At 63.3% G+C, this 108,552-nt stretch carries 121 protein-coding genes and 1 riboswitch (2 of these 122 running past the window's edge); of the genes, 56 read left to right on the forward strand and 65 right to left on the reverse strand.

Annotated elements, in window-relative coordinates:
* On the forward strand, window positions 1-941 hold the 3' end of the coding sequence (locus tag AC1D1L_RS20000; RefSeq protein ID WP_477343187.1) for a sensor domain-containing diguanylate cyclase. It extends 1,282 nt beyond the left edge of the window; only the last 941 of its 2,223 coding nucleotides appear in the window; the start codon falls outside the window, past its left edge; its stop codon occupies window positions 939-941.
* Window positions 942-990: 49 nt separating this feature from the next.
* Here AC1D1L_RS20000 and AC1D1L_RS20005 read toward each other — a convergent pair whose 3' ends face one another.
* From AC1D1L_RS20005 to AC1D1L_RS20040, 8 genes are all read right to left on the reverse strand, one after another.
* Window positions 991-1,659, reverse strand: coding sequence for an ATP-dependent DNA ligase (locus tag AC1D1L_RS20005; RefSeq protein ID WP_477343188.1), 669 nt, complete (start codon window positions 1,657-1,659; stop codon window positions 991-993).
* Window positions 1,660-1,963: 304 nt separating this feature from the next.
* Window positions 1,964-2,302: a slr1659 superfamily regulator gene (locus AC1D1L_RS20010; RefSeq protein WP_477343190.1), complete on the reverse strand. Its 339-nt coding sequence runs from the start codon at window positions 2,300-2,302 to the stop codon at window positions 1,964-1,966.
* An 18-nt stretch (window positions 2,303-2,320) separates the two neighbouring features.
* Window positions 2,321-2,881, reverse strand: a complete 561-nt coding sequence (locus tag AC1D1L_RS20015; RefSeq protein ID WP_477343191.1) for a slr1658 superfamily regulator — start codon at window positions 2,879-2,881, stop codon at window positions 2,321-2,323.
* 2 nt (window positions 2,882-2,883) lie between these two features.
* A complete protein-coding gene (locus tag AC1D1L_RS20020; protein ID WP_477343192.1) occupies window positions 2,884-5,250 on the reverse strand; it encodes a SpoIIE family protein phosphatase in 2,367 nt (788 codons plus the stop codon).
* Window positions 5,247-6,425, reverse strand: coding sequence for a methyltransferase domain-containing protein (locus tag AC1D1L_RS20025; RefSeq protein WP_436259315.1), 1,179 nt, complete (start codon window positions 6,423-6,425; stop codon window positions 5,247-5,249). The genes AC1D1L_RS20020 and AC1D1L_RS20025 overlap by 4 nt, the downstream gene beginning before the upstream one ends.
* Window positions 6,422-6,943 (reverse strand): ubiquinone biosynthesis methyltransferase UbiE, encoded by a 522-nt coding sequence (locus tag AC1D1L_RS20030; protein WP_477343193.1) that lies wholly within the window; start codon window positions 6,941-6,943, stop codon window positions 6,422-6,424. Before AC1D1L_RS20030 ends, AC1D1L_RS20025 begins: the two co-directional genes overlap by 4 nt.
* 267 nt (window positions 6,944-7,210) lie before the next feature.
* Window positions 7,211-8,953, reverse strand: coding sequence for a putative bifunctional diguanylate cyclase/phosphodiesterase (locus tag AC1D1L_RS20035; protein ID WP_477343194.1), 1,743 nt, complete (start codon window positions 8,951-8,953; stop codon window positions 7,211-7,213).
* A 327-nt stretch (window positions 8,954-9,280) separates the two neighbouring features.
* Window positions 9,281-10,423 carry a helix-turn-helix domain-containing protein gene (locus tag AC1D1L_RS20040; protein ID WP_477343195.1) on the reverse strand — a complete coding sequence of 381 codons (1,143 nt, stop codon included), beginning with the start codon at window positions 10,421-10,423 and terminating at the stop codon, window positions 9,281-9,283.
* 302 nt (window positions 10,424-10,725) lie between these two features.
* Here AC1D1L_RS20040 and AC1D1L_RS20045 point away from each other — a divergent pair, with 302 nt between their 5' ends.
* The 3 genes from AC1D1L_RS20045 to AC1D1L_RS20055 all read left to right on the forward strand — a co-directional run bounded on the left by AC1D1L_RS20045 (window position 10,726) and on the right by AC1D1L_RS20055 (window position 12,237).
* Window positions 10,726-11,028 carry a hypothetical protein gene (locus tag AC1D1L_RS20045; RefSeq protein ID WP_352587641.1) on the forward strand — a complete coding sequence of 101 codons (303 nt, stop codon included), beginning with the start codon at window positions 10,726-10,728 and terminating at the stop codon, window positions 11,026-11,028.
* A gap of 92 nt (window positions 11,029-11,120) precedes the next feature.
* Window positions 11,121-11,351 (forward strand): hypothetical protein, encoded by a 231-nt coding sequence (locus tag AC1D1L_RS20050; protein WP_477307658.1) that lies wholly within the window; start codon window positions 11,121-11,123, stop codon window positions 11,349-11,351.
* 154 nt (window positions 11,352-11,505) lie between these two features.
* The gene (locus AC1D1L_RS20055) at window positions 11,506-12,237 is read left to right on the forward strand and encodes a DUF2270 domain-containing protein (RefSeq protein ID WP_477343196.1); all 732 of its coding nucleotides are present in this window, start codon (window positions 11,506-11,508) and stop codon (window positions 12,235-12,237) included.
* A 42-nt stretch (window positions 12,238-12,279) separates the two neighbouring features.
* Here the strand turns inward: AC1D1L_RS20055 and AC1D1L_RS20060 are convergent, their stop codons facing one another.
* Complete coding sequence (locus AC1D1L_RS20060; protein ID WP_477343197.1) at window positions 12,280-12,624, reverse strand: hypothetical protein; 345 nt, start codon at window positions 12,622-12,624, stop codon at window positions 12,280-12,282.
* A 201-nt stretch (window positions 12,625-12,825) separates the two neighbouring features.
* Complete coding sequence (locus tag AC1D1L_RS20065) at window positions 12,826-13,719, reverse strand: LysR family transcriptional regulator (protein WP_477343198.1); 894 nt, start codon at window positions 13,717-13,719, stop codon at window positions 12,826-12,828.
* Between the two features lie 140 nt (window positions 13,720-13,859).
* Between AC1D1L_RS20065 and AC1D1L_RS20070 the strand changes: the two genes are divergently transcribed.
* The 4 genes from AC1D1L_RS20070 to AC1D1L_RS20085 are packed head-to-tail and all read left to right on the forward strand — an operon-like array spanning window position 13,860 to window position 16,357.
* Window positions 13,860-14,264: a (R)-mandelonitrile lyase gene (locus AC1D1L_RS20070; RefSeq protein ID WP_477343199.1), complete on the forward strand. Its 405-nt coding sequence runs from the start codon at window positions 13,860-13,862 to the stop codon at window positions 14,262-14,264.
* Complete coding sequence (locus AC1D1L_RS20075) at window positions 14,261-14,596, forward strand: carboxymuconolactone decarboxylase family protein (protein ID WP_477343200.1); 336 nt, start codon at window positions 14,261-14,263, stop codon at window positions 14,594-14,596. The genes AC1D1L_RS20070 and AC1D1L_RS20075 overlap by 4 nt, the downstream gene beginning before the upstream one ends.
* Window positions 14,597-14,598: 2 nt before the next feature.
* Window positions 14,599-15,588: an aldo/keto reductase gene (locus AC1D1L_RS20080; RefSeq protein ID WP_477343201.1), complete on the forward strand. Its 990-nt coding sequence runs from the start codon at window positions 14,599-14,601 to the stop codon at window positions 15,586-15,588.
* A 28-nt stretch (window positions 15,589-15,616) separates the two neighbouring features.
* Window positions 15,617-16,357, forward strand: a complete 741-nt coding sequence (locus tag AC1D1L_RS20085) for an SDR family oxidoreductase (RefSeq protein WP_477343202.1) — start codon at window positions 15,617-15,619, stop codon at window positions 16,355-16,357.
* Between the two features lie 44 nt (window positions 16,358-16,401).
* Here the strand turns inward: AC1D1L_RS20085 and AC1D1L_RS20090 are convergent, their stop codons facing one another.
* Window positions 16,402-17,013: a sulfotransferase family protein gene (locus AC1D1L_RS20090; RefSeq protein ID WP_477343203.1), complete on the reverse strand. Its 612-nt coding sequence runs from the start codon at window positions 17,011-17,013 to the stop codon at window positions 16,402-16,404.
* 328 nt (window positions 17,014-17,341) lie between these two features.
* Here AC1D1L_RS20090 and AC1D1L_RS20095 point away from each other — a divergent pair, with 328 nt between their 5' ends.
* Window positions 17,342-17,647, forward strand: coding sequence for a hypothetical protein (locus tag AC1D1L_RS20095; RefSeq protein WP_112566614.1), 306 nt, complete (start codon window positions 17,342-17,344; stop codon window positions 17,645-17,647).
* A gap of 40 nt (window positions 17,648-17,687) precedes the next feature.
* On the opposite strand, the gene AC1D1L_RS20100 is transcribed toward AC1D1L_RS20095, so the two are convergent.
* Entirely contained in the window at window positions 17,688-18,320 is a 633-nt protein-coding gene (locus AC1D1L_RS20100; protein ID WP_477343373.1) for a Vgb family protein, read from the reverse strand.
* A gap of 33 nt (window positions 18,321-18,353) precedes the next feature.
* Window positions 18,354-19,574: a helix-turn-helix domain-containing protein gene (locus tag AC1D1L_RS20105; RefSeq protein WP_477343204.1), complete on the reverse strand. Its 1,221-nt coding sequence runs from the start codon at window positions 19,572-19,574 to the stop codon at window positions 18,354-18,356.
* A 386-nt stretch (window positions 19,575-19,960) separates the two neighbouring features.
* Here AC1D1L_RS20105 and AC1D1L_RS20110 point away from each other — a divergent pair, with 386 nt between their 5' ends.
* The 5 genes from AC1D1L_RS20110 (at window position 19,961) to AC1D1L_RS20130 (ending at window position 25,324) form a co-directional block, all read left to right on the forward strand.
* On the forward strand, window positions 19,961-20,713 hold the full coding sequence (locus tag AC1D1L_RS20110; RefSeq protein WP_477343205.1) for a DUF899 domain-containing protein: 753 nt from the start codon (window positions 19,961-19,963) through the stop codon (window positions 20,711-20,713).
* A gap of 177 nt (window positions 20,714-20,890) precedes the next feature.
* Window positions 20,891-21,163, forward strand: coding sequence for a hypothetical protein (locus AC1D1L_RS20115; protein ID WP_477343206.1), 273 nt, complete (start codon window positions 20,891-20,893; stop codon window positions 21,161-21,163).
* 41 nt (window positions 21,164-21,204) lie between these two features.
* On the forward strand, window positions 21,205-22,209 hold the full coding sequence (locus tag AC1D1L_RS20120) for a zinc-dependent alcohol dehydrogenase family protein (protein ID WP_477343207.1): 1,005 nt from the start codon (window positions 21,205-21,207) through the stop codon (window positions 22,207-22,209).
* Window positions 22,210-22,474: 265 nt separating this feature from the next.
* Window positions 22,475-25,024, forward strand: a complete 2,550-nt coding sequence (locus tag AC1D1L_RS20125) for a caspase family protein (protein WP_477343208.1) — start codon at window positions 22,475-22,477, stop codon at window positions 25,022-25,024.
* 12 nt (window positions 25,025-25,036) lie between these two features.
* Window positions 25,037-25,324 (forward strand): hypothetical protein, encoded by a 288-nt coding sequence (locus tag AC1D1L_RS20130; protein WP_477343209.1) that lies wholly within the window; start codon window positions 25,037-25,039, stop codon window positions 25,322-25,324.
* 36 nt (window positions 25,325-25,360) lie between these two features.
* Here the strand turns inward: AC1D1L_RS20130 and AC1D1L_RS20135 are convergent, their stop codons facing one another.
* Complete coding sequence (locus AC1D1L_RS20135) at window positions 25,361-25,723, reverse strand: hypothetical protein (protein ID WP_477343210.1); 363 nt, start codon at window positions 25,721-25,723, stop codon at window positions 25,361-25,363.
* Window positions 25,724-25,858: 135 nt separating this feature from the next.
* Between AC1D1L_RS20135 and AC1D1L_RS20140 the strand changes: the two genes are divergently transcribed.
* Both AC1D1L_RS20140 and AC1D1L_RS20145 read left to right on the forward strand, forming a co-directional pair.
* Window positions 25,859-27,949 (forward strand): bifunctional AfsR/SARP family transcriptional regulator/alpha/beta hydrolase, encoded by a 2,091-nt coding sequence (locus AC1D1L_RS20140; RefSeq protein WP_477343211.1) that lies wholly within the window; start codon window positions 25,859-25,861, stop codon window positions 27,947-27,949.
* Between the two features lie 236 nt (window positions 27,950-28,185).
* Window positions 28,186-28,458 (forward strand): hypothetical protein, encoded by a 273-nt coding sequence (locus AC1D1L_RS20145; protein ID WP_112566658.1) that lies wholly within the window; start codon window positions 28,186-28,188, stop codon window positions 28,456-28,458.
* A gap of 153 nt (window positions 28,459-28,611) precedes the next feature.
* Here AC1D1L_RS20145 and AC1D1L_RS20150 read toward each other — a convergent pair whose 3' ends face one another.
* Together AC1D1L_RS20150 and AC1D1L_RS20155 are read right to left on the reverse strand one after the other, a co-directional pair.
* The gene (locus tag AC1D1L_RS20150; protein WP_477343212.1) at window positions 28,612-29,610 is read right to left on the reverse strand and encodes a bestrophin family protein; all 999 of its coding nucleotides are present in this window, start codon (window positions 29,608-29,610) and stop codon (window positions 28,612-28,614) included.
* 53 nt (window positions 29,611-29,663) lie between these two features.
* Entirely contained in the window at window positions 29,664-30,311 is a 648-nt protein-coding gene (locus tag AC1D1L_RS20155) for a TetR/AcrR family transcriptional regulator (protein ID WP_352587599.1), read from the reverse strand.
* A 275-nt stretch (window positions 30,312-30,586) separates the two neighbouring features.
* Between AC1D1L_RS20155 and AC1D1L_RS20160 the strand changes: the two genes are divergently transcribed.
* From AC1D1L_RS20160 to AC1D1L_RS20170, 3 genes are read left to right on the forward strand one after another with little or no spacing between them, the layout of a single operon-like run.
* Window positions 30,587-31,081, forward strand: coding sequence for a (2Fe-2S)-binding protein (locus AC1D1L_RS20160; protein ID WP_477343213.1), 495 nt, complete (start codon window positions 30,587-30,589; stop codon window positions 31,079-31,081).
* Window positions 31,078-32,061, forward strand: coding sequence for an FAD binding domain-containing protein (locus AC1D1L_RS20165; protein ID WP_477343214.1), 984 nt, complete (start codon window positions 31,078-31,080; stop codon window positions 32,059-32,061). Before AC1D1L_RS20160 ends, AC1D1L_RS20165 begins: the two co-directional genes overlap by 4 nt.
* Complete coding sequence (locus tag AC1D1L_RS20170) at window positions 32,058-34,373, forward strand: xanthine dehydrogenase family protein molybdopterin-binding subunit (RefSeq protein WP_477343215.1); 2,316 nt, start codon at window positions 32,058-32,060, stop codon at window positions 34,371-34,373. Before AC1D1L_RS20165 ends, AC1D1L_RS20170 begins: the two co-directional genes overlap by 4 nt.
* A 64-nt stretch (window positions 34,374-34,437) precedes the next feature.
* Here AC1D1L_RS20170 and AC1D1L_RS20175 read toward each other — a convergent pair whose 3' ends face one another.
* Window positions 34,438-35,448, reverse strand: a complete 1,011-nt coding sequence (locus tag AC1D1L_RS20175; protein ID WP_477343216.1) for a zinc-dependent alcohol dehydrogenase family protein — start codon at window positions 35,446-35,448, stop codon at window positions 34,438-34,440.
* A 96-nt stretch (window positions 35,449-35,544) separates the two neighbouring features.
* Between AC1D1L_RS20175 and AC1D1L_RS20180 the strand changes: the two genes are divergently transcribed.
* A complete protein-coding gene (locus AC1D1L_RS20180; RefSeq protein ID WP_477343217.1) occupies window positions 35,545-36,474 on the forward strand; it encodes a LysR family transcriptional regulator in 930 nt (309 codons plus the stop codon).
* Window positions 36,475-36,593: 119 nt separating this feature from the next.
* Here the strand turns inward: AC1D1L_RS20180 and AC1D1L_RS20185 are convergent, their stop codons facing one another.
* Entirely contained in the window at window positions 36,594-37,352 is a 759-nt protein-coding gene (locus tag AC1D1L_RS20185; RefSeq protein ID WP_192248875.1) for a slipin family protein, read from the reverse strand.
* Window positions 37,349-38,722: an NfeD family protein gene (locus AC1D1L_RS20190; RefSeq protein ID WP_477343218.1), complete on the reverse strand. Its 1,374-nt coding sequence runs from the start codon at window positions 38,720-38,722 to the stop codon at window positions 37,349-37,351. Before AC1D1L_RS20190 ends, AC1D1L_RS20185 begins: the two co-directional genes overlap by 4 nt.
* A gap of 220 nt (window positions 38,723-38,942) precedes the next feature.
* Between AC1D1L_RS20190 and AC1D1L_RS20195 the strand changes: the two genes are divergently transcribed.
* The 7 genes from AC1D1L_RS20195 to AC1D1L_RS20225 all read left to right on the forward strand — a co-directional run bounded on the left by AC1D1L_RS20195 (window position 38,943) and on the right by AC1D1L_RS20225 (window position 45,423).
* The gene (locus AC1D1L_RS20195) at window positions 38,943-39,425 is read left to right on the forward strand and encodes a hypothetical protein (protein ID WP_477343219.1); all 483 of its coding nucleotides are present in this window, start codon (window positions 38,943-38,945) and stop codon (window positions 39,423-39,425) included.
* Between the two features lie 151 nt (window positions 39,426-39,576).
* On the forward strand, window positions 39,577-40,179 hold the full coding sequence (locus tag AC1D1L_RS20200; RefSeq protein WP_477343220.1) for a CDP-alcohol phosphatidyltransferase family protein: 603 nt from the start codon (window positions 39,577-39,579) through the stop codon (window positions 40,177-40,179).
* Between the two features lie 41 nt (window positions 40,180-40,220).
* Window positions 40,221-42,002, forward strand: a complete 1,782-nt coding sequence (locus AC1D1L_RS20205; protein WP_477343374.1) for a bifunctional alpha/beta hydrolase/class I SAM-dependent methyltransferase — start codon at window positions 40,221-40,223, stop codon at window positions 42,000-42,002.
* Window positions 42,003-42,009: 7 nt separating this feature from the next.
* On the forward strand, window positions 42,010-43,353 hold the full coding sequence (locus AC1D1L_RS20210) for a phosphatase PAP2/dual specificity phosphatase family protein (protein ID WP_477343221.1): 1,344 nt from the start codon (window positions 42,010-42,012) through the stop codon (window positions 43,351-43,353).
* Window positions 43,350-43,784, forward strand: coding sequence for a hypothetical protein (locus AC1D1L_RS20215; RefSeq protein WP_477343222.1), 435 nt, complete (start codon window positions 43,350-43,352; stop codon window positions 43,782-43,784). Before AC1D1L_RS20210 ends, AC1D1L_RS20215 begins: the two co-directional genes overlap by 4 nt.
* A 3-nt stretch (window positions 43,785-43,787) precedes the next feature.
* Entirely contained in the window at window positions 43,788-44,456 is a 669-nt protein-coding gene (locus AC1D1L_RS20220; protein WP_112567450.1) for a lysophospholipid acyltransferase family protein, read from the forward strand.
* A 34-nt stretch (window positions 44,457-44,490) separates the two neighbouring features.
* A complete protein-coding gene (locus AC1D1L_RS20225; protein WP_477343376.1) occupies window positions 44,491-45,423 on the forward strand; it encodes a phosphatidate cytidylyltransferase in 933 nt (310 codons plus the stop codon).
* A 16-nt stretch (window positions 45,424-45,439) separates the two neighbouring features.
* On the opposite strand, the gene AC1D1L_RS20230 is transcribed toward AC1D1L_RS20225, so the two are convergent.
* The 7 genes from AC1D1L_RS20230 to AC1D1L_RS20260 form a co-directional block, all read right to left on the reverse strand.
* Window positions 45,440-47,047, reverse strand: coding sequence for an FGGY-family carbohydrate kinase (locus AC1D1L_RS20230; RefSeq protein WP_477343223.1), 1,608 nt, complete (start codon window positions 47,045-47,047; stop codon window positions 45,440-45,442).
* A gap of 166 nt (window positions 47,048-47,213) precedes the next feature.
* On the reverse strand, window positions 47,214-47,942 hold the full coding sequence (locus AC1D1L_RS20235; protein ID WP_477343224.1) for an SDR family oxidoreductase: 729 nt from the start codon (window positions 47,940-47,942) through the stop codon (window positions 47,214-47,216).
* Window positions 47,943-47,966: 24 nt separating this feature from the next.
* Window positions 47,967-49,226, reverse strand: a complete 1,260-nt coding sequence (locus tag AC1D1L_RS20240; protein ID WP_192248854.1) for a sugar ABC transporter permease — start codon at window positions 49,224-49,226, stop codon at window positions 47,967-47,969.
* Window positions 49,223-50,047 carry an ATP-binding cassette domain-containing protein gene (locus AC1D1L_RS20245; protein WP_477343225.1) on the reverse strand — a complete coding sequence of 275 codons (825 nt, stop codon included), beginning with the start codon at window positions 50,045-50,047 and terminating at the stop codon, window positions 49,223-49,225. Before AC1D1L_RS20245 ends, AC1D1L_RS20240 begins: the two co-directional genes overlap by 4 nt.
* A 92-nt stretch (window positions 50,048-50,139) precedes the next feature.
* Window positions 50,140-51,198, reverse strand: coding sequence for an ABC transporter substrate-binding protein (locus tag AC1D1L_RS20250; RefSeq protein WP_477343226.1), 1,059 nt, complete (start codon window positions 51,196-51,198; stop codon window positions 50,140-50,142).
* Window positions 51,199-51,428: 230 nt separating this feature from the next.
* The gene (locus tag AC1D1L_RS20255) at window positions 51,429-52,313 is read right to left on the reverse strand and encodes an AraC family transcriptional regulator (protein ID WP_477343227.1); all 885 of its coding nucleotides are present in this window, start codon (window positions 52,311-52,313) and stop codon (window positions 51,429-51,431) included.
* Window positions 52,314-52,599: 286 nt separating this feature from the next.
* A complete protein-coding gene (locus AC1D1L_RS20260; RefSeq protein WP_352587556.1) occupies window positions 52,600-54,147 on the reverse strand; it encodes a winged helix-turn-helix domain-containing tetratricopeptide repeat protein in 1,548 nt (515 codons plus the stop codon).
* A gap of 231 nt (window positions 54,148-54,378) precedes the next feature.
* Between AC1D1L_RS20260 and AC1D1L_RS20265 the strand changes: the two genes are divergently transcribed.
* Window positions 54,379-54,672 carry a hypothetical protein gene (locus AC1D1L_RS20265; protein WP_352587553.1) on the forward strand — a complete coding sequence of 98 codons (294 nt, stop codon included), beginning with the start codon at window positions 54,379-54,381 and terminating at the stop codon, window positions 54,670-54,672.
* Window positions 54,673-54,715: 43 nt separating this feature from the next.
* On the opposite strand, the gene AC1D1L_RS20270 is transcribed toward AC1D1L_RS20265, so the two are convergent.
* Window positions 54,716-56,254: a winged helix-turn-helix domain-containing tetratricopeptide repeat protein gene (locus AC1D1L_RS20270; protein WP_477343229.1), complete on the reverse strand. Its 1,539-nt coding sequence runs from the start codon at window positions 56,252-56,254 to the stop codon at window positions 54,716-54,718.
* 100 nt (window positions 56,255-56,354) lie between these two features.
* Window positions 56,355-57,089, reverse strand: coding sequence for a class I SAM-dependent methyltransferase (locus AC1D1L_RS20275; RefSeq protein WP_477343230.1), 735 nt, complete (start codon window positions 57,087-57,089; stop codon window positions 56,355-56,357).
* On the opposite strand from AC1D1L_RS20275, the gene AC1D1L_RS20280 reads away from it, so the two are divergent.
* From AC1D1L_RS20280 to AC1D1L_RS20315, 8 genes are all read left to right on the forward strand, one after another.
* A complete protein-coding gene (locus tag AC1D1L_RS20280; RefSeq protein WP_477343231.1) occupies window positions 57,051-57,464 on the forward strand; it encodes a hypothetical protein in 414 nt (137 codons plus the stop codon). The genes AC1D1L_RS20275 and AC1D1L_RS20280 overlap by 39 nt on opposite strands.
* Before the next feature lie 129 nt (window positions 57,465-57,593).
* A complete protein-coding gene (locus tag AC1D1L_RS20285) occupies window positions 57,594-57,851 on the forward strand; it encodes a dioxygenase family protein (RefSeq protein ID WP_477343232.1) in 258 nt (85 codons plus the stop codon).
* Entirely contained in the window at window positions 57,848-58,909 is a 1,062-nt protein-coding gene (locus AC1D1L_RS20290; RefSeq protein ID WP_477343233.1) for a maleylacetate reductase, read from the forward strand. The genes AC1D1L_RS20285 and AC1D1L_RS20290 overlap by 4 nt, the downstream gene beginning before the upstream one ends.
* Before the next feature lie 299 nt (window positions 58,910-59,208).
* Window positions 59,209-60,090: a metal ABC transporter solute-binding protein, Zn/Mn family gene (locus AC1D1L_RS20295; RefSeq protein ID WP_477343234.1), complete on the forward strand. Its 882-nt coding sequence runs from the start codon at window positions 59,209-59,211 to the stop codon at window positions 60,088-60,090.
* Between the two features lie 26 nt (window positions 60,091-60,116).
* Window positions 60,117-60,911, forward strand: a complete 795-nt coding sequence (locus AC1D1L_RS20300; RefSeq protein WP_477343236.1) for a metal ABC transporter ATP-binding protein — start codon at window positions 60,117-60,119, stop codon at window positions 60,909-60,911.
* Entirely contained in the window at window positions 60,895-61,725 is an 831-nt protein-coding gene (locus AC1D1L_RS20305; RefSeq protein ID WP_352560725.1) for a metal ABC transporter permease, read from the forward strand. Before AC1D1L_RS20300 ends, AC1D1L_RS20305 begins: the two co-directional genes overlap by 17 nt.
* 761 nt (window positions 61,726-62,486) lie before the next feature.
* Entirely contained in the window at window positions 62,487-63,557 is a 1,071-nt protein-coding gene (locus AC1D1L_RS20310; RefSeq protein ID WP_477343237.1) for a sensor histidine kinase, read from the forward strand.
* A gap of 110 nt (window positions 63,558-63,667) precedes the next feature.
* On the forward strand, window positions 63,668-63,946 hold the full coding sequence (locus AC1D1L_RS20315) for a hypothetical protein (protein WP_477343238.1): 279 nt from the start codon (window positions 63,668-63,670) through the stop codon (window positions 63,944-63,946).
* Window positions 63,947-64,446: 500 nt separating this feature from the next.
* Here the strand turns inward: AC1D1L_RS20315 and AC1D1L_RS20320 are convergent, their stop codons facing one another.
* The 3 genes from AC1D1L_RS20320 to AC1D1L_RS20330 form a co-directional block, all read right to left on the reverse strand.
* The gene (locus AC1D1L_RS20320; protein WP_477343239.1) at window positions 64,447-64,695 is read right to left on the reverse strand and encodes a hypothetical protein; all 249 of its coding nucleotides are present in this window, start codon (window positions 64,693-64,695) and stop codon (window positions 64,447-64,449) included.
* 189 nt (window positions 64,696-64,884) lie between these two features.
* Window positions 64,885-65,367 carry a pyridoxamine 5'-phosphate oxidase family protein gene (locus tag AC1D1L_RS20325; protein WP_477343241.1) on the reverse strand — a complete coding sequence of 161 codons (483 nt, stop codon included), beginning with the start codon at window positions 65,365-65,367 and terminating at the stop codon, window positions 64,885-64,887.
* A 43-nt stretch (window positions 65,368-65,410) separates the two neighbouring features.
* Window positions 65,411-65,584: a hypothetical protein gene (locus AC1D1L_RS20330; RefSeq protein WP_162712445.1), complete on the reverse strand. Its 174-nt coding sequence runs from the start codon at window positions 65,582-65,584 to the stop codon at window positions 65,411-65,413.
* A 169-nt stretch (window positions 65,585-65,753) separates the two neighbouring features.
* Here AC1D1L_RS20330 and AC1D1L_RS20335 point away from each other — a divergent pair, with 169 nt between their 5' ends.
* On the forward strand, window positions 65,754-65,993 hold the full coding sequence (locus tag AC1D1L_RS20335; protein WP_477343242.1) for a hypothetical protein: 240 nt from the start codon (window positions 65,754-65,756) through the stop codon (window positions 65,991-65,993).
* 53 nt (window positions 65,994-66,046) lie between these two features.
* On the opposite strand, the gene AC1D1L_RS20340 is transcribed toward AC1D1L_RS20335, so the two are convergent.
* Entirely contained in the window at window positions 66,047-66,400 is a 354-nt protein-coding gene (locus AC1D1L_RS20340; RefSeq protein ID WP_477343243.1) for a cupin domain-containing protein, read from the reverse strand.
* A gap of 496 nt (window positions 66,401-66,896) precedes the next feature.
* Here AC1D1L_RS20340 and AC1D1L_RS20345 point away from each other — a divergent pair, with 496 nt between their 5' ends.
* On the forward strand, window positions 66,897-68,837 hold the full coding sequence (locus AC1D1L_RS20345) for an acyltransferase family protein (RefSeq protein WP_477343244.1): 1,941 nt from the start codon (window positions 66,897-66,899) through the stop codon (window positions 68,835-68,837).
* 299 nt (window positions 68,838-69,136) lie between these two features.
* Here the strand turns inward: AC1D1L_RS20345 and AC1D1L_RS20350 are convergent, their stop codons facing one another.
* The 3 genes from AC1D1L_RS20350 to AC1D1L_RS20360 all read right to left on the reverse strand — a co-directional run bounded on the left by AC1D1L_RS20350 (window position 69,137) and on the right by AC1D1L_RS20360 (window position 72,046).
* Window positions 69,137-70,018 (reverse strand): transglutaminase family protein, encoded by an 882-nt coding sequence (locus AC1D1L_RS20350; RefSeq protein ID WP_477343245.1) that lies wholly within the window; start codon window positions 70,016-70,018, stop codon window positions 69,137-69,139.
* Between the two features lie 169 nt (window positions 70,019-70,187).
* A complete protein-coding gene (locus AC1D1L_RS20355; protein ID WP_477343246.1) occupies window positions 70,188-71,108 on the reverse strand; it encodes an HNH endonuclease in 921 nt (306 codons plus the stop codon).
* 80 nt (window positions 71,109-71,188) lie between these two features.
* Window positions 71,189-72,046 (reverse strand): hypothetical protein, encoded by an 858-nt coding sequence (locus AC1D1L_RS20360; RefSeq protein ID WP_477343247.1) that lies wholly within the window; start codon window positions 72,044-72,046, stop codon window positions 71,189-71,191.
* A 182-nt stretch (window positions 72,047-72,228) separates the two neighbouring features.
* On the opposite strand from AC1D1L_RS20360, the gene AC1D1L_RS20365 reads away from it, so the two are divergent.
* Both AC1D1L_RS20365 and AC1D1L_RS20370 read left to right on the forward strand, forming a co-directional pair.
* On the forward strand, window positions 72,229-73,509 hold the full coding sequence (locus AC1D1L_RS20365) for a DUF763 domain-containing protein (protein ID WP_477343248.1): 1,281 nt from the start codon (window positions 72,229-72,231) through the stop codon (window positions 73,507-73,509).
* A 552-nt stretch (window positions 73,510-74,061) separates the two neighbouring features.
* Window positions 74,062-74,373: a hypothetical protein gene (locus AC1D1L_RS20370; RefSeq protein WP_477343250.1), complete on the forward strand. Its 312-nt coding sequence runs from the start codon at window positions 74,062-74,064 to the stop codon at window positions 74,371-74,373.
* Window positions 74,374-74,434: 61 nt separating this feature from the next.
* Here AC1D1L_RS20370 and AC1D1L_RS20375 read toward each other — a convergent pair whose 3' ends face one another.
* The 3 genes from AC1D1L_RS20375 to AC1D1L_RS20385 form a co-directional block, all read right to left on the reverse strand.
* Window positions 74,435-75,034, reverse strand: coding sequence for a DUF6456 domain-containing protein (locus tag AC1D1L_RS20375; protein WP_477343251.1), 600 nt, complete (start codon window positions 75,032-75,034; stop codon window positions 74,435-74,437).
* 296 nt (window positions 75,035-75,330) lie between these two features.
* Entirely contained in the window at window positions 75,331-76,023 is a 693-nt protein-coding gene (locus AC1D1L_RS20380; protein ID WP_477343252.1) for a GcrA cell cycle regulator, read from the reverse strand.
* Between the two features lie 82 nt (window positions 76,024-76,105).
* The gene (locus tag AC1D1L_RS20385; protein WP_477343253.1) at window positions 76,106-76,474 is read right to left on the reverse strand and encodes a hypothetical protein; all 369 of its coding nucleotides are present in this window, start codon (window positions 76,472-76,474) and stop codon (window positions 76,106-76,108) included.
* An 80-nt stretch (window positions 76,475-76,554) separates the two neighbouring features.
* Here AC1D1L_RS20385 and AC1D1L_RS20390 point away from each other — a divergent pair, with 80 nt between their 5' ends.
* Complete coding sequence (locus tag AC1D1L_RS20390; RefSeq protein ID WP_477343254.1) at window positions 76,555-77,217, forward strand: LexA family transcriptional regulator; 663 nt, start codon at window positions 76,555-76,557, stop codon at window positions 77,215-77,217.
* A 157-nt stretch (window positions 77,218-77,374) separates the two neighbouring features.
* On the opposite strand, the gene AC1D1L_RS20395 is transcribed toward AC1D1L_RS20390, so the two are convergent.
* From AC1D1L_RS20395 to AC1D1L_RS20410, 4 genes are all read right to left on the reverse strand, one after another.
* Window positions 77,375-78,382, reverse strand: a complete 1,008-nt coding sequence (locus tag AC1D1L_RS20395) for an ABC transporter substrate-binding protein (protein ID WP_477343255.1) — start codon at window positions 78,380-78,382, stop codon at window positions 77,375-77,377.
* Window positions 78,379-79,167, reverse strand: a complete 789-nt coding sequence (locus AC1D1L_RS20400) for an ABC transporter ATP-binding protein (RefSeq protein ID WP_477343257.1) — start codon at window positions 79,165-79,167, stop codon at window positions 78,379-78,381. The genes AC1D1L_RS20395 and AC1D1L_RS20400 overlap by 4 nt, the downstream gene beginning before the upstream one ends.
* Window positions 79,164-80,000: an ABC transporter permease gene (locus AC1D1L_RS20405; protein WP_477343377.1), complete on the reverse strand. Its 837-nt coding sequence runs from the start codon at window positions 79,998-80,000 to the stop codon at window positions 79,164-79,166. The genes AC1D1L_RS20400 and AC1D1L_RS20405 overlap by 4 nt, the downstream gene beginning before the upstream one ends.
* A gap of 256 nt (window positions 80,001-80,256) precedes the next feature.
* A complete protein-coding gene (locus AC1D1L_RS20410) occupies window positions 80,257-80,865 on the reverse strand; it encodes a YkoF family thiamine/hydroxymethylpyrimidine-binding protein (RefSeq protein WP_477343258.1) in 609 nt (202 codons plus the stop codon).
* A riboswitch (TPP riboswitch) is annotated at window positions 80,856-80,968 on the reverse strand. (Overlaps the previous gene by 10 nt.)
* Before the next feature lie 194 nt (window positions 80,969-81,162).
* On the opposite strand from AC1D1L_RS20410, the gene AC1D1L_RS20415 reads away from it, so the two are divergent.
* Window positions 81,163-81,528 carry a hypothetical protein gene (locus tag AC1D1L_RS20415; RefSeq protein ID WP_477343259.1) on the forward strand — a complete coding sequence of 122 codons (366 nt, stop codon included), beginning with the start codon at window positions 81,163-81,165 and terminating at the stop codon, window positions 81,526-81,528.
* A 129-nt stretch (window positions 81,529-81,657) separates the two neighbouring features.
* Here AC1D1L_RS20415 and AC1D1L_RS20420 read toward each other — a convergent pair whose 3' ends face one another.
* The 3 genes from AC1D1L_RS20420 to AC1D1L_RS20430 form a co-directional block, all read right to left on the reverse strand.
* Window positions 81,658-81,897, reverse strand: a complete 240-nt coding sequence (locus tag AC1D1L_RS20420) for a DUF2934 domain-containing protein (RefSeq protein ID WP_477343260.1) — start codon at window positions 81,895-81,897, stop codon at window positions 81,658-81,660.
* A 93-nt stretch (window positions 81,898-81,990) separates the two neighbouring features.
* Entirely contained in the window at window positions 81,991-82,194 is a 204-nt protein-coding gene (locus tag AC1D1L_RS20425) for a hypothetical protein (RefSeq protein WP_477343261.1), read from the reverse strand.
* A 90-nt stretch (window positions 82,195-82,284) separates the two neighbouring features.
* The gene (locus tag AC1D1L_RS20430; RefSeq protein WP_477343262.1) at window positions 82,285-82,614 is read right to left on the reverse strand and encodes a DUF1236 domain-containing protein; all 330 of its coding nucleotides are present in this window, start codon (window positions 82,612-82,614) and stop codon (window positions 82,285-82,287) included.
* A 212-nt stretch (window positions 82,615-82,826) separates the two neighbouring features.
* Here AC1D1L_RS20430 and AC1D1L_RS20435 point away from each other — a divergent pair, with 212 nt between their 5' ends.
* Window positions 82,827-83,135 carry a DUF982 domain-containing protein gene (locus AC1D1L_RS20435; RefSeq protein WP_477343263.1) on the forward strand — a complete coding sequence of 103 codons (309 nt, stop codon included), beginning with the start codon at window positions 82,827-82,829 and terminating at the stop codon, window positions 83,133-83,135.
* Between the two features lie 15 nt (window positions 83,136-83,150).
* On the opposite strand, the gene AC1D1L_RS20440 is transcribed toward AC1D1L_RS20435, so the two are convergent.
* Complete coding sequence (locus AC1D1L_RS20440) at window positions 83,151-83,450, reverse strand: hypothetical protein (RefSeq protein ID WP_477343264.1); 300 nt, start codon at window positions 83,448-83,450, stop codon at window positions 83,151-83,153.
* A gap of 157 nt (window positions 83,451-83,607) precedes the next feature.
* On the opposite strand from AC1D1L_RS20440, the gene AC1D1L_RS20445 reads away from it, so the two are divergent.
* From AC1D1L_RS20445 to AC1D1L_RS20455, 3 genes are all read left to right on the forward strand, one after another.
* On the forward strand, window positions 83,608-83,880 hold the full coding sequence (locus tag AC1D1L_RS20445) for a hypothetical protein (RefSeq protein ID WP_477343265.1): 273 nt from the start codon (window positions 83,608-83,610) through the stop codon (window positions 83,878-83,880).
* 96 nt (window positions 83,881-83,976) lie between these two features.
* Window positions 83,977-84,261, forward strand: coding sequence for a PRC-barrel domain containing protein (locus AC1D1L_RS20450; RefSeq protein ID WP_142870101.1), 285 nt, complete (start codon window positions 83,977-83,979; stop codon window positions 84,259-84,261).
* 102 nt (window positions 84,262-84,363) lie between these two features.
* The gene (locus AC1D1L_RS20455) at window positions 84,364-84,513 is read left to right on the forward strand and encodes a hypothetical protein (protein ID WP_142870100.1); all 150 of its coding nucleotides are present in this window, start codon (window positions 84,364-84,366) and stop codon (window positions 84,511-84,513) included.
* A 132-nt stretch (window positions 84,514-84,645) separates the two neighbouring features.
* Here the strand turns inward: AC1D1L_RS20455 and AC1D1L_RS20460 are convergent, their stop codons facing one another.
* The 4 genes from AC1D1L_RS20460 to AC1D1L_RS20475 all read right to left on the reverse strand — a co-directional run bounded on the left by AC1D1L_RS20460 (window position 84,646) and on the right by AC1D1L_RS20475 (window position 87,168).
* Window positions 84,646-84,867: a hypothetical protein gene (locus tag AC1D1L_RS20460; protein ID WP_352587464.1), complete on the reverse strand. Its 222-nt coding sequence runs from the start codon at window positions 84,865-84,867 to the stop codon at window positions 84,646-84,648.
* A 278-nt stretch (window positions 84,868-85,145) separates the two neighbouring features.
* On the reverse strand, window positions 85,146-85,553 hold the full coding sequence (locus tag AC1D1L_RS20465; protein ID WP_477343266.1) for a hypothetical protein: 408 nt from the start codon (window positions 85,551-85,553) through the stop codon (window positions 85,146-85,148).
* A 191-nt stretch (window positions 85,554-85,744) separates the two neighbouring features.
* Window positions 85,745-86,485: a hypothetical protein gene (locus tag AC1D1L_RS20470; RefSeq protein ID WP_477343267.1), complete on the reverse strand. Its 741-nt coding sequence runs from the start codon at window positions 86,483-86,485 to the stop codon at window positions 85,745-85,747.
* Between the two features lie 446 nt (window positions 86,486-86,931).
* Window positions 86,932-87,168 carry a hypothetical protein gene (locus AC1D1L_RS20475; RefSeq protein WP_112566764.1) on the reverse strand — a complete coding sequence of 79 codons (237 nt, stop codon included), beginning with the start codon at window positions 87,166-87,168 and terminating at the stop codon, window positions 86,932-86,934.
* A 228-nt stretch (window positions 87,169-87,396) separates the two neighbouring features.
* On the opposite strand from AC1D1L_RS20475, the gene dinB reads away from it, so the two are divergent.
* Window positions 87,397-88,638 (forward strand): DNA polymerase IV, encoded by a 1,242-nt coding sequence (gene dinB / locus AC1D1L_RS20480; protein WP_477343268.1) that lies wholly within the window; start codon window positions 87,397-87,399, stop codon window positions 88,636-88,638.
* A 3-nt stretch (window positions 88,639-88,641) separates the two neighbouring features.
* Here dinB and AC1D1L_RS20485 read toward each other — a convergent pair whose 3' ends face one another.
* Together AC1D1L_RS20485 and AC1D1L_RS20490 are read right to left on the reverse strand one after the other, a co-directional pair.
* Entirely contained in the window at window positions 88,642-88,764 is a 123-nt protein-coding gene (locus tag AC1D1L_RS20485; RefSeq protein WP_477343269.1) for an excalibur calcium-binding domain-containing protein, read from the reverse strand.
* The gene (locus AC1D1L_RS20490) at window positions 88,713-88,910 is read right to left on the reverse strand and encodes a hypothetical protein (RefSeq protein ID WP_477343385.1); all 198 of its coding nucleotides are present in this window, start codon (window positions 88,908-88,910) and stop codon (window positions 88,713-88,715) included. The genes AC1D1L_RS20485 and AC1D1L_RS20490 overlap by 52 nt, the downstream gene beginning before the upstream one ends.
* Window positions 88,911-89,190: 280 nt before the next feature.
* Here AC1D1L_RS20490 and AC1D1L_RS20495 point away from each other — a divergent pair, with 280 nt between their 5' ends.
* Both AC1D1L_RS20495 and AC1D1L_RS20500 read left to right on the forward strand, forming a co-directional pair.
* On the forward strand, window positions 89,191-90,495 hold the full coding sequence (locus AC1D1L_RS20495) for a sensor histidine kinase (protein WP_477343378.1): 1,305 nt from the start codon (window positions 89,191-89,193) through the stop codon (window positions 90,493-90,495).
* The gene (locus AC1D1L_RS20500; RefSeq protein WP_352587443.1) at window positions 90,492-91,139 is read left to right on the forward strand and encodes a response regulator transcription factor; all 648 of its coding nucleotides are present in this window, start codon (window positions 90,492-90,494) and stop codon (window positions 91,137-91,139) included. Before AC1D1L_RS20495 ends, AC1D1L_RS20500 begins: the two co-directional genes overlap by 4 nt.
* 74 nt (window positions 91,140-91,213) lie before the next feature.
* Here the strand turns inward: AC1D1L_RS20500 and AC1D1L_RS20505 are convergent, their stop codons facing one another.
* Both AC1D1L_RS20505 and AC1D1L_RS20510 read right to left on the reverse strand, forming a co-directional pair.
* Entirely contained in the window at window positions 91,214-91,663 is a 450-nt protein-coding gene (locus AC1D1L_RS20505) for a hypothetical protein (protein WP_477343270.1), read from the reverse strand.
* A 213-nt stretch (window positions 91,664-91,876) separates the two neighbouring features.
* Window positions 91,877-92,821 (reverse strand): LysR family transcriptional regulator, encoded by a 945-nt coding sequence (locus AC1D1L_RS20510; protein WP_477343271.1) that lies wholly within the window; start codon window positions 92,819-92,821, stop codon window positions 91,877-91,879.
* A 112-nt stretch (window positions 92,822-92,933) separates the two neighbouring features.
* Between AC1D1L_RS20510 and AC1D1L_RS20515 the strand changes: the two genes are divergently transcribed.
* The 4 genes from AC1D1L_RS20515 to AC1D1L_RS20530 all read left to right on the forward strand — a co-directional run bounded on the left by AC1D1L_RS20515 (window position 92,934) and on the right by AC1D1L_RS20530 (window position 94,793).
* A complete protein-coding gene (locus AC1D1L_RS20515) occupies window positions 92,934-93,845 on the forward strand; it encodes an SDR family oxidoreductase (protein WP_477343272.1) in 912 nt (303 codons plus the stop codon).
* A 2-nt stretch (window positions 93,846-93,847) separates the two neighbouring features.
* A complete protein-coding gene (locus tag AC1D1L_RS20520; protein ID WP_477343273.1) occupies window positions 93,848-94,438 on the forward strand; it encodes a DUF924 family protein in 591 nt (196 codons plus the stop codon).
* 99 nt (window positions 94,439-94,537) lie between these two features.
* On the forward strand, window positions 94,538-94,636 hold the full coding sequence (locus tag AC1D1L_RS20525) for a putative RiPP precursor (protein ID WP_477343274.1): 99 nt from the start codon (window positions 94,538-94,540) through the stop codon (window positions 94,634-94,636).
* A 64-nt stretch (window positions 94,637-94,700) separates the two neighbouring features.
* Window positions 94,701-94,793 carry a putative RiPP precursor gene (locus AC1D1L_RS20530; protein WP_477343275.1) on the forward strand — a complete coding sequence of 31 codons (93 nt, stop codon included), beginning with the start codon at window positions 94,701-94,703 and terminating at the stop codon, window positions 94,791-94,793.
* 100 nt (window positions 94,794-94,893) lie between these two features.
* Here the strand turns inward: AC1D1L_RS20530 and AC1D1L_RS20535 are convergent, their stop codons facing one another.
* The 11 genes from AC1D1L_RS20535 to AC1D1L_RS20585 form a co-directional block, all read right to left on the reverse strand.
* A complete protein-coding gene (locus AC1D1L_RS20535; RefSeq protein ID WP_477343277.1) occupies window positions 94,894-96,069 on the reverse strand; it encodes a hypothetical protein in 1,176 nt (391 codons plus the stop codon).
* Between the two features lie 122 nt (window positions 96,070-96,191).
* Window positions 96,192-97,247 carry a sugar-transfer associated ATP-grasp domain-containing protein gene (locus AC1D1L_RS20540; RefSeq protein ID WP_477343278.1) on the reverse strand — a complete coding sequence of 352 codons (1,056 nt, stop codon included), beginning with the start codon at window positions 97,245-97,247 and terminating at the stop codon, window positions 96,192-96,194.
* 66 nt (window positions 97,248-97,313) lie between these two features.
* Window positions 97,314-98,195, reverse strand: a complete 882-nt coding sequence (locus tag AC1D1L_RS20545; protein WP_477343279.1) for an EamA family transporter — start codon at window positions 98,193-98,195, stop codon at window positions 97,314-97,316.
* A 371-nt stretch (window positions 98,196-98,566) separates the two neighbouring features.
* Window positions 98,567-99,148: a dihydrofolate reductase family protein gene (locus AC1D1L_RS20550; RefSeq protein ID WP_477343280.1), complete on the reverse strand. Its 582-nt coding sequence runs from the start codon at window positions 99,146-99,148 to the stop codon at window positions 98,567-98,569.
* Between the two features lie 154 nt (window positions 99,149-99,302).
* The gene (locus tag AC1D1L_RS20555) at window positions 99,303-100,064 is read right to left on the reverse strand and encodes a hypothetical protein (protein ID WP_477343281.1); all 762 of its coding nucleotides are present in this window, start codon (window positions 100,062-100,064) and stop codon (window positions 99,303-99,305) included.
* 84 nt (window positions 100,065-100,148) lie between these two features.
* Window positions 100,149-100,685 (reverse strand): SRPBCC family protein, encoded by a 537-nt coding sequence (locus tag AC1D1L_RS20560; RefSeq protein ID WP_477343282.1) that lies wholly within the window; start codon window positions 100,683-100,685, stop codon window positions 100,149-100,151.
* A complete protein-coding gene (locus AC1D1L_RS20565) occupies window positions 100,682-101,137 on the reverse strand; it encodes an ArsR/SmtB family transcription factor (protein WP_477343379.1) in 456 nt (151 codons plus the stop codon). The genes AC1D1L_RS20560 and AC1D1L_RS20565 overlap by 4 nt, the downstream gene beginning before the upstream one ends.
* A 291-nt stretch (window positions 101,138-101,428) precedes the next feature.
* Window positions 101,429-101,701, reverse strand: coding sequence for a cell division topological specificity factor MinE (gene minE / locus AC1D1L_RS20570; RefSeq protein ID WP_112560940.1), 273 nt, complete (start codon window positions 101,699-101,701; stop codon window positions 101,429-101,431).
* Entirely contained in the window at window positions 101,698-102,513 is an 816-nt protein-coding gene (gene minD / locus AC1D1L_RS20575) for a septum site-determining protein MinD (protein WP_029869303.1), read from the reverse strand. The genes minE and minD overlap by 4 nt, the downstream gene beginning before the upstream one ends.
* A gap of 54 nt (window positions 102,514-102,567) precedes the next feature.
* Window positions 102,568-103,383, reverse strand: a complete 816-nt coding sequence (gene minC, locus AC1D1L_RS20580; RefSeq protein ID WP_477343283.1) for a septum site-determining protein MinC — start codon at window positions 103,381-103,383, stop codon at window positions 102,568-102,570.
* A 309-nt stretch (window positions 103,384-103,692) separates the two neighbouring features.
* Window positions 103,693-104,760: a M35 family metallo-endopeptidase gene (locus tag AC1D1L_RS20585; RefSeq protein ID WP_477343285.1), complete on the reverse strand. Its 1,068-nt coding sequence runs from the start codon at window positions 104,758-104,760 to the stop codon at window positions 103,693-103,695.
* A gap of 270 nt (window positions 104,761-105,030) precedes the next feature.
* Here AC1D1L_RS20585 and AC1D1L_RS20590 point away from each other — a divergent pair, with 270 nt between their 5' ends.
* The 3 genes from AC1D1L_RS20590 to AC1D1L_RS20600 form a co-directional block, all read left to right on the forward strand.
* Complete coding sequence (locus AC1D1L_RS20590; protein ID WP_477343286.1) at window positions 105,031-105,654, forward strand: nuclear transport factor 2 family protein; 624 nt, start codon at window positions 105,031-105,033, stop codon at window positions 105,652-105,654.
* 48 nt (window positions 105,655-105,702) lie between these two features.
* A complete protein-coding gene (locus tag AC1D1L_RS20595; protein WP_477343287.1) occupies window positions 105,703-107,661 on the forward strand; it encodes a hypothetical protein in 1,959 nt (652 codons plus the stop codon).
* A 97-nt stretch (window positions 107,662-107,758) separates the two neighbouring features.
* Window positions 107,759-108,552: the 5' end (the start) of an ATP-binding protein gene (locus AC1D1L_RS20600; RefSeq protein ID WP_477343288.1), read on the forward strand. The gene runs 2,290 nt beyond the window's last position; only the first 794 of its 3,084 coding nucleotides appear in the window; its start codon is at window positions 107,759-107,761; its stop codon lies off the right edge, out of view.

Below are 108,552 nucleotides of genomic sequence, written 5' to 3' on the forward strand. Positions count from 1 at the left end.
GAACCGTGCATTTGACCAGCGCCTCGCGCAATCTGGTTGAGGAGATGGCGCATTGGGGCGACGTCCGGTCGAGCGCCACGCAATTTGCGCCGGAAGACTGCTGGGCGCTGCGGCGCGGCCAGGAGCATGTCGCCGGCCCGGGCATGCTGACGCCGCGCTGCGCCCATATCACCGAGAATGGCAAGAAGGGCTACATCTGCATGCCGCTGGCGGCGCAAGGCGAGACGCTCGGCATCCTGCATCTGTGCGAACCGGACGCAGCCGAGAGGCCGCAATGGCTGGCTGAAAGGCAGCAGATCCTGCGCGGCGTCGTCGACACGCTGGCATTGGCGCTGGCCAATCTGCGCCTGCGTGAGACCTTGCGGCAGCAATCGATCCGCGATCCGAACACCGGCCTGTTCAACCGGCGCTATCTCGAGGAAACGAGCAGCCGTGAGCTGCGCAGGATGGAGCGCTCGGCCCAGCCGCTGACGATCCTCATGCTCGACGTCGATCATTTCAAGCAGTTCAACGACACGTTCGGTCACGAAGCCGGCGACCTCGTGCTGAAGCAAGTCGCCGCCACATTGATCGAGCACGCGCGCGAAAGCGACGTGGTGTCGCGCTACGGTGGGGAGGAATTCGCCATCGTCATGCCGGGATGCTCGCTCGAGGAAGGCGCCGAGCGCGCGGAAGCACTGCGCCAGGCAATCAGGCAGCTTCACCTGACGCATCGCGGCCGCACGCTGGGCACCGTGACGGTCTCGTTCGGTGTCGCCGCCTACCCCGAGCATGGGTCGGGTTGGGCAGAAATCACCAATGCCGCCGACCACGCTCTCTACGATGCCAAAGGCGAAGGACGCGACCGCGTCGTCGTCGCCAAGAGCGGAGTTCCCGGCGAGCGGCCCGCGATCCAGCTGGTATCAGCCGCCGCGAAAGCGAGTGTGGACAACAAGGGCTAACTGGCGGTCCGAGCTGCAATCAGCGCTGCCGATATACCGTCTCTCGCCGTCAAGCGTGGCCATCAGGACCATTGGAGCCGTGCCAGGCTGGCGAATGACGCTCGGCAATTCGGAAATCGCCTTCCTCGAAATATCCGGTCTTCAGCCATGTGGTCGACGGTCCGCTTCGGTAGCGGCTGTCGGCGCGCTTCGAGATGATGCCCTCAAGCCCCATCTTGTCGATGGCGCGAAGGATCGCCAGCGCATCGCCGTCGAAATGCTCGCTGTACCGGATCTTGCCGGCGCCAGGCTCAACCAGTTGCCACAGCGCGTGCTTGCGCTGCAGCAGGGGCAAGGGGGCAAGATTGCGACCATCGAGATGGAGGATGTCGAACGCCACGAACACCAGCCGGCTCGGCTCATTCCAGATCGCGGCTTCCAGCGCAGGGTAATCGGGAGCGCCCTGCTCACCGGCTACAATGACCTCGCCGTCGAGAATGGCAGCCCTGCATGGCAGCTCGACTGCCAGCGCGATGGGCCAGTATTTTGCCGTCCAATCATGGCCGTTCTTACTGAAAAGACGCACGCCGCCTTGATCGATGATGAGCTGCGTCCTGTAGCCGTCGAACTTGACCTCGTGAACCCATCCCTCATCTTCGGGCGGTTGCTTGACCAGAGTAGGGATCTGCGGCGGAATGAACTCCAGCCGGCCGCCGCTGACCTTGCTACGCTTACTCAAGACGGACACCTTTGACCGCGTAGAGGGGGGCGTTTGTCGGCACAGGCGGCGACACACCAGCTATCTGGACGCCTGCCGCCTGTGCCGAGCCCCCGCCGGACTATCGCAAACATCTACGGACGAGGCCGGAATGTCGTTAGCTTCGCATCCAGATACTTATCCTGGCGTACATATCTCGCTCTCGGTGCGGCGCTCTCGCACCGACTGGCCGATGCTACCCGGGATTGCCGCTCACGCAGTCCCTTGGCCAATTTAGGCGACCCAGTTAGGCCTGTTGGTCTTCAGGCCTGAAGACCAACAGGCCTTAGTCCATCAAAAGCACCAGGGTGGGATGCAGCTTCTTCAGGTTCGGCAGTGACTTCGATTGCCAGGGTATCTCGGGCGTTCCACGCACGACGAGTCGAACATCGGGATGCTTGCGTACCTCGATGGTAAATTTCGCCAGCAGGTTGATGCCAGAAGAGTTGAGAAAGTGAAGGTCCTTCAGATTGAGTGTAATGGAAGCGGGATTTGAGGCAAGAACACTGGTCGCCAGAGCCGTGATGGGCGCACCGGCCTCGGAACTGGCAAGCCGCATAGCGCCGTCGAAGAAAATATCGCTTCCTTCGTTCCACACTCGGTAGTCGTCTGTCTTGATTTCCATGACCTGGCTTCGTTTCTTCTAGTTGTGCGTTTGCGAGATCGGAATGGAGGCGTAGGTTTCCAGGCAAATCCGATCGCTTTCGTCGGCGGAGCTGAATATCCAGGCCAGGCGTGCGCCATAGTCGCTCATCAACGTCAGCAATCCGAGTCCGGAGCGTGACACGTCGGGGCTCGCGGCATTCGCTTCAATTCGCTGTATCAGCAGGTCTCTGGGATCGCCAACCGTGATGTCCGCCAAGAGGTTCTTGAACTCGGAGGCGTTTTTGCCATCGACGTCATTCGACACCTTGAGCTTGAAGCACTCCGAATCCATCGACGCCTCGATCACGATCTCGCCCGGTGCGCGAAACTTGACGGCGTTCTCGATGAGCTCGTTGACCAGATATCCGATGCTGTGCCGCACTTCGATGTAGTCATTGCGGGATGACTGGAAGCGCAACGCGAAAAGATCGGCGATGAAGTCCGAGGTCGTGGCACAATGACGCCAACTCAAGTCGAGAGGTCCGTCGAACAGCCGAACGCGACTGACGCTCTCCTTCATCCCGATTGCAATGTCAGGGGTCCCGAACAGCGTTGTCATTGCTATGTGTGCCTTATGATCACGAGGGTGATGTCGTCATGGATCTTCTGGACTCCGATATGGGCCATCAGATCCTCGATGATCCCGGTCTTGATGTCCTCGGCGCTCCCGCCGTAACGTTTTTTTGCGCTCTGGCAGAGGCGCTCGAACCCGAATAGCCTTTTGTCCTGATCCTCCGCCTCGGTCACACCGTCGGTGTGCAGCACGATCACGTCGCCACTCTCGAACTGGATGTCACGCGTGTCGATGAACTTCGAGATGTCATTCTCCAGACCAACCGGCATGCCCAGATCAAGCGTATCGATGCGTTCGACCTCCCCGTCCGCACGCACGACGAGAACGTCCTCATGCTGGCCGGATAGCGTTACCCGCTCATCCTCGAAGTCAAGAAAGGCCAGCGAGAGATGCTTGCCGGTGTTCGTCCGCTCGATGTTCTTGTAGATCGCTCTGTTCAGCCGGTCCAGAAACTGGTGCGGATCCGCTTCGTCGGTCTCCTGCAGCGCGCGTGCAACGGATTGGACCATCAGCATCAGCACGCCGCTCTCGAGACCATGACCGGTCACGTCGCCGATGCCGATCTTGATCCGTGATCCGTTCTGCAAGACGTCGTAATAGTCACCGCCGACCTCGTCGGCCGGCCGCATGTAGGCTGCGATCTCCAGCCCCGGAATCGCTTCGAGTTCGAATGGTTTCGGCAGGACCATCAACTGGATCTGCTTGGCAACCGCGAGCTCGGCGCCGAGGCGGACATTCTCGTCCTGCAGCTTTTCGTTGAGAGCGGAAATCTCCTGATTGGCGTCGCCGAGTTCTCTGGTTCGTTCGTCGACGAGTTGCTCCAGGTTTTCCGTGTGGAAGCTGATCTGCTCGGCCATGCGGTTGAAAGCGATGCCAGCGGCACCAACCTCGTCGCGCGTCGGAATGCTGACGCGGACTGAATAGTCCTTGGTCTGGAGCCGCTGGGCGGCACTGGCAAGCGCCCTGAGGCCCGCGGTGATCCGCTTCGAAATTCCGAGCACGGCCGCGAAAACAATCAGAAGCGAAACGATGATCGCACCGATCTGAAAGAGCAGGATACGATTGGTTGCGCGCGAAATACTCTTCTGCGCGGCAAACAGGGACGCATAGATCTCCCGTTCGGGAACGACGATCCCGACTGACATCGTTTCGGACTTGATCGGTCCCGAACTCCACAGATTGGTCGGCTTCAGTCGCTTGAGGACAACAATGTAGGGTACGCGTTCGCCCTTGTTGTCGAGCATGATATGCTGAATGACACCGTCATTGTTCTGGCCGAGAGGCAGCGACGCGATAGCCGGCTGCGTACTTCCCCGCAGGGACCGCTCCAGGCCGGTGACGCCCTGCGTGCCCGCGTCGCTCGATGAAGTCAGACCGATGATCGCCTGGCCCGACGGATTGATCGCCACCACATTGCCAGTCGACATGGTGAGGAAGCCGAACCCGGTTTCAGCGATCTTCACCCTTTCGACGACTTCCGCGAGCTGATCGAGAGTGATGTCGGCCCCGGCCGTACCTGCGATACCGGTGCGATCGCGCGTCCACAGCGGGTGGAAAAAGCTGACGATCAGCTTTCCCGTGATTGCATCGGTGTAAGGCGCTGTCTGGGTGATATCGTCAGAGACCGGACGCGAGGCCGGATCCCTGGCCCATTGCTGCCATGAGCCATAGATTCCCGGAAAGAAGAACTCCCAGAACTCCGCCTTGTTGTGACCCGGATAGAGCTTGTCGAAGGTCTGCGCCTGGTTCGTATACGGCACCGTCCTGAAGATCGGCCGTTCTTTTGGACCAATATAGTACATTTGCAGTTTGGACGATCCGCTGGCCATGAGAGTCGGCGCGACGAGATCGATCACGGTACTGTCTTCTATTTCCTTCTGAACTCCCGGCAGCGGAGCGTGGTCGGCGCCCAGCAGGTAGCCCCAGACACTGACCACGGAAGGCGCGCCCGGCAGGTTCTGCGCCCAATCGCCCTGCGCATCGTAGACGACCTTCACGGAGCCGGGCGCTTCATGCGAAAGCGTCGCTCCGACCTCTTGCTGCCTCGTCGGTTCGTTGATCTGGGCCTGCAGTACGCCAGCCAGCGCCTTGACGTCGCCGTGAACCCGATCGAGCAGCAGATCGACGCTCAACGCTGTCGATTCGGCATAGGAACGAATGTATTCCTGGTTTGCGGTCGTCAGGCCCTCACCGACTTCCGATGTTGCGTCGCGCGACAGCTTCTGAACGTTCCAAAGCGCCAGGCCACCGCTCAGCAGGAGGTCGAACAGGACGGCGCCGCCAACGACCAACACGAATTTCGCTCGAAAGGAGCGCAGGCCGAAGCGCGGCGTGGGCTCATTGTCGGCTTTCATTGCGGCCGTCGCCCCGATGCGACCCAGATCGGCCAACCCGCATAACCTTTGGGGTGGAGCGCAGCGAAAATGTGGTCCTCGAAACCCTGCCGGAACTGTGAGACGAACTCAGGTCCATCGCCGCGCCTGGTCGCCATCTCGCCCGCATAGACATCCGCCCATGCCGCAATGACATCGGCGAAATCCTGCGGATCGCCGTCCAGGTTAGTGACCATGAAGGTCTCCACACGGATGTCTTCGAATCCTGCTTCCATCAGATATCGCCGGCTCTTGGGCCCAAGCTCGACGTCCATCTCGAAATGCCCGAACAGCTTCGCCACCTCGTTATAGGTCCAACGGATGCTTTCGGCGCGCGGCTCGCCCAGGCAATGCGAATTCTTCTCGTTGGTGATGTAGACCCGCCCGCCCGGCTTGCATATGCGGTAGAGCTCCTTGAGGATGAGTTCAGGCCGATTGAATATCTGAAGGGAATGCCGGCAGGTCACCAGGTCGAACTGCGCTTCGTCGAGCAGCATCTCCGACGCATCGCCATAGGTATATTCGATGCCCCGGATATCGAACTCCCGCATCACCTGTCGAGCATAGTTCAGGCTCGATATGGAGTGGTCGAGGGCGACGATCCGCGATGGCTGGAACTCCTTCTGCACGAGCACGGCGAAATCGCCGATCCCGCAACAGATGTCGGCCATGACGATCCCCTGCCTCATGCCGTGTCGCGGCAAGATTGCGCGCTCGTGGCGCCAGGTCATCTTCGTCTGTGAACGCAGGATCGGAACGAACCCGCCTTCCTCGAGGAAGCCCTGTCCCGGATAGAATTCGCTGTCATACTCCTCGACCGTGATGTTCGGCTCGATTCCGCTCAAGCGACCGAATTTTCGCGAGGTCCATCCGACGACGCTTGACGTGATGACGACGAATTTGAGATCGGGCCGAGCGCGGCAGGCGTCGATGAGGATCCTCGAAAAGGCGTGAAACGCGGCGTTGTTCATCTGCGTCAGGCGTCTGACATTGACGTAGAGAACGCCGCGCACACGGCCGATCGCATCGCGGAGCAATGCTATGCTAGGCCCAAGCTCATCGATTGCCTGAGGCCGGACCACCCCGGATATGGAGAACTCCTGGTTGTTGGCGTCATATTGCGCCTTGAAGCGCGGGAGGAGGTCGTAAGGGCTCAATGTTGCAGGCCCTCAAGCGGGAGATCCACGACAAGCTTGATTGCATCACCATCGGCTTCCTCCACCCTGAGTACCGCGTTGTAGTCGACAGCCAGTTCCAGGAGCACGACCTCCCGGCTGGGCGCGACATCCCCAGACACCGAATTGAGGTATCGCTCCCTGGCCTCTGTTCCTGCGACGCGTGACACCGCTTCTTCATAGAATTGGCGCTCCTCTGGCACGCATGGGAACGTCAGTTCGATCCTGTCCGTCGCGCCGTGGCGGGACACCCTGCATGCCAGTTCACCACCGGCATGGCGCGTACGAAAGGCGACTTCCAGCAATTCATTGAGGGCAGAGGAAAAGAGATTTGAATGCCGGACCGAGTCTGACCTGTTTTGACTGATCATCCGGGCCATGTATGTCGAGGCATAATCGCAGTGTCTCCAGGCGGAGACGAAAGCTTTGATTTCCATGTCGATCTGGATCATGGGCGCAAAAGTCGGCTCGCCAGCCAGCTCATGATGAACAGGTCCCATAGGCATCCTCCCTTGTTCCATCAGCATTGAGCCCTGGTAAGGCGATGGTCTCCGCGACGAAAAAATTCACCCCGCGCCGTGATGAGTCACTCTTGCACCGACTCGAAGAATTGAGCGGTATCTGCCTCGATCGTTTCCACAAATCTCCACTTCACCGTTAACAAAGGGTGCAAGGTGCAAAGCAATTCCAGGAAACATGCGTAGCGGTTTTCCGTCCGGATTTGTGTAAAAACAAATACTTAGGGTCAGTGGTTCTATCAAACCGCTCTAAACCGCCCGATTTGATTCCTCCATCGCTCTCACCACCCTCAGCTGGGATCGTCTGATGAAATTGCCAATTGCATCGGCTCCGAGTGGGCGTCCCAGGAAATTGCCCTGCAGGCAATCGCAGTTCTCCTTGATCAGCCACCGCGCCTGTGCCGACGTCTCGACCCCCTCGGCGGTGACGCTTATTCCCAGGCCGTGCGCCAGATTTATGATCGATCGCACGATGGTCTGGCTTTTGAGATCGGTCCCCAAGTCCGCAATAAAGTACTGATCTATCTTCAACGTGTCGAAGGGAAAGTTCTTAAGGTAGCTCAACGATGAGTAGTATGTTCCAAAATCGTCGAGCGATATTCGTATTCCCAAGACGTTCAGAGTGTTTAACGTGTCGATATTGTCGATCGTCTTCTCGAGAAGAACCGTCTCGGTTATCTCGAGTTCAAGTCGGTCGGCCCGGATTCCAACTGCGTCGATGACCTGAGCCACGGTGTCAGTCAGCGATCCGCTAAGGAACTGAGCAGGCGACAGGTTCACTGCGATCGTCAGCGAGGAGGGCCACGTCAATGCCTGGCGACAGGCCTCCTCAAGCACCCATCGTCCAATCTCGTCCATCAGACCGTCCGCCTCGGCGATCGGTATGAACACACCGGGTGGAATGATTCCGATCTCGGGGTGCCGCCACCGTAGTAGCGCTTCGAAACCGATCACCGATGCGGGAGACCGAATGAGCGGCTGATACTCCAAATAAAGCTCGCCCCGCTCCAGCGCGGTTCGAAGGTTGCGCCTCAGATTCTCGCGTTGCTCGAGCAAGAGCAGCATCGAACGGTTGAACGTTCGAGCGCAACCGCGTCCATCCGTCTTGGCTGCGTAAAGAGCAATGTCCGCGGCTTTCATCAACTGCTCGCCATCGGTACCGTGCTCCGGCCCGAAAGCAATTCCGATACTCGAGCCGACGAAAACGGGAATGCCGTTGATGACGAACGGCTCCTTGAACGCGTCGACCAGCGATCCTGCGAGGCGCTCGGCTTCCGCAGGCTGATCCTTTCCCAATTGGATGACGGCGAACTCATCGCCGGCATACCGGTACGCGGATTCGCCGTCCTGCAGCGCGTCGCGGATTCGACCCGCTGCGAGTTGAAGAAGCGTGTCGCCTGCTCCATGACCGAGCGTGTCGTTGACCGCTTTGAAATCGTCGAGGTCGATTTGCAGCAGGGCGGCTTTCGGCTTTGCTCCGCCGATGGCCGCGAGCGCCTGCTGTAGCCGCTCGCCGAACCGCCGCCGATTCTGCAGTCCGGTCAGCACGTCGTGCGTCGCCTGATGGAGCAGAATTACATGCTCCTGCTCCTCCGCCGCGCTCCGCTCGCCGTGCCCCCTTGTCTCGATGATTCCCACGCCATTCGCGGCGGCGAAGACGAAAACGGAACGGGGCGCTTCGTCCGATGATCGCGGCAAGTCGATGCTTGTCGGAGTGCCGCCGTGGAACACACGAAGAAATTCGTCGCGGTACCCCGCATCGAGGAAGCTCGGGTAGATATCCCAAACGGCGGCACCCGGCGCTACCGCGCCTCCGTACACGCCTTTGAGCTTGGTTGCGTAGTGCGTCAGGCAGAAGTCGCGGTCATAGAACGACAAAAGTTCGGTCGTGTTTGCCAAAAGGTCAGCGAGAAGCGCTTCGCCGGCACGTGGAACATCGCTTGAGGAGGGCTCCTCACTCTCCGGGCCGACGCCTGATGCCTCTGGGTGCAAGAGCCACCTCCATAGGCGGTGCAAATTCGCTTCCCCCAGTCCAGAAATAGCATAACTGTCAGGCTTGGCAAACTTTCAACTGGCAGTCTTAACAAGTTCCGCGTGCTGCGTAGTTGCAATGTATGCCCGGCAGTGATTGGCGGCAAATTATCGATAATGATGACCAGTCACAGTTCGTCAATAAATCGGCAAGCGGTGGGAATTAGCCATATGATTGATGGCGCGGTGGACGCGACACGAAAATATTGTGGTCCATGAGGCGATGTGGCCTTCCCCGCCCGGCAACCTTTTTTGAGACCGGTCCGTCCAAAAATCGCCGATCCTGTTTCAGCTTCCCAGCGCTTTGAGCCAACCTTCAAAGGAAGAGGCCTTCTGGTGTTCGGCATGCGAAGCAGAGTGGGCCGGGCGTGACAACACCACCGTGCTGCGGCCTTCGCGGGGGCTGTAACCGAATTCCTTGCTGAATGCCCGGCTGAAATTGGCCGCTGAACTAAACCCGAAGGCCTCGGCAATTTCAACAATTCGCCGGCTGTCCACCGGATCGCTGAGCGCAATATGCGCTGCCAGAAGCCGGCGGCTTTGGATGTAATGGAGAACACCACCGCTTGGTTCGAACAACTGATAGAGACGGGAGCGCGAGACGCCGAGCGCCCGGCACATTGAATCCGGTGTCAGATGAGGCGTATCCAGATTGTTTTGGACGTATCGGCGCGCTCGCTCCATCAGCGCGACGCCCGCCAATTGTTCGGCGGCGGCAGCATGTTCCGCCGGCGGCGCGAGGCAGGCAATGATCATGCTGCGTGTTGCGTGCACGATGCGGGGCAGATCTTCGGCCGTGAGACTGCGTAGTCTTGCTTCGATGCTGTCGACGTAGTCAACCAAGAGGCTGGCAACGTTGCCGAACAGAATTGAATTGTTCTTCGCGTCGAGGGTTGCGGCCACATCAGAGAACAAATCACGCGGCAGATAGAGAAAGAGACTTTCGGAGTCCGTTGTCCTCCCGCGAAACGGATAGCCAAGCGACCTGATCTCCAATTTGCCCGGCTGGCTTTCTGCAACGCGGCGGTCGACCTCCGTCCACGACCGGCCAGTACGTGGCAAGGCGATATACCAGTGATCGATTGAACTGGACCGAAGCTTGGCGGCAGAACGGATGTAACTGTGTGCCGGAGCGTGCTGCTGAACGATCAGCATGCCACCGAGGTTCCAGGCCGTGTGGTCGGCGGGAAAGCCATCGTCCGGCGATTTGTCATCCGGCAACTTAACCTCGACAAGCGGAGCCATATGCGCTTGCCAGGCGGCTAATTGATCCTTTGGCGACAGTTCGAGCGTTGAAAAGGACAAAGGCTCGAGCGCCGGCGCGAGTGGCGAAGCTTGCTCGTTGTGAGGTTGAGCTTCGCGCGGCCAACGACGTCGATCACGCTCCGGCGGCCGCCTCGCAGGTGCCTCGTCTGGCTTTTTAGCGTCCATCGCGTGGTGCCATATCCGATTCGGGTATGCCCATGCCCCTCTCGATCATGTGGTGTACTTCGGGCATCTGGCAAGACTTTGCGGCCGATATCGACAGATCAGCCAGATCAAGCCGTTCGATGACCACAGCCGCAACCCTGCCAACTACAGCGGAACTCACGTCGACAGAGCCGGCGATAACGCTGAGTAACAGCAAGAAATGCATTCCGAGATAAGTTTCTGGATGCGACGCTAACGACACTCTTCAGCCCGCTGCATATAGAATTGAGCATTGTGGAAGCGTAGTTGGGGAGACCCCGTAAATGAACGCAAAACTCAACAGCGAAGCTCGTCGCAAGATAATTCTTGACGGATACGTTAACAACGAGCCGTTGAAGGATATTGCGGCCAGGATCGGATGCTCACTGGCAAGTTTGAAAGTCACAGCCAGTAAAATCGGCTGCACTCGAACTCCGAAGGAGGCGGCCGATTTTAGGCGCGGCTTTCATATCCCGGAAAACAAGCGGCATGATTACTACCAGTTGATGAACATTGGTCAGTATAAAGCTCGTGAGTGCGCAGAAATTTTGGGATTGCTGACCGTTCAATCGTCAGGAAACGAGTAAACTCACCGCAATACACTGTCGACGATATTATCGCTGGAGCAATCCATCGCCTCAGCGACTCGTCGGCAGCGGGCCCTGAAAGGTTCGCACAAATGCCGCGTGGGCGCTTCAACCGTACCTGCCTCAGCCCTCACGATCTGGCTATTTGCGAACACGTGTTCGATCAGGTCTGCGCGGATGAACATCTCAACCCCTTGGACCCGGACGCCGAAATCCTGGCGGTGATGGTTGTGGCCATTTTTCGAAATGCTCACACCGGCGAGCGCGAACTGCTGGAAGCGGTCAGGTCTCGCCGGCAAAAGGTCGCGGGAAGCGGGCATTAGCGCGCCGCATTCCATCGCGTAGCCGGCCGGGCCCGGCTGGGCGCATAAACCGCAAAGAGGCTGGAACGTTTCGGCCCGCCGCGCGTTGTGTTTATTGGGGTGAAGGCCGGCTTGTTTCGGCCGGCCATGGCGTTAGGGAGGCGCATGGCGGGGAATGTCCCAGGTCCAGACTGTGAAGCCAGCCGAAGCGGCAGCAGCGCCGCGGGTGTCGGATGCGTTCGCGCTGAAGCTCACCTCATCCGAACTTGCTACCACCATGTCACATTTCCACCGCGCCGAGATCGCCCGCATGGCCGGCTGGCGCGACCGTCTGGACCGCACCAGCAACTGGGCGATCACCGTCGTCGCCGCCATGCTCTCTGTCTCCCTGTCGACACCCAGCGCCCATCACGGCGTGCTGCTGTTCGCCATGCTGTTGATCACGCTGCTTCTGTGGATCGAGGCGCGGCGCTACCGCTTCTTCGACGTCTACCGGGCCAGGGTGCGCCAGTTCGAGCGCTATTACTTCGCACAGATCTTCTCGCCGCAGCCGGACTACGCCTCCAACTGGCTGGCCATCGTTGGCGAGGGCCTGCGTTCGCCGCGCTTCTTGATTTCGCAGCGCGCGGCTTTGGTGCGCCGGCTGCGCCGCAACTACATTTTCATGTACACGATCCTGACGCTGGCCTGGGTGCTGAAGATCACGACGCCCAGCCTGCAACGCGAAGGATCGCCGATCGGCTTTGGTGCGTCATTCCTCGATGCCGCGCGCGTGGCGCAGCTCGGCGCTATTCCGGGCATCTATGTGGTGTGCCTGGTCGGGTTACTCTATGTCGGCATGCTTGCCGCCGCTTTTCTCATCTCAAGCGACGAGGGCGAGCTGTCGCATGGCACCGTGCACGTCTGAACATGGCTCCGAAAGCGCAATCGGGTTCTGCTGCGCGGATAATCAGCAGATATTGTCGACCATCATTGCGGTCGATTCCGGCCGGGGTTCGGACACCTCAACCCGAGGGCGTGCGCGATGACGCTTGTAGGCAGTGAATTCGATGACCAGGGCGCAGCAGGCGCCGTTCAGCCAGTTGATCGCCGCCAGCGCGGGATCGTCGAGGTTGATGTGGGCATAGAGCCCGGTCGTGGCGTTGGCGGCTGTCCACAACGGCCAGGTTGAGTAGGAAATAGCCGTCGCGCCATGCTTGTCCTGCGCCACCCGCAGGATCTGCGGCAGGTAAGAAACCACGCGCAAGCCATTGAAAATCGTGAGCAGATAGAAAGACAGATCGGCTAGCGTCATCCGAATCCCCTGTACTGGACCGACGTCCCATAACGTTCCTTGCAAGCGCGGCCTGTGAGCCCTTTCACATGCCTACCGCGAATTTCCGGCCTGGTGCGCGCCTCAAACCGCGCCGCGCACGCGGTCGATCAACGCCATCGCTAACGCTGTGATTTGCCCGCTATGTCCGCAGCAGAGGTGATTGTTTCGCGCCAGCAGCTGTCAGCCGCGATAGCGCAACGCCTCGACCAGCAGGGCGAAGGCCGCTGAAGGCTGCCTTCGGCTTGGGTAATAGAGATGGTACCCGGAAAAGGGCGGACACCAGTCGGCAAGCAGCCTGACCAGTTGGCCGTCGTCGAGCTGTGTTCGCACCTGATCCTCCGGCAGATAGGCAAGCCCAAGGCCCGCAAGCACGGCGTTCATGCGCAAGCTGAAATTGTTGAACACCAATTGTCCTTCGACCCGCACCTTCAGCTCGTGGCTGGCCTTCTCGAACTCCCAGGCATAGATGCCGCCATAGGTCGGCAGGCGTAGGTTGATGCAGGCGTGCGCCGTCAGGTCCTGTGGGGTCTGCGGCCGCTTGTGGCGTGCTAGGTAGGATGGCGCGCCGACGACCGCCATGCGCATGTCGGGGCCGATGCGCACCGCAATCATGTCTCTCGCGACCTGCTCGCCGAGACGAATGCCGGCATCGTAGCGCTCGGCAACGATATCGGTCAGGCCGTAGTCGACCATGATCTCGACCGCGATATCGGGGTAATCGGGGAGCAGCCTGGCCAACGCCGGCCACAGGATGCTTTCGGCCGAATGTTCGCCGGCGGTGATGCGGATGGTACCGGCGGGCTTGTCGCGCAACTCGCCCAAGGCTGCAAGCTCGGCCTCGATCTCGTCGAGCCGCGGGCCGGCCGTGCGCAGCAGGCGCTCGCCCGCCTCGGTCGGCGAAACACTGCGCGTGGTGCGGGCGAGAAGCCGCACGCCCAGCCGCTCCTCCAGCGCCCGCATTGTGTGGCTGAGCGCCGATTGCGAGACGCCGAGCTTGGCCGCAGCCTTGGTGAAGCTCTTCTCGCGCGCGACGGCGAGGAAAGCGGTGAGCTCATTCAGATTGTCGCGCGGCATTTATGATCACTCCTCATAGGTTCATGCCAGATATAGCAGCTAATCGCGGATAATCGCAGGCCCTAAATAGGCATCATCAAAATCAGGCAACCAAATCGGCGGCCCGAAGGCCGGTCACACCGCCCACGAGGGACAGATCCATGGACATCAAGCGAAGCGGCTCGCAGCCTTCAGCCAAAGGCCCCGCCGACTGGTTCACCGGATCGGTGCGCATCGATGCACCGTTTACGGGCAGCGAGCCAGCCCGGGTCGGCGGCGCCACCGTGACCTTCGAGCCCGGCGCGCGCACCGCCTGGCACACGCATCCGCTCGGCCAGACGCTGGTCGTGCTGTCGGGCGCCGGACTGGTCCAGCGCGAAGGCGGGCCGATCGAGCCGATCCGCCCCGGCGACATCGTCTGGTTCGCGCCCGGCGAGAAGCACTGGCATGGCGCGGCACCAACCACGGCGATGAGCCACATCGCCATCGCCGAAGCGCTGGACGGCAAGGTCGTCGACTGGCTGGAGAAGGTCAGCGATGAACAATACGAGGTCCAGCCATCATGACCGATGCATCTCCCAGGAACCCGTTCTCCGACATCGCCCCTGCCCTCGGCAGATACACCGACGAGGTGTTGTTCGGCGACGTTTGGAAGCGCCCCGGCCTGTCGCCGCGCGACCGCAGCCTCATCACCGTCGCCAGCCTGATTTCAGGTTACCGGATCAATGAAATGCCGGGGCACATGAAGCGGGCGCTCGACAACCGCGTCACCCGCGACGAGTTGATCGAAACCATCACCCATCTCGCCTTCTACGCCGGATGGCCGACGGCAGCCACGGCGATCGGCATCGCCAGGAAGGTTTTCGAACAGGCCGACACCGAGAAACAAGGACAATGACAATGCAAAAGCGAACACTTGGAACAAGCGGCCTCGAAGTCTCGGCCATTGGGCTCGGCTGCATGGGAATGAGCCAGTCCTACGGGGCGCCGATGGAGACGGCCGATGCGGTCCGCCTGATCCGCGCGGCGTTCGAGCGCGGCATCACCTTCTTCGACACCGCCGAAGTCTATGGGCCGTTCAAGAATGAGGAGGTCGTCGGCGAGGCATTGCAGCCGATCCGCGACCAGGTGGTGATCGCCACCAAATTCGGCATCGACATTGCCGGCACTGCCGGACACAGCGGCATGGACAGCCGGCCGGAGCATATTCGCGAGGTCGTCGAGACCTCGCTCAAGCGACTGCTGACCGATCATATCGACCTCCTCTACCAGCACCGCGTCGACCCGGTCGTGCCGATCGAAGAGGTGGCGGGCACGGTCAAGGACTTGATCCAACAGGGCAAGGTCAAGCATTTCGGCCTCTCGGAGGCCGGCGTGCGCAACATCCGGCGCGCACATGCGGTGCAGCCGGTCGCGGCACTGCAGAGCGAATACTCGCTGTGGTGGCGCGAGCCCGAAGAGGCGATCCTGCCGGTGCTCGAGGAACTGGGGATCGGCTTCGTGCCCTTCAGTCCCCTCGGCAAGGGTTTTCTCACCGGCGCCATCAGCGCCGACACGACGTTCGAGAGCAGCGACTTCCGCAACACCGTGCCACGTTTTTCGGCGGAGGCCAGGCTGGCGAACCAGGCTCTGGTCGACGCGATCGGCGTCATCGCGGCCAAGAAGAAGGTGACCCCGGCGCAGGTCGTGCTCGCCTGGCTGCTGGCGCAAAAGCCTTGGATCGTCCCGATCCCCGGCACGACTAAGCTCAACCGCCTCGAGGAGAACATCGGATCGGCAGCGGTTGCGCTGACGCCGGGTGATCTTGCCAGCATCGAAAACGCGGTCTCGGCGATTGCCGTGCAGGGAGAGCGCTATTCCCCGCAACAGGCGGCAAGGATCGATCGCTGATCGCGACGAGAATCAGAAGGACAAAGTCATGACACAAGGTATCGAGAACAAGGTGGTCGTCATCACCGGCGCCAGCAGCGGGCTCGGCGAAGCCGCCGCGCGGCTGCTGGCGAAGGAAGGCGCGAAACTGGTGCTGGGCGCACGACGCCTCGACCGATTGCAGACGCTGGCAAGTGAGCTTTCGCTCGGGAAGGACGCCATCCTGCAGACCGACGTCACCGATGTCGATCGGGTCCGCCGTCTCGTCGACCACGCGGTCGAGACGCATGGCCGCATCGACGTCATCATCAACAATGCCGGCCTGATGCCACATTCACCGCTGGAGCGTGGCAAGATCGAGGACTGGGACCGGATGATCGACGTCAACATCAAGGGCGTGCTCTATGGCATCGCCGCCGCCCTTCCGCACATGAAGACGCAGAAGAGTGGCCACATCATCAACGTCTCGTCGGTCGCCGGCCATAAGGTCGGGCCGGGCGGCGCGGTCTATGCCGCCACCAAGCATGCGGTGCGCGTCATCTCGGAAGTGCTGCGCCAGGAGGTCAAGCCTCACAACATCCGCACCACCATCATTTCGCCAGGCGCGGTGGCGACGGAATTGCCGGACAGCGTCACCGAGGCCGATGTCGCCCAAGGCGTGCGTGCGCTCTACGACCGGGTGGCCATCACGGCCGATTCTTTCGCCAGGACGGTGGTGTTCGCCATGAGCCAGCCCGACGAGGTCGACATCAACGAGATCCTGTTTCGGCCGACGGCGCAGGAATATTAGACCGGCACATCATCACCGGTCGCGCGCAGCGGAAGCCGCCTTGCTCAGCGCCGCCGGTCCAGCCCAAATTGTGCTTGAAATTCCCTGATGTCGTTGCGGTTGGGATAGGGCTGGTCCGGCACTGAAACGCACAGATGCGCGCACAGGGTCTCCCAGCCGTCGCCCAGTTTATGGACCAGCAGCCGCTCCGGCGGCACGGTTGCCATGACCGCGGCGATGTTGGCTTCGTAGAGGGCGATCGCGGTCGCGCGATCATGCGCCTTGCCGCCGAAGACCTGCTTGGCGATCAGGGAAATGCCCAGCGCCTCCTGATCCTGAAGCTGGCTGATGCCGGCCAGGATGGTCTTCTCGAAGCTCTGCCACCAGCTTTCCGGCGAGCGCCAGGTGAGGATGACCGAGGCATCGGGATAGACCTCGATCAGCTGGCGCCAATAATGCGCCGATGGCCAGTCCATGCAGGAGGCATAGCCGGCAAACAGCTCGCTCCAATCAGGCGCAGCACCCTTCGCCAGTGCACGCCAGAGCCGCTTCTGCTCCTCGTTGGCGATGACTTCGGACATGTGATGACAGGGGCCTAGGCCGAGTATCGTCAGCGCTTCGCGCATCGAATCCGTTCCGGTGCGGCCAAAGCCCGTCCCGATCACCTTGATCGACATGCCTTTTCTTCCCTGGTTCGAACAGAACGAGCTCGATTGACCGGCTTCCATGAAGCTGCTGTTCTGTTCGGACAGTTAGAATGCAGACCGCAGGAGGACATGGCAATCGACGAAGCCGATCGATGGCGGCACGGCGCGCCATCCGTTGCCATGCGCACGTCGGGGCCGATGCGCATCGCGATCAGGTCACCCGCCCATTTGTTGCATGCAAGCGTCAGGCGCCTGTCCGACGTGAATCCGCCTACGATATCTCTTTCTTGCGCAAAGTTCGGGTTGACCGCCGTGGGGCGCGCGGCGACTATCCCTGCAACGTGCAGGAGGACATGAAATGGACGAACCAGATCGCTGGCGGCATATGGCGAGCGCCCCCAAGGACGGCAGCCGCATCCTGGTCACCGTGAGGCCGTCGGAACAGGGGCCGGCCGAGGTCGACCTCGCCTACTGGTCGCGCGCCGACCAGTTCGGTTCAGAAGGCTGGCGCTCTTCCGATTCGTCTCCGGGACGGGTGATCGAATATCCTGAACCCGAATTGAAATGCTGGATGCCGCTGCCGACGGCCAATCTGAGCCGGGCTTCCATGCCGGCGCCCTGGGCCGGCGAGGACGCCCAGCAGCTCGACGGCTCCGGGATATGATCTCGGCCGAACGTTCCGCAGCATAAGACAAGCTGCCTGCCTATCTCGGCCGGCGTACCGCTCGCACCATGCCGCCGGGGCCGCCGCCGCAGAAGAAGCGGTCGCCGCCGTCGGATTCGAGCCCAGACACGCCCTTCCCCGCCGGCATGTCGAGCCGCTCCAGCACCTTTCCGGTTTGCGGGTCGACGCGCCGGACGTCGCTGTGGTCGCCTTCCCAGGTGCCGTGCCATAGTTCGCCATCCACCCAGGTCACCCCGGTGACGAAGCGGTTGGATTCGATGGTGCGCAGGATTTTCCCGGTCTCGGGATCGATCTGGTGGATCTTGCGCTCCCGGTTCTGCCCAACCCACAGTGTGCCCTCGGCCCAGGTCATGCCGGAGTCGCGACCGCCGCCGGGCGCCGGGATGGTGGCCAGCACCTTGCCGGTGTCGGGGTCGATCTTCTGGATGCGATCGCCGGCGAGCTGGAACAGATGCCGGCCGTCATAGGCGGTGCCGGCATGGGCCGCGACATCGATCGAGCGTTTTGTTTCACCGTTTGCCGGATCGAAGGCGGTCAGCTTCTCTCCCGTGGCAAACCAGACATTTTGCCCGTCAAAGCTCACGCCATGCACGATGTCGACATCAGGAAAGGGCCCGTATTCGCGCAGGATTTCGGCGGCTGAATGTTTCATGTCCTGGTCCTCGATCATGGTCACGGAACCTTCCTAGCCGTTTGGCAGCGGTGCCGGGAGTAACAAGGTGGTCGTGAAACCGGCCACAGGCGGCGTCATCCAGCGGCGCGCCCGGCCGTGGCCGAACGACTGCACCTTGCCGGCCTCGGCCAGTTGCTCGAGCGCCCGTTGTACGCTGCGCTGGCCGGCGCCGAGCGCGAGCGCGAGCGCCGAGCTTGCCCAGGCTTCACCATCGGCCAGGAAGGCCAGCATCACCGCGTGCCGCTCCTCGATCGGCCGCGCCAGCACCACGACCGCGACGGCCTGACGCGGCGCCAGCGCAAAGCCTTGGCTGGTCGCCCCGATGCCGGCCAGCGGCCGCAACTCCGCGCGCAGCCGGCCGATCTCGACCCGCAGCCTGGCGCGATGCGATTCATCGGCGTGCCTGCCGCCAAAGGCGCGGGCAATCAGCGTCGCTCTCGACACATCCGCTGGCCAGGCTTCGGCGAGCGCACGCGCCAGCGCAAACAGCACCGGGCGCGTTGCCAGCGAGACCGTGGTTTCCTGCTTGCGCACGACATAGCGGAACGTATCGACGACCAGCGCCGACGATGCCTGCAGCGCCTCGACCTCTTCGAGCAGAACCGGTCGCTCTTCGCCATTGGCGATCAGCCGGGCCGCCGGCGTGTCGAGTGACAGGAAGGCGCTGTCGACCTCGGCCATAAGGCCCGGAATGCCGGCCCGGCGGGCGGCGTGGCGCGCCCATTCAAGGGCTGCGCGCGCGGCTTTCGTCTTGAGACGGCGCATGGCGATGCCGGCAACGGCGAGCTCATGCGCGGCGCGTGAGGCGGGTGGCAGAGGCGCCGGGTCGAGCCCGGCCAGCACCTCTTCAGCCTCGCCGAGACGGCCGATGAGCAGCAGGCGGCGCACTTTGAGATGGCCGGCATGCGCCGCGTTCAGCCGGTCGGCGTGCCTTTCCAATGTCGCCCGCGCCGCATCGAGCGCCTTGGCCGGCCAGCCGAGGTCACGTGAGACCAGCGCGATCTCGGCTTCGGCGACGACGCATCTGGCGCGCGCCACCGCCTCCTTCGGACCGAAGGCGCGGCCGGCTCGACGCAGCAGCAGCTTGGCGCGATCGAGATCGCCGAGCTGCGCCATGGCAATGCCGCGCAACGCCAGCGCCGGCGCATCCTCGCGCAAGGCCACGCGATCGAGCGCGGCAAGCGGATCACCCGCCGCCAGCGCCAGCCCTGCCGCGGTGATCAACGAGTCCATTCAAATCCCGTCACACTTGTAACTCCCACCTCCGCCGGTCATGGCCCTAACTTAAGTCACCGCCGCCAAGCAGCAAGCCGGGGCGGCAACCTGGCCATCTGGGCTGGCAGGAGACACCTCGGGCGCGTTGACGGCAATATCGGCAGTCGCTAGCCTGAGCATCTCAGATGGTATTTTTAAGCTTCTCATTGGAGATAACTGACAATGCCTGCTTCCGAGGATGTTGAGCACACTGCGCGGCCCCGCCACCCCTGCTGCGGTGGGCCTCCGTCAAATCCCGTCACATTTGTAACTCCGCCCTCGCCGCCTCGCGGCCCTACCCTACCTCACGATCAGCAGACAACGACAGGCCGCAACGGCGTAATGACTGGCAAAGGAGACGAGCAATGACCAAGCACGTGGCAATGAAGACCCCGCCAATCGTTTCAAGGCAGGAATGGGAAGCCGAGCGCGAAAAGCTGCTGGTGAAGGAAAAGGCGACGATGCGCGCCAGGGATGCGCTCTCGGCCGAGCGTCGGCGCATGCCGTGGATGGAAGTCGACAAGGCCTATGTATTCGAAGGCCCCAACGGCAAGGTGAGCCTGCTCGACCTGTTCGAGGGCCGCCGCCAGCTGATCGTCTACCGCGCATTCTACGAACCCGGCGTCTATGGCTGGCCCGAACATGCCTGCCGCGGCTGTTCGCTCGGCGCCGACCAGGTCGGCCATCTCGCCCATCTCAACGCCCGCAACACCACGCTGGCCTATGCCTCGCGCGCGCCGCAGGCCGATATTGTCAGCCTGAAGCAGCGGATGGGCTGGGAGATGCCCTGGTACACAATCACCGACAGCTTCGACAAGGATTTCGGCGTCGACGAATGGCACGGCCACAACGTCTTCATCCAGGACGGCAAGAAGGTGTATCGCACCTACTTCATCAACAGCCGCGGCGACGAGGCGATGGGAACCGTCTGGAGTTACCTCGACGCCACGCCGCTCGGCCGCCAGGAGGTCTGGGAGGACTCGCCCGAAGGCTATCCGCAGACCGAGCTCTACAGCTGGTGGAACTGGCACGACAATTACGACGCCGCGCCCGACAAGACATGGGAAGCGGTGGCCGCCGCCGGCGAAGCCGCGTTCCGGGACAAGGACGGCAAGTAGATCCAGCTTGGGTTTCCTCGCCCCACGAAGTGGGGAGAGGTGGCTCGGCGAAGCCGAGACGGAGAGGGGCCTGCGCCCTACGAAAGCCCCCTCTCCGGCCGCTTCGCAGCTACCTCTCCCCCACCTTCGGCAGGGGCGAGAAACCAAGTCCGAGGCCTTCATCAAGGGATTAGAACCATGAGCGATATCGGCATTGGCACCGGCAGCGAAATCCCCCAAACTACCCGCGCGGCGCCGCTCGGCATCGCCGACTGGCTGTGCCTCGCCGCTGCGCCGACTTTCGCTGCGATGGCGTTGCTTACCTGCATTCACACTGGCGACAGCATGATGTCGTGCCTGGGCGCCGATGCCTCCCTGCTCACCGGCATGCCGGTGATGTATCTGTTGATGAGCGCCTTTCACCTGGCGCCATGGTTGCGCGTGATTTCCGGCCGGCCGGTCCGGCAATAGTCCGGCTCGCCATCCAACACCCCGTACGCCGGAGAGACACAATGAGGCTGATCAGGCTGAAAGCGCCGGGCGGGTTGGACAAGCTCGACCTGGTCGAGGAGGATCACGCGCAACCTGGGCCGGGTGAGGTGCTGGTCAGGATTCGCGCCTGCTCGCTCAACATGCGTGACGATTTCGCGGTGCAAGGCAAGGTGCCGCTCGCCGATGGGCGCGTGCCGCTGTCGGACGGCGCCGGCGAGGTGATTGCCGTCGGCGACGGTGTCGGTACTTTCAAATCCGGTGACAGCGTCGTCAGCACCTTCTATCCCGGCTGGCTGGGCGGCGACATGACATCAGACACAGGACGCGGCATTCCAGGAGACAGTTTCGACGGCTTCGCCAGCGAGTATGTGTGCATGCCGGCGCAGGCTTTCACCAAGGCGCCGGAGGGCTATACGCATCTCGAGGCGGCAACGCTCACCTGCACGGGCGTCACCGCCTGGCGCGGCCTGGTGACGTGCGGCAAGGTGAAGCCCGGCGACACGGTGTTGATCCTCGGCACCGGCAGCGTTTCGCTGTTTGCGCTGCAATTTGCCAAGGCCGCCGGCGCCCGGGTCATCGCCACCTCGTCCAGCGAAGAAAAGCTGGAGAAGCTGAGACGCCTCGGCGCCGACAGCGTCATCAACTACAAGGCCGTACCGGACTGGGGCGGCAAGGCCAGGGAGCTGACGAGCGGACGCGGCGTCGACCACGTGATCGAGGTTGGCGGACCCGCGACGCTGGCGCAGTCGATCGCGGCCTGTCGGACGGGCGGGCACATCGCGCTCGTCGGCGTGCTGACCGGCTTTGCGGCCGAGGTTTCGATCCCGGCGCTGTTTTCGAACCAGATCCGCATCAGCGGGATTTCCATCGGCAGCAGGGCCGACCAGGAAGACATGATCCGGGCGATAGAGGTCAACCGTTTGAAACCTGTCATCGACAGCAGCTTTCCACTGCACGACATCGCCGCCGCCTTCAGCCACTACGAGACGCAACAGCATTTCGGCAAGGTTTGCCTCGAAGTTTGAACGCATCCTGGCCGCAGCCCACCAGTCCCTGGTGTCGAACGGCGCATTCAGCACGTCCATGCGAACTGTGAGACTTGTCACATACCCGCTCTTGAAGCGCGTGCTACTGCCACCATGGTCCGTCGGCGCTGAAAGAAATCGCCTGCCATGGTCTGGCGGTGGCGGGCCTTTCACTTTATCCTGTGGCAGGTTGCATACTGTCAACGGGCCTTGATGCCGCAAGCGGTGTTCTCGTCGGCGTCAGGCAGCGGCCAGGGGTTTTGCCATGCTCCGACTTTGCGGATTCATCGCGGCCTTCATCCTCGTTAGCCTCACAACCTTTGAGGCTTGCGCCGATCGAAGGGTCGCTCTCGTCATCGGCAATTCCGAATATCGTGACATCCCGGCACTCAAGAACCCGGCCAAGGATGCCGAGGACGTGTCGGCCACGTTCCGGCTGGCGGGCTTCGAGGTTTTCGTCGCCGAGAATCTCACCAAGCAGCAATTCGAAGGCCAGTTCCGGGACTACCTGGCCGCCGTCGACGGCGCTGATCTCGCCGTCGTCTACTATTCCGGGCACGGCTTTCAGATCGGCGGCGAGAATTTCCTGATACCGGTCGACGCCTCGTTGAAAAAGGCCGCCGACATCGAGGTCCAGGCCATCAAGCTCAACGATGTGCTAGAGCAATTGCGCTCGAAGTCGAAGATCCAGGTGATCATCCTCGATGCCTGCCGCAACAACCCCTTCCCCCGCAACAATTACTGGCTGCGTGACCAGCTTGTCACCGCCGGCAACACCGGACTGGCGCAGGTGCGCAGCTCGCTCAACACGCTGATTGCCTTCGCCACAGAACCGGGCGCCGTGGCCTATGACGGCAGCGGCGACCTCAGCCCGTTTTCATCCGCCTTTTCGCGGCGCGCGCTGGCGCCGAACCAGGAGATCCGCACGGTCATGTCGGCGGTGCGCCGCGATGTCGTGCAGGCCACCAACGGCATGCAAGTGCCGTGGGAAAATTCCTCGCTGATCGACGACGTGGTGCTGGTGCGCCGCAGCAACCGGCCTTCGCTGCCCCCCGTGCTGGAGAAGGTGGTGCTGTCGGGGGTCGGCCCTGTGGCGCTTGGCCTGCCGGAGCCGGTCGATGTCGATGGCGGCGCTATCAGCGTCAGCATCGAAAGGCCACCTGCAATGGGCCGTCTGATGCTGGACGGCAAAGATGTCGCGGTGGGCGAACCGATCGCGGGCAAGGACCTGCCGCGCCTCCAAATGGATGTCCCGAAAGGCGCCGCCACGCAGGACGAGGTGGATATGCTCGCCTATGCCACGCATGACAGTTGGGGCGGCGGGAGCCAGGGCATATTGGTGTTCCGCGTCAAGAGCGGCGAAGGTGCCGCGGGTCAGCAGATCATGGCTTCGCTCGAGGCCGAGCAGAAGCAGCAGGTGCTGGAGCGCGGCATCCACATCACCGGCGCTGCCGAAGCGATCGAGAATCGCAAACTTGATATTCCCGTCGGCGTCGGACCGGTCGCGCTCAATCTGGATTTCCCGACCGACGATCCGGCGGTCAGCCTGAAGGTCTCTGGATATCCGGCAACAGGAACGCTGTCGCTGCCGGATCGGACGCTCTCGCCGCAATCGAGCTTGTTGGCCGGTGAAGTCGACCATCTTCGTTACGAGCCGCAGATCGGCGCCGGCGCGCCGGTCGAGGTCGGTTTCGAAATCCGCGCCGACAGCAGCTCGTCCAAGCCAGCAACGATGAAGCTGTCGCCGACAGTCGATGCCTGCGACACCGCCGCCGGCGAGCCTCTCGACCTGCAAGGGGTGGTGCCCGGCCTGCTGCCGAACGAGATCGGCGCCGGTGCGGTGGCAGCCTGCGAGGCCGCGGTGAAAACCTATCCCGATGTTCCCCGCTTCCGCTACGAGCTCGGCCGCGCGCTGCTAGCTGCCGGAAATGTCGGCGAGGCCAAGACAGCGATCGAGGATGCCGCCAAGAAAGGGCATGTGCGCGCTGTCTTCGAACTCGGCTATCTCAACGCAACAGGGACCGGAACGCCCATCGACCGCACCCAGGCCAACGCTCTCTACAAGGCTGCCGCCGACAAGGGCGATCCTTACGGAATGACGTCGTGGGGCCGCGCACTGTTCAACGGCTATGGCGTCAATCGCGATACGGCCAAGGGCCTGGACCTGCTGCTCAAGGCGGCGGCCATGGGGCACACCTATGCCATGAACGATCTGGCCGCGATCTTCACCGAGGGCCGCAATGGCGTTCCTGCCGATCCGGCCCGCGCGGTCGCCTTCCTGCAGGCCGGCGTGCAGCGCCAGGACATGTATTCAATGAACCTGCTTGGCCGCAATTACCTCGCCGGCCAGGGCATCGACAAAGATCCGAAAACAGCGCAGGCGCTGTTCCAGCAGGCCACCGATCTTGGCCAGCCCTACGCTCCGGGCAGTCTCGCCCGCATGTACAGGGATGGCGTCGGCGTGCGCCAGGACCCGGCGGAAGCGCAAAGACTGTTCGAACTGGCAACCGCGCGCGGCGATCCGTCCAGCGCCTATGATCGCGCCGCACTCGAAATGGCGAAAGGCGACACGGCCGATCAGGCTGTCGCGGTGCGTTTCCTGGCATTCGCCGTTGCACTCGATCTACGCAAGGAGCTTCCGGACGCCAAAAAGGGCCTGGCGCAGTTCGGGACGAAGCCGAAAACGGCAGCCCTGGACGCGCTGCGTCAAGAGCTGAAGTCGAAGACCCTGCCGTCCGGTTCGCTGGACACGCAACTGGTCAAAGCGGCCCGGGGGGTCTGGGAAGAAGCCAATCCGCGTCGGGACTTGTTTTGAACAATGGAGGCCATGGTGGGCAAGGCATTCAAGCAGGCATTCATCGGGACAATTTTCTCCGGCGTTCTGGCCGGGCTCATGGGCTGCACTTCGGTGCCGCCGATGTTTGAGCCGGCGCCGCCGGTGAAACACCGCAAGGTGGTTCGTGTAGCGCCCCAGCCGAAGGTGGTCAGATACAAAAAGGCGGCCACCGGCAAAGTGGTGAAGCCGGTAGAGGAGACCCCACAAAAACCGCCCGTTATTCCTGCTCTCGGCGGCGGCGGCGGTGGTGGCGGTGGCGGCGGCGGCGGCTGGGGTTGAAGGGGATAGGATTGTCGACCAAAGCAGGCGCTGCGCTCAACGGCCCCAAAGGGTCTTGCTGAATTCCGCATGGGCCTTGGACAACGTCAAGCCGACGTCGTCCATCCACGCCACGGCATTGGCCGGGCCGCGGACATTTGGGCGCAGCGCTGCACGAAAAACGCGACCGACGAACGCTGCCAGTGCCGAGGCTACGACCGCCACCGGATTGTGCCTGCGAGTCGTCGATGCCCGATGGGCCTCTTGCGTTTCGAGATAGCGAGCCAGCGCAATGTCGTGACGCGATGGTGCGCCAAGCTCTTGCAGGTCGCGCCCGGGGTTGTCATGCCAGATGGGCCATTCGGTCGAGCCAGGGTGATGCACGGTGTCCTCCTGCGAAAAGAGAGCCAGTGCAGCCAATCTCCTCAAGCGTCGTGAGAAACGAGTGGGAACCTGCGTGATGGAATCGTGAAAAGCGCCTCGGCGGCGGAATAATTGTTGAAATGGAGTGAGCTTGAGCGGATCGTCGTCATGCTGTGACCGTGGCGGGATCCGATGACCGGACCTTATCTTCACCTACTGGGTGGTTTCGACTTTGCCGGGGCCGCGGTTCCGGCCATCAGCCGCAAGGCGCGTGCGATGGTCGCCTATCTCGCACTACAGTCGGGGCATTCGCAGTCGCGCGAGAAACTGGCGACCCTGCTCTGGGGCATCAACAGCGAGGCGCAGGCGCGAATGAGCTTGCGGCAAGCGGTATCGTCCGCCAGGAAGGCCATGCAGGCATGCGGCGGCGGCCGCTTCCTTACCGACGGCGACAGCGTCGCTCTGCATCTCGACGACCTTGATTTCGATGTCGCGCGGTTCGAGGCGCTGGTCGCCAGCCCGGCACACGAAGACCTCGAACTGGCGCTCAATGTCTACCGTGGCGACCTGCTCGACGGCTTCGGCCTGAAGGAGGAGCCATTCGAGGACTGGCTGAGGATCGAACGCGAGCGGCTGCGGGCTTTGGCCGTCGCGGCACTCGACAGGCTGGTCGCGCATTATGCCGCGACGAACGATCCTGCCGCATGTGTGCGCGTGGCGACGCGTCTGCTGGCCATGGAGCCGCTGAGGGAGGACGTCCACCGTGCCCTGATGCGCGCCTATGCGGCGCAAGGCAGGACCAATCTCGCGCTGAAGCAATACGAGCACTGCCGCACTGCGCTTCAACGCGATCTCAAGCTGCAGCCCGAGCCGGAGACGCGGCAATTGTTCGAGACGCTGCGCACACGCCGCACGATAGCGCAGGCACGGCCAGCCATGGCCGATGCGGATGACGCCACCGGATTCAGTCACCAAACCGCGCGGCCGCAGACCCGCTACGTCAAATCGGCGGGGGTCAACATTGCCTATCAGGTCACGGGCGACGGCCCGATCGACTTGATCTATGTCTCGGGATGGGTGTCCAACCTCGACCTTGCCTGGGACTCGCCGCGGCTTGCGCATGTGCTCAGGCGTCTCGGAAGCTTTTCGCGCCTGATCCGCACGGACAAACGCGGCACCGGTTTGTCCGACCGCAATGTCGGCTTGCCGACGCTGGAAGAACGCATGGAAGACATGCGGGCGGTGCTCGATGCGGTCGGTTCCAAGCGCACGGTTCTGTTCGGCAGTTCCGAGGGCGGCCCGATGTGCATGCTGTTCGCGGCGACTTACCCCGAGCGCACCGCCGCACTTGTGCTCAACGGAACCTATGCCAGCGGCAGACGGTTGCCGGACTATCCGTGGGGAAGGACGGGGGAAGAAGTGGAGGAAGACCTCGCCGCCATCGAAAGACAGTGGGGCGAGCCGGCCGACATGAGCAATGCGGCCCCCAGCCTGATGAACGACGCATTCGAACGGGAATGGTTCGCCGCCTATCTCAGGAACTCGGCCTCACCGGCGGAGGCGATCGCGCTCTGGCGCTGGGGTACTGAAATCGATGTCCGCGATATCCTGCCGGCCATTCACGTGCCGACCCTGATCGCCCAGGCAACGGGCGACCGCTGGGTGAACGCGGAAGAAGGGCGCTTCCTGGCAGCGAGTATCGAAGGCGCCAGACATATCGAGTTCGCCGGCCGCGACCACGTGATCTGGGGCGAGAATTCCGATCGGCTTGTCGACGAGATCCAGGCTTTCGTCACCGGCGCCTTGCCGGCGGTTCCAGGCGAACGGCTGCTGGTGTCGGTGCTGTCGGTCGATATGACGGGCTCGCCTTTCGGCATCGAGCCGGCCGAGCGGCACGCCGAGGCGCTCCGTGGTGAACTCCTCGCGGCAGAAGGCAGAGAGATCAGCCGAGCGGACGGCAAGGTGCTCGCGGTGTTCCAGCGGCCAACGCGGTCGATCCAGTGCGCGATCGCCATTCGCGATCGCTTGCGGCGATCCGGTGTCGAGGTCCGCTCGGCGGTGCATATCGGCGAGTGCGAGCAGCGCGGCAATCAATTTTCCGGCGCGGCGATCGAGCTGTCATTGCGGCTGCTGGGTCATGCGCGGCCGGGCGAAATCATCGCGTCACGGACGGTGCGCGATCTCGTGGTCGGGTCCGGCCTGCTGTTCGATGAGCGTGGCGAAATGGCGGCAGCCGAGCTGCCCGGCGCGTTTCCGTTCTATTCGGTGGATGGTTCGGTTTGAGCGCTGAAGTGTGGGAACAGCGACGCTCGCCGGTGCTTGAGGTTCCACCGATCGCAGGAGCCGAAAGTCGTCAGCTACGGGGGAGGCGCTTCTGTCCTCGCCAACCGCCATCGACCGGAGACTGCACATTAGAAGCGACTAATTGACAGCCCAGGAGAAACGGCGCTCACTGGCTCGCGCAGGTAGACCGCAGCAAGCGGGCGATTGCGACCGCAGCGGCACCTTGGGAGGATGCCATGCCGACCGTTATTGGCCATCACAACATCTCGAAAGATACCAAGCACTGGCTCTCGTCACCGAAGCGCAAGGAGCTTTTCGGTTCGCTCGGGATCACTAACGTCCGCACCTTCGTCGATCCGCAGAACCCGAAACGGGTCGCGATCATGATGGATGTTCCGGACATGGATAAGCTCGCGGCCATGATGCAAAGCAAGGCGGCCGCGGATGCGATGGCTCACGATGGCGTGGTGCCGGAGTCGCTGGTGATCCTGGTCGAGACGAAGGGATAACCACTGACCTGCGGAAACCGGCGGGACCGGATTTTGGCTTCAAGCGCCAGAGGCGGCGACGAGAAATTTTCTGGAGCGTTCTCGTTGTGGCCGGCGTGATCGGGCTGAAGCTAGGTTCCCGAAAGTGCTTTGCAGGGACGGACGCTCGCCAAGTCAGGTCGCGATATCGTTGACCGGCAACAATGGCTTGGGAAGATTGGCTTCGCCAAGCCCGGCGCGCAGTTCGATCTCGATGTCGCGGCAGATCTGCGAGATCGGAACGTCGTTGGCGTTGCCCTCGAAAGGGTTGGCGCTGCTCTCGCCAACCTGATCGAGAGACATGTAAGCCCAGCCCAACAGCGTGCTGAACGGGATCGTCAGCCAGATCGCGATCGGGCTGAGCGCGCCGCCCAGTTTGCCCATATCCGCAAACACCGGAACCACGCCGAACGGCAACAGCGTGCAGAAGATCATGACGAACATGGAGCTGACGATGGCATATTGGCGGGGATACGGATTGTTCTTGATGCGGTCGCAGCGCGCTTGCTGGTCATGGAAGTCGCGGATCAGTTTCGTCATCTCGGCATAGATCTGCGCAGGGATCTTTGCGTCCTTGAACAAGCCGTTGACCTGGACCGATTGCATTTCGAGCAGGGCTATCGCCGGCCGCGGCGACTTCAACACGCTCTCGGCTCGTTCGCCTAGCAGCGGGCGCAATTCGTCGGCGACCGAGCCGGTGTCCTCCTGGATGCGGTAGCGCCGCCGGTACTCGATATTGGCCGCCCGCGCCATGGATTCCCACGGCATCGGTCGCCGCAGGGAAAAGCGCAGCGCTGTCATCCAGGCGATATGGCGATAGATGAGCTCATTTGCCGCCGGCGCATCGGTGAAGTCCCTGCAGAAATTGGACCACATCCGGCTGCTCGCCGTGATTTGCGCAAAGGCCTGCAGCGCTTCGCCGCTGCGGGTGAAAACCTGCGAATTCTTGAACCCGGCGACCAGCGAGACGGTGGTTCCAAGCACGAGCACCACCGACCACGGCACCGAGAACCCGGCAAGGGCCGGCAGACGGTAAGCCACCACGGCAAGTGCGCTTACCACCACCATGTAGATGACACTGCGCCGCGACCACAGTGCAAAATCGATCACCTTGTAGGAGCGGCCTACATACATCCTGTATCCCTCAAAATGTGGTTGGGCTTGGTTGTCCGCTGCCGATATGAAATTTACCTCACCGCGCCCTTGGCAGCCCCAAAGCGCAACCCGTCCATCAGCAGCTTGACCAGCCGGCGTGAGCGGTCGCGCCAGTCCTTGGTGTCGGGGGCCGAGTAGATGCCGCCGAGCGCATGCAGCACATCGGAGGCGTCGACGTCGGCGCGGATCGAGCCTTCGGCCGCGGCCGCCTCGACCAGCTGCCGCAAGGCCAGCGATACCCGGCCCGACAAGTCGGAAAACACGGCGGAATTGGTGTTGAACAGGATGCGCAGGCTGGCCGCCAGGCCACGCTTGGTGGCGATGTAATCGACGAAGCGCTGCATCCACTGTTCCAGCGCCATATCGGCCGAATGGTGGCTGGCGAGGTCATCGGCAGCCGCGCAGAGCGCCTCGACTTCGCGCCTGTAGACCACCTCGACAAGATGCTCGCGGGTCGGAAAATGCCGGTAGAGCGTGCCGATGCCGACGCCCGCCTGGCGCGCGATCTCCTCCAGCGAAGCATCGACGCCCTGCTCGGCAAAAGCCGTCGCCGCCACCTCGACCAGCCGGTCGCGGTTGCGCTGCGCGTCGGCGCGCAGCGGCTTCGGCGCTGCGGCTTCGCGCGCACCTTGGGCGGTTGTTGTCTGCTGGTCGTCCAATTTTTTCTCCACTGTCGACATATGGGGGCTTGAACCCCGAGGGGTAAGCCCCCACCTAGATAAACGGAGGCGCCTCCGTTTTAGTGGAGCAGTCTTATCATATAATCAGGGGAGCCGGTATGTCACGTGCTGAGAGTGTGAAGACTGAAGCATCCCCTGCCCGCTGGAGAGTCGGGGCGGCAAAGCTGCCAATCTCCTCCCTCGTGGGGGAGATCACGCTCTCCGCCGCTCTTGCCCTCCCCCACCCAAGCCCCATTTCAATCCCCTAGCGTCAAGCAACTGGAGCCAGACGCCTCATGACCGACCAAATCACCTCCACCACCATCCCGATCCACCTCACCATCAACGGCCATTCCCATGAACTGCAGGTCGAGCCGCGCGTGACGCTGCTCGACGCGCTGCGTGATCGCCTCGACCTGACCGGCACCAAGAAGGGCTGCGACCACGGCCAGTGCGGTGCTTGCACTGTGCATGTCGACGGCGAGCGCGTGCTTGCCTGCCTGACCCTGGCCGCGCAGGTCGAAGGCCGCGAAATCACCACCATCGAGGGGCTCGCCGGAGCCGACGGCACGCTCGACGCCGTGCAGGCGGCCTTTCTCGAGCAGGACGCCTTCCAATGCGGCTACTGCACGCCCGGACAGATCATGTCGGCGGTGGCCTGCATCCGCGAGGGCCATGCCGGCTCGGATGACGAGATCCGCGAATACATGGCCGGCAATCTCTGCCGCTGCGGCGCCTATCCGAACATCGTCGCCGCCGTGCGCCAGGCGGCCCTGGAGGTGGCATCATGAGGGATTTTTCCTACGTTCGCGCCGACAGCATCGAGGCCGCGCGCAAGGCAGCGGCGCTTCCCGGCGCCATGCTGCTTGCCGGCGGCACGACGCTGGTGGACCTCGCCAAATGCGGCGTCGCCCAGCCTGAGACCGTGGTCGACATCACCCATCTCAAGGGGCTGGACACGATCAGCGTCGATGCAAGCCACGCCACGCTCGGCGCGCTGGTGAAAATGAGCCATGTCGCCGACCATGCCGGGATCAAGAGCCATTTTCCCGCCATCTCGGAAGCACTGTGGCAGGCCGCCTCGGCGCAGCTGCGCAACATGGCGACCGTCGGTGGCAATCTGATGCAGCGCACGCGCTGCCCGTATTTCCGCGATCCTTCCAACTTTTCCGCCTGCAACAAGCGTGAGCCCGGCAGCGGCTGCTCGGCGATCGGCGGCGTGACGCGGGGCCACGCCGTGCTCGGCACCAGCCAGGCCTGCATCGCCATGTATCCCGGTGACCTCGCCACCGCGCTCGTCGCCTTCGATGCGACGGTCCATCTCAGCCAGCGCGTGGTCAAGGTCGACGATTTCTTCCTGCTGCCGGGCGAGACGCCTGAGCGCGAGCATGACATTGGTCCGAGCGAGATGATCACCGCGATCGAGATCCCCGGTTCGGCCGCCGCGCGGCGCTCGACCTACCTCAAGGTGCGTGACCGCCAGTCCTACGAGTTCGCCGCGGCAAGTGCCGCGGTCGGGCTGGAGCTGGAAGCCGACGGCCGTACCATCCGCGACCTGCGCGTCGCGCTCGGCGGCGTCGCCACAAAACCGTGGCGGGCGCGCGCCGTGGAAGAGGCGCTGAAAGGCAAGGTCCTGGACGAAGACACCGTGCGCAAGGCGAGCGGGCTCGCCATGGAAGGCGCCGTCGACCATGGCGCCAACCACTACAAGATCGAGCTCGCGCCCCGCGTGGTCGCGCGCGCCATCCTCAAACTGGGAGAGACGGCATGACCGTTCACAACATCAGACATGCCAATACAAGACATGCCGATTCGAGACATGGCGACGCCTCCGACGGCGCGGTCGGCGGACGGCTGTCGCGCGTCGACGGCCCGGCCAAGATCACCGGTGCTGCCAAATACGCCTTCGAGCAGCAGCTCGACGGGCTGGCGCATGCGGTGATGGTCGAGGCCACCATCGCCGCCGGCACGGTGCGCGCGATCGACACACGGGCCGCGGAGACCGCGCCGGGCGTGCTTCTGGTGCTGACGCCCGACACCATCATGGAGATCAAAGGCGCGTCGGACTGGCTGGGCAATCCGCCAACGCAGAAGACATACTCGCCGCTCGCCCGCACGGTCACGTATTCCGGCCAGCATATAGCTGCCGTCGTGGCTGAGACCTTCGAGCAGGCGGTCGCCGCGGCGGCCCTGATCGAGGTCAGCTATGACGAGACGCCGGCCATCGTCGACCTCAGCGATGCCAAGGCCGGCGACGGCATCCCGATCGATGCCATGACCAAGGAATGGGGCGACGCCGAAGCGGCGTTCGCCGCCGCACCGGTGCGCATCTGCGCCGCCTACAATACGCAGCGCGAATACCAGGCGGCGATGGAGCCGCATGGGCTGATCGCGCGCTGGCAGGGCGAAGAGCTCACCATCTGGGAGCCCAGCCAGTGGCTGGACGGCATGGCGCGCACCTATGCCGAATGGTTCGGCGTGCCGTTCGAGAATGTGCGGCTGGTCTCGCCCTATATTGGCGGCGGCTTCGGCTCGAAGGCGCTGGCGCTCGCCCACAGCGCGGTGGCGGCGGCCTCGGCGAAAATGCTCGGACGGCCGGTGAAGCTGGTGCTGACAAGGCCGCAGAACTTCACCTCCTATGGCGGCCGCGCCGCGACCCGCCAGACGGTGACGATCGGCGCCGGCCGTGACGGCAAGATCCAGTCGATCGTGCATCGCGGCGTCAACGAGACCGCGGTCGACGGCATGTGGGTCGAGCCGCTGGCTTCGGTCACCTCGATCATGTACGCCACGCCCAACTTCTCCTCGAAGCAGAATGTTGTGCGGGTGAACACGGTGGTGCCCGGCGCCAAGCGGGCGCCCGGCGAGAACCCCAGCGCCTTCGGCATCGAATGCGCCATTGACGAGCTCGCCTATGAGGTCGGCATCGACCCGCTGGAGATCCGGCTCAGGAACTACGCCGAACAAGATCCGGAAGCGAAAAAAGCCTGGTCGACCCGGCAGTTGCGCGAGGCTTTTGCCGCGGGCGCGGAACGCTTCGGCTGGTCGAAGCGCTCGCCCAAACCACGCTCGATGCGTGACGGCCACCAGCTGATCGGTTGGGGCGTGGCGGCCGGCACCTATCCGGTGCGGCGCGCCTATGGCGAGGCCAAAGTGCGCATCCTGGCCGACGGTTCGGTCGAGGTCGAAAGCTCCTCGATCGACATGGGCCAGGGCACCTACACCATCCTGGCGCAGACAGCGGCCGAGACGGTCGGCGTGCCGGCCGACGATGTCGTGGTCAAGCTCGGCGACTCGCGCTTTCCCCGCGCCGGCGTCGCCGGCGGGTCGCGGCTGGCCGGCGTGATGACCGGCGCGGTATACAAGGCGGCGACATCGGCGCTCGACCAGCTGATCGGCCTGGCGATCAGCGATCCGCGTTCGCCCTTCCATGCGCTGCAAGCCAACACGCTGGTGGTCGCCAATGGCCGCATCGCCTCGCCGCGCGGCGATGGTCCCGATGTCTCCATCGCCGAGCTTCTGGCGAGCGTCGGCCGCGACCGCATCGAAGCCACCGGCGACACCATGCCGGCGAATTCGACCGTCGAGGATCGCTACAAGAACTACACCACCATCGCTACGTCGATCCCGCACACCGAAGGCGACTATTCGCGTCACTCCTGGTGCGCGCATTTCATCGAAGTGCGGGTCGACGAGGATTTCGGCACGGTGCGCGTGTCGCGCGTGGTGTCGGCGCTGGATTCCGGCCGGCTCTACAACCCGAAACTCGCCGAAAGCCAGTGGAAGGGCGGCATCATCATGGGCATCGGCCAGGCGCTGCTCGAAGAAGGCATCGTCGATCGCCGCCATGGCCGCATCGTCAACAACAACCTCGCCGACTATCTGGTGCCGACCAATGCCGACATCCCTGACATCGAGGTGATCTCGGTCGGCATTCCCGACCTGCACTCCTCGGTGCTCGGCGGCAAGGGCGTGGGTGAGCTGGCCATCGTCGGCGTGGCGCCGGCGATCGCCAACGCGGTGTTCCACGCGACCGGCAAGCGGATCAGGGATCTGCCGATTACACTGGAGAAGCTGATTTAGGGAAGCGATGGCGGGGGAGATCGTCGTCACCCTCGCCTCGCCAATCTCCGGCGTCGGCCCCTACCTACCACTCCAACCCGAACACCAGCTTGCCGAAGTGCAGGCCGCCGGCGGCCATGTGTGCGTAGGCTTCGACCGCTTCGTTCTGCGAAAAAACCTTGTCGACGACCGGCTCGATCCTGGCTGCACCGATGGCGCGGGCGGCGTCGCGAAGGTCGGATACCGATCCGGTGTTGTTGCCCACCACCTTCAGCGCCTTGATGATGATCGGCAGCAGATTGACCGTGGCCTCGGCGCCGGTGACGAAACCGATGGTGAACAGCGTGCCGCCGGGAGCGGTGGCGTTGACGGCGCGGGCGAAGGTGGCGGTGCCGGCGGTTTCGACGACGAGGTCGGCGCCGAGGCCGCCGGTCAGTTCCAGCACCTTGCCGTCCCAGTCGGGCGTCGCGCGGTAGTTGATGAGATGATCGGCGCCGAGTGCCTTCGCGCGCTCCAGCTTCTCGTCCGACGACGAAGTGATGATGACGGTGGCGCCGGCGGCTTTCGCAAGCTGCAAGGTGAAGATCGAGACGCCGCCGGTGCCGAGCAGCACGACGACCGAGCCCGGCCCGACATCGGCGGCGCGGATGGCGTTCCAGGCGGTGGTGCCGGCGATGGGCAGCGTCGACGCCGCCTCGAAGGAGAGACGCGCCGGTACCGGCACGAGCGAGTTGGCCGGCAGCGCGACATATTCGGCAAGCGACCCCGGCAGCGAAATGCCGCGCATCTGCGTCATCTCATAAGGCCGCGGCCGGCCACCGATCCAGCGCGGCTTGGCATGGGCAACGACGCGATCGCCGACGGCGAAATTCGTAACGCCCTCGCCAACATCGACGATCTCGCCGGCGCCGTCGGCGACCGGGATGAGCGGAAAGCTCGGCCCGGGATAGTTGCCGCTCGCCACCGCCACATCGACGAAATTGAGGCTCGCCGCGCGCTGGCGGATCAGCACTTCGCCGCGCTGCGGCTCAGGGGTTGGAACGGTGACGGCACGGAAGGCGTCCAGCCTTGCCTGGCTCAGTTCGATGGCTTTCATGGTTTCACTCCGGTGGGACGATTGATGGTTGAGTGAATCTATCTGCTGCGTTATTTCTGTATAATCGTCCCATTTTGCATTTGAGTATTGTGAACTATGCAGCAATCTAACGAACCAGCCGCCCTTGCCGAAATGGCGGCCTTCGCGGCGATCGCCGAAGCACGATCCTTCACCAGGGCGGCGACGCGCGTCGGGCGCGACGCGACGATCCTGTCGCGTCGGTTGCAATCGCTGGAGGAGCGGCTGGGCGTGCGGTTGCTGCACCGGACGACGCGTAGTGTGTCGCTGACCGAGGCGGGGGCGGAGTTCCTTGTCCGTGTCCGCGCCATCCTGGCAGCGGTCGACGAAGCCGAGGCTGCTGCGACGGCGCATGCCGGCGGCGGCCCGCGCGGCCTGCTCAGGCTGGCGCTGCCCGGCACGTTCGGGCGCATGTGGATCGGGCCGCTGCTGCCTCAGTTCCTTGCCGAATTTCCCGATGTCCGCATCGAGGCCGAATTCTCCAACCGATTCGCCGATCTGGTCGCCGAGAATTTCGACGTCGCCGTGCGGCTCGGCGCGCTGGAGGATTCGCGCCTGGTGGCGCGCAAGGTGGCGACGCGGCGGCGGCTGCTCTGCGCCGCCCCCTCATATCTCGCCCGAAGGGGCAGGCCAGAGACACCGCGGGCGCTGCTCGAACATTCCTGCCTGGGCTTCAGCGGTTTCCAGACCTTTCCCGCCTGGGAGATGACCGACCGGGAGGGCCGGAGCGTGCGCGTCGAAGTCTCCGGGCCGTTGGTCACCGATGATGCCGAGGTGCTGGTCGAGGCCGCCGTGCAAGGCGTCGGCCTGATGATGAGCACCGACTGGTTGGTCGGCCGTGAACTCGCCGACGGACGGCTGGTGCCAATCCTGGAAGACTGGACGCTGGCCGACGAAGGCGCGATCTATGTCGTCACGCCCTCAGCCAAGGGACAAGCCGCCAAGACGCGAGCCTTCGCCGACTGGATCGGCAAGCGCTTCGCCCCGGAGCCGCCCTGGCGGCGGTGAGGCTTGCCAGTCTCCCCTTTTGCGGAGAGATGGCCGGCAGACCATAAGGTGGGTGCGAAGGAAAGCGGCTTTCATTCCAGCTTGGTTTCCTCGCCCGTCGCGCCGACTCAGGCCTTCGCTCACTTCCCCTGCTGCTTCAGGAACTGGCTGAGCAGATCCACCGGTAGCGGGAACACCACCGTGGACGAGCGCTCGCCGGCGATGTCGTGCAAAGCCTCGAAATAGCGCAGCTGCATGGCCTGCGGCTCGGCCGCCAGCATCTTGCCGGCCTCGACGAGTTTTGCCGCCGCCTGCTGCTCGCCATCGGCATTGATCACCTTGGCGCGCCGCAGTCGCTCGGCTTCGGCCTGCTTGGCGATGGCGCGGATCATGCTTTCGTTCAAGTCGACGTGCTTGATCTCGACATTGGACACCTTGATGCCCCAGGCATCGGTGCGCTGATCGAGGATCTCCTGGATGTCGCTGTTGAGCTTGTCGCGCTCGGCCAGCATCTCGTCGAGCTCGTGCTTGCCGAGCACCGAGCGAAGCGTGGTCTGCGCCAGCTGGTTGGTGGCGGCCATGAAATCCTCGACCTGGATAATCGCCCGCTCGGCGTCGACGATGCGGAAATAGAGCACCGCGTTGACCTTTACCGAGACGTTGTCGCGCGAGATGACGTCCTGCGGCGGCACGTCCTGCACCACCACGCGCAGATCGACCCGCACCATCTGCTGGATGAAGGGCACGAGGAGGATGAGGCCGGGACCCTTGACCCCGGTGAAGCGGCCGAGCGTGAAGACCACGCCGCGCTCATATTCCCTGAGGATACGGATGGCCGCGGACAGGAACATGATCACGACCAGCGCGAGGATCAGATAGGCCACGTAACCAATCATCATTTTATCGCTCCATTCCTTGCGGCTCTGCTGCGCCGCACCGTCAGCACGAGGTCGCTGACGTCGGTCACCTCGACGCTGTCGCCGGGTGCGACGGGTTCGTCGGCTTTCGCCCGCCAGCGCTCTCCCAAAGCCAGCACATGGCCCTCGCCGCCCTGCCAGTCGAGGATCTCGGCGGGCTGGCCGCGCATGGCCTCGCCGCCGACGCGCGGCGGGTTCTTGCGCGCCGCCCAGACAAAGGTGCCGGTCAGCAGCGCCAGCCCCAGCGTCAGCGCCGCGGCGGGGCCGATGACGGCCCATGACATGGCGAAGCCCGGCCCCTGAGTCTTGAGCAGCATGGCGGCGCCGAACAGAAAGGCGGCCACGCCGCCGAGCCCGAGCACGACGGTGGGATTGAAGGCCTCGACGACGAGGAAGGCGATGCCGAGCAGCATCAGGGCAAGGCCGGTATAGTTGATCGGCAGGAGGTTGAGCGCATAGAGGCCGAGCACGAGGCAGATGGTGCCGATGACGCCGGGCGCCACCGCACCTGGGCTGGTGAACTCGAAGATGATGCCATAGACGCCGACCAGCATCAGGATGATGGCAACGTTCGGATCGGTGATGACGGAGAGCAGCCGGATGAACCAGCCGGGCTCCAGCGTTTCGACCGGCAGGCCCTTGGTCGCCAGCACCTGTTTCTTGCCGGCCACATCGACCGTGCGCCCATCGGCCAGTTGCAGGAGCTCGGTGGTGTCGCGGGCCACAAAGTCGATGACATGCTCCTGCAGCGCCGCGTTGGCCGATAGGCTCGCCGCCTCGCGCACGGCCTTTTCGCCCCAGTCGCCATTGCGCCCGCGCAGTTCGGCGAGCGAGCGGATCAAGGCGACCGCATCATTGGTTACCTTGGCCATCATGGCGTCGCCCGCCGGCCGCCCGGTGGCGTCCTTCTCCTCGCCCTTGTTCTTGTCGCCGCCGGGAAGCGACGGCAGCCCGCCCATCTCGACCGGCGTCGCCGCGCCCAGATTGGTGCCGGGCGCCATCGCAGCCACATGGGTGGCATAGAGGATATAGGTGCCGGCACTCGCCGCATGGCCGCCGGCCGGCGCGACATAGCCGATGACAGGCACCGGCGAAGCCAGGATGTCGGCGATCATCTCGCGCATCGAAGTGACCAGCCCGCCAGGCGTGTCGAGCTGAAGGATGAGGACTTCGGCGTCCCGCCTGGCGGCAACATCAAGCGCTTCCTTGAGTTGCCTGGTACTTGCCGGCCCGATGGCGCCGTCGATGGCGACGCTCAGCGCGACCTTCTCGCTCTCGGCTGATGAGAAGGGAGAAACGACAGCCGCGACAACGAAGGCCGCAGCAAAAAGGGCCACCCGCGCGAAGGTCACGCTCAAAGCTCCATAGATTCAATATGGGTTGTATTTTGGCGAAGTCCATGGGGAGTGGTGCCGATGATTGGCGAACGCGACTGAGCGCGCAATCTCAGGGGGAGATTGCGCCCGCAGCCGTTTTCGCCAACTATCGGCGTAACGCCCGGCTTCAGTTATTATCTGTGATCCGGGCCGCGGATGCCTGGGTGGCCTGGGGGAGACCATGAGAAGAGGATTGGTGAAATTCATCGTGGCCGTCGCGGCCACACTCGAGGCCGCGCAGCCGGTGTTTGCGGCACCGTGCGGCTGGACCGCGAAGATGGAGGAAGACGAGGGCGGCAGCGTGCTGACGGCCTCGGTGTGCGGCGGACCGAAGGCCGATGCGCATCTGATGCTAGTCTGTTTCGACAAGCCGGTGCTGAGCTACGATCTCGGCGCCTCGGGCCAGCAGCTGGAGCCCGGCATCAGCGCTTCCTTCACCTTCAAGGGCGGTGACAAGAGCGTCACCAAGACGCTCCAGCTCGAGGCAATGTACAATTATTTCACGCTGGAATTGTCAGGCGCGACCGACCCGCTGCTCGCATTGTTGCGCGGCAAGGGTGACGTCACGGTTACGGCCGACAAATATGGCGAGAACAGCTTTCCGTTGACGGGGTCGAGCGCTGCCATCGGCAAGGTGATGGCGCAGTGCGGCAAAGGTTCAGCCGGCGACGCTGACTGAGGCCATAGCCCTGACCGAATTACTGCATGGAGATGGCGGGCTTTGAGCCCGCCATTTTGTTTGCCGGTGAAGAGGCCCGCCCCTTGCGTCTCGCCCCGCGATTGACCAATCTCGCCGACACTGTCATGAGCCGCGGTCGGGGGGATCGCATATGCCTACGCTCTATGCACTGAAACCGGCTTTTCAGGCCAGGTTGCGGCCGCTGGCCGACCGGCTGGCCAGTGCCGGCGTCACCGCCAACCAGATCACGCTTCTCGCCGCCGCGCTCTCCATCGCCACGGGCCTGATGGTAGCCGCCTTTGCCGGCTATCGCGCGATTTTCCTGTTGATGCCGGTGGTGCTGTTCGTGCGCATGGCGCTCAACGCCATTGATGGGATGCTGGCCAGGGAACATGGGCAGGCCTCGAAACTCGGCATGTATCTCAACGAACTCTGCGACGTCGTCTCCGACCTGGCGCTGATCCTGGCCTTCGCCACTTTGTTCCCGGCCTGGGACGTCGTGGCCTTCGCCATCGCCGCCGTGCTTGTCGAGTTCGCCGGCGTGCTCGGCGTCGCTGCCGGCAGCGGGCGCAACTATGCCGGGCCGTTCGGCAAGAGCGACCGGGCGCTGGCGCTTGGCGTCATCGGCTTCCTCATCGCCTGCGGCCTGTGGGACGAGACGATCGCGCCCTTTGTGTTTCCGGTCATGGCTACACTGTCTCTCGTAACCGCCATCAACCGGATACGCAGCGGCCTTAGTGCGGGCGACGCCTGATGCCGAAGCGTCAGGGACCCGGCCGCCAGAGGGAAACCATGATCCACCAGACCATCGCTGCTGCAGCACCGGCAAGCCTCGAGCGCGTGGCGCAGGAGCGCACCTTCAAAAGCCATGACGGCACCGAGATTTTTTACCGCTACTGGCCGGCGGTCGGGCAGACGCCCAAAGGCGCGATCCTTTTGTTCCATCGCGGCCATGAGCATGGCGGCCGCATGGCGCATCTGGTCGACGAACTCGCGATGCCCGACCATGCCTTCTATGCCTGGGACGCGCGCGGCAATGGCCGCTCGGCCGGCGAGCGCGGCTATGCGCCGTCCTTTGCCGCGCTGGTGCGTGACATCGACTGCCTGGTGCGCGAGATCGGCCGCGACGGTTTTGGCCAGCGCGACATCGCTCTGATCGCGCAATCCTTCGGCGCCGTCCTTGCCGCCGCCTGGGTGCATGATTATGCGCCCGACATCCGTGCACTGGTGGTGGCCTCGCCGGCCTTTTCTGTAAAGCTCTACGTGCCCTTCGCCAAGGAGGGCATTGCGCTGTGGCAGAAGCTCAAGGGCCGCTTCTTCGTCAATTCCTACGTCAAGGCTAAGTTCCTGACGCACGATGCCGAACGCATCGCCTCCTTCGATGCCGACCCGCTGATCACGCGGCCGATCGCTTCCAACATCCTGGTCGAACTCTACGACCACGCCGCCCGCATCGTCTCGGACGCCCGTGCCATCACCGTGCCGACGCAGCTGTTGATCTCGGGCAGCGACTGGGTGGTGCGCCACGCGCCGCAGCACGAATTCTTCGTCAATCTCGGCAGCAGCGCCAAGGAGCGGCATGTGCTGCCCGGCTTTTTCCACGATACGCTGGGCGAACGCGATCGCCGCCAGGCGCTGGACCTTATCCGACCGTTCCTCGAAAAGCAGTTCGCCGCACCGGAAAAGACAATCGACCTGACCTCAGCCGACCGCTTCGGCTACACCCGCGATGAGGCCGAGAAGCTGGCCTCGCCGCTGGCGCTGCTGTCGCCGAAAGGCCTCTACTGGGCCATGAGCCGCGCCTCGATCCGCATGGGCGCCTGGCTATCACCCGGCATGAAAACGGGCATCGCCACCGGCTTCGATTCCGGCTCGACGCTGGACTATGTCTACGAGAACGAGGCGCGCGGCACCGGCTTCATCGGCCGCATGATCGACCGCACCTTCCTCGACGCCATCGGCTGGCGCGGCATCCGCCAGCGCAAGCTGCATCTGGAAGAATTGATCGGCAACGCTGTCGCTGCGCTCAAGGCAGCCGGGCGTCCCGTCAACATTGTCGACATTGCCGCCGGCCATGGCCGCTACGTGCTCGATGCCGTCGCCAAATGCGTCGAGCCGCCGGCCAGTGTGCGGCTGCAGGATTATTCCGACATTAATGTCGGGCTGGGCTCGAAACTGATCGCCGACCGGGATTTGCCCACCAGCGTCTCTTTCCGCAAGGCCGACGCCTTCGATGCCGAAATGCTGGCCCGGCTCAATCCGGCGCCGGACCTCGCCATCGTCTCCGGCCTCTACGAATTGTTCGCCGATAACCAGATGATTTCCCGCTCGCTCGCTGGGCTGGCCAGCGCCATGCAGCCCGGCGGCCTGCTGATCTACACCAATCAGCCCTGGCACCCACAGTTGGAGATGATCGCGCGCAGCCTGACCTCGCATCGCGGCGGCCAGGCCTGGGTGATGCGGCGGCGCACGCAAGGCGAGATGGACCAGCTGGTGACGGCGGCCGGTTTCGAGAAGATCGACCAGCGCATCGACCAATGGGGCATCTTCACCGTTTCCGTCGCACGGCGCGTCTGAGACCATGGTGCCGCCTGTCACCGACCCTGCCCCCGCCCCGGCGCGGGAACCCTATTTCGCCATCGTGCTGCGGGCCGCACTTTGGCTGGCGCTGCTGGCGCCGTTCTTCTACTCGACCTATGGCTTTGCCAACTGGCTGGCGTCGCGGCGCGATCATGTCGGCAGCATCGTGTTTGCCTGGGAACACGCCATCCCGTTCGTCGCCTGGACGATCGTGCCATACTGGTCGATCAATCTGTTCTACGGCCTGTCGCTGCTGCTCAACACCACCAGGCGCAGCGTCGACCGGCTCGCCGGCCGCTATCTGACGGCGCAGATCGTCGCCGTCGCCTGCTTCATCGCGTTTCCGCTGACGGCGACGTTCGTGAGGCCGGCAACCAGCGGCTTGCCAGGCTTCCTGTTTGCGGTGCTTGGCGGTTTCGATAAACCGTTCAACCAGGCGCCATCCCTGCACGTCGCGCTCCTGGTGATCATATGGGATCATTGGCGTCACGTTCTGGCACGTCACCGTCTCGGCACCATTCTGAGACCGGTCTGGCATGTCTGGTGCTTTCTGATCGCCGCTTCGGTGCTGACGACCTGGCAGCATCATTTCATCGACATTCCGACCGGCGCGCTGCTCGGCTTCTTTGCGCTGTGGCTGTTTCCTGCCAAAGGCGAATTGCCTTTCTGGGGCTTCCGACCGACCGCCGACCCGAAGGCGCGGCGACTGGCGAGCTACTATGCGCTGGGCGCGGTCCTTGCCTTTGCCGGCGCTGCCGGGGGCGCCTTTGTCTCGGCCGTCTCGCTCATCCTGCTGTGGCCTGCACTGGCGCTGGCCATCGTCGCCTTCGGCTATGCCGGGGCCGGCGCGAAGGTGTTCCAGAAGGCGGCCGACGGCAGCGTCTCGCTGGCCAGCCGCCTCCTGCTCCTGCCCTACCGGCTTGGCGCCCGGGTTAATGTCTGGGCATGGACCCGCGAGCTGGCGCCGCAGTCCGAGATCACCGATAGCGTTTTCTTCGGCCGCTTTCCGACCGCCGACGAGGCCAATCGCTTCGGCACGGTGATCGACCTAGCCGGCGAACTGGAACGGCCGCGCGGGGTGACCTGCCGCTGGATCAGCTATGCCATGCTCGACCTCGTGGCGCCGCCGCATGACAGGCTGGAGCGGGCGGTGGCGGCGATCGAGCTGGCGCGCCGGCGTGGCACCGTGCTGGTCTGCTGCGCGCTCGGCTTCCAGCGCAGTGCGGCGATCGTCGCCGACTGGCTGGTGGTGACCGGGCGCGCGCACACAGCCGCACAGGCGCGCAAGAAACTCGCCGCATCGGGCCGGCCCGTGCATCTCCACAGCGAGGCGGGCGAAGCGGCATGAATGGCGAGAATTTTCCCGAGAAGGCCGAGGTCTTTGCCGCCCGGCTGATGGTGCAGGCCGCATGGCCGATCCTGCTGGTGGTGGCCGCCGCTATGGCAGCGCCGGTTATCGGCCTGGTGGCCGCCCCGCAGACGACAGCGCTGTCGGCGGCGGCCTGGCTGGTCGCGGCCGCGAGTGCCGTGGCCACGCTGGCTCTTTCGGCCTTGCTTTTGTTCGACGCTCTGCTGTTCCGGCTGATGGCCAGCCACGCCACCGAGGCCGCCGGCGGCGCCGTGGTCGACGATGTGCTGGCGCGCATGCGCCTGAAACCCGCCGCTGCCGGCGGCCGCTCGCTCGATCATCGCATAGCAGGCACGCAAGGCCTGCTGACAAGACAGCGCATGGCGCTCGCGGTGTTTGCGGCGGCATGCCTCGTCGCGGCGTTTGTTTGAGCCATGACCAAGCTTCACCTTCGCGCCAACACTTTCACCTTGCTGCAGACGGTGACCTCGGTCGGCCTGTCGGCGCTGGCCTGGGTGGTGACTGGCGTGCGGCCAATCTGGAACGGCAGCCAGCCGTCGGAGCGGCAGCGCATCTACTTCGCCAACCATGCCAGCCATGGCGACTTCATCCTTTTGTCGGCCTGCCTCAGCGAAAAGGTGCGCGCCCGCACGCATGCGGTGGCGGCGGCGGAATATTGGGGCAAGTCGCGGCTGCGCCGCTTCATTGCCGAGGACATGCTGTCTTCCGTGCTCATCCACCGGCAATGGACCGACGAAACGCAGCATCCGATCTCGATCATGCTGTCGGTGCTCGACCAGGGACATTCGCTGATCCTGTTTCCCGAGGGCACCCGCAACACATCGGAAGAAGATCTGCTGCCGTTCCGCTCCGGCCTCTACAATCTGTCGATGGCGCGGCCCGACGTCGAACTCATCCCGTGCTGGATTGAGAACATGTCGCGCGTGCTGCCCAAGGGCCAGTTCCTGCCGGTGCCGCTTCTGTGCCGCGTCGTCTTCGGTCCGCCGGTGGCGATCGAACCCGGCGAGGAACGCCGCGCCTTCCTCGAGCGCGCGCGCCAGACGCTGCTATCGCTCGACCCGCGCCCCGATCGGGACGACTAGCCATGATCAGAGACGTCGCATGACACTGCCGCCAATGCATGAAACCGTCATCCTGCTGGTCGGCCTGGTCTGCGTGCTGACAACAGCCAGCATCGTTGCCGGCATCCTGTCGTGGCGGGCGCCGAAGCCGCTGCCCTCGACGCTCGTCAACCTCAACCAGCGCATCAATGCCTGGTGGGTGATGGTGGTGGCGATCACGGTCGCCTTCTTCTTCGGCCGCACCGGCATGACCATCCTGTTTGCGCTGATCTCATTTGCGGCGCTGCGCGAATTCGTGACGCTGACCCACAGCCGGCGCAGCGATCACTGGGTGCTGCTCGGCATGTTCGGCATCATCATCCCCTACCAGTACTGGCTGGTGTGGACCGCCTGGTACGGGCTCTTCACCATCTTCATTCCGGTCTACTGCTTCCTCTTGATGCCGGCGATCACCGCGCTCAACGGCGACACCGAGCGCTTCCTCGAGCGCGTGTCCGCGCAACAATGGGCGGTCATGATTTCGGTCTACTGCGTCAGCCATGTGCCGGCGCTGCTGACGCTCGACGTGCCCGGTTTCGAAGGCCGCAACCTGTTGCTCATCGCCTTCCTGATCATCACCGTGCAAGGCAGCGACGTGCTGCAGTACATTTTCGGCAAGCTGTTCGGCCGGCATCTGCTGTCGCCCTCCGTTTCGCCGTCAAAGACCTGGGAAGGGCTGATTGGCGGGCTGGTGGCGTCGAGCCTGCTCGGCGCGCTGTTGTCGTTCCTGACGCCGTTCTCGCCGCTGGCGGCGGCAGGCGTCGCCTTCATCGCCTGCCTGATGGGATTTCTCGGCGGGCTGGTCGCGTCGGCCATCAAGCGCGACCAGGGCGTCAAGGACTGGGGCCACCTCATCGAGGGCCATGGGGGCATGATGGACCGCGCCGACAGCCTGGTCTTCGCCGCCCCGGTGTTCTTTCACATCGTCCGCTATTTCTGGACGGTGTGAGCGGAAGCGCGCTCCTTCACTCGCGGATCGCGCGTCCCGCCTGCTGCAGCAACTCGAAAGCGGCGAAGCGCTTGTCGTGCCAGGGCACGAGATCGCCGCCGGCCGGGCGATAGATCTCGCCGATGCGCGACATGCCGGTCATCGCTGCAATCACGTCGGAATATTTTTGCGCCGCCACCGCGGCCAGTATGGCCGAGCCGAGCAGCACCGGTTCGGGTGAGGTCGATCCGGCCACGGTCAGCCCTGTCGTGTCGGCCAAAAGCTGGCGCACCAGGTCGCTTTGCGCGGCGCCGCCGCTGACGACGATGGTGTCGATGGCGATGCCCTTGTTGGCCATCGCCGCCACGATCTGGCGCACGCCATAGCCGATGCCCAGCAGGCCGGCGACATAGAGCGCGACCAGGCTGTCGAGAGACGTATCCATACCGAGCCCGGCAATCAGCGCCTTGGATTCAGGATCGGCGAAGGGTGAGCGGTTGCCGAGGAATTCCGGCACGACATGCAGCCCTTCGACAAGGCGCGCCACTGCGGACAGATCAGCGGACTTCGTCGTCGCCCGCCGGCCAAGCCAGGCCGTCAGGCCGAGACCTTCCGCCCTGGCTTTTGCGTATGCTTCCGCCGAGGCCGGATGGAAAGCGACGAGATGGTCGATCGCAGCACCCGCCGCCGACTGTCCGCCTTCGTTGAGCCACAGGCCCGGCACCATCGAGGAGAAATACGGCCCCCAGACGCCCGGCAAGAAGGCCGGCTCGCTGGTGCTGGCCATGGTGCAGGCCGACGTGCCGAAAACATAGGCCATGCGCGACTGCAGCGTGCCGACCGAACCGGTGCCGCCAACCGTGCCGACACCGCCGGCATGCGCATCGATCAGGCCGGCTGCGACCGGCGTTCCCGGCAGCAGGCCGAGATCGACGGCCGCCGCCTCGGTGAGGCCCTGAGCCAGCGCGGTGCCGCCTTCGACCACTTCGGTGCCGATGCGCGCGAAGCCTTCGTCGGCGAGCGCACCCAGACCGATGGCACGGAAATACGCGTCGTCCCAGCGCCGCTCATGGCCGAGATAGGTCCATTTGCAGGTCAGCGTGCAGATCGAGCGTTCCAGGCTGCCGGTCGATCGCCAGGTCAGATAGTCCGTGAGGTCGAAGAAATGCTCGGCCGCATCGAAGGTCGCGGGCAGGTTCTCGCGCAGCCACAACAGCTTAGGCGTTTCCATCTCCGGCGAGATGGTGCCGCCGACATAGTCGAGCACGGCGTGCTTGCCGGCATTGATGCGCTGCGCCTGGTCGAGCGCGCGGTGATCCATCCAGACAATGATGTTGCGTTCGTTATCGCCGGACCGGCCGACCGGCAACGGAGCGCCGCCCTTGCCGACCACAACCAGCGAGCAGGTGGCGTCGAAGCCGATCCCGGCAATGTCGCGCCCGGCGAGCCCCGACTTTGTCACCGCCTCGCGCACGCTGGCACAGACTGCGCGCCAGATGTCCTCGCTCGACTGCTCGGCGACTTCGCCGGGTTCGATGAACAGAGCAATGTCGCGCTTGGCCGAGGCGAGCATGGTGCCCTTGCTATCGAACACCCCTGCCCTGGCGCTGCCGGTGCCGACGTCGATGCCGAGGAAGTGGGACATGGGGGGACCTCGAGTGAGTAGGGCAGTAGGGCAGTAGGGCAGTAGGGCAGTAGGGCAGTAGGGCAGTAGGGCAGTAGGGCAGTAGGGCAGTAGGGAGATTGTCAGTCGTGAACGGTCGGCCGCAAGGGCAAAGGTCCCTCACCTACTGCCTTACTGCCCTACTCCCTCAAAGATCATTGCTCTGCGGCAGGATCACCAGATCCCGAATGGTGACGTTCCTTGGCCGCGTCAGCATGAACAGCACGGCTTCGGCCACCTCGACGGGCTGAATCAGGCCGCCCTTGGCCAGTTCATCATCAAGCTTATCCTTCGGCCAATCGCTGATCAGCGCCGTCACCACTGGCCCCGGCTGTACCGCGCCGACGCGCAGGCCGTGCGGGGCGACCTGCCGGCGCACGGTGTGGACGAAGGCCTGCACGGCATGCTTGGAGGCGGTGTAGATCGGCTCCCAGACGACCGGCACCAGTCCGGCGATTGACGACGTGACGATGATGTCGCCGGTCTTGCGCTCGACCATATGTGGCAACACGGCGTGGATGGAACGGAACACCGCATTGATGTTGAGGTTCAGCACCCGGTCCCATGTATCGGGATCACCGTCGAGCACCGGGCCGCCGACATAGGCGCCGGCATTGGCGTGGAAGATATCGAGCCGGCCGGCTTTCTTCAGGATCTGCGGCATCATCGTCGCGACGCTGGCCGGCTTCATCAGATCGATCACCAGCGGGATCGCGTTGGGGCCGAGTTCGGCGCAGACGTTCTTCAAGGCGTCCTCGGCGCGGTCGACGAGCACGACGCGCACACCGGCGGCAATCAGCGCCCTGGCACATTCCAGCCCGATGCCCGAGGCGGCGCCGGTGATCGCCGCGACTTTTCCACTCAAATCCTGAGCCATTTTATCCTCGAGTTATGATTGCGTTCAGGCGCGGCCGTGGGAAACCCGCGAGCGGCGTGCCAGGGAGTCGACGATAACTGCGATCGCCAGAACGGCGCCGGTGATCATGTAGCGAAGCGACGACGACAGATCGAGCAAGGTTAGCCCGCTGGCGATCGACTGGATGACGATGATGCCGAGCAGCGCGGAGTAGGCACTGCCGCGGCCGCCGAACAGGCTGGTGCCGCCGATGACCGCTGCTGCGATGGCGTTGAGGTTGACGTCACCGGTGCCGGCTTGCTGGCTGGCCGAGGCCAGCCGCGCCGCCGACAGCACCCCGCCAAGGGCGGCGAACATCGAGCACATGACGAAGGCGCTGAGATAGATCGAGCGCACCTTGATGCCGGCGCGGCGCGCGGCTTCACGATTGCCGCCGACGGCGGTCATCGAGCGGCCCCATTGGGTGCGGGTCAGCGCATAGTTCATCGCCACCACCAGGCCGACGAACAGACCGAACATCCACGGTATGCCGCGCGCCTGGTTGAGATAGCCGACGATCAGCTCAAGCAGGATGGTCAAGGCGGCGACCCGCACGATGAGGCCGCCGACCGACGGCGCCGACAAATTCACGGCGCGGCGGCGGCTGACGGTGCGCAGGCCGGTGATCAGCATGACGATGCCGGGAACTGCGGCCAGCGCATAGGAGAGCCAATCCGGCATGACCAGCAACTGGCCGAAATTCACCAGGTTCGAGCCATAGGGCAGATTGATCGAGCCAGTGGAGCCCAGGATGTAGAGCTGCAGGCCGAGCACGGCGAGCAGGCCGGCGAGCGTCGAGACAAAGCTCGGCATGCCGAGCCGGTTGAACAGCAAAGCGTAGAGCGCGCCGATGAAGCCGCCGACAGCGAGTGCAGCGACAATCGCGAGCGCCACCGGCCAGCCCTGGTTGACCCACAGCGTGCCGACCATGGCAGAGGCAAAGCCGCTGATCGAGCCGACCGACAGGTCGATCTCGCCGACCATCAGCACGCAGACGATGCCGAGAGCAATGACGCCAACGGTCGAACAGTCGAACAGCAGATTGACCAGGTTGCTGGAGGACACGAACACCGGGTTGAGAGCGGTGAACACGCTCCAGATGATGACCAGACCGACGATCACCGGCAACGAGCCGAGGTCGCCGGAGCGGACGCGGTCGAAGAAGGCGCTGATCGCGCCACCGACGCCGGCCTGGTGCTTGACGCGCACGTCGCTGCGGTCCAGCGCCGTTGACGAGGAGATGTCCTGCTTGGGCTCCGCGCTCATGGCCGCTGCTCCTGATTGTGCGCTTGTTCGGCTGCCTTGCGCCGTTCGGCGCGGCGCGATACCGCATTGTTGGCGGCGCCGGTGATGGCGCTGACCAGTTCCTGGTTGGAGGCGTCGGGTTCAAAGACACCGTTGTTGCGCCCGAGCCGAAGCACGACGATGCGGTCGGCGACGGCGCGCACGTCTTCCATATTGTGGCTGATCATCAGCACGCCGAGGCCGCGCTCACGCACCCGGTCGATGAGGTTCAGCACCTCCGCCGTCTGGGCGACGCCGAGGGCTGCGGTCGGCTCGTCGAGCAGGATGACCTTGGGGTCGAGCAGCAGCGAGCGGGCGATCGCCACAGTCTGGCGCTGGCCGCCGGACAGCGAGGCGACCGCCTCGCGCACACTGGGAATCCGCGCCGACAACTCGTTGAGCAGTGTCCAGGTGCGGATTTCCATCGCCACCTCGTCCAGCCGCAGCGGGCTGAGCTCCTTGCCGAGAAAAATGTTGGCGACGACGTCGAGGTTTTCGCACAGCGCCAGATCCTGGAAGACGGTGGCGATGCCGAGCGTCAAAGCAGCGCTCGGGTCGGGCATGGTCACCTGCTTGCCGCGGAAATTGATGGTGCCCGAGCTCGGCTGGTGGACGCCGGCCAGGATCTTGACCAGCGTCGACTTGCCGGCGCCATTGTCGCCGACCAGCGCCACCACCTCGCCGGCATGGACGTCGAGATCGATATCGGTGAGCGCCGAAACGGCGCCGAAATTCTTCGAAATGCCGCGCAGGCTGAGCACCAGCTCGCCTGCCGAAACCGGTCCGTCAGAGATGTCAGACATAGTGGCAAACCTTTCCGGATGACCGGTCAAGAGTGACTGCGGACTTCCGGCCGCCGCAAAGGCAGCCGGAAGTCAGGATCAGGATAATCCGATCAGTTGGTGATGCCGAGCTTCTTGCAGCCTTCGGCGTAACGGTCGACGCAGAGCTCTTCGGCGGTGTTGATCTTCTTGTCGATGACCTCGGCCTTGAGGTTTTCCTGCGTCACCACCGCCGGCGTGAACAGCTGCGAAGGGGTGTCGTAGAGGGTCATTTCGGCCTTCGGCGTCTCGCCCGACAGGAGCTGGACGGCGACGTTGGCGGCAGCAGCGGCCACGATCTCGCTGGGCTTGGAGATGGTGTTGTACTGGTCGCCGGCGATGATCAGCTGCAGGGCGGCGATGGTCGCGTCATTGCCGGTGACCGGCGGCACCGGATCGACGCCTGCTGCCTTGAAGGCGGCGATGGCGCCACCGCCGGTCCCGTCATTGGCGGCGACGACGCCGACGATCTGGGTGGAGAAGCGGGTGATCTGGCCGCTTGCCCATTGCTGCGCCTTCGGCGGCGCCCATTCCGGCGTGTCGTATTCGGCAAGGATCTTGTAGCCGCTGTTGTCGAGGCTCGAGTGAATGCCCTTCTTGATCAGGCCGGCGGCCGCGTCGGTCGGCGAACCGTTGATCTGCAGCAGGCCGCCGCTGGCCGGATCGACCTTCAGCGCCTTGAGGTGTTCTACCAGAGAGTCGGCGATGGCCTTGCCGATGCCTTCATTGTTGAACGAGACGTAGAAGTCGGCCGGTGCCGTCGGGATCGGCCGGTCATAGGCAATGACCTTGACGCCCTGGCTCTGCGCCAGCTTGACCAGCGAGGCAGCGGCGGTCGAGTCGACCGGGTCGAGCACGATCGCCTTGGCGCCTTGCGAGATCACCGAGTTGAACTGCTGCTGCTGGCGTGAGGCGTCGGCATCGGCATTCTGGTAGATCACCTTGCAGCCGGGGCAGAGCTTTTTCATCTCGGCGGCAAAGCCGGGATAGTCGTGCTGCTCGTAGCGCGTCGAGGCCTGGTCGGGCATCAGGAAGGCGACCGTGGCATCGGTGACAGGGGCTGCAAAGGCGGCGGTGCCGCTGAGGAGAGAAAGCGTGAGCGCAATGGCTCCCGTCGAAGCAAATCTGGTCATTCTGATATCTCCGTTTCAATTGTTTCACGAAGCCCTGTCACCACATGGCGCGCCGGGCCTTGACTGCAAGTCGAACTGTTGCGAGGAATGACGACGCACTTGATCTGTGCTGCGCATCCTCTTGATATCGCTGGATTTCAGGACAAGCGATCTCCAGCACGGGGCACCTCCAACGCACACCCCGCGTCCTTTCTTCCCAAAATGTCTAAAGCTCCTCCCGGTCCTCCCTGTTAGGCGGCAATCTCCGCACTGATGTTTTCCGCCAGCAAGGCCCTGAAGCGCGAAGGCGACATGCCTTTCTGCGTCAGGAACTGGCGGTTGAAATTCGAGATGTTGTTGTAGCCGGCGGCGTAGCAGATCTCGGTGATCGGCATGTCGGCCTCGCTCATCAGCAACTGACAGGCGAGGTTGATGCGCAGCCGGTTGACATATTGCACCAGCGCCATGCCGGTGTGGCGGCGGAAGCTGCGCGAAAACGCGCTCGGGCTGCGCCCGGCAATCGCCGCCAGATCGCTCTCGCTGAACGGCTCGGTCAGATTGGTATTGATATAGGCAAGCGCCTTGTTGACGCCGGCCGACATGAAGCCCGAGGGATCGGGCAGATAGCTGGCGCTGGTCAGCGTCCGCGCATCGGCGGCGCGGCTCAGAATGTCGATGAGTTCCATGAACAGCGCGATGCGGCGCACGCCTTGCGCTTCGACCAGCTCGGCCAGAACAGGGGCGGCAAGCTTCGCGGTAGCAGCGGAGAACAGCGCGCCGCGGCGGCTGAGTTCGAGAATGGGGGCGCAGCCGGCAAGCTCGGGGAGTGCCGTCGTGGCGTCGGCGATGAACTCTTGCGAGAACTGGACGACGCGGCCGCGCAGCGGAACGCTGGTGCCATCCGGCACATCGCTGACCCAGTTGTGCGGCAGGTTGGGGCCGGTCAGCACGAGGTTGCCGGGCTCGAACTCGCCGATGAAGTCACCGACGAAATAGCGGCCTGACGTCGCGACGACATGATGGATTTCGTATTCGGGATGGAAGTGCCAGCGCACGGTGTGGAAGGGGTAGCCGTGGGCCCAGGCCTTGAACGACTCGCCACGTCTGATCTGGACGACTTCCAAGTCCGGATTCATGTCAGTTCCTCCCGGCGCCGGTCCGGTCGTGCGACCAGTTGCAGTGCCTTGTCCCGCAGGCCGCGTATGCCGCTCTCTGCAGTGATCAAAGCTTAGGCGGCAATTGTTGCAGCCGCCACCACGGTCTGTCCACATGACTGATACTTTTTTGACGTTTTGTGGTCGAGGTAGAGCGGTTGCGGGTGCGGCAATCCGGCTGCCTGCAAGCGACGGATCGTCTTTGGAACGGAAGGCGAGGCTCCGGTCGCCGAATCCATGTCCGAATGCCAATCCGGCAAATGGTCCTCTACTCCGGCACTCCAAGGCTTCTCAGCGCGTTTTCGTGTCGGTCGAGAATTTCAACTCTAAAGGGCATCGAGTCGCGAACCGCCCGCAAGGTGAGCTCCGGATATTCGCGCTGACAACGCGCCATATGCTGCCGGGCTTCGTCGAGGCGTCCCGCTTCGACCAGGGCCGGGATCAGCGTACGCAGGATCCACAAGGCGTTCGGATGCTCCGCCAGGACACGCAGATACAGATCCGCCGCCTGGCCGGGCCGCCCTGCGCTGAAATGCACGACAGCCAGACCCAAATGACAGGTATAAACCATGGGATCGAACGGCCCCAGTCGCAACGACCGCTCGAAGCATTCGACCGCCCGCTCGACCTCGTCTCTGTAGGCTGCAACCCAACCGCTCCTGTTCCAGGCGAAGGCCGAATTGGGATCGATCGAACACGCCTTTTCAAGCAACGCGGCTGCAGTGACGAAATTGCTCGACACCGTGTGGGCAGCGCCGAGCACGGCCAGGGAAAATGGATCGTCACCGTTGAGTTCGGCAGATCGCTCCGCCAGCCCCAGCGCACGGCGCCGGTCGGCCTCAGGCGAGGTCGACCAATTGTAGACGCTTCGCTGCGCATGGCACCAGGACAGCAGCGACAGGGCCAGCGGATAGTCGGGATCGCCCAGCAAAGCCTTCTCCAGCGTCTCGATGGCGATCGCATTGTCCTGGCGGCCGAGCGCCCAGACATGCGGCAGACTGCGCATCACCAGATCGTAGGTTTGCAGGTCGCCCGGCCGCTTGCGGCGCGCACGCTCGATTTCCGCCATCTGGATCGACGGCAGGATGGCGCCTGCGACACCCGCCGTCACATTATCCTGCAGCGCAAACGTATCCGCGATGTCACCCTTGAAGCCTTCCGCCCAGATCAGGCTGCCGGTTTCGGCCTCGATCAGCCTGGCCGAGATGCGGAGCTGATCGAGATGCCGACGCACGCTTCCTTCTAGCACGTAGCGGACACCGAGCTCGCGGCCGATGCGCGGCAGGTCGAGCGCCTGGCCGCGGTATGCAAAGGCCGAGTTGCGCGACATGACGAACAGGCCGCGAATGCGCGCCAGCGCCGCCGTGATCTCCTCTACCGTGCCGTCGGCGAGGTAGGATTGCTCCGGGTCCGACGACAGGTTCTCGAACGGAAGCACGACGAGCGACGGCTTGTCGGGGAGCTGAGGCGACGGACGCGCATCGACAGCTGGCGGTCGCTCCAGCACTTCGCCGGGGAACATGTAGCCACGGCGTGGCATGGTGCGGACCAGCGTCTGCGCTTTGTCGCCTAGGGCGCGGCGGATGTCGCTGATGCATTGGGTGAGCGAATCTTCGGTGACGATCACGTCGCTCCACACCGCATGCAGCAGCTCGTCCTTCGACACCAGCCGGCCGGCGTTGCGGATAAGAAAAATCAGCAGGTCGAGCGATTTCGGGCGCAGCGCGATCTCGCCAGAACCGTCGCGCAACACTCCGGCGCGCGTGTCGAGGCTGAAGCCGGCGAAGCGATAGATCGGCTGCGGCTCGGCGTTCATCGCGACTGTCTGCTCCTCGCAATTTTCAGGGCTTCGTCAGTACTCTTTCAGACCGCTTTCCGGACATGCATCTCGGACGAGCGCAATCTCGCACTCAACGATGAAGGTGGCAAGAAAACCGAAGCCGCAACGCGTGGGCGAGATCACTGCAACCGACGCACAGGCCAAGGCGGCGCCGAATGCCGGAGATCACAACAGGAGGCAACCATGTCCAGCACGGAGACAAACCCCATGACGACGATCGATCATTTCATCGGTGCCGAAACCGGCTACGGGCGGCGCCCTTCCTTCTCCCTGTTTTTCCGGCTGTACGCGGCGGCGAAATGGACGCTGTTATGGCTGCCGCGCTTCTGGAAGGCGCGCGGCGAGCTGGCCGTGCTTGCCGCTATGAGTGAATGCGAGCGCCGCGACATCGGCCTGACCGCCTTCGACATTGAAAACGCCCTCACCCTGCCGGTCGAGCGCGACCCCACCGAGGTGCTTGCGCAGATAGTAGATGATCGCCGCCATTGCCGCGAATGCTGAGCACCGGCGCAAGCCCCGCACCGGATCTGGTTCCGGATCATGGTCAGTCCGGCAGGCCGGCCTCGCGCAGGCCGGCAGCGATGCGTTCGCTCGTGCCCGCGTCGAAGGGCGAGGCGTCGCCAACCCTGGCAATGGTGAGGCCCGGGTAAGTTTCCATGAGCCTGCGGCAAGCGTGCCGTGCCTCGTCCTTGCGACCGGCATGAACCAGCGCCGTGACCAGCAGGCGCAGTCCCCACCAGGCGCCCGGCTGCTGGCTAAGGCCGCGCTGCGTCAGCGCCACCGCCTCGTCATAGCGCGCGGCGACGAAATGCGCGGCGCCGATGCCGATCTCGGCCATGTAGCCCATCGGGTCGCGCGGGCTCAGCCGTTCGAAATGCTCGAACTTCTCGATCGCCGCCTCGGGCCGCTCGCGATAGACATCGAGCCAGGCGCTGCGCAGCCAGGCCCAGGCGGAATTCGGATCGAGCGCTCGCGCCCGCGCCAGATATATGTCGGCGACATCGTACTCGCGGGCAAAGGAATGCGCCGCGCCGAGTACGGCAAGCACCATCGGGTCGTCGCCGGAGAGCGCCGCGCCCTTCTGCGCCAGGCGCAGGCCCTCCTCCCGGGAAGCGGCCGGCGTTTCGGTCCAGCGGTAGCCCGCGCGCTGCAGATGGCACCAGGCCAGCAGCGAAAGCGCCAGCGGGTAATCCGGCTCGATCGCGATCGCACGTTCAAGCAGCGTGCCGGCCTCCTCGTTCTGCGCGCGCTCGAGCGACCAGGTGAGCGGAAAGGCGCGCAGCACGTAGTCGTAGGCGGCGAGGCTTTCCGGCCGCTTGCGCCGCGAACGCTCGATCTCGGCCGACAGGATGGACGGCTGGATGGCGCCGACGACACTCTCCGAAAGCCGGTCCTGCAGGTCGAACACATCGGCCATGATGCCGTCGTAGCGGTCGGCCCAGATCGTCTTGCCGGAAGCGGAGTCGATGAGCTGTCCGGTGAGGCGGATGTGATCGCCGGCCTTGCGGACGCTGCCGGTCAGCACGTAGCGCACACCGAGTTCGGCTCCAGCCCGTTTCACGCCGTCGGCCTCGCCCTTGTAGGCGAAGCTCGAATTGCGGGCGATGACGAACAGCCAGCGCATGCGCGACAGTGCCGTGGTGATCTCGTCGACCATGCCGTCAGCGAAATAGTCCTGCGCCGGGTCGCCGCTGAGATTCTCAAAAGGCAGCACCGCGATCGACGGCCTGTCGTCGGCGCTGCCCTCCCCGCTCCCGGTCGCGACCCGATCCTCGAGGCGGCGCACGCGCTCCTCGTCGATCACATAGCCCCGCCGCAGCACGGTGCGGATCAGGCCATCGGCCTCGGCGCCGAGCGCCTTGCGGATGTCCTTCATGCATTGGGTAAGCGAATCGTCGGAAACGGCGATGTTCGGCCAGACCGCATTGACCAACTCGTCCTTGCCGATGACGCGGCCGGCATTTTCCAAGAGGTAGACGAGCAACGAGAGCGACTTGGCGCGCAGGTCGACGTCGTGCCCGCCCCTCTGCAGCCTGCCCCTGTGCAGATCGAGCCTGTGGCCGGAGAATTCGAACGTCGTCATGTCGCCCCTCGAGGAGACGTCAACCAATTCGATCCGCGCGACGGCTAGGAGTCTGTCACGGCCGTCGCATGCTCGAAGACATCACGCCCGCCCCAAGACATCAAGGCTTTCGCCCGCTAAAGATGGCGTGGCCGGCGAACAGCCAGGCGCAGTCGACTTCAGTGAAGCCCGCTTGCGCAAGCCAGGTGAGTTGCTCGGCCAGCGAGGACGGCTTGTCGATCGGTTCGCCGTCGGGGTTGCGGAAGTAATTCCAGCCCAGCCGATTGAACTCGGCGAAGGCGGCAAGATCGCCGTCGATCGCCAGCGCCCGGGCGCGCACCGCCTCGTCCCATTGCCGCGCGGCGATGGCGAGGCCGCTGGCGCTTGGCGGGCGCACGATGTCGGCCACAATAAGTACCCCGCCGGGGCTAAGCGCCGCCGCAAGGTCGGCAAACAATGTCCGCTTCTCGCGACCGTCGAGATGATGGATGGCGAGCGAGGAGACGATGGCATGCGGCGGCTCGGCAAAACCTCGCCAGTCGCGCTCCGCCAGCTCGAACGCGGCCGCGGTCAGGCGGCCGGCATGGTCGCGGCAGGTTTGCCGCGTCTGCTCCAGCATTTCGGCCGAGCCGTCGAGCGCCAGGACATGGCAGTCGGCAAAGCGCTCCAGCAGCGCGCGGCTGAGCAGCCCTTCGCCCGAGCACAGCTCCACCAGCAGGCCGCCCGGCGCGGGTTGCGGAATGAGGTCGGCGATGATCTCGATCTGGCGCTCGCGTTCCGGCACGAAATAGCGCCCGTTGTCCAGGAAGCCGCGGGAATGGTTCTCGTCCCAGTGTTTGATGTGCGCGTCTGCCATGGCGGTTTTGTTCCCGTTTCAAGTCTGTGGTTCTGCCTGCTGCTTTCCTACAGCGGGGCCAAAGAGGGGCCGGGCGCCGACGATGTCCATTCGAGATCACGATGCCGCGCCCGTTTCCACGCGGTGAGGAGTATGATGGCGAGGCAGCAAAGCGTGTACACGGCGTTCACAGCGGCAAGCCAGATGTCCCATATGTTGACGAACGCATATGCCGTGGTCGCAGCACTGCCGGCGAGCCGGATGATCCAGGTCGATAGCCGAGGCGCCATGGCGATCGCGTACGACACAGACGATCTGCGGGATGTAGGACACGATCTGCAGTGCGTTGAAGACCGTGAATGCGGCAAGGACGATTCGGCGGGCGTCATGGCGTGATCCTTCAGCCACGTGGAATGCAGCCATGGTGCCTGGATCCCGGTCAACCGTCCTGACCGCAGGCTGAAATTCGGCCGAAATTGGCGTGAGAGCCAGCCGCGCCTAAGCCCCCCAGATCACCGCTTGCTCATGGCGCTTGATCAGATGCTCGGGCAGTTGAACTATCCGCTCAGCCGGCCGGCGCACACCCACTTCATCATCCGCGCCGATGGCTTCGAGACATTGACCACACAGGTCTTCGAGAGTAGCGATCAGCATCTCAGCGAAGACGCACTCTTCGGCGTCAAGCCGGGACTGGTCCGCGATTTCAAACGTGCCGGCGAAAGCTGGTCGCTCGATTTCGCCTTCGTTCTGGCGATGGCGCGCAAGGGGAGCCGGGCGGCATGACACGAGCATTCACCTATTCCGGCAGCCCGGCCCATATCGTCTTCGGCAATGGCGCGTCCTCCGAGGTCGGCACCTGGATCGAAAAGCTCGGCTGCAAGCGCGCGCTGGTGCTGTCAACGCCGCATCGGGCTGCCGATGGCGAGGCGCTTGCCAAGTCGCTCGGCGCGCTGGCGGCGGGCACCTTTTCGGACGCCACCATGCACACGCCGATCGAGGTAACCGAGGCGGCAATGGCCAAGGCAGCGGAGGTCAACGCCGACTGCGTTGTCGCGCTTGGCGGCGGTTCGACAACCGGACTCGGCAAGGCGATCGCCTGGCGCACCGACCTGCCGCAAATCGTCATCCCGACCACCTATGCCGGCTCGGAGGTGACGCCGATCCTCGGCCAGACCGAGAATGGCGAAAAGATCACAATGCGTGACGCAAAGATCTTGCCGGAAGTGGTGATCTACGATCCGGAGCTGACGGTCGGCCTGCCGGTAGCGATGAGCGTCACCTCCGGATTCAACGCCATGGCGCATGCGGCCGAAGCGCTCTACGCGCAGGACCGTAATCCGATTTCCACCCTGATGGCGACCGAAGGGTTGCGCGCGCTGAAGACGGCGCTGCCGGTGTTGATCACGGAGCCTAGAAATCTCGATGCACGTGGCGACGCGCTCTATGGCGCATGGCTGTGCGGCACGGTGCTTGGCACCGTTGGCATGGCCCTGCATCACAAGATCTGCCACACGCTGGGCGGCTCATTCGACATGCCGCATGCCGAGACCCATGCGGTGATGCTACCGCACACGATCGGCTTCAACGCTGTTGCCGTGCCCGACCTGCTAAAGCCAGTCGCCGACATTTTTGGCGGCAGCGCCGGTGGCGGCTTGCATGATTTCGCCAAGGCGGTCGGCGCGCCGCTGACGCTGAAAGAGCTCAGCCTCAAACAGGACGATCTCGACCGCGCCGCTGAGATCGCGACGAAAAATCCATACTGGAATCCGCGGCCTTTCGACCGCGCCGCAATCCGCGCCCTGTTGCAGGACGCGTGGGAGGGAAGGCGTCCGCAAAACTGACGGCAACAAGGAACTTACCAGCCGCGAATTCATCAGGAATACCGCCGCGACCGGCGTGCTCGCGGCCTCGCGGTGCCGGCGATCGCCCTGCCCTTTCACACATCGCCGACAGGGCATGAGCGGCCCCGCCAGATCGGCGCGGGCCGCTCACGCTTTTGTGCGCGCGAAAAAGTGCGCCGCTGAAAAAGCCCATTGACATCGGCCGTATTTTTGACGCAAACGTTATATTGTTACTGTTATACAGTTACACGGCGGCGCCTCTCCGGCGACGTGCCTTCCAGACTGCAAGGAGACCACGGATGCGATCCCTTCCCTTTTTCGCCGCGCTGCTGGTTGCGGTGCCGCTTTTGACCGGCACGGCTGCCCGCGCCGAAGACAAATTGACCATCGTGGCGGCCGAGAATTTCTATGGCGACCTCGCCCGCCAGATCGGCGGCAGCAATGTCACGGTCACCAGCATCCTGGCCAATCCCGATGACGATCCGCATCTGTTCGAGACCAGCCCGTCGACGGCGCGCACCATCGCCGACGCCAAGATCATCATCTACAACGGCGCCGACTACGATCCATGGATGGACAAGCTGCTGTCAGCCTCGACCAGCAAAGACCGCACGACCATCGTTGCCGCCGACCTGATCGGCAAGAAGTCGGGCGATAATCCGCATCTTTGGTACGACCCGGCGACGCTGCCGGCCATCGCCAAGGCGCTGAGCGCCGATCTTGCCAAGCGCGATCCCGCCAATGCCGTACATTACGAGGCCAATCTGAAGGCCTTCCAGATCTCGCTCGAGGCCATTGACAAGGAAATCGCCGACGTCAAGAAGACCTACGCTGGCACCGAGGTGACCGCCACCGAGCCTGTCTTCGGCTACATGGCGGAAGCGCTCGGCCTCAAGATGTTGAACTACGATTTCCAGGTGGCCCTGATGAACGACGCGGAGCCGAGCGCCACCCAGGTGGCGGCATTCGAGAACAGCCTGAAGGACGGCTCGGCCAAGATCCTGTTCTACAATTCGCAGGTGACCGACGAGGCCACGACAAGGTTGCTCGACATCGCAAAACAGAACAAGGTCACCGTCATCGGCGTCACCGAGACGGAACCGGCGGGCCAGACGATCCAGACCTGGTTCGGCGGCCAGATCGACGCGGTCCAGAAGGCGCTCGCAGCCCGCACACAATGAACATGACTGCCAATAAACGTGACTAAATGAACGCAATTGAATTCGACAAGGTCACGCTGACCTATGGGGGACGCCGGGTTTTATCCGACGTCTCCTTTTCGATTCCGCAAGGCGCTTTTATCGGCCTGCTCGGCGCCAATGGCGCCGGCAAGACAACGATGCTGCGCGCCATACTCGGCCTGATAAAGCCGGCCGGCGGTGCCATCTCGGTGCTCGGCAAACCGCCGACGCGCGGCAATTCTGACATCGGCTACATGCCGCAGGCGCGGCGCGCGCTTGGCGATGTCGGCATCAGCGGCCTCGACTTCGTGCTGAGTGCTGCCGGCGGGCATCGCTGGGGCTGGCCGATCCCGTCCAGCGCCGAGAAGGAAGCCGCCTGGAAGGCGCTCGAAGCGATTGGCGCAACCGATCTCGCGCGGCGGCCGCTGGGCGAACTTTCCGGCGGCGAGCGCCAGCGCATCCTGATCGCGCAATCGCTGATCGGCGATCCGCAACTGCTTCTGCTCGACGAGCCGCTGATCAGCCTCGACGCGGCGCATCAGCGCGCGATCATCGAGCTGGTGCACGAGATCGGCGAGCGGCTGGGCATCGCGGTGCTGTTCTGCTCGCACGAGATCAACCCGCTGCTGCGCGCCGTCGACCGCGTGCTCTATCTCGGCAATGGCAAGGCCGCGATCGGCTCCGTCGACGAGGTCATCAGCGGACCGGTGCTGTCGAAGCTCTACGGAACCCACATCAATGTGGTGCGCGTCGCCGGCCGCATCTTCGTCATGGCCGACGATGTCGAACTGGAAAGCGGGGCGCATGTCCACGATCTTTGACTATGAATTCATGCGCAACGCCTTCTACGCCTGCACCATTGTCGGCATCGTTTCGGGCGCAGTCGGCTATTTCCTCGTGCTCAGGGGCCAGACCTTCGCCGGCCATGCGCTCTCCCATGTCGGCTTTCCCGGCGCGACCGGTGCCGGCCTGATCGGGCTGTCGCCGTTTCTGGGTCTCACCGTGTTCACGATCGCTGCCGGCATCGGGATCGGACTGCTCGGCGAACGCGCGCATCGCGACGTCGCCATCGGCATCGTTTTGACGCTGTCGCTGGGTCTCGGCTTGCTGTTTCTGCATTTCTACACCGCCTTCGCCTCGCAGGCGACCAACGTGCTGTTCGGCAATGTGCTGGGCATCAGCCTGCGCACCGTCATCGTGCTGGCGGTGCTGGCGGTGGCAATCCTCGCCGCTTTGGTGCTGATCGCCCGGCCGCTGCTGTTCGCCAGCCTGCAGCCGGAACTCGCCGAAGCGCGCGGCGTGCCGATCACCCTGGTCTCGACCCTGTTCATGGTGCTGGTCGCCGTCGCCACCTCCGAGGCGGTGCAGATCGTCGGCGTGCTGCTGGTCTTCGCGCTGATGGTGGCGCCCGCCGCCACCGCGCTCAGGCTGACCAGCGGCGTCGCCGCCGGCGTGCTGGCCTCGATCGCGCTTGCCGTCGTCATTGCGTGGATCAGCCTGTCGCTCGCCTTCCTGACCGACTGGCCGACCAGCTTCTGGATCACGGCGCTGGGCGCTGCCGCCTATGTCATCAGCGGCATGGCGCGGCGCTCGACGGCCGCACCGGAGGCGCGATTGGCCGACGGCAATCCCTGATTGCAATGCCGGCATGACGGGCCGCCCTGAACAACTCGCGGGTTCAAAACGGACGCTAGGGAATTACACCCAAAAAAAGTCAGGTTGAAAACCAGCCTCCTGAAACGTTTCAGCCCGGAAAGGCAAATCGATTCAAGCGCCTAGATCGCGACGGAAGTGACGCCGGCGTCGCCGCTGTCGACCCGCGGGAAAGCCCGGAAAACCGCCACTTACAACGATTTTGCCGTGACAGATGGCCTCCATGCACTTGCCCGGAAAGCCAGCCGGGAGGCACAAAATCGACCTCCCGACATCCCTCTGGACGGGCGTTGACAGACCGCAGGGGTGCATGCGTATACCAAGCCATGGGTCACGCCATGGCCGTGGCGGTTGAGACGGGGCTGGGGGGTTTCGTTACAACAGCATTGACGGCCCGGCGCCGGACGGGCGGCATGCACTCTCGGAGTGCGCCGCTCGCTCTTGGCTAACGCGCCGGCGACCCGGCAGCATCCTTGCCTGCGTTCTCTCGAACCAGGCACCGCAGAACGCCATCGTCTCAGCTTTTCGATCCGCATCGGTTCGAGGCGAACGAGGTGACGCCCCCTTAACCGATATTCGCTTCGCTACGTCCTCCTCTTCCCGACGGGATGAGGAGGACGCTGGCGACTGCACAAGGCGGCGGGAAATCGGCCACATCAATTCAGTTCGCGACTCCAGCTTGGCAATGGTGTAGGAGATGAAAGCTGAGCGGAGGCGCTGCGCCTCCAGATTGGCTTTGCGCCTTGTTTTACCCCATCGCGAATATCGAGGACGCGCAGACGCTGGCGCAGGCGATCGTCAACACGATTGTCGAGCCCTTCCTCGTGCTCGATGAGCGGTTTCATGTGCTGGCGGCCAGCCGCTCCTTCTATCAGACCTTCAAGGTCGACCCCGAACAGACGCACGGCGCCCTGCTCTATGCGCTCGGCGACGGCCAATGGGATATTCCCGCACTGCGCCTGCTTTTGGAGACGATCATCCCCGAGAAGACCGCCATGGACGGCTTCGAGGTCGAGCATGATTTCCCCACTATCGGCCGGCGGACGATGCTGCTCAACGCTCGCAAAGTGCTCTACGACCATAGCTCGACCATCACCATCCTGCTCGCCTTCAACGACATAACAGCCCGCCGCGCCATCGAGAAGGAAAAGGAAGAGCTCCTCGCCCGCACCGAAGAATTGCTGCGGCAAAAGGATGTGCTGCTGCGCGAGATGGAGCATCGGGTCGCCAACAGCCTGCAGATCATCGCCAGCATTCTTTTGCTCAAGGCCCGTTCGGTCACCTCGGAGGAAACCCGCCAGCATCTGAAGGATGCCCATCAGCGAGTGTTATCGGTGGCCGAGGTGCAGCGCCATCTCCACACCGAGGCTGGCCTCGAAGAGATCGACGTCGTGTCTTATCTGTCGAAGCTGTGCAGCAGCCTGGCCTCGTCGATGGTCGGCGATGTCCAGCCGATCGCGGTCAACGTCACCGCGCAAGGTGGCAGGATCGATTCGCAAAAGGCAGTGAGCCTCGGCCTGATCGTCACCGAGCTCGTTCTCAATGCGATCAAATATGCCTTCCCGATGGAGAAGGTCAAAGCGCTGATCCAGGTCTCCTACGAGACCGATGGCAGCGACTGGAAGCTGACGGTCTCAGACAATGGCGCCGGCAAGCCCGCCACCATCGTCGCCAGTGCAGGCCTGGGAACGGCCATCGTCGAGGCGCTGGTCAAGCAGCTCGAGGCCAAGATCGAGGTCATCAGCGACAGCAATGGCACCAGCGTGTCGGTGACCAGGGCGACGTTCACCTCGCGCGTGCCGCGCGCGGCGTAGCGGCTCGGAAACCTTCGAACATCAAAGTAGCTAAACCTTGGCTGCGGCCGGAGGTTCCGCCCTTTGGAACAAGAACGCTGCGCGGCCGTTGGTATTGAGCGGCAATTGTTTTGCTGCAGCTCAAGAAAAAGGCGAGCCGTTATGAACAGCATTATTTGGTTGGTCGGAGCCGTCGTTATTGTGCTGGCGATAATGAGCTTTTTTGGTTTGCGTTAGGCCACCCGGTTTACGGCAGACATAAGTCACTGGTCAGGCAAGAGCGGCATACGCCGAACGTTGGCGCCGCGCATAGGAGACGAAATATGGATATCACCACAATTCTCGTGATCGTTCTTATTGTTCTATTACTCGGCGGCGGTGGCTTTTACGGCCGCGGACGCTGGTACTGACAACAAAGACCATCGCCTAGTCCGGAGCCTTTGGTTCCCGCACGCCTCCGATCGGCCCGCGTCCTCCGCCGGAGGCGTGGGCTTTTTGTGTCCTCATGGTCTCGCGAAATTGCCGATCGGTGGTGACGCCGCGTTTAGGTGACGTGGAATGATGGCGTTGGCCAGAGTTAGCGCCAAGGGCGCCAGTCCCGCGACGCATTCCAAGGCGAAGCCCACCAAGGAGTTTGTGCAGGTGTATCGACTAACTGTCTTCCAAGGGAACAAACGCCTTGCTGGTGCGTTGATAGGTACATCGAGTGTCCCAAAGCGCTTGGTCGTTAAAGAACCCGCCTCCCGACCCCCTCCGGACGCGGGTTTTTTTGCGCCTTCCATCGGCGCCTGGTGTGTCAGGTCCGTCCGGCTATCCTCGACGACGCGACGACAAACACCCAAGGGCGTCATAGCCCTCGGGTGGGATAGGGGATGAGATTTGGCGCAAATCTAGGCGGCGCGGCAGCCAGCTAGCCCCGCGATCTGGGTTTGGGCTTGTCCGACGTATCCGATGGATTTGCTGACAGTCTGGCGGAACGCTGATCGTTGAGCTGATCATTAAGCCGCGCCGCCTTCTTTTTCGCCTCAGCCGCAACAGCAGTGCCAGTCAGCTTCGGCTTTGCTGCAATCGCATAGTCGGCTCTATTCGTTCGGTAATCGGTGTGAATGGCCATTGTTTTTGATACTCCCTGATGAACATAAACGCGCTCGAGCGCCAAGACGTTCCAATCCTGCGATGGCTCGCCGGCGGCTGGTGCCTCATCGTCCTCTCGGGCAGTGGCCCTAGAGCAATTCCAGGAAAAGTGTGATCGGTTTTCCCGGGAAAAGCGCGTAGCGCTTTCCCTTGGGAATTGCGTAAAAACAAAGAGATAGAGCGGTTCGCCGTTTCCGTGAAACGGTGAAACGCTCTAGCGATACGCCTGTCGCCCCGATATCGCCTCGATCCTGATCTGGTAGAACAGATGGCTGCCCGAACCGGCCTGCTCGCCGGGTTTCAACGCGCCCGGCTCCCACCAATTGGAGTGCTTCTGCAGCAGCGACCAGGCAAACTCCCGGTCGTGATTGGACGCAGGGATCTGCTGATCCCTGGCGGGGATCGTGGCGTCGAGCGCGGGCGCCTTAGGCAGGTCCTCGAACAGGCCGTCGACGACAACGCTCTTCCAGCCGTGGACGCCGCCGACATCGTCCACCTGCAGGCAGACATTCGGGTTCTCTCGCATCCATTCGACCTTCTTGCCCGGCAGCGAGAAGCTGAAGATGAAATTGTCGCCGAAGGCAAAGTGGATCGGCACCACGTAAGGCCGGTTGTCGCGGACGCAGGCCAGCCGGCCGAGCCTGGCCGACTTCAGCATGGTGGTGCATTCCTGCTGCGTCATCTCCCTGATGTCCATTGTTCTTCCCGTCGATACTCGTTGAAAGTGTTTGCGTTGAAAATCAGGCCCCGAGATCGATGCGCCGGATGGCCCGGACCGCCTCCGACTCGGCAACGCCGATCAGCGCATCGATGGCTTGGATGGTTTCGATCTGGCCGCGCGCAGCCACCGTCTTGCGCAAGGCATGGAGGTCGTCGCGGATTTCGCAGAGTGTGGCTCGAACCGTGAGGGGCATGGGGCCGCCTTCCTGCGACACAACCGTCGGGGATGGCGATCGGTTCCACCGCGACCGGAATGACTCGCTAATGTTTTGTCAGAGCATATAATGCCGGTGTCGCCGGCCATGTCACGGGCACCGGTGCTTGAGAGTGTACATCGTACTCCCGCCCTGCGGGAGCCATACGATGGAAGACAACACCGCACCCTTCATATCCGCGCACGACTTCGACATTGTCAGAAGTGCGTTCAGCCTCTCGGTCGCCGAAGGGCTGATTGGCGAGCGGTATTGGATCCAGCATGCCAGGGATCTGCTGCGCGAACTCACCGGCCATGAAGATGCCGATGAAGCCATAATCGACAGGATCATCGGCAGATCGGCGCCGCAATGCATTCCGCAGAGGACGCGCGACAAACCGGCGCGATGAAGCGCGCCGATCTGTGATATTGGCGTCGATCAGGCAACCCTGACGACGGTCGATCAGGAAGCCCTGACGACGAAGTGCTTGGTCACCGGCTCGAGGATCTGCCAGGTGCCCTTGAAATCGGCTTCGACCACAAACGCATCGCCCGGACCCACCTCGACCGGCGTGCCGCCATCCGGCGTGATAATGATGCGGCCGGCGATCATGTGCACGAACTCGTAGTCGGTATAGGTGGCGTGGTAGGTGCCGGGCGAGGCCCGCCAGGTGCCCGACATCACCTTGCCGTCGGCGGTGGTGTGCTGGACGGCGGTCTGCATGGTCGGCCTGCCCCCGACCGCGATCCAGCCCGGCAAGTCTTCGCCATCGGCATGCTCGACAGCGCCGAATTTGAGGATGGTGGTATTGGTCATGGTCGGGCTCCGTTTGCGCCTGCATTGGCTGGCGGTGAAATAGCCGATGCGCATGGCAAGGGCAACGCGGGGGCCGACCCACGATGTCGGAGATCGGCGAAAGTGGCGGGGAGCTAATCTCCCCCCTTGAGGGGGAGATGTCGCCGAAGGCGACAGAGGGGGTCGTTGCGCGTGAAGCGCCAGCCTCCCATCTGCAGATCAGGCCGAGTCCGGTCGAACCGACCCCCTCTGGCCGCTTCGCGGCCATCTCCCCCTCAAGGGGGGAGATTGGCAGTTCATCTCCCTCAATGTTGCACTGCGTTAGATTTGTTGCATTGCGATATCGGCCTGCAGGGTCGAGTCTTTGCATCGGGCGGGCTGTCAACGGCTACGGCCCCACGCGTCCATCCCGGCGCGCAGGGACGCTGCAGCACGTGTGATCCCCGGCGAGATGTTTACCGGCATCTCGGCCAGGCGGACTTTGCTCCGGGATCATGCGACAGGACGAGGTTTCACCGTGCCAGCATCGTTCCGGCCCGATATCGAAGGATTGCGCGCACTGGCGGTTGCCGGTGTCATCGCCTTCCATTTCGGCCTCACCGGCCTGCCCGGCGGCTTTGCCGGCGTCGACATCTTCTTCGTCATCTCGGGCTATCTGATCACCCGCCATCTGCTCGCCGAAATCACCGAGACCGGACGGCTGGACCTGTGGCGCTTCTACGCCAGGCGCGCCAGGCGGCTGTTGCCGGCGTCGCTGTTCGTCATCCTTGCCACGCTGGTGGCCGGCGCCTTCATCCTGGCGCCGGAGGAACAGTCGCTCTATTCCAAGGGCGCCATGTACGCCTCGGCCTACATGATCAATCTTTGGCTGATCCGCTGGTCGTTCGACTACTTCGCGGCGGATGCGACCAGCAACCCGTTCATCCATTTCTGGTCGCTGTCGGTGGAGGAACAATTCTATCTCGCCTGGCCGGCGCTGCTTGTGCTGGCGGCGTGGCTGCGCCCCGGCAAGTGCGGCGCGATCCTGGTGATCGGCATTGCCGGCCTCATCTCGTTCGCCGTCTGTGCCTGGCTCACCACCATGGCGCAGCCCTGGGCCTTCTATTTCTCGCCGCTGCGCGCCTGGGAATTCGCCGCCGGCGGGCTGGCGACCATAGTGCCGCAAAAATTCTGGCAGGACCGCCCGCTTCTCGCCGCGCCGCTGGCATGGCTCGGCCTGGCGTTCATCGGCGGCGCCTATCTCAGCTTTAACGAGGACGCCCCCTTCCCCGGCTTCATGGCGCTGATGCCGGTGGCCGGCACCGTGCTGTTGCTGCTGGCGGGAGCGGCCGGCGTCAGGAATGGCCCCAGTGCCGTCCTGGCGCTGCCGCCCCTGCAGTGGGTCGGCAAGCTCTCCTACTCGCTCTATCTCTGGCACTGGCCGGTGATCGTCCTTGCCGCGACGCTGGTGCCCGAGCTTTCACCGCTGCAGCGGCTCGGCTGCATGGCGCTGACGCTGGCGCTGTCGCTGTTTACCTACCATGTCATCGAAAACCCGATCCGCCGCAACGGCTGGCTGATGGCCAATGCGGCGCGGGCGCTGGTGCCGGCTGTCCTCCTCACCGGCACCGGCGTCGCAGCCGCCTACGCCAATGCCAGGCTGGTCGTCCACGATCTCGATCCGCAGCAGCGCAGCATCGCCGCCAGCGCGGCGCGCCCCTCGACTGCCCGCGAGGCCGGCTGCGTTCTCAGCTATGAGACGGTGACGCCAAAAGCCTGCATGTTCGGGACCCAAACCGCCGGGCGCACGATTGCACTGTTTGGCGACTCGCATGCCGACCACTGGTCGACGCCGCTGATCGAGGCGGCTGAGAAGAACAACACCAAGGTCGTCACCTGGCTCAAATCCTCCTGCCGGGCCTCGCGGATGACAGTCTGGGTGAGCAAGCTTAAACGCGACTACACCGAGTGCGACCAGTGGCGCGAGCGATCGATCAGGCAGATCATCGCCGCGCGGCCGAGCCTGGTGGTGATCTCGGAGATCGCGCAGTCGAGTTTGCGCAAGATGTCGGTCGGCATGCAGATGCCCGAAAGCCGGGATTCCGACGCGCGGGCTGGCCTGCGCGCGACGCTCACCGCATTCAGCCGGGCCGGACTGAAGGTCGCCTTCATCCGCGACGTGCCGTTCAATGACGACCATGTCGACACCTGCGTGGCGCGCGCGCTGTGGCGCGGGCAGACGCCGTCGCTGTGCGACCAGAAACGGACCGAGGCCGCGAACGACGCCGGCGCGGCGATAGAGCGCGACATCGTGCGCACCGTGCCCGGCGCCAGCTACATCGACCTGACCAACCAGTTCTGCGACCAGCACACCTGCCACGCCTTCATCAACGGCAAACTCGCCTACCGCGACCGCCACCATCTGGCGACGCCGTTTGCAGAATCGCTGGAGCCGGTGGTGGAGAAGGCGCTGTTTTGATGCATGTCGCCCAAAAGTGTGCAGCGGTTTTGGGACAACGACATGCATGGAAACAAAGACTTAAAGCCCGTCGACTGAAACCGTTCAGTGCGGCGGGCTTTAAGGAGTGAGATGAGAACAGCGGGGGCGCTGGCGGCCTGACCTTTCTCCTCGAGGGAGGGGTCACATTGCTCCGATCCGTCCCCTCCCGGATCGGGGCAAATGCGGGTGAGAGGTGCTTCCAGGCTGGAGCACCTTTCACCCGGCTCCCGCCTGTCGGCGGCCGAACGCCATGCTGGAGAAACCCATGCCGAGGGAGCCTATGCGCCGGTTTCCTTCGTCACCTTCACCTCGACGGCCATCCCCAGAAAGCTCGAGGCACTGCCGGAGTAGCTTCCAGAAAGCGGTATGGCTTGTTGAGGGTGCCTGGCCACGGCCACCCTGATCAGATCCCGGTTGCCGACAATGCCATTGGTGGGATCGAACTCGACCCAACCGGCGCCAGGCAGGTAGACCTGGCACCAGGCATGCGTCGACCCTCCGCCGCGCACATCCGCACTGTCGCGGCTCGGCACATAGACGTAGCCGGTCACGAAGCGGGCAGCAAAGCCGAGCGAGCGAACTGCCTCCATCATGAAAAGCGCAAAGTCCCGGCATGTGCCTTTGCGCAGATGCAAGGTCATCAGCGGCGGCTGCGTCCCGGTTTCGACCCGCCGGGAATAGACGAAGCTCTCGTGGATGGCGTAGCAGAGCGTCATCAGCAATTTGCCGGTCTCGGTGTGTCCCGTGGCACTGACGAACTGTCGCGCCCATTTGCCGACCTCGTCGCCGTCGTCGAGATGATGGCGCTCCATGGTCTGAGCAAGGTCGGCCGCCTCGTCGGGATCGTAGGAGAATGGATAAATCAGCGCGGTCTCATCGATGCGGAAGTCCGGCGCATGCTGCGGCGTGTGATCGAGCCGGATGTCTGTCGCGAAACGGAGTTCATTGGCCGAACCCTCGAAATCGATCACCGCAACGCAGTTGCCAAAAACGTCATGGATCCAGCCAACCGCCTTCGGTTCGGGGTCCACGGACAAAGCATGGTCCAGCAGCCGCTGATCGAAACTGTCGCGCGGCCGACACATCACCCGATGCTCGCCAAAGCTCACGGGCTGGCGATAGCGATAGACGGTCGTGTGCTTGACTGAAAAAATCGGCATCGGAGCTCGTCGGCAAATTGGCCTGGGGCGCGATCATATAGTGTTTTTCGACGTGCGTTCGATGGGCGTGTTTGGGGCGTTCGCGTGGGGTGTTTTGCGATGCGGCGGAGCTTTGCGCAGCGAGGATGGTGGCGCGCAGAGGCGGAGGCACCTAATCAAGGTCAGACTGTCAGTGTATCGCGCCCGCGAATGCCTCTCTGTGATGAGCCAAGAATGCCGGATGTGGCCGCAACCTTGGATCTGATGGCAAGTGCAAACCTTGACGTTCCGGGCGGAAGAGATTCCTTAATTCACCGGGTACCCGGTTATGGGCCACCAGAAGCCGATGGTTCTCGTCTATCGAGATGAGATGTCGGTCGAAGAGCCAGTGCACTGTCGCGGACAGCGCAATGCCGTTTTGGACAACGTCCGGCCCGCCAGCCGCAACCGGTTTAATATGGGCCGCCTGAACTTCAGCTCTGCCGCCGCCATTGATGATCCGCAGGCCAGTGACGGCGCATGTATCCTCGTAGGCTCGACAGACCTCCAGCCGAAAAGCCGCGTCGCGGACTTTGCGGTTCAACAATATCTGTTCGACGCGCCGATCGACTGCCTCGGCCATTCCCACATGCGCTGGAAACGAAATGTCTACTGGCAGGATGTCGAGGTCTAGTTTCCTGGCGTTGGCCGGATCAAGGGTCTCGCTGAGGCCGGCCAGCACGATATCGTCAAAATCCTCCATCAGAATCGGACGCATAGACTTGCCCTGCACCGCTTGGCCAATGCGGCTGGGGTCCGTAATCGCGCGCAGCAGTGTCTCCGCATAGCGGCCATCCTTGATAAAAGGCACCGGCGTCGGAAATTCGAGGTAGTCCGCCACATTGGCATAGTAGTGATCGGCCCGAGCTGGGTCCGGCTCGACACCCGTCACTCTGGCGGTCGCGATATAGGCGCGGCGACCACCATTGCGTTGCGGTTCGCGAAACAGCACCCAATCACCAACTGCGTTTCGAGCGGCATCCAGATAGTTGCTGCGAGCGGGGAAATGATAGCGGCGGGTAATGTCATCGTCATAGCCGGATCCCGGCTTCACGTCGAAAACAGCTTTCATGATTATCCCAAACCCCGCACCATACGACCAGCTTATCTACATGGCAGCAGCGACACCACCGTCGAACCGGTCGCTGGATACTATCCTCGCCCACCCCTCCCCATCATCCCCTCGAATCCATCCGCCAGATTCGCCGCCGCCTCCACCAGCATCGAGCGTACGCTTTTCGGGCGGCCGGGGGTCGGGTTGGCGTCGAGCAGCACTGGCTGGCCCTGGTGGATGACGAAGTCGAACTTGCCGTAGTCGAAGCCGAGTTTCTGGCGCAGAAGGCGCATCTCGTCGGGCACCGGCACCGGCTCGCGCCTTATCGTCTCGGAGGCTTTCACCACCGCGTTGGGCGAGACATAGCGCGCACAGCGTTCGCGCGTCCCGCAGAACACCCAGATGCGGGTGCCGAACCCATCGGCGACGATTTCCGGCATGAATTTATCCACCACCAGATCGGGCCTTTCGAGAAGCTCTGGAGGCACGTCGCCGCGTGCGGCGAAAACCGCGTAGCGGGGCATTTCACGCGCGCCTGGAAAAGGTATCGGGCGACCGTGGCGCGCGGCGCGCAGATTGAAACGCGCTTCGGGCAGGCCGTGGTGGTTGAGATTGCTCTTGACGATGACCGGCCCGCTCCAGCCGTCACCGTCGCGCAGCAGCGCCTGGCTGATGCGGCGCTTGGAAATGTCCGAGACAGCAAGGTTCAGACAAAACGGAAAGCGGGCGGCATAGTCGACATAGGCTTGCGGCACGATGGTGGCGTCGACATGCAGGATGGCGAGATCGGCATCGGGCGCTTGCGACAGGCCGCAAAGCCGCCTCACCCGGTGGCCGCGCCGCTCGAGCTCGGCCAGGATGTCGAACAGCATGTACGGGCTGTCGCGCCGGCGCAGCAGGCGCCATGGCGTCTGGAACCGGTCATATTCATGCGTGACCACAGCGACGTGCGCCACGTGTGTTCCCCCAGGCGGCGACGCGCATATTCAAATGGTTTTGGTGGGATCGCAAGGATGGGAGCCAGCGAGGACAGCCGAGCGAAAGGCGCTGCACCCACCCCGCTTGCAAATCTCAACCCAAATGCCATCTAGATCACAGGCGCACCGCCGGTGCGCACCTGGCCACGGAGAACAAGACTTTGACGCAGCGAAGCGGCAGTGCGGACCTGCCGCTGCATGGCGGGCGGGTTCCGAAATGGCTGGGCGATCGCATGACGCGGCTGGGCGCGGTTTTGTGCGAGGCGATCATCCATCACTATGGCCGCGACGAGCTGTTGCGGCGGCTGGCGCATCCTTTCTGGTTCCAGTCCTTCGGCGCCGTCATGGGCATGGACTGGCACTCCTCGGGCATAACCACCTCGGTGGTCGGCGCGCTGAAGCGCGGGCTGAACCCGATGTCGCGCGAGCTCGGCATCCATGTCTGCGGCGGGCGCGGCGCACATTCGCGCAAGACGCCGCAGGAGCTGACCGCGATCGGCGAGCGCGTCGGCATCGATGGGGCGGCGCTCGCCACCGCCAGCCGCCTGGTCGCCAAGGTCGACAGCGCCGCCGTGCAGGATGGCTTCGACCTCTACCTGCACGGCTTCATCGTTACCGACGACAGCCGCTGGGTGGTGGTGCAACAAGGCATGAACGGCGACAGCCGCCAGGCGCGCCGCTACCACTGGCTGTCGGAAGGATTGACCAGCTTCGTCGACCAGCCGCATGCGGCGATCGAGGGCGAGCGGCAGGGCGAGATCGTCAACCTCACCGACCATCGCGCCGAACCGTCACGAACCGGGCAGCTCGACCTGTTGAAGACCATGAGCCCGGAGCGGATTCTGGACGAGCTTGCCGTGCTGGAGCCACCGACGAAAGCACCGCCCGCGAAACCAGCCGCACAGCCGATGCTGCCCAATCTGGTGATGCCGGCGCATCACGACGTGCGCGAGAGCGACATCCTCATGCACCGGCTGCACGGCAACATTTCCGCCGCCATCGAGAGCGGGCCGGCCGATTTCCCCGACCTGCTGCTGGTGCCCGGCGTCGGCGCGCGCACGGTGCGGGCGCTGGCCATGGTGGCGGAGGTGGTGCACGGCGCGCCCTGCCGCTTCTCCGATCCGGCACGCTTTTCGCTCGCCCATGGCGGCAAGGACCGCCACCCCTTCCCGGTGCCGCTGAAAGTGTATGACGAGACGATCGCGGTGCTGAAATCGGCCGTCGGCAAGGCAAAGCTCGGCCGCGAGGAAGAGCTCGGCGCGCTGCAGCGGCTGGATTGCGAGGCACGGCGGCTGGAGCGCTATGTCACCGGGCCGAGCCTGAAGGAGATCGTCGCCGGCGAGTTCGACCAGTCGCATCTGCTTGGCGGGCGCAGTGTGTTCGGGTGGGAGAAGGCGCCGGAGGATGGTGAAGTGCGGAAGCCGCTGAAGAAGGGTGCCTAGCACGCACGCTGAATCGGCCTGACGCATTGATAAGGATCGTCTGTCAGCGCCGCCCCTCATTGTCCTGCCGGACGTTCGTCATTCGAAAAGCCAAGCAGTTGGCTTTTCGTCCGCTTCGCGGACCATTCCTCAACTCCCCGTATAGTGACGGGGAGAAAGATGCTGTCCTCGCCGCTTTCGCCAATCGCCAACGTCGCAGAAAGGGCGCCGAGGTCGCGGCTGTTCCCTTCTCCCCGTCACTATACGGGGAGAAGGTGCCGGCAGGCGGATGAGGGGCGGCGCTACCCTTGAGTAAATGCTCCTGTAGGCACCTTCCGGCTCAGGATTTGATTCACTGAATTGCTCCAAGCGCCTGTTTTCATACCCTCCACGCTGCGCCCTTCAACAGGCGTGGCGAACGGATCAAAAAAGGGAGGATGATGGCTACAGGCGGTGACGCTGGCTTACCCTCATCCCGCAATGCTCGCGCAAGGTTGTTCACATCTTGCAAAACTATGGAACGAGGTCGCGCCCCGGGGGTTATATTAGGTCAACCTTGAACAGGAGGCAGCCATGAGAAAGCTCCTGCTTGCTTCGATTATCGCCATCTCCGCAGCGGCAGCGATGATTGCCCCGGCGAATGCCGGCGGGCGTGTCGTGATCGGCATCGGTAACGGCTACGATGACGATTATTACAGTGACGGATATCGCGACTACTACGGCGGTCGCTACGCTCCTCGCCCCTACTATCAGTACGATTCCTACGATAACGGCTTCAGGTACCACAGGTATCACAGGCATCATCGCCGCTGCCACATAGAGCTGGTCAAGCATTGGCGCCATCACCACAGGATCGTTGAAGAAATCCGCGTTTGCGAGCGGTGACCCTGGTAGCTTAAGCCGGTCCGGCCGGCATCTGCCGGCCGGCCGATTTCTTGCGCCGGCCTTATCGCGGCTTGCGCATCAGCATCATCCCGTAATGCACGGCCAGCAGGTCGAGCCCGACCTTCAGCAGCTTCACCACCACATCGCGTCCCTCGCCGGTGCGCTCGGCCAGCGCCTTCACCGACTGGCCCTCGAGGCAGATGTTGCGCACCGTATCGGCCAGTTCCCAATGCGCCAATGCGGCACTGGCGCCGGCATGGGCGCGGCCGGCGTTGAGCACGCGGTCGGGCATGCCGCCATTGATGCGGCTGCTATCGACGCGTTCTTCCCAAGGCATCGGCCGCAGCCCGTCGCGTGAGGCGCGCTCGAAATCATCGCGAAAGCGCTGGCCGGCCTCGCGCTGCTGGCGCGTCAGCGAGGTGATGCCGACGAGCGGATCGACATTGCGCAGCCGCACGACACCACCGGTCGCGGTGTAGCCATCATTGGAAACCTCGTAGACGCGCCGCGCCTCCTCGGTGCCGACGCTGAGCCGCTTGCGGCCGAAGCGATCATCCTTCAGCGCGAAATCATGGCCGATCTCGCGACGAATGCGCACCTGCTCTGCCTCGTCCCTGGGCAGTTTCGGCGGCTTTGCTTTCTGCGCGGTTTTTTTGCTCATCGGGTGATCCTTGTGGGGTGGATTGTTGAGCTGGAAAGGTTGGCATTCCTTCGCGCCCCCCTCTGTCCTGCCGGACATCTCCCCCACGAGGGGGGAGATTGGCAGTTTCCGCGGCGGCGCCTTTTTGCAACGTTGGCGATTGGCGAAAGCGGCGGCGACATCCGATCTCCCCCAAGTGGGGGAGATGTCCGGCAGGACAGAGGGGGGCGCTGTCCCGCCGACCTGTCACTGCTCATCGCTTCGCCAGCGCGCACCGGAGCCGATGCCTGGCGATCAGCCCTCGCCGAAACTGGTGCCTACACCACCTCCACCACAGGCCGGTGGAAGCGCGCCTGATGATATTCGCAGTAGCTTTTCAGCGCCCTTGTGCGCAGGCCGCAGCACAGCATGTCCGGTCCCGGCCGGCTGCCTGGCTCATCATTTTCGAGGTCTTCCTCCAGCGTCAGGTCGAGCGGCGCGCGGCAGCGGTCGAACAGGCAATCGATGAAGCGCATGGCGGCGACATGCGGCTGGCGACAGATGGCGGCGGGGCGCGGCGCCGGCATCTTGAAGCGGTAGATTTCGCCGTCGACCACCAGTCGCCCCTCGCCCGGGATCGGGCGTGCCGGCCGAGGCGGCGACAGTGGCTTGGCCGGTGGCTGAGGGGCCGGTTTGGCGACCGGCGCGGTTGGTGCTGCCTGCTTCGAAACGTCTGGCTGCCTTACGGGCTTGTTCGGCTGCACCGGGGGATTCTTCCCCGCGGTGTTCTGGTTGGCCGCACTCGCCCTTGCCGCATTCTTCCTGGGTCGGCCGCCGGACCGGCCGCCCTTGGGATTGGCAAAGTCGATGGTCTTCAGCGCACTGTTGCGGTGGACGATGCCGATGATGGCGTTGCGCGAGACCGGGCGGCCGCGCAGCGCCGTGAAGCGGATGGCGATCCTGGCCGCTGACAGGCCATCCCTGAGCCAGACGGCAATCTCCTGCAATTCGGTCTCGGTATAGGCAGTCATGTCGGATCCATTGATTTGCGCGCAAAGGCAGCGCTCGGCCTGAGGGCCAAGGCAAAGGTTCAGAACGTCGGGTTTGGTATTGTCAGGCGGTGCTGGCGGCCGGCAGGGCGCCTACGATATGCCGCAATGCAGCTTCCGCTGCCGCTTTGGTGAGGGCGGAAACCGCCCTCCCCGTCAGCCGGTCAAACAGGATGACCGTGCCGTCTTCCGTGCGGATACAGGAGATGCCCTGCCCGCCGGAAGCAGCCCTTGGCGCACCGGCGGCGCCATCGGGCAAAAAGGTGGCCGGAGCCGGGAGAGGAGCGGCTCCGGCCGTTCCGATCGACAGGGGGAGGCCGACCGGATCCGGGGCAAAAGCCCCGGTTGGCGTCCGGACCGGGGAGGAGGACGGCCCGGACGATTGGAGAAAGCTGACGATGCGTGCGGAAACGCTTGCGGTTTGTTTGATCATGCGCTAAGCGTACGATATGTACGAAGCGTACGCAAGCAAAATCGTACGTATTGGACGATAAATTTCAGGCAATTTGTACGATGCAGGAACCGAGGCACAGATTGCAGCAGGCACGGGCGGAGGCGGGTTATGCCTCGCCGAGCGACGCCGCGCGGGCATTGCGCGACATCAACAAGAACACGCTGATCAGCCACGAGAACGGCAACCGGCCGCTGTCGCGCAAGGCGGCGGAGAAATATGGCCGCCTGTTCGGCGTCGACCCCGGCTGGCTGTTGTTCAACGGTGAGGGCGGCAGCCTTGCGAGCGGCCATTTCGGCTTTGACGAGGCGGGCCGGCAGATCCCGATGCCGTCGCTGGCCACGGTCGACGTGCCCATCGTCTCGTGGATCAGCGCCGGCGAACTCGGCAGCCAAGACATGGTGGTCAATCTCAGCGATTATCCGACCATTCCCACCACCGATCTCGAGCAGGGCCAGTGGATTGCGCTGCGCGTCGACGGCCCGTCGATGAACAAGATCTCGCCGCCGGATTCGATCATCTTCGTCAACCTGCGCGACAAGCGGCTGGTGACCAATGGCTGCTACGTCATTTCCGACGAAACCGGCCAGGCCACCTACAAGCGCTATCGCCCCAACGAGAACCCGCCCTTCCAGCCGGCCTCCTACATGGACATCCCGCCACCGGCACTGGAAGGCGCCATCACCATCATCGGCCGGGTGAAGCGCTCAATGATCGATATGTGAGCGCCAATCTCCCCCCTCGAGGGGGAGATGTCGCCGAAGGCGACAGAGGGGGTCGCCGCGCGTGAAGCGCCGACTCTCCATCTGCAGGGTAAGTCGAGCACAGTCGGACCGACCCCCTCTGGCCGCTTCGCGGCCATCTCCCCCTCGAGGGGGGAGATTACGCTCCCAAAAACTCGTTCGTAAAATAGGGTCCAAAATCCGGCCTTTCCTTCAGCACCTTGCCATCACCATCGAGCAATATTCCGGCACTGAAGAGGTAGCCGCCCATCGCCTCGACCTTGGCCTTGTCGATGGTGCCGATGACGCCGTCCTGGCTGCGCAAAAAGTGCCCGTCGACCAGCATCTTCAGCGAGGCGTGGATCAGCGCCGGGTCGGTCAGCGCGTCCTTGTTGGACGCGATCAGCAGGTCGCCGGCTTCTTGCGGATGATCGACGGCGAATTGGTAGCCGCGCCGCGTTGCCTCGACGAAGGCGGAAGCCGTTTTCGGGTTTGCCTGGAGATAGGCATCGCTGGAGGCGATGACGGTAGTGTGCTCGTCGGGCACACCATAATCGGCATAGCGGAAGCCGCGTTGCCTGATGCCCTTCAGCTCGGCATCGACGCCTTCCCAGGTCGAGACTTCCAGCGTGAAGTCGACCGAGCCGTTGGCCAGCGCCTCATAGGCCGAGGTGCCGAGCGTCACCGTCTCGAAACTGCCCTTGCCGCCATCGTGGCGGATGATGGTCGAGATCAGCGTGTTTTCCCAGGCGCTGCCGAAGCCGCCATAGGTCAGGCCGTCGAGATTCTTCGGGCTCTTGATCTCGCTGCGATCCGCGTTGAAGACCAGCCGGCCGGTCTCCTGCTGCACCACGGCGTAGACCGCCTTGAGGTCGGCGCCGGCGGCGCGCTGGGTGAACAGGCCGACGCCGGCAATGCCGAAATCGGCGATGCGGTTGGCGACCAGCGTGCCGGCGCCGGTATCGCCATAAGGCAGGATGTCGACGGTGAGCCCGGCCTCGTCGTAAAAACCTTTGTCGCGGGCCACGAACAGGCCGATGTGGTTGGTGTTGACGGTCCAATCAAGCGCGACGGTGATTTTTTGCGCGGCAGCATGAGCGCGCGAGGCCAGCGGCAGTCCGGCAGCCAGCGTTAAAAGCAGCGCTTGCCGGCGGGTGAATTCGGTCATGATAAACTCCTTTGAACGGTCTGCGGGAACGAGGCTCGGTCCGCTCCGGTATCGAGCAGCGTGTCGAGGATTTCGGCTTCGAGTACAGCGGCCTGGCGCGCGGCGTCGCTGCCGGTGGTGCGCGGGCGCGGCAGCGGCACGGTAATCACGCTGATGATGCGAGCGGGCCGTGACGACAGGAGATAAATGCGGTCCGACAGGTACACCGCTTCACGCACGTCATGGGTGATCAGCAGCGCCGTCCAGCGATGACGCTGCCACATGCCTTCCAGCCAGCGCTGCATGGCCGCGCGTGTCAGCGCATCCAGCGCGCCGAAGGGCTCGTCGAGCAGCAGCATGTCGCGTTGCTGCACCATTGTGCGCAAAAGCGCAGCGCGCTGACGCATGCCGCCGGAGAGTTCCGCCGGCCAGGCGCGCTCGAAACCGGCAAGGCCGAATTCGGCGAACAGCGGCGCGACTTGCTCCCGCGCCGTCCGTCGCGGCATGCCCTGCACTTCGAGCCCCAGCGTCACATTGTCGATGACGCGCCGCCACGGCATCAGCGCGTCACGCTGCGGCATGAAGGCGAAATGGCGACCATGGTCATCGAGTGGCGCACCGTCGAAACGCATGTCGCCCTCGCCTTTCAGCGCACCGGTGAGCAGTTGGAACAGCGTCGACTTGCCGGCGCCGGAGGGGCCGAGGATGGACACGAACTCGCCGGCCGCGACATGAAGCGAAATGCCCGCGAGCACCTCCAGCGCGCCGAAGCTTTTGCTGATATCGCGGAGTTCGAGCCGTGTCATTGGGAGCTCTCTCCCGAAGGCTTGCCGCCGCGGCTCTCGCTCCCCGCATTTTCCCAGGGCATGGCGAGGCGCTGGATGAGCACCGCAAGGCCGAACAAAGCAAGCGTGAGCGCCGCGCTGACGGCGACCGCTGCGAGCACCAGATCGGGGCGGAAATTGTTCTTGGCGTTGAGCATATAGATGCCCAATCCCTTCGCCGCCCCCGCATATTCGGCGAAGATCGCGCCGACCACGGCGTAAGTAATCGAGATCCTCAAACCGGCGAAGAAATAGGGCAGCGCCGAAGGCAACCGCGCCAGCCAGAAGATGCGCCAGCGCCCTGCCCCCATGGCGGCGAGCATCTGGGCAATCTCCTTGCTCGTTGCAGCGTAGCCTTCGACCAACGCCACCATCATCGGAAAGAAGGTGACGAGTGCGACGAGCAGGATTTTCGGCATCAGCCCGAAGCCGAACCACAGCACGATGAGCGGCGCGATGGCGACCAGCGGCAAGGTCTGGCTGACGATCAGCAGGGGGAAGAGCGCGCGGCGGAGCGGGGTCAAAAAATCGACCAGCGCCGAAAGCACGAAAGCAGCCACCAACGAGCAGGCAAAGCCGGCAAGCGTGGCGCGGATGGTGGGAAGCGTATTGTCGGCAAGAGCAGCGCGATTCTCCCAGGCTTGCAGCAACACGCGCGACGGCGCCGGCAGTATGGTGGGCGCTGCGCCACCATAGCGGGCGTAGAGCTCCCAGGCCGCGAGGAGCAGGGTGAAAGAGATGGCTGCGGGGATGGCCTTGGCGATGGCGGCGGCTGATCTCCCCCCTTGAGGGGGAGATGTCGCCGAAGGCGACAGAGGGGGTCGCCGGCCATAGAGCGCCCACGCCTTGCCGATGCGAAAAGAGCGTCGGCGCTCCACGCGCTGGAACCCCCTCTGGCCTGCCGGCCATCTCCCCCTCAAGGGGGGAGATTCACTTGCATCGCGGTCTTCGCCAATCGCCAATGGCTCCCCTCCTCTTTGTACTGAGGGGTCGGAGGCATCTCCCCCACGCGATGGGTTGAACGAAACAGCCACGGCAAATATCCTTGATGAACGACGCCTGAGCCGCGGCTCAGGCGGCGCTCGGGCTGTTCGCCGAAATCGTGATGTCGAGGGTGACGTGGCCGGCGCCCGGGCCGAACCGGCAGAAGGCCTCAGTCAGCGTGGCAAACACCGCGCCGGCATCGCCACGCAGTTTGGTGCAGAAGTTCTTCGAGCGTTCAAAGACGCCGGACTGCTTCAGGAAATCGATGCAGCCATAGATCTCGTCCATATGGTCGCCCGTGCCCATCACATAGAGCGAGAACTGCGCCGCCACCGGCTGGTCGGTCGATGGCGTGGCCTGGACGGCGCGGATCGCGGCGACCTTGCGCTCGTCCTGCGCAATGGCGGGTCCGCCGATCTCGTCGGAGCGGCAGATCGGATCGTCGGGCTCACCTGGACAGCCGCGCGAAACCGCAGCCGAAAGCACGCAGTGCTTGCCGCTTTTGGCGGCCGCCACGAACAGGTCGCGCATGGCTGGAAACAACACCTCGGGCGGCCCGACCAGAAGCGTCGAGATGTCGTCGGTTTCGATCCTCAGCCGGTCACGCCAGGGATCGAGCGCGCCAAGCGCGCCAAGGATGACGCCGACGAAATCGTCGGTCATGGGATAAAGGGAAATCTGTGCACCGGAAAACATCGCCCGCCTCGCTCCGCTGGTATTATCCAGATCAGCTTTAGAGTCCGAAGGCTTGCCGCCCTCATCTCAGCCCCGACCGTACGGAGCACCCCTGTGGATGGGCGGGTTAAAGCACTGTTCGAGGCATTGGGGAAGAGTATTTTTTCGACTGTCATCGCGAAGTGTGTTGGGCCAGGTTTCTTGGCTTCAGGAAAATCCGCATCATTTCGAAAGTTGAATTCGTTCAAATTGTACGCGTCATCCTTGACGAAATGTCGTACATAAAGTACGATATTTCCTTTCAACAAGGGGAGTTCCGTGAGCACAGCGAACCATGGCGCCTTCGCCGACCTCTCCCGCCCGCTGTTGTCACTGCCGCTGCTGCCGCCCCTGTCGTTCGACCAGCGCGAACGCGTTGCCGGAGCATGGCGAATGGCCAGCCAGGACATCGCCGACGATATTCGTTTCATCCGCCAATATTTGAAAGTGATTGCCGAGAAGGACGAGAGGCTGTCGACCGGCACGCTCGTTCACAGCCGCGCCTATGTCGAAGCCTGCGCCGGCTGGCTGCCGCAGACGGTGGCGCGCTATCTGCGCCACCTGCGCCAGATCACCGAATGCGAACTGGTCATGACAGCTGCCGGTATCCGCTTTGCCCTGTCGAGTTACGCCTGGGAGTCATAGGGTATCACGCGGTCTTCATACACAATGAATTGCGCTCCCCGTGGAGGCGCAATTCGTCAGGTTAAGAGACCCTGGCGGGCCGAACGGCGACGTCCAGAACGGGGCCGCCCAGGCGAATTCTGCCCTTGCCTATTTCGACTTGGCCTTGCCGGACTTTGCGGCCGCCGGCTTTGCAGCCTTGGGCTTGGCGTCGGCCTTGACGGGCTTCGCAGCAGCCTTCTTCGCCGTCTTCTTCGGTTTGGCGGCCGAACCATCTATTTCGGCCGTGGCCTGTTCCCAGTGCTCCTGATGCGCGCCTTCCGGGCGGCCGGCCTGTTCCCAAATCTCATGTGCGCGCTGGCGAATGCGGTCCTGTTTGTCGTCCGTCACTTAAGCCTCCGTGGTTGGGTCCGATGGTTAGGTCCAGATTCCACGAAAACATTAGCCGAAATTTGAGCCGGCGTCTTGAGTGACGAGCTGCTTTCAACGCGGATCGGAAACGACCGCAACGCCGAGCAGCGCCGCTTTCTTGGTGATCAGCCCGGCGAGGTCGGCATCCGACCGATCCGTGCCGGTGCGCTCCCGCAAGAGCGCAATCGCTTCCTTCATCGACAACAGCGCGGTGCTGCGCTCAGCCAACAGCTTGTCGCAACACGCCGCCACGTTGGTCTCGACATGCGGCAACATGAGCAATGCTCCTTTCATCATTCGGCCCTGCCGCCCTTGTTGGGATGAACGACAGGGCCGTATTGGTGGTTCGGTCAGTTGTGGCCAGCGTTATTCGACCACCTCAACGATCCTGCGCGTGCTGGGATCGACCAACACTGTATGGTTGTCGACCACAGCGTATCTGTACTGAACGTCAGGAACCTCCTGCAGCTCGACAGTGTCGGGCAAGGCGGAGCCGACATTCAATTCGACGCCGAGAAGACTGACCGAGGCCAGCGGATGTTTTTTTACGTATTGGTGCACGACCGTGCGCTGTTCGGGGGTGATGATCACCTGCTGCTGCGCCGGCTGCGTCACAATGACCTCGTCGGCCGCGGCAACACCGAGACCTGCGATCATGGCGAGCCCGGCGACTACTGGAATAAGGACGGTTTTCATCTTCGTCTCCTGTCGTTGTTTGCGAGCTCCACCGCGTTCCCGCACGAGGCGAAAACAGCACAAATCGCGATGGCGGGCTCCGGGAGGCAAACGCCTCTCGTACGGTCTTGTTCCGTAAGTGGAGACTAATTGATCGGCCCGACCAGCCATTATTGCCGGAACCGCACCGGCATGATTCGCATTGAAGGACGATCCCTCAGGAGACTTTCAAAATGGACGATATGCGGCTGCAAAGTCCCGTGGCAATTGCCGTCGGCGCCGGCTTCCGACGCGACATCACCACGCTAGCCGAGATGCAGAATTTTCTTCGGGAATGGCCGCACGCCAGGCGCGGCAAGATTTACGAAACGGCGCTGAGGGCCTGCGAAATGGCCAGGGCTGGACACGTGACCAAGGACCAGGCGCGGCGGGCTTTCGCAGCCTTTACCGAGGCGGCCGGCATTGCCTGGACCGGCATTGATCCGGTGACGGCGCTGCGCCTGGCCAAGGCTGGACCTGGCCGGCCCCGGTCCACACTGTAGAGACCTCAAGCGAGATCATTGCTTCGGTGGCTGCACAGGCACCTCGCCGGGCTTGATCACCGGTGTTTTGCCCTGGTCCGGCGGCGGCTGCGTCATGCCCTGGTCACCGCTGGGCGGCGGCTGCAGCACGCCGCCGCAAGAACCAAGATCGGCGGTCGAATTGCCATTGCCGTCATCGGCGGGAGGCGGCTGCTGGCCGCCATCCTGGGGCTGCGCCTGGCAAGGCGCGGGAGGAGCACCCTCGTCGCTGTCTTGCGCGGCGGCAGGGCCGGCAAGTGCCAGCAGTGCGCACGGCAAGAAAACAAAGATTTTCATTGTCCGGTCTCCGTCTGGAATCGTCTTCCTTTTGGCAAATGCAGCCCAGCGGCAATGGTTCCCCGTGGTTCCCAAGCAAGGTGGACCGGTTTCGGGAACCTGCGTGCCGGCGGCGAGTTCCACCTTCTCGATGCAGGCACCGACCAGGGAGAAAATTATGGACCCGCGTAGAAAACCAAACGACGAAGTGGAAGCCCCGACGCCGCGCCAGCAAGACTGGGATGCGTTGCGTGGCGCAAGGATCCTTCCCGACGGGGCAGATGAAGAAAGCCTGCCGGACACCACCGGTGTCGAGAAGGAAGGCGGCCTGCCTGCGGAAGATGACGACAACCCCTATCAGGACAGTGACGATGCCTTGCCCGACGATGCCGAGGAAGCCGCCATTGGTCGCGACCCGGCGCGGCGCGGTGGTCCTTTCGACGAGGTGTAGGCTCGAAGCAGTCTGCACCGGACTTTCGTGGCGTTTTACCGGAACTCTTCGTCTGTTCGCTGGTTAGGAAATTGTCCAACCCAGAGGAGACCGGCCATGGATCATACCAATCACGCACGACTTGCCAGCACGGAACTGACGCCCGACATACTGGAAGGCGCGACCATCTATGGCCCTGACGACGAGAAGATCGGTTCCGTCGATCATCTGCATGGCAGTCAGGTCGTTATCGACGTCGGTGGCTTTCTTGGCATCGGCGCCAAGCCGGTGGCGGTCACCACCAGCCAGCTTGATTTCATGCGCGACGAGGATGGCGACGTCCACGCCGTCACCAGTTGGACCAAGGACCAGCTCAAGGCGATGCCGGAGCATCGCGACTGATATTTTCGAAGGGTCCGGCTGCGGCCAGGCCCTTCGTTAGGCACGCCAGGTGCGCCCTGGCGGTTTGGCTTCAGCGGCGCTCTGGTGATCAGGGAGAGACCGATGATCAGAAAACTCAAATCAGGGAAATACCGCCTCTATTCGCGCAAGGTCGATGAAAAGACTGGGCGACGACGCAACCTCGGCACCTTCGACAGCCGCGAGGCGGCCGAAAAACACGAACGCGAAGTCCAGTATTTCAAGCGCCATTGAGACCGCTCCCCGGCCTCTTCAGCGCGCAGCAGTCGCCCGACGCTGAGCGTGTGCTGCGTGCACGCTCCGGCACCGACGGCGGCCGGCCGGGCAATCGTCGGCGCTTGAGGCCGACGGGCGCGCGAGCGGCCTTCAGTTCGACGCGGAATCGCCTAGCGCTTCGGTGAGGAAGGACGCGGCGATCAGGTCGTCGGCGTCGAGGCGTAGGGAGCCTTCGCTACCCCCCATAATGGCTGCGACCTTCTGGAAGGTCTGCATCTCGTATTCGGTAATCCTGGCATTTTGCATCCTGGCCTTCAGATCGGCAACGCGTCGGCCCAGTGAGGCGGACGTTCCGATTTCTCTTTTCGACATTGGCGTCGTGCTCCTCCCCCAACCCATGCTTGGTTTTGCCCTCTGCCCGCTTGGCTGTACCCATGGCTGCCTATTTATAAGGCAGCACGAATACAGTCGCGGCAACGCGCAGTATTGGGGAAGGTTCCAGCGTAAAATGGTCACGAAATAATACGGGAGGGCCGGGAGTCTAGAACCGGTGACTGGCGCCGCAACCAGGGGCTGCGGCCGTCAAGCCACCCCATCCCCGCGTCGCCGTTAGCGACGCAGGTCGGACTGCAATCGCGTTGCGCGATCGGTCAGCGAGAGGGCGACGGCACGCCGGAGACCGAGCGCGCAGTTTCTGGCGAGAACACCACGACAGCGAAGACCAGAACGGCAGCGGCGACGATGAGTGAGCCGCCGGCAACGACAGGCTCAATCGCCGGGTTTCCCTGCAACATCACGTAGAGCGCCGGCAGCATGATCACCACGCCAACCGTATAGAGCCAGTAGTGAACCATGGCGATGCGGCGCGCCGCCTTTTGCGGATTGAGCGCGTAGTAACCGCCGAAGATGGCGCTCGTCACCCAGCCCAGCAGGTTGATATGCGCATGCGCCGGGAAGGCGCCGTGATCGCCTGAGATGGCCATCTGCAGGCCGGCCGCAATTCCCAATATGAGGAACACGATGGCGGTTTTGAAAAAGAGCTCTGAAACCTTAGGCATGTCGTTCTCCCCCGATGCCGTTTACCCCAGTATTGCGAAGGCTACACTTAGGAGTGAAGATTTTCCATACCGTACTTGGGGTTAGTAACGCTTTTTCCCTAGGACCGGCAGTTCCCTCGGCCCGTCAAAAAGCCGCCGGGGCGAACCCGGCGGCATGGTCGTTCTATTGGGCCGTTTCAGCCGTGGTCGGCTTACGGCGTTGCCGGAGCCAGCTTGGCGGCCATCTGGTCGATCTTGTCGGCAAGCACGCCGTTGGCCCAGTCGGTGACCTCGGGGTCGACCGGCTTGTTGGCCATATCGGCGAGTGCGTCATCGAGCGATGGGATGTCGGCGGCAGCTTCGGTGGCCGCAGCCTTGGCATCCAGTGCCGCCTGAGTGGCGTCATCCACCGCGGCCTGCGCTGCGTCGAGATCGGCCTGGGTCGGGACCTCGTCGGGCGGGGTAAGCGGGTCAGCCGCTTTCGCTTCCAGCGCTTCGAGCGCGGCCTGGGCGTCGAGGACCGCCTGATCAGCGGCTACGACCGCGGCTTGGGCGTTCTTGGCAACTGCCGACGCCGTCACATAAGCCTGAACGCCGGCGAACTTCTTGCTCTTGGAGTTCATATAGGCGTTGATGTTGCGTTGCAGCGAGTTCAGCCGGCCAAGCTTGGCGTGGATGTTCTTTTCCTTGGGCGTCGCGGCGACTTCGACGTCATCGACAGCCTGGTCGTCGGTCGAGGCCTTCTTGCCGGCATGAGCCGATGCCGATTTGCCATGCGAAGCGCTGTTGCCGGATTTGCCGCTGTTGCCGCCGCCATTGCCGTTGCCGCCACCGTTGCCACCACCATGGCCGTGGCCACCACCGTTACCGTTGCCACCAGCACCAGCCAGGGCCGGAGAGGCCAGAAGCGCAAACGCGGCAAGCGCCGCTAAAAGAGTTTTTCGGGATGTCATAATACCTCCTCGGGGGATAGCCCACCTCCGCCGACTCGCTATAGCAGCGCCATGTGAGAATTTGCTAATTCGACGGAGTAAACTTTAGATAAATGTGGTTGCGGTACGCGATAATCGACCGGCAAAAGGTTGGACAAAATCTTGTAAATAATTGATATATAAAGATAAATATGAACACCGCCGTGCGGACCGGCCCTTTGCGCGACTGACGCCCTATACTGATCAGACCTTAGGCCTAATTGCTGCGATACTTAGGTCGCAACCAAGACCGTCGTCGGGTGATTTGCCGAACAGGTGTCGAATACGGATTCGACATGAGCGAGCACCTGCAGAGCCCGCTTTCGACGCGGATGGATTGAGGGCCGGCACCCACGCGTTCGGAGCATCGGTGATGGTCGATTGTCGCCCCGAAGGCATCGCCTTTCAGGCGCTTGCGGCATTGGGCCCTATGGCATCAGCAGGATATCGGCGCCCGGCTGTTCGTCGAACAGCACGGCGCAGCCGCGCCTCAGCGCCACCGCAGACAGGGCATTGGCCACCGCCTCGTCCGGCGACACGAAATCGCCAGTCAGCACCCGCAATTCTTCCACCGCCTTGGCCATAGACACGCAGTGCCCGGCAACGCGATCGCTCGTGCAGGCGTCAACGACGCTGACGAGGTCGATCATCTCGAACTGGCCCATACCAGCCTCCACGAAACAGTGTCCCAACGAGACCATGAACGCGGCGGCGAGACACAATGTTCCCCCGGCCCCTGACAAGGCAGATCAATCGACGGCCGGATCTCCGGCGAATTCACTGGAGGTAAGCGCGGCGCTTGACAGCGGACCCTGTTTGTTCTCTATTTGTTCGTCAAAACCACCCTAGCAACAGACGCGGCTAATGCTGCAACGCCCAAAGGAACGGCCGGGATGGAACCCACCATCCTGCATGCGGATCTCGATGCCTTCTATGCCTCGGTGGAGCAGTTGCTCGACCCGTCGCTCAGGGGCAAGCCGATTGCCGTCGGCGGCGGTGTCGTGCTGGCCGCATCCTACGAGGCCAGGGTTTTTGGCGTGCGCAGCGGGATGCCGGGACGGCGCGCGCGGGAGCTTTGCCCGCAGTTGATCTTTGTCGGCGGAAATTTCGGCGAGTACCAGAGGCTGGGCGACGCTGCGATAAAAGTGCTCGACGATTTCACGCCGCTGGTCGAGCGGATTTCCATCGACGAGGCCTTTGCCGATGTCGCCGGCTGCACGCATCTGTTCGGGTCGCCGGCCGAGATCGCCGCCACGGTGCGGCGACGTGTACGGGCCGAGCTCGGCCTGCCGATCTCGATCGGCGTGGCGCGCACCAAGCATCTGGCCAAGATCGCCTCGCAAGTGGCGAAGCCCGACGGGCTGGTGGTGGTCGATCCGGCAACGGAGCTCGCCTTCCTGCACGACCTGCCGGTCGGGTTGATGTGGGGCGTCGGCCCGGCGACCAAAGCGCGGCTGGCCGAGATCGGCATCGAGACCATCGGCCAGTTGGCCAAGACCCACAGCGGCGCGTTGCGCCGACTGCTCGGCCCCGCCGCCGGCGAGAAGCTGGCATCGCTGGCGTGGAACCGAGATCCGCGAAAACTCGAGACGCACCGGCGGGCGCATTCGGCCGGCGCCCAGTCGGCGCTCGGCAAGCGGCCGGCCGAGGCCCATGTGTTCGGACCTGTTCTTCTGCATCTGGCAGACCGGGTCGCCAGCCGGCTCAGGGCAAAATCGCGGCCCGGCCGCACAGTGACGGTGCGGGTGCGTTTCGCCGATCTGCACGCGGTCACGCGCTCGGTGACGCTCGATCAGCCGATTTCGGCGACCGGGATGCTGGCCGAAATCGCCGAGGAACTGGTGCGCGGCGTGCTGGCCGCCAACCCTCGGGAGAAGACCATCTCGCTGCTGGCGATCTCGGTGTCGCAGCTGGAAGAAAGTGCCGAGCTGCAGCTCGAGCTGCCGCTCGGCCTCGATGACGAGAAGCAGCGGCCCGGCAGCAAAAAGGGCCTGGCGCGCTTTGGCGCCGACCGTGCCATCGACAAGATCCGCCAGCGCTTTGGCAGAGAGGCGGCCGGCTATGGCGCGGTGGCGCTGGAAGCCCGGCGCTCGGTCCCCGACGCCTTCCGCGAACTGGCGGAAAAGGAGCTGTGAAAACTATCGGCCGGTGCGCCAATAGCGATGCACCTTGACGCCGCTCGCGTTTGCCCCATTCCAGGGCTCGCAAGCTATGCCGTCATGGTCGACGTCGTGCGTCGGCCAGTAGCCCGGTTCTCCCATATGCGCAGGGGCCAGCCCGACGGCACGGGCAGTGCTACAGTTCGGAATGCCGCAAGGTGCCTGAGCACGGCCCAGGGCGAGTCGAACCGAACGCCCAGGAAGCCGGAAACGATGTAGCCGAACAACAGGATGAATGGAGCCAGCATGGCCAGCCATCTCAACCTGCCCGACCTGCCGTGGCGGCGATGCATCGGCCAACGCAGGAACGGCAGGAGCATCATCCTTGGCAGCCAAAACTTTCAATGGCGCAAAAAGTTGCACAGGCAATGTCGCAAACGCTGCACTGCCTCTATAACAGGCCTGGGTCGAGAAAGGCAGGACGTGCGATTACTTGGGGTTTTCCTGGGAGAGTTCTTGCGGCGTTGGGGCAGACTGTCGCTGGCCCTGCAGTTCCTCATTGCCGGCGGTATCGGGCTGCTGGTGGTGATGCTGGTGGTCGGCCTGTGGGTGACCTCGCAAATTCGGCAAGGCGTCATGCGCAATTCCGCCGCGACCACGGCGCTCTATGTCGACAGCGTGATCGCGCCGCTATTGCCCGACATGCGCAAAAGCCGCGAGCTCGACGATACCGTCAAGCGGGCGCTCGACGAGACGCTCGACCAGGGTGCACTCGGCAAGCGGCTAGCGTCGTTCAAGCTGTGGCGGCGCGACGGCACGATCCTCTACGCCAAGGATACGACGCTGATCGGCAAGGTGTTCGAGCCCAACGCCAACCTGGTCGCCGCCTTCAGCGGCAATGTCGTGGCCGAGTACAACGACCTCGACGACGATGCCGAGAGCCGATACGAGAAAAAGACTGAAGCTGGGCCGCTGCTGGAAATCTACAATCCGGTACGCGAACCCTGGTCGGGCGAAGTCGTCGCCGTTTCGGAGTTCTACGAGGTTGCCGACGGCTTCGAGTCGACGCTGAACGTCGCTTTGTGGCAAAGCTGGCTGGTTGTGGCCGGCGCCACGGCGGCGGCACTGGCGCTTTTGTCGGGCATCGTCTTTCGCGGCAGCCGCACTATCCAAACCCAGCGGGCGGCACTCGAAGCCAAGATCGCCGAATTGCGGGCGCTGCTGTCACAGAATTCATCGCTGCGCCAGCGCGTGCAGCACGCCTCGCGCCGCGCCACCGCGCTCAACGAACGCTATCTCAGGCGCATCGGCGCCGATCTTCACGACGGGCCGGCCCAGCTCGTGGCGCTGGCGGCCCTCAGGATGGACAGCCCGATCTTACTTGATCCCGGCGCCCCCACCGCGCTGCGCGAAGCCGAGATCGCCGACATCCACAAAACGCTTGATGAAGCGATCCGCGAGATACGCGGCATCTGCAACGGTCTCGTCCTGCCGCAGATCGAGACGGCGGCGGTGCTCGACATATTGCGGCTGGCGGTCACCGAACACCAACGGCGGACCGGAACCTCGGTTTCGCTGACGCTGCCAAAGCGCTTGCGCGAACCCGGCCCTTCCGAGAAGATCAGCATCTATCGTTTTGTCCAGGAAGGCTTGAACAATGCCTATCGCCACGGGAAAGGCAGGGATCAGGCGGTGAAAGCGGCAATGAAAGGCGGCAAGCTGTTCGTCGAGGTCCTCGACGGCGGTCCCGGATTCGACCCGGCAAGAAGCGAGGGCCTTGGGCTTGCCGGTCTCAGGGAGCGTATCGAGAGCATCGGCGGCCAGTTTGAAACTGTATCTGGCCCACAAGGCACACGACTGGTGATAACATTGTCCATTGAGGAGCAATCGTGACCCAAGCCATCCGCATTGCCATTGTCGACGACCATCCGTTGTTTCGCGAGGGCGTAGCGCGCAGCCTCGGCGAGATCGGTGGTTTCGAAGTGGTCGGCGAAGGCGCCAGCGCCGAGGATGCCGAAAGGCTGGTCGCGACCATGCGGCCCGACATCGTGCTGCTCGACATCAGCATGCCGGGCGGCGGGCTCGCCGCCGCGGCAAGCATCATGACCGGGCACCCCGGCCAGAAAATCGTCATGCTGACCGTGTCGGAAGCCAATGCCGACGTTGCCCAGGCGCTCAATGCCGGCGCGCGCGGCTATGTGCTGAAAGGCGTCGGTTCGAAGGCGCTGGCCGAAATCCTCAGCAATGTCGCGGCTGGCGAAAGCTATGTCTCGCCGACACTGTCGGCCCGGCTTCTGTCGGACCTGTTGCAGCCGGCGAATCGCAAGGCCGAACCCCTCCAGCAGCTCACCGGCCGCGAGACCGATATTCTGCGCCTGGTGGCGGAAGGCTTGAGCAACAAGGAAGTCGCCGCACGGCTTTCGCTGCAGGAGAAGACGGTCAAGCATCACATGACGCGGGTTCTGGCCAAGCTCAATGTCCGCAACCGCACCGAGGCGGCGCTGCTGATGCGCGAGGCGCGGGAGCGCGCGAGTTGACGCGCGGCGCACGGACGACACCCATCCGCGCCAGGCACTGAGGCAAAAAACACGTCCGCCTTAAACGGCTGCTCTCACAAACTTTTCAAACGTGCCACATCGGCGGGGGTCGCCGCCCGCTCGATAATGGTGCGGTCGAGCGCATCCTTCATCGTGAACCGGCCATTTTGGATCCGTTCCTTCATGCCGTTGGGATGGGTGACCGTGATGCCGGTGGCGTCGACCTCGACCTGGTCGCCGGTTGCAGAATTCACATGGCTGGCCTTGCCGGCGCCGGAATTGCCCTTGCCCTTGCCGTTACCGCCGCTGTTGCTGTTACCGTTTCCACCGCTGTTGCCGTTGCCGCCACTGTTGCCGCCGCCACCCCCATTGCCGCCGCCATTGCCGCCGCCGCCGCCATTGCCGCCGCCGCCCCCATTGCCGCCATCCTTGGCGAAGGCATTGCTGGCGGCAATCTTGGCGGCGCTGTCAAAGCTGAGGTGGTAGGGTACAAGAATCAGGGCGAGCGTTGTGGACGCCCGCAAGGAAAGCCAGCAGAGTTGGCGCAATCGCGTAATCTGTTCTTCCCCTGACGGTCAGCGAAGACCAATCCGATCTGTCCACAACCGGAATGGCGTTGTTAGCAAAACAGCATCCACAAATCGACGGCCTTGCGAAAGCGGCTTACGACCCTTGTCTCGGCAAATACAGACCTTTTTTGTAAAATTGTCAGACTTAAGTCCTATATTTTGCAACCTCTAGCTGCATCCGGTCTGTTTGAGCAGGCCGACCAGCCAGGCCAGGCCCGCATCCATCAACGCGACTTTCGGCACGATGCTGTTGATGTTGAAATGGCCGAACCGGATGGGCGCATCGATGCCGACGACGCCGAAACGGCCGCCATGCATGGCGAGGAACCGGCGCGGATAGGCCGAGATCAGGTCGGTTTGCGCAAGCACCGCCAGTCCGAACATGAAGTTGGGGACCGTCAGCGCGACGCGGCGCGACAGGCCGTGTTCGGCCAGCACCCTGTCGACAAAACCATTTGGATCGCCGCTGTTCGAGACGACCATGTGTTGCATGGCGCAGTAGCTTTCGAGGCCCGGCTCGTTCGCGAAAGGATGGCCGGAGCGCATGGCGACGATGAAATCCTCCTCATAAAGCGTGTCGACGGCAAAGCGCAGCGGCAGGCCGTCGAACGGAATCACGGCGACATCCATGGCGCGCGCTTCGAGCTCGGCGACGCAGTCGCTCCAGGCCGTAGTGGGCGACGGTTCGCCTTGGCGCGGCAGCAGGTGCCGGATGGAGATGTCGACGGCCGGGGCCGTTCGGCGCACTTTGTCGAGCAGCGGCGGCAAGAGCACGGATGACACGGCATCCGGCGCGCCGATGGTGAAGCGGCGCGTCGAGCGGGCAGGATCGAACGGCTCGGCGCTTGCGATCACCCGGCGCACCCGCGCCAGAATCTCGGCCACCGGCTCGGCAAGCTCTGTTGCCCGATCGGTGGGCACGACGCCGCGCGGTGTCTTCAGAAACAGCGGATCGCCAAGCAGCTTGCGCAGCCGGCCGAGCCCATGGCTGACGGCCGAAGCTGACAGGTTGAGCCGCTCCGCCGAGCGGCCGACATGCCGCTCTTCCATGATGGTCTGGAACAGGACCAGCAAATTGAGGTCGGCGCGGGCGAGATCAATCTTGTTCAGCATATTCCTGAAATCATATCACTGGATTCAGCAGAGTAAAGTTGCGAATGGCTCCTGCGACGCGAAGGCGGCGGGTGCCGGGTTCGTCGGCATACCATCAGAGAGGAGCATACCCATGCCAGAATTCCCCAGTTCAGTCCTGGTCACCGGCGCCTCCGGCGCGCAAGGGTCGGCCATTGTCAACGCCTGCCGCGCGGCCGGTGCCACGGTGCGTGTCCTCTTGCGCAAGGGGTCGCCCGATCCGTTCGGCGATGGCGTCAACATCGTGCGCGGCGACTTCGATGACGCGGGGCGCCTAGCTCTTGCCTGCCTCGGCGTCGATGCTGTGGCGTTAACTTTGCCGGTCAACGCCCGCCCCGAAGAAATCCTGCGCTACGGCCGCAACATGGTCGACGCGGCGCAGCAAGGCGGCGTCAAGCTTCTGGTGTTCAACACCAGCGGCCATGTGTCCGGACATTCCGGCACGGTGGTGATGGACGCCAAGGTCGAACTCATTGATTACATCAAGGCGTTCGGCCCGCCATCCATCATCCTCAAGCCGACGCTTGCCATGAGCAACGTCGCAGCACCGTGGAGCGCGCCGGCGATCGTGCACAAGGGTGTCCTTGCCTATCCGTTGCCGGCTAATTTCCAGACCTCGTGGATCTCATGGCAGGACACGGCGGCCTATGTGGTCGAAGCGTTGCGGCATCCGGAGCTTGCCGGCGCCAGCTTCGACATTGGCGGACCGCAGGCGCTGACCGGGCCGGAGATGGCCGTCATCCTGTCGGACATTGTCGGCCGGGACGTCAGCTACTATCCGGTGCCGCTGGCGGACTTCGCCGCCGCGCTTGAAACCATGCTCGGCAAGGACGCTGCCGATCAGGTCACTGCCAGCTATGCCTGGATTCACAGCCAGAAAGAGACCGTGCTTGCCGTCGACCTCGGCCAGACGACCCGGCTGCTGCCGGTCAAGCCGACCTCGTTCGCCGAATGGGCGAGAGCGCTGGACTGGGTTGCGCTGGCCACTGATGCGAAGGCGGCCTGATCATGGACGCCATCGCAACCGTCGACCCGGGCAGCCTCGCCGCCCGGGAGAACGTGCCGGACGCCGCTGCCGCGGTCGTCGGCTTCTGGTGGCGGGCTGGCCCTGCCGCGTGGTTCGCCAAGGATGCGGCCTTCGACCGCGACTTTCGCGATCGCTTCCTGCGGCTGCATGAGGCCGCAGCGCGCGGCGACTGCGATGGCTGGATGGCTACGCCCTGTGGTGCGCTGGCACTGCTCCTGCTGCTCGACCAGTTCCCGCGCAATGCCTTTCGCGACACGCCGCGCATGTATGCGAGCGACGGGAAGGCCCGCGCCATCGCCGCTGAGGCGATCGATGCCGGGTTCCAGCGAATGGTCGATCCAGCGCTTCGGTTGTTCTTCGGGCTGCCCTTCGCGCATTCCGAGGACATCGCCGACCAGGATCGCTCGGTGGCGCTGGCGCGCGACATCGGACCGTCGGACCTGAAGCGGGCCGAACATCACCGCGACATCATCCGCCGTTTCGGACGCTTTCCGCACCGCAACCCGATCCTCGGCCGCGCCATGCAAAGCCCAGAACAATGCTTTCTAGACGAAGGTGGATTTGCGGGTTAGCGCATCGGCGACAAGAAAAGTCGAGACGGGATGACGGTACCGCAAAGGTTGACAGTGTCGATCTGTCAGGCATTATCGCGTCATCCTGGAGGATGCACTATGAAGAAAACCTATTTGAAGCCGGTGCTGGTCAAAAAAGGCAAGCTCTCGCGGGTTACGGCCGTCACCAATGGCGCCGGTTCCGGGCCCACCACATAAGGGTCGGATCGTCCTCGTGGGCCGAGGCGCAGGTTTTCAGTATAAACAATTGGAGATGGGAAATATGAAGAAGACCTATTCAAAGCCGGTGTTGCTCAAGAAGGGCAAGCTCTCGCAGGTCACCGCGAACGGTGCTTCCAGCATTATCCCGCGCTGAACCTTTCACCCCGATTGATCGAGGCAATCCTGACAGCGTCCGGCGGCCTGATTGTTTTTAGAGCATGATCTTTTCCCGAACCGCAGGTCTCGGGACCAACTCAGCGTGCAACCACCATATCTTCAAGCACGAGCTGCCAGTAGTGGCGTGTGGAAAAACGCACGCGTGTCACCGCTGCTAGCATCGGCGCGTAATGCACGGGTGCCAGCGCCGACAGGATGATCGAGTCACTGGCGATCAACCGGTCGCCGAGCCAGCTCTCCACCAATGCGGTTTCGCCTTCGGACTTCAACCACGCCGCAGCCAGCATCACCGAGTGGAAGCCGAACGGTTTTTCGCTGGAGAATTCGGCCGGGTGCCCGCTGCTCGTGTAGCAGACATGGTCTCCCGAGATGTTGCCGTTGACGTAGCCTTCGCTGCCGTCGGCGTAATCGCGCGCCATGGCGTTCAAGTTGAACCAGGTGAACCCGGCATAGCCGGACGGCACTTTGCGCAAGCCGCGCCCGGTGACGTCGTCGAAACCTATGGTCTGCAAGGACGCGGCGCCGTCGATGGCGGCACTTTCGGGCGATAACAGGCCGAGCTCTACCGGAAAGGCCGACAAGGCCAGCCTGCGTGCCACACCATAGCCGGCGATGTCGACCGCGTCGGCGTCGTCGGGCAGATCGACGCGGAAGCCGGCGCCGTCGCCAAGCGGATGCACCGCCAACACCTGCCCGTTCCTCAGCACCGAGACGCTCGCCGAGACCTTGTCGGCTACCTGGCCGCTGAGCCAGCGGACAGGGAACAGCCCGACCGGTTGCAGCATCGCTTCCGAAACCAGCCCGGTCGGTGATCCCCGCAGAGACCGGAAGTGCTGCGACTGAACCTCGTTGGCGCTGCTCGAACGCCAGCCGGGTGGCGGCGAAACCGTGAACCGGTAGGTGCCCGGCACATGGATGGGTGCGGCCCGGCGTTTCGTCGACATCTTGAAATTGGCAAAGCCACCACGATTGCTCCGCGCCGCTGCAACGAAACGGCCGTCGCCGTCATGCAGCCTGACCATGATGCCCGCCATCGGCCGGTCGCCCAACCCATAGCGACCGTCCCGATCGGCGTCGAAATAGACAAAAGACGAATAGTTGAGGTCGCCGCGGCTGTCCGACCAGTCGCGTCGCACGAGGTAGTCATTTGCCGGATTTTCACGCAGCCGGGCCTTGCGACGCGCCCGCGCCTGCCGCCAGGCGAGAGCCGCAACGACAAGGGCAAGCCCCAGGAGGATTACCGCTTTGAGCAAAGAGGATTCAAGCACCACTGTCAGCCTTCGCCACGCCCATGGGATCTCCGCAATGAGCCATATACCGATGCCGCAGTATCCAGAGCAACCGGACACCGCGGCCGGGGAGCCGTGCGTGCGACCTACATCCGCATTTCAGCCCAGAAGCTTTGCTGGTCCGGCGTCTGTTTAAGACTGCCGTGACATTGGTGGATATCCAACCCGGCGCTGGTGTTGGCCTCGACGATGACGATGCCGGTTGGCATCAGCGCGACATCCCATCCGACGAGGCCGGGATAAGGCAACAGGCTCGCAAGTTGAAGCATGGTCGATTTGACGGCCTGCCAGCCGGGCACGGCGGCGCCGTGAATCTGGACACCGCTTTCGGGGTGCGTTTCCCGTAATTCACGCTTCTTGAGCTCGGCATTGTAGAACAGCCCGGCGGCTAGGACGCCAGTGTCGACATCCACCCTGGCGGCGATGCCGCCTTTGCCCGACTGCCAATTGTCGGTGGGATAGGTCGCAGGCCGGCCCATTTTCATCGTCGCCGCCAGCAGGATCGGCCGGTGATCCGAAAAATGCGTGCCGGTCAGCACGCGCAACGTATTCAACGTCGCCGGGAAGAAGGCTTCGCTCCACGGCCCCTGCCGGATGATATCGCAGATGATGTAGCCGGTGGACGACGTGTTGGAAAAACTGTCCAGAAAATGTCGCGCCTCGATGCGATTGCCGTTTAGCAGGATGCCGTCGGGCAACTGGGCCAGCCTCATGGCGCCCTTGCCCTTGCCCTCGCCGGCGGGCTTCAGGAACAGCTCGCCTTTTTCGGCGAGCAGCTGAAGCAGCCCATCCAGTTCGAGGATCTTGTCATCGCCAGCCAGGCTTATGAGCTTTCGGCCTGCAATATAGTGGCTGGCCGGCGGCGCCACGGATGGCATGACGCAATCGAGCCAGAGCTTCTGATCCAGTTTGTTGTGCAGTGCCTGGTCAAGGCGGAGATTGTAGATCGCCTTGCGCCGCCGCTCCAAGGTGAAGTTGAAATAGTCATGCTCGCGGTAAGCCCTGTCCTCCAGCATCACCAGGCTTTTTGAGGGATGCCCCTTGAGCAGGCTACGAAGCCGCCAACGGAGGGTCGGGGCTGAACTGGAAAACTCCGTCTCCAGAAAGGCTTTGTAAAACAACCATCGCCGCGCAATCGACATGTCCCACTCCCCGCCCGGGTGCCAGGGTATTACATTTCGAAAGACAGTTCACGCGCCGACCGGCGGCTATTCCGGCGACGGCACAGGCGGCTTCGTCGTCAGCGCGGCGCCGAAGGCGGCTATGACCACGGCGGCGATCCCAGCTAATTGCAGCGGGCTCAGGATTTCATGCAGGAACAGGAAGCCGGCCAGCGCACCCAGCGCCGGCTCCAGGCAGGTCAGCGTGCCGTAGAGCCTGGCCGGCATCCGGGTCAGCGCTACCATCTCCAGCCAGAACGGCAAGGCGCTGGAGAACAGGCCGACCAGCAGCGCGCTGACCAGGATCGCGGGCGCGACCAGGCCGGAACCCGCCTCAGCGATGCCGAACGGCAAGGCGATGGCGGCGGCGATGATCAGCCCGTAAGCCGTGGTCTGGCTGCCAAGCTCGGCGCCCGCCTTTTGCGCAAAGACGATGTAGAGCGCCCAGCAGCCGCCGGCGGCAAGCGCCAGCATGACGCCGATCGGGTCGAGCGCGCTGCCGGAATGGATGAAGGGCGACAATAGGACGATGCCGGCGACGGCCAGCGCCACCCACACGAAATCAGTGGCGCGCCGCGACGACAGCGTCGCCACCAAAAGCGGGCCGGAAAATTCGAGCGCCACCGCGATGCCGAGCGGGATTCGGGCAAGGGCGGCATAAAACAAAAGGTTCAGCGCCGCGAGATTCACCCCATAGGCGATGAGCCAGGGCAGCACGGCGCGCGACGGCCGCACCCGCCAGGGTCTCAGCACCGCCGCCAGCATCAGCGCGCCCACGGCCAGCCGCAGCGCCGTGGTGCCATTGGCGCCGATCAGCGGAAACAGGCCCTTGGCAAAGGTGGCGCCGATCTGGATCGACACCATGGCGCCAAGCAGCGCGCCAATCGGCAAGGCTTTCGCTTCGGCGGCGGCAATCGGCGTCGACGTCAATCCTGTTCCCTCCTCGCGCGACCAGCGGGTCACAGCGCAGGTACGGGATAGGGGCAATGCGCTTGCCTGTCGTGTGGCACGGCTGGGTCGTTGATGGGGCACAACGCTATTTCCTCTCCCCGTCCGGAGCAGGGCTATCGCATATGGATTCTTTCGAAGAGGGACCCCCACCCTAACCCTCCCCACAAGGGGGAGGGAACGCGGCCGCGCGCCAAAATTTCCCGCCCAAACTCGGTAATTTGCTGAAATCAGCGCTTACGGAGTTCTCCCTCCCCCTTGTGGGGAGGGGTTAGGGGTGGGGGTACGTGCCGAGCAAACCTTCGGGAAGTTTCATATGCGGTTGCCCTGCCCTCCGGAGGGAGAGGAAAAGCTTAGTTCACCACCCCATACACCAGGCTCACCCGTCCGTCCGAAAGCGGCTTGACCTTGCGCAGATCCAGTCTGTGCCGGGCGTGCGCTGTGCCGAACAGCGCCTTGCCGTCGCCGGCGAGCAGCGGATAGACGATCAGCCGCATTTCATCGACCAGCCCGGCCTCGATCAGGCTGGCGGTGATGCGGGCGCCGCCCATGAGGTAGATGTCCTTGCCGGGCTCGCGCTTCAGCGCGGCGATGTCGTCGAGGCTGCGCAGGAAGCGTGTCGAGGCCCAGGCGGCCGATGTCATCGTGTTCGACAGCACATAGTGCGGGGTTTTCGCGGCAAAGCGCGCCCATTCGAGTTCGGCCGGGTCGACCAGCTTGCCGGTCATCGGCAGCGGCTGGTCCGGCTCGTTCTCAAGGATCGCGCTCCAGTAGCGCTCATAGCCGGCATACATGACGCCGCCGAGCAGGCAGGCGTCGATCTCAGGCATCAGGCCGTATTCCTCCGACCAGTTGTCGACCCAGTCGGCGAACCCTTCGGGTCCTTCCATCTTGCCGTCGATGGAGATCTTCATTCCGGTGATCAATTTACGCATGACTTCCTCCTTCAGGCTTGCGGGATGCAAGCACGTTGCTTGGTTTCATCGGTGGTAAGTGCGAGCCTCCAGGGCGGAGGCTACGCGGTCGTTGCGAGATGGCCGATCGGCCATCCCCGTTGCACCCGTCCCCCCTGGCGTAGGGACGTGGCGGTCAGTGGTGGTCCATATCCATCTGGTCTGTCAGGCAAAGGACGTCGCGGTAGGCGCAGAGATCGTCGATGAGCGGCTTTTCGTCGGCCAGTATTTTCGCCCTCTCCGTCTGGCCGACGAGCTGGATCATGTAGCTCTGCTCGGCGTTGCCTTGTCTGTCGATGAAGGGATTGAGCAGGCTAGAAGGATTGGCGAGGTCCGGCGCCGCGCCGATGTCCTCATTGGTGATGCCGGCGGCATAGAACATCAGATGCGGCATCGGCATGGTGTGAACCTGCATGTCGGGCGGGCCGATGGTGCGCATGACTGGACCCACCATGTAGGACAGGCCTGCCTTGTCGGGCGTTTTGTAGGTCTTGTTGTCGTAGCGGTTCTGGATTTCAGCCTTCAGCGCGGCAGCGTCCATGCCCTCGGCGCGAAGCTTGGCGGCATCCATGATCACCTTGAGATAGGTGCTGGTGCCGGCGGCGTCGTAGCAGAGGGGAAAATAGATGTCGTTGCGGAAGTCGCCGAGTTCCCAGGCAGTGCGCTCGACAATACAGGTCAAAGCACTCGTGCCTTGCCGGGCAAGCTGATAGCCCTTCGCGGGATCGAGCAGATAGACGGTCGCCTTGTCGCGCAATGGCGACGGCAAGGCGCTGAGCGCATAGCGGGTTTCGAGTTGGGCCGGCATCCGGTCGATGGTCGTGTCGGCTGCCCGGGCTGCCGACTGGCCGGCAAGACCGATTGTTATAGCCAAGCCGATTGTTCTGAATGCACGCATTGTCTCTCTCCAATGTTGGGACGTGTTTCATCGGTCCTCGCGCCGGCATCCGGCGCGAGGTCAGGCAGAAATGCTTAGGTCAGGTCAGGCCGGCAGGCGCTGGTCGTATTCCGTCATGAGGCGGCTCCATCCGTCCCAGAACGGCTCCGGCTTTTCGCCCGTTACGCGGGCGGCCAGGACGTCGAGATGCATGTGCCAGCCGGCGGCATGCATCATGAGGCTCGAGCGGTTGGGCAGGCGGCGGTGGACCAAAGTGAGCAGGACGTCGTCGCCGCGCTGCGCCAATTCGAACGTGACATTGCCGCTGCCGTTCCAGGTGATGGTGAGCTTGCGCGGTGGATCGCATTCGACGATCTGGTTGTGCATCCGCTGCTCACCGGCAGCGAAGCTGGCCGGCCTCTGGCCGGGCGGGTCGGTCAGTTCGTCGTTGCGCCAGACCAGCTCGAAGGAAGAGCCTTCCTCCATATCCATGTCGCCGGCCGCCAGCCACTGGCGGCGCAGATCGCTCTGCGTCAGATATTCCCAGACGCGCTCCCTGGTTCCGGGCAAAAGCCGTTCGATCCTCAAGGTGGCGGGCTGGATCAACTCGGCGTAGCCGTCGAAGCTGTTCATCTGGTTCATTGGCCTTCTCCCTCGGATGATGTTGGCCTGGGCGATGTTGGCCCGGATGATTCTGGCTTGGGTGATTCAGGCTTGGATGATTCTGGCTTTTCCGGTGTCGGCGTCGTCTGCGCTGTCGGCGTTTTGCGCTCCTCGCGCAAAAGCTGTTCGAGGACATCGAGGCGGCTGTTCCAGAAACGCGCGTACTGGGCGAGCCACTGATAGGCGGTGGCCAGCGGGCGGGCCTCGAGGCGGCAGACATGGGTGCGGCCGCGCACTTCGCGCCGGATCAGCCCGGCATGCTCCAGCGCCTTGATGTGCTTGGAGGCGGCGGCCAGCGACATGGCAAAGGGCTCGGCCAGCTGGCTCACCGTGCGCTCGCCGCCGGCGAGGCTGTTGAGCATGTTGCGGCGCGTGGCGTCGCTAAGGGCGTGAAAAACCTGGTCCATCTGGGGCGTCTCTAATTCAACCATGTAGTTGAATATAGATGCACGCTCTTGGATAGTCAACCGTTTGGTTGAATGTTTTTTTGGGAGTGACAAGGATGAATGGCGAAGCCGCCAAGGAGCGCGCAATCTCCCCCCTCGTGGGGGAGATGTCCGGCAGGACAGAGGGGGGCGCGAAGGATCGCTACGTTTCGGCAAATCGTATCGGTTAGGACTGACCTCGGATGCTGCTAAACCTTATCGACAGGCCGGCGGGACAGCGCCCCCCTCTGGCCTGCCGGCCATCTCCCCCACAAGGGGGGAGATTAGCAGTTTCTCTCACCCCGCCATCGCCAGCGGCACCGGGCTCTTGTTGGGGATCTGGATGTCGATCTCCAGCGTCGACATGGTCTCGCCGCGGTCCATCGAGACCTGGAGATAGTCCTGGTCGATCTGCACATGCTTGGCGATGACCGCCATGATCTCCTCGCGCAGGATGGAGACGAGGTCGGGCTGGCTGCGGTTGCGGCGCTCATAGGCGAGCAGCACTTGCAGCCGTTCGCGCGCCACCGGCGCGCTGGTGCGCCGCTTGAAGATGTCGAGCAGGTTCATGCCGCCCTCCTTCCCAAAAGACGGTCGAGGAAGCCCTTGCGTTCGAAGGGCACGATGACCGGCAGCTGTTCGCCCTCGAGCCGCTTTGCGGCATCGATGTAAGCCTTGGCTGCGGCGTTGAGCGGTTCCGACAGCGTCACCGGCGAACCGAGGTTGGAGGCGCGCAGGACATCCTGGCTCTCGGGAATGATGCCGAGCAGCGGCGTCGAGAGAATCTCCAGCACATCGTCGATCGACAGCATTTCGCCGCGAGCCGCGCGGGCGGCGTCATAACGCGTCACAAGCACATGCTTGGCGATCTGCTCGCCCTGTTCGGCGCGCAAGGTGCGGGCGTCGAGCAGGCCGATGATGCGATCGGAATCGCGCACCGACGACACCTCAGGATTGGTGACGATGACCGCCTCGTCGGCAAAGCGCATGGCGAGCTGGGCGCCGCGTTCGATGCCGGCCGGGCTGTCGCAGAAGACATAGTCGAAGACCGAGCGCAGCTTGCCGATGACCTCGGCCACGCCCTCCTCGGTCAGCGCATCCTTGTCGCGCGTCTGCGAGGCCGGCAGCAGGAACAAAGTCTCGACCCGCTTGTCGCGGATCAGCGCCTGCGACAGCTTTGCCGAGCCCTGGATGACGTTGACGAGATCGAACACGACGCGCCGTTCGGCGCCCATGATCAGGTCGAGGTTGCGCAAGCCGACGTCGAAATCGACCAGCGCCACCTTCTTGCCGGTCTTGGCGACCGCCGCCCCCAGAGCCGCGGTAGAGGTCGTCTTGCCGACGCCCCCCTTGCCCGAGGTGACCACCACTACCTTGCCCATCAATAAAGCCTCCGTTGTTGTTCGTTATGTCGTTGGTCGGGCGCGCCCGCCGCATTAGCTGAAAGGGGCGATGCGCAGCATGCCGTTGTCGAGAAATGCCTGCACAGGCTTGCCCCGGACTGACGGGTCCATCTCCTCGGCAGTGCAATACCAGCCGTCCACCGACAGAAGCTCGGCCTCGTTGCGGCGGCAAAAGACGCGCGCGGCCGTGTTCCCATGAGCGCCTGCCGAAGCGCGGCCGCGCAGCGTGCCATAGACATGGATCGAGCCAGTGGCGACGATCTCGGAGCCGGATGCGACCGAGCCCAGCACGATGACATCGCCATGCGGATGAAAGATCAATTGCCCGGAACGGATCGGCGAGCGGATCATGAGCGTGCCGGCGTCCGGGGCCTTGGCGTCCTGCGGCAGCGGCCTGGCATCGCCCGCCGGCTTCAGGTCCGCCTTCAAATTACTTGCTGCCTTGAGATCAGCGGCCGGCTTGTCGCCCGACGCAGTAGCCTCCTCCGCCCTGCCCGCCTTGCGGCTCGGCTGCAGCAGGCCGTCGGTGGTGGCCTCCTTGGCGCCGACCAGCACCGGCGGCAGATGCGCGCCAAGCTCGGCGCCGCCGTCGAGTTCCATGGCATAGACTCGGATGCCGCGCTGGCCGAGCACGCCGACCAGCGCTTCGATGGCGACGACATCGGGCTTCAGCACGTTCAGATCGAGCACCACCGGGCGCCCGGCAAAATAACCCGGCGAGTTGCCGACCCAGCGATCCAGGCTCTCCAGCCAAACATCCAAAGGCGCCTCCGGCGTCAGCGTGAAAGCAACGAAAGAGCGGGCGCGAAAGCGAATGGATTTGGCCTCGAGGGGAGCGGCAAAGGTCACGGCGGGCGATTCCTTACTGATAGGTAAACGCTAGCCGTGGTATGGTTAATGAAAGGTTAACGGAGGGGATAACTACCGTGCAGCCGGCTAGAAATCGGAAGGGTTGGCCAGACGCCAATTGCGGACGTCAACTGGCGACACATTCCAGAGCGTCGTACAGGTCTCCACAGGGCCGAGAGCAGCTGGACCGCCTTCGGTTTGCGGGAAGCAATAGCGGACATTCACGATGCAATCGCAATGTGTCCGGCCATCGGCGATCTTTGCTCATTTCCGATGGCAGCATGCTGGATCAGTTGCGTGCGGCGCTCCTCACATCGGAAGCTCTGGGTTATTTTCAGCAAAGTATTCATGACTATCAGCATTGGATGTCGCTCTAGGCGGATTGTCAACCGCGAGTTCCTTGGCAGCATTCTGACCACCATAGGAATAGTCGTTTGTTGAGGCGACGACGAAAAAGTGACTAATTTCGTGTATAATTGTCCCAGACCTTGAATCCGTTCCTTTCAGAGCGGCCAGCCAGAACTTGTTGCAAACAAAGATACTATAAGGTTGATCACGGTACACGTATGCATAGTCTCCTGATTCGCAGGCGCTCCCGTGGCATCCAAACGATATTGCTTTGTTTCCAAGAGCATCCGCAATCTTCGAGAAATTTCCAGTGGCCTTTGCGTACAGTCCTACGGTATGCGCCCCAAACCATGTCAGATATCGTTGGGAATTCGGTTGCTGGGCTGAGGGCGTGTCCTGCAAAATCTGCAGGGCAGCCGAGGCTATGTTATTTGCTTCCGCCAGTGCAGTGCCAATATCAGCCTGTTGAGGGCTGTCACACTGGTCGAATTTGGGCGCCGAGAGCGGTATCCGTTCCGGAGGAATCCGACCTGACAGAAGCCTGAACGTGGTAGCGTTGCTCACAACGGCCGCCCGTCTCAGGGCACCTGGACGGCCAGTCAGCAGACCCACTCCCTCTGTATCATAGGTAACCGCATAGTTCCCTGCTTCATAGATGGCGTAGTACAATGACAGATCGACGGGCACCGAAATCGATTGTCCGGGTTCGATATTGAAAAAGTCAGCCTCGGTGGGTTCTCCTCGCTTCACCAAACGGCCGATATACTGAATTGGCTGCGACCCTCTCGTCACTGAAAATATTTCGCCAGAGACGCCGTTGATTGGCGTGGTCCACCTGAGCACTCTGATAGCGCTGCCTGATCGGTTCGTGAGAGTAAAATCAACAATTATCGGAGTATCGTTTCCATAAGAGGACAAGCGTGGTTGCAGAACTATCTCAATCTCTTGGTTTTGCTGCGCAAAAGCCAAAGGGATGACGCCAAAGAAGACTGAAATTAAAAACACCATATTTCGAACAATATTTGGCATTTTTCGCTCCTGTGTAACAATGGTTAGAATCTATTGTTGCTCCTACGTGATCTTTTATCTTGATAACGCTTACCAATATCACCATATCTGATCTGTCAGCCAGGAATGAAATTGCTGCAGACAGGGGATTGCAACTTACCACAAAATCACAAAATTCAGAAATACGACGCACTCGACCTCGAATGACATCGATTTTCACTGGCGCCTTTTTTGGCGTGGTATAAGATGAAGCGGTACTTTCCCATCAAGCTCCATCCGAGGGGGGCCATTATGAGCGAGCGTTGGAAAGGCATAATAACTATCTGCGCGATTTTGAGGTATTTTGCCCTGGTTTTCGGGCTCTGTTTTGCTTTCAGCGGCACTGCTTCAGCTGATTCCTGCGGAACAGAGGCTACTCCCGGTTGGAATCTCGAGAATCCTCCGGCCGAAGATCGCCAGGCAATTCAAGATCTTTTGTCCCGCTATGCCTGGACGATCGACGAAAGAAATGCAGCCGCGTTCACTGCCCTCTTTGCGAACCCGGAATCATCTTACTATGAGATTTGCAGTACAAGCAGTAGTATCCTTAAGTTGACACTCGACCTTGGTCCGGAGTCGCCAGACGATCTTCTCGAGCAGATGAAAATAATAGTTAAGAAACTTGGAGACGATAAACTCCAGACCCGGCATCTCGTGACCAACACCTTGTTCGATGTCGTTGACGGTAAGACAGTGAATACCAAATCGATAGTCCTGGTCACTCTGCAGGACTCTCACTCTCCGGCACCGGTTCTTGACTATTCGGCGGATGCCCGGGCCTCTTTTGTAAAGGGCGACGACGACATCTGGCGATTTCAATCGCTTACAGTCCATGCCGACTATGCTGCTGGCTCTGTCGCAGCCAAGAAGCGATGACGCCCAGAGATCGGCTATGGCTTCACTGGCCCGCTCCAGTGGGCTGAGATGCGTGCCGCTGCGCTGATCGCTGCTGTCCTCGGCATTGCGTTTCTCCTGTTGTCCGGGACGATCGGACATGAAGCTTTCGTATCGACGCCGCTAGCCGGCGAGAGGCAAGGCTCCGATCAGGCCGACGTGATTTGCAGCAAGGCGAGCGGCTGCGTGGTGTCACAATTGCCACGCGGTTCCACTGTCAAGCTTCTGCGCCCTCGCGGCGTCGCTTTCACTCCCGCTGAACTCGATGGGACGTCGTTCGCCGAAGCCGTTACGCGATGGAACCCTGACATCTTTTGGGCGCCAGCCTCAAAGAGCACCGACGTCCTAACCAGGTCTGGCGATGAAGCGCGGGCGGTGTTCGGTCCTATTCCCGCCGGCGATTGCGACAGCCCACAAATGAAGGTCATCCCACTGGAAGTTGACGGCAATGTCGTCGACCTCAAGCCCAATCCGACAAAACCGGGCTCTCCGCTGGAGTTCGAGCACAGGAATGAGAACGGAGAGGTGGTGAAATGGACGGCGACATTGCCCAGATGCGACAAGCCTTCGCTAACTGGCAGCTCAACCTACTGTGGGCTGAACTCACGTGCAGTAAGGGTCGTGCGCGGCAACGTGGAATGGCTGTTCCTCTGCAGAAAGTCCAATATCAGCCAGGAGGTCAGCACCGATCCCTACTGGACGCGGTCGGATCCGAGATTTTCTGTTTTCGGCACCATCGGGTTCAATCGGAAATCCGGAGAAATCATCTTCTTCGACGGCCGCAAGGATCAGAGCGAGTTCGATTGGTCAAAGCCCTTCGTTCCGCCAGGCGGGCGCAACTATTCCGATGACGTCGGAAGGGTTGCGGCGGAGAAAATCTATGATCCGACGTTCCAGATCTCGTGCCATGCATGCCATGACAACAAAAGCCCCTATGTGATCGATCCGCACATTGAACAGAGCAGGGTCGGTTTCGGTTCAGCCCGCGATTCCAGATCGACCGCCTTCAGCCTGGGAGATTTTCTACCGCGCCGGCCGCGGTTGCCGGGCGCGCCGTTCCGCGTGGTCGGCACCGGTTACACCACCACCTATCCCAATGAACTTGGCCAAGCCAGGACGGTCGAAGATCCGACCGGAAACTGCACAAGCTGCCACACGCTTACCACACAAATCACCGGCCGCCGTTTTGCCGCGGACGCAGTCGGGTATGAACCGACGGTCACATCGCCAACCTGGGTCCAATTGCTCGAGCTGCACGAGGAACAGACCGTCTACGCCGGGATAGAAGCACATCGGACGGACTGGGCGATCGGCAGCGGCGGCATCCATCCCTGGATGGTGCCGGGGTCCGGCAATGACCTGTCCTCAGGAACGCCTCGATTGAGCTTGGAAGACTGGCGCAAGCTGAGCGACTGTCTTTGGGGAGCCGGCGGTTCAGAGTGTGGCTACCGCCCACTCTACACGCGCTGCCCGGCGCCAGAGGCGCAGGATGAAGGCTCTTCGCTTGCCGATGCCGAGATTCGGGTTTTGCCTCCACCGCCCGGAGAGGACGTCAGGACGCGTGTCCTTCGCGTAAGCTGGACCTTTCGCAACAGCTACGGTGGTGTTCCCGAGCGCGACGATATCAGGATCAATGTGGCAGTCAGCGCGGGCACGATTCCGGCAAACGGGGATCCGCCGCAAAGTGGCGAATATCCAAGCATCGAGCAGGCAAAGGGCACCAGCGTCGAGGCTATCTCCGGTCCAGTCGGTTCAGCCGGCTCCAGCTTGTTGATCGAGAACGTTTCGTTTGCCGGTCACAAGAAATGGAGCGATCCGCCGCCGTCGATGTCGCCGCGCACCTTCCAGATCGATCTACCCGGTGAATGCAACCGACGCACCCTGGTTCGTTTGGTGCCCAAACGGTTCTGCTTCGACCAGAGCCAAGCGGCATTTAGCGAGGCAGACCATTTGATCTACGCCGATGTTCAGTGTGGCGAGCTTCAATGATCCGCCTGACGCGATCGAAAGCGACTGGTGAGCACCGGGATTTGCGATAACATGACTGGGTGCTACATGGTCGCCGCACTAAGGAGGGTCCCGGAGCGTGACCACGCCGGTTCCATTGGCTAGCCCCATTTTGCCCGGCAGTCCGGCGAAGTCTGTTGCGGAACGGCGTTATCTCACCATCCTGTTCTGCGACATGGTGGGGTCAACCGAATATGCCGACCGCCTGGATCCCGAGGATTTCCAACACCTGATTGAGAGCTTTCTACAGACCTGCAGCAGCGTCGTCCGGCGCCACAAGGGTGTGACGGCCAGTTACATCGGCGACGCCGTTCAGGCCTATTTCGGCTATCCGATAGCAGGTGAGGACGACAGCGAGTTCGCGGTGCTGGCGGCACTCGAGATCGTCGATGCGGTGGCCACCATCGCGGCAAATCAGGGATATCCGCTGCAAGTGAGGTTGGGTATCGCGAGCGGCCAAGTCGTGGTGGGGGAGTTCGTCGGCGCGCCGAGCGGCGTGTCCACCGTCGCCTTCGGCCACGTCGCGCATCTGGCGGCACGACTGCAGGTACTGGCCAAGCCGAATACGATCCTTGTCGACGCGGCGACCTTCGAGGCCGCGAGCGGCGCGATTGATTTCACCGGGTTCGGCAAACATGAGCTGAAGGGATTCGCCGAACCGGTCCAGGTGTGGCAGGTGCAAAGGGCACGCATGGTGCCGACCCGCTTTGCGAAGCGGGCGCGTATGACCAAGCTGTGCGGCCGCAACGCCGAATTGCGACTGCTGATGGAGCGCTGGGAGACCGTCGTGCGCGACCGGCGTGGCAATGCGGTGCTGGTCTCGGGGGAGTCGGGAATCGGCAAATCCCGGTTGCTCAACGAGATCCAGCAGCG

It is taken from the genome of Mesorhizobium sp. P2_D6, from assembly GCF_056404315.1.

What these genes read in the sequence shown, in the direction of transcription:
- AC1D1L_RS20130 (WP_477343209.1), top strand. Translation starts at nt 25,037, where the DNA reads ATGGTGGGCAAGGCATTCAAGCAGGCATTCATCGGGACAATTTTCTCC.
- AC1D1L_RS20435 (WP_477343263.1), top strand. Translation starts at nt 82,827, where the DNA reads ATGGACGATATGCGGCTGCAAAGTCCCGTGGCAATTGCCGTCGGCGCC.
- AC1D1L_RS20425 (WP_477343261.1), bottom strand. Translation starts at nt 82,194, where the DNA reads ATGTTGCCGCATGTCGAGACCAACGTGGCGGCGTGTTGCGACAAGCTG.
- AC1D1L_RS20065 (WP_477343198.1), bottom strand. Translation starts at nt 13,719, where the DNA reads ATGCCGCGCGACAATCTGAATGAGCTCACCGCTTTCCTCGCCGTCGCG.
- AC1D1L_RS20085 (WP_477343202.1), top strand. Translation starts at nt 15,617, where the DNA reads ATGACACAAGGTATCGAGAACAAGGTGGTCGTCATCACCGGCGCCAGC.
- AC1D1L_RS20230 (WP_477343223.1), bottom strand. Translation starts at nt 47,047, where the DNA reads ATGTCCCACTTCCTCGGCATCGACGTCGGCACCGGCAGCGCCAGGGCA.
- AC1D1L_RS20175 (WP_477343216.1), bottom strand. Translation starts at nt 35,448, where the DNA reads ATGAAAGCCATCGAACTGAGCCAGGCAAGGCTGGACGCCTTCCGTGCC.
- AC1D1L_RS20445 (WP_477343265.1), top strand. Translation starts at nt 83,608, where the DNA reads ATGGACCCGCGTAGAAAACCAAACGACGAAGTGGAAGCCCCGACGCCG.
- AC1D1L_RS20455 (WP_142870100.1), top strand. Translation starts at nt 84,364, where the DNA reads ATGATCAGAAAACTCAAATCAGGGAAATACCGCCTCTATTCGCGCAAG.
- AC1D1L_RS20060 (WP_477343197.1), bottom strand. Translation starts at nt 12,624, where the DNA reads ATGACGCTAGCCGATCTGTCTTTCTATCTGCTCACGATTTTCAATGGC.
- AC1D1L_RS20225 (WP_477343376.1), top strand. Translation starts at nt 44,491, where the DNA reads ATGCATGAAACCGTCATCCTGCTGGTCGGCCTGGTCTGCGTGCTGACA.
- AC1D1L_RS20280 (WP_477343231.1), top strand. Translation starts at nt 57,051, where the DNA reads ATGGTTCTCGTCCCAGTGTTTGATGTGCGCGTCTGCCATGGCGGTTTT.
- AC1D1L_RS20270 (WP_477343229.1), bottom strand. Translation starts at nt 56,254, where the DNA reads ATGACGACGTTCGAATTCTCCGGCCACAGGCTCGATCTGCACAGGGGC.
- AC1D1L_RS20020 (WP_477343192.1), bottom strand. Translation starts at nt 5,250, where the DNA reads ATGAAAGCCGACAATGAGCCCACGCCGCGCTTCGGCCTGCGCTCCTTT.
- AC1D1L_RS20105 (WP_477343204.1), bottom strand. Translation starts at nt 19,574, where the DNA reads ATGGACTCGTTGATCACCGCGGCAGGGCTGGCGCTGGCGGCGGGTGAT.
- AC1D1L_RS20395 (WP_477343255.1), bottom strand. Translation starts at nt 78,382, where the DNA reads ATGACCGAATTCACCCGCCGGCAAGCGCTGCTTTTAACGCTGGCTGCC.
- AC1D1L_RS20525 (WP_477343274.1), top strand. Translation starts at nt 94,538, where the DNA reads ATGAAGAAAACCTATTTGAAGCCGGTGCTGGTCAAAAAAGGCAAGCTC.
- AC1D1L_RS20070 (WP_477343199.1), top strand. Translation starts at nt 13,860, where the DNA reads ATGGACATCAAGCGAAGCGGCTCGCAGCCTTCAGCCAAAGGCCCCGCC.
- AC1D1L_RS20140 (WP_477343211.1), top strand. Translation starts at nt 25,859, where the DNA reads ATGACCGGACCTTATCTTCACCTACTGGGTGGTTTCGACTTTGCCGGG.
- AC1D1L_RS20015 (WP_477343191.1), bottom strand. Translation starts at nt 2,881, where the DNA reads ATGACAACGCTGTTCGGGACCCCTGACATTGCAATCGGGATGAAGGAG.
- AC1D1L_RS20040 (WP_477343195.1), bottom strand. Translation starts at nt 10,423, where the DNA reads ATGGACGCTAAAAAGCCAGACGAGGCACCTGCGAGGCGGCCGCCGGAG.
- AC1D1L_RS20490 (WP_477343385.1), bottom strand. Translation starts at nt 88,910, where the DNA reads ATGCTGGCTCCATTCATCCTGTTGTTCGGCTACATCGTTTCCGGCTTC.
- AC1D1L_RS20390 (WP_477343254.1), top strand. Translation starts at nt 76,555, where the DNA reads ATGCAGGAACCGAGGCACAGATTGCAGCAGGCACGGGCGGAGGCGGGT.
- AC1D1L_RS20340 (WP_477343243.1), bottom strand. Translation starts at nt 66,400, where the DNA reads ATGACCAATACCACCATCCTCAAATTCGGCGCTGTCGAGCATGCCGAT.
- AC1D1L_RS20075 (WP_477343200.1), top strand. Translation starts at nt 14,261, where the DNA reads ATGACCGATGCATCTCCCAGGAACCCGTTCTCCGACATCGCCCCTGCC.
- dinB (WP_477343268.1), top strand. Translation starts at nt 87,397, where the DNA reads ATGGAACCCACCATCCTGCATGCGGATCTCGATGCCTTCTATGCCTCG.
- AC1D1L_RS20285 (WP_477343232.1), top strand. Translation starts at nt 57,594, where the DNA reads ATGGCGCTTGATCAGATGCTCGGGCAGTTGAACTATCCGCTCAGCCGG.
- AC1D1L_RS20400 (WP_477343257.1), bottom strand. Translation starts at nt 79,167, where the DNA reads ATGACACGGCTCGAACTCCGCGATATCAGCAAAAGCTTCGGCGCGCTG.
- AC1D1L_RS20265 (WP_352587553.1), top strand. Translation starts at nt 54,379, where the DNA reads ATGACGACGATCGATCATTTCATCGGTGCCGAAACCGGCTACGGGCGG.
- AC1D1L_RS20090 (WP_477343203.1), bottom strand. Translation starts at nt 17,013, where the DNA reads ATGTCGATCAAGGTGATCGGGACGGGCTTTGGCCGCACCGGAACGGAT.
- minD (WP_029869303.1), bottom strand. Translation starts at nt 102,513, where the DNA reads ATGGGCAAGGTAGTGGTGGTCACCTCGGGCAAGGGGGGCGTCGGCAAG.
- AC1D1L_RS20540 (WP_477343278.1), bottom strand. Translation starts at nt 97,247, where the DNA reads ATGTCGATTGCGCGGCGATGGTTGTTTTACAAAGCCTTTCTGGAGACG.
- AC1D1L_RS20155 (WP_352587599.1), bottom strand. Translation starts at nt 30,311, where the DNA reads ATGTCGACAGTGGAGAAAAAATTGGACGACCAGCAGACAACAACCGCC.
- AC1D1L_RS20560 (WP_477343282.1), bottom strand. Translation starts at nt 100,685, where the DNA reads ATGAACCAGATGAACAGCTTCGACGGCTACGCCGAGTTGATCCAGCCC.
- AC1D1L_RS20120 (WP_477343207.1), top strand. Translation starts at nt 21,205, where the DNA reads ATGAGGCTGATCAGGCTGAAAGCGCCGGGCGGGTTGGACAAGCTCGAC.
- AC1D1L_RS20520 (WP_477343273.1), top strand. Translation starts at nt 93,848, where the DNA reads ATGGACGCCATCGCAACCGTCGACCCGGGCAGCCTCGCCGCCCGGGAG.
- AC1D1L_RS20055 (WP_477343196.1), top strand. Translation starts at nt 11,506, where the DNA reads ATGTCCCAGGTCCAGACTGTGAAGCCAGCCGAAGCGGCAGCAGCGCCG.
- AC1D1L_RS20300 (WP_477343236.1), top strand. Translation starts at nt 60,117, where the DNA reads ATGAACGCAATTGAATTCGACAAGGTCACGCTGACCTATGGGGGACGC.
- AC1D1L_RS20585 (WP_477343285.1), bottom strand. Translation starts at nt 104,760, where the DNA reads ATGCCAAATATTGTTCGAAATATGGTGTTTTTAATTTCAGTCTTCTTT.
- AC1D1L_RS20250 (WP_477343226.1), bottom strand. Translation starts at nt 51,198, where the DNA reads ATGACCAGATTTGCTTCGACGGGAGCCATTGCGCTCACGCTTTCTCTC.
- AC1D1L_RS20100 (WP_477343373.1), bottom strand. Translation starts at nt 18,320, where the DNA reads ATGAAACATTCAGCCGCCGAAATCCTGCGCGAATACGGGCCCTTTCCT.
- AC1D1L_RS20515 (WP_477343272.1), top strand. Translation starts at nt 92,934, where the DNA reads ATGCCAGAATTCCCCAGTTCAGTCCTGGTCACCGGCGCCTCCGGCGCG.
- AC1D1L_RS20410 (WP_477343258.1), bottom strand. Translation starts at nt 80,865, where the DNA reads ATGTTTTCCGGTGCACAGATTTCCCTTTATCCCATGACCGACGATTTC.
- AC1D1L_RS20110 (WP_477343205.1), top strand. Translation starts at nt 19,961, where the DNA reads ATGACCAAGCACGTGGCAATGAAGACCCCGCCAATCGTTTCAAGGCAG.
- AC1D1L_RS20495 (WP_477343378.1), top strand. Translation starts at nt 89,191, where the DNA reads ATGCTGGTGGTCGGCCTGTGGGTGACCTCGCAAATTCGGCAAGGCGTC.
- AC1D1L_RS20150 (WP_477343212.1), bottom strand. Translation starts at nt 29,610, where the DNA reads ATGTATGTAGGCCGCTCCTACAAGGTGATCGATTTTGCACTGTGGTCG.
- AC1D1L_RS20555 (WP_477343281.1), bottom strand. Translation starts at nt 100,064, where the DNA reads ATGCGTGCATTCAGAACAATCGGCTTGGCTATAACAATCGGTCTTGCC.
- AC1D1L_RS20295 (WP_477343234.1), top strand. Translation starts at nt 59,209, where the DNA reads ATGCGATCCCTTCCCTTTTTCGCCGCGCTGCTGGTTGCGGTGCCGCTT.
- AC1D1L_RS20565 (WP_477343379.1), bottom strand. Translation starts at nt 101,137, where the DNA reads ATGGTTGAATTAGAGACGCCCCAGATGGACCAGGTTTTTCACGCCCTT.
- AC1D1L_RS20550 (WP_477343280.1), bottom strand. Translation starts at nt 99,148, where the DNA reads ATGCGTAAATTGATCACCGGAATGAAGATCTCCATCGACGGCAAGATG.
- AC1D1L_RS20200 (WP_477343220.1), top strand. Translation starts at nt 39,577, where the DNA reads ATGCCTACGCTCTATGCACTGAAACCGGCTTTTCAGGCCAGGTTGCGG.
- AC1D1L_RS20080 (WP_477343201.1), top strand. Translation starts at nt 14,599, where the DNA reads ATGCAAAAGCGAACACTTGGAACAAGCGGCCTCGAAGTCTCGGCCATT.
- AC1D1L_RS20255 (WP_477343227.1), bottom strand. Translation starts at nt 52,313, where the DNA reads ATGAATCCGGACTTGGAAGTCGTCCAGATCAGACGTGGCGAGTCGTTC.
- AC1D1L_RS20180 (WP_477343217.1), top strand. Translation starts at nt 35,545, where the DNA reads ATGCAGCAATCTAACGAACCAGCCGCCCTTGCCGAAATGGCGGCCTTC.
- AC1D1L_RS20530 (WP_477343275.1), top strand. Translation starts at nt 94,701, where the DNA reads ATGAAGAAGACCTATTCAAAGCCGGTGTTGCTCAAGAAGGGCAAGCTC.
- AC1D1L_RS20595 (WP_477343287.1), top strand. Translation starts at nt 105,703, where the DNA reads ATGCGTGCCGCTGCGCTGATCGCTGCTGTCCTCGGCATTGCGTTTCTC.
- AC1D1L_RS20215 (WP_477343222.1), top strand. Translation starts at nt 43,350, where the DNA reads ATGAATGGCGAGAATTTTCCCGAGAAGGCCGAGGTCTTTGCCGCCCGG.
- AC1D1L_RS20450 (WP_142870101.1), top strand. Translation starts at nt 83,977, where the DNA reads ATGGATCATACCAATCACGCACGACTTGCCAGCACGGAACTGACGCCC.
- AC1D1L_RS20430 (WP_477343262.1), bottom strand. Translation starts at nt 82,614, where the DNA reads ATGAAAACCGTCCTTATTCCAGTAGTCGCCGGGCTCGCCATGATCGCA.
- AC1D1L_RS20185 (WP_192248875.1), bottom strand. Translation starts at nt 37,352, where the DNA reads ATGATGATTGGTTACGTGGCCTATCTGATCCTCGCGCTGGTCGTGATC.
- AC1D1L_RS20470 (WP_477343267.1), bottom strand. Translation starts at nt 86,485, where the DNA reads ATGACATCCCGAAAAACTCTTTTAGCGGCGCTTGCCGCGTTTGCGCTT.
- AC1D1L_RS20115 (WP_477343206.1), top strand. Translation starts at nt 20,891, where the DNA reads ATGAGCGATATCGGCATTGGCACCGGCAGCGAAATCCCCCAAACTACC.
- AC1D1L_RS20030 (WP_477343193.1), bottom strand. Translation starts at nt 6,943, where the DNA reads ATGGGACCTGTTCATCATGAGCTGGCTGGCGAGCCGACTTTTGCGCCC.
- AC1D1L_RS20335 (WP_477343242.1), top strand. Translation starts at nt 65,754, where the DNA reads ATGGAAGACAACACCGCACCCTTCATATCCGCGCACGACTTCGACATT.
- AC1D1L_RS20260 (WP_352587556.1), bottom strand. Translation starts at nt 54,147, where the DNA reads ATGAACGCCGAGCCGCAGCCGATCTATCGCTTCGCCGGCTTCAGCCTC.
- AC1D1L_RS20355 (WP_477343246.1), bottom strand. Translation starts at nt 71,108, where the DNA reads ATGAAAGCTGTTTTCGACGTGAAGCCGGGATCCGGCTATGACGATGAC.
- AC1D1L_RS20045 (WP_352587641.1), top strand. Translation starts at nt 10,726, where the DNA reads ATGAACGCAAAACTCAACAGCGAAGCTCGTCGCAAGATAATTCTTGAC.
- AC1D1L_RS20305 (WP_352560725.1), top strand. Translation starts at nt 60,895, where the DNA reads ATGTCCACGATCTTTGACTATGAATTCATGCGCAACGCCTTCTACGCC.
- AC1D1L_RS20510 (WP_477343271.1), bottom strand. Translation starts at nt 92,821, where the DNA reads ATGCTGAACAAGATTGATCTCGCCCGCGCCGACCTCAATTTGCTGGTC.
- AC1D1L_RS20095 (WP_112566614.1), top strand. Translation starts at nt 17,342, where the DNA reads ATGGACGAACCAGATCGCTGGCGGCATATGGCGAGCGCCCCCAAGGAC.
- AC1D1L_RS20050 (WP_477307658.1), top strand. Translation starts at nt 11,121, where the DNA reads ATGCCGCGTGGGCGCTTCAACCGTACCTGCCTCAGCCCTCACGATCTG.
- AC1D1L_RS20350 (WP_477343245.1), bottom strand. Translation starts at nt 70,018, where the DNA reads ATGCCGATTTTTTCAGTCAAGCACACGACCGTCTATCGCTATCGCCAG.
- AC1D1L_RS20330 (WP_162712445.1), bottom strand. Translation starts at nt 65,584, where the DNA reads ATGCCCCTCACGGTTCGAGCCACACTCTGCGAAATCCGCGACGACCTC.
- AC1D1L_RS20160 (WP_477343213.1), top strand. Translation starts at nt 30,587, where the DNA reads ATGACCGACCAAATCACCTCCACCACCATCCCGATCCACCTCACCATC.
- AC1D1L_RS20485 (WP_477343269.1), bottom strand. Translation starts at nt 88,764, where the DNA reads ATGGGAGAACCGGGCTACTGGCCGACGCACGACGTCGACCATGACGGC.
- AC1D1L_RS20460 (WP_352587464.1), bottom strand. Translation starts at nt 84,867, where the DNA reads ATGTCGAAAAGAGAAATCGGAACGTCCGCCTCACTGGGCCGACGCGTT.
- AC1D1L_RS20385 (WP_477343253.1), bottom strand. Translation starts at nt 76,474, where the DNA reads ATGATCAAACAAACCGCAAGCGTTTCCGCACGCATCGTCAGCTTTCTC.
- AC1D1L_RS20590 (WP_477343286.1), top strand. Translation starts at nt 105,031, where the DNA reads ATGAGCGAGCGTTGGAAAGGCATAATAACTATCTGCGCGATTTTGAGG.
- AC1D1L_RS20375 (WP_477343251.1), bottom strand. Translation starts at nt 75,034, where the DNA reads ATGAGCAAAAAAACCGCGCAGAAAGCAAAGCCGCCGAAACTGCCCAGG.
- AC1D1L_RS20380 (WP_477343252.1), bottom strand. Translation starts at nt 76,023, where the DNA reads ATGACTGCCTATACCGAGACCGAATTGCAGGAGATTGCCGTCTGGCTC.
- AC1D1L_RS20440 (WP_477343264.1), bottom strand. Translation starts at nt 83,450, where the DNA reads ATGAAAATCTTTGTTTTCTTGCCGTGCGCACTGCTGGCACTTGCCGGC.
- AC1D1L_RS20125 (WP_477343208.1), top strand. Translation starts at nt 22,475, where the DNA reads ATGCTCCGACTTTGCGGATTCATCGCGGCCTTCATCCTCGTTAGCCTC.
- AC1D1L_RS20290 (WP_477343233.1), top strand. Translation starts at nt 57,848, where the DNA reads ATGACACGAGCATTCACCTATTCCGGCAGCCCGGCCCATATCGTCTTC.
- AC1D1L_RS20010 (WP_477343190.1), bottom strand. Translation starts at nt 2,302, where the DNA reads ATGGAAATCAAGACAGACGACTACCGAGTGTGGAACGAAGGAAGCGAT.
- AC1D1L_RS20475 (WP_112566764.1), bottom strand. Translation starts at nt 87,168, where the DNA reads ATGGGCCAGTTCGAGATGATCGACCTCGTCAGCGTCGTTGACGCCTGC.
- AC1D1L_RS20370 (WP_477343250.1), top strand. Translation starts at nt 74,062, where the DNA reads ATGAGAAAGCTCCTGCTTGCTTCGATTATCGCCATCTCCGCAGCGGCA.
- AC1D1L_RS20240 (WP_192248854.1), bottom strand. Translation starts at nt 49,226, where the DNA reads ATGAGCGCGGAGCCCAAGCAGGACATCTCCTCGTCAACGGCGCTGGAC.
- AC1D1L_RS20275 (WP_477343230.1), bottom strand. Translation starts at nt 57,089, where the DNA reads ATGGCAGACGCGCACATCAAACACTGGGACGAGAACCATTCCCGCGGC.
- AC1D1L_RS20235 (WP_477343224.1), bottom strand. Translation starts at nt 47,942, where the DNA reads ATGGCTCAGGATTTGAGTGGAAAAGTCGCGGCGATCACCGGCGCCGCC.
- minE (WP_112560940.1), bottom strand. Translation starts at nt 101,701, where the DNA reads ATGAACCTGCTCGACATCTTCAAGCGGCGCACCAGCGCGCCGGTGGCG.
- AC1D1L_RS20325 (WP_477343241.1), bottom strand. Translation starts at nt 65,367, where the DNA reads ATGGACATCAGGGAGATGACGCAGCAGGAATGCACCACCATGCTGAAG.
- AC1D1L_RS20170 (WP_477343215.1), top strand. Translation starts at nt 32,058, where the DNA reads ATGACCGTTCACAACATCAGACATGCCAATACAAGACATGCCGATTCG.
- AC1D1L_RS20465 (WP_477343266.1), bottom strand. Translation starts at nt 85,553, where the DNA reads ATGCCTAAGGTTTCAGAGCTCTTTTTCAAAACCGCCATCGTGTTCCTC.
- AC1D1L_RS20165 (WP_477343214.1), top strand. Translation starts at nt 31,078, where the DNA reads ATGAGGGATTTTTCCTACGTTCGCGCCGACAGCATCGAGGCCGCGCGC.
- AC1D1L_RS20220 (WP_112567450.1), top strand. Translation starts at nt 43,788, where the DNA reads ATGACCAAGCTTCACCTTCGCGCCAACACTTTCACCTTGCTGCAGACG.
- AC1D1L_RS20145 (WP_112566658.1), top strand. Translation starts at nt 28,186, where the DNA reads ATGCCGACCGTTATTGGCCATCACAACATCTCGAAAGATACCAAGCAC.
- AC1D1L_RS20245 (WP_477343225.1), bottom strand. Translation starts at nt 50,047, where the DNA reads ATGTCTGACATCTCTGACGGACCGGTTTCGGCAGGCGAGCTGGTGCTC.